Here is a 108,277-nt window from a genome sequence, read left to right on the forward strand (position 1 = left end):
GCCATCCTGCTGATCGTCGTGATCGCAGCCGGCGCCTTCTTCGTCTTCGGCGGCAATGACGCCACCGATTCGGCAGCAACCACCACGACGGAAACGACGGAACCGGCGACGCCGCCGGCAACCACCACTCCGCCGGCTGACACCGCGACACCGCCTGCCGCCGATCCGGCTACCCCGCCGGCTGCAGATCCGGCCACGCCGCCGGCAACCGATACGGCTCCGGCAACCCCGCCTGCGACCGATCCGGCTCCGGCAACTCCGCCGGCCGATAGCGGCACGGGTACCGGCACCCCGGCACCGACCACGACCCCGTAACAGGTCGAACGACAAAACGAAGGCCAGCATCGCGAGGTGCTGGCCTTTTTTGTTGGCCTGCGCTTTTCTCTATGCAGGAACGCGGCGTAAGGACACTTCCATGGGCGAAGGCTTTTCCGATACTCTCTCAAGCGGCCGGCCTCCGCGCCTTGCCCTAGAGCCGTCCCGCTATGTCCGCATCTATGCTGTCGGTGATGTGCATGGATGCCTCGATCAGCTGCTGGCACTCGAGGAGGTCATGCGAAAGGATGCGGAGACAGTCGAGGGGCCAAAGCTGATCGTCATGCTGGGTGACTACATGGATCGCGGACCGAAATCGGCGGCGGTGCTCTATCACCTGACCGCGTCGGCACCGGCGGGTTTCGATCGCATCTGCCTGCGCGGCAATCATGACGACGCCTTTCTCTCCTATCTGGATGGAGACCCTGCGGGAGACTGGTTCCTCGATCACGGCGGGATTGGCACGCTTCGCTCCTACGGCCTCGATCTGGACGATAACGATGCAGCGGCGTGTGCATCCTACGGCGTGCGAGAAGCAGCACGCGCGGCCATTCCCCAAAGCCATGTCGATTTCCTGCGCGAATTGCCGGTGCTGCTGACGATCGGCGACGATGTCTTTGCCCATGCCGGGATTTGCCCGGGACGGCCGCTTTCGGAGCAGACGGATGACGATCTGATGTGGATACGCCGTTCGTTCCTGGATCTTGGGCCGGGCCTTCCCGTCCGTGTCTTCCACGGCCACACGCCCATGCGCGAAGCCTATGTCGGTCCGGACCGGGTGAGCCTCGATACGCATTGCTATCGAAGCGGCCGGTTGACGGCCGCCCGTCTGTCAGAAGGTCAGGTCGAGATCCTGTCTGTCGGTCCGGGGCTATCGCCGCCTGAAGGATGAGATCAGGTCGTCGGCTTGGCCGGAGGTTTCTCCGCTGCCGGCTTCCCCCATTCGGCGATCGCAATGCCGCCGAGCACGAGGATCAACGCGATCACGTGGAAGACTTCCAGCTTCTCGCCGAGAATGGTGATCGACAGCAGCGTGCCGAAGACGGGCACGAGGTTGATGAAGAGGCCGGCGCGGTTCGCGCCGATGCCTTCGACGCCCTTGATGTAGAGGATCTGCGAGATCAGCGAGGGGAAAAGCCCGGCATAAAGCACGATCAACCAGCCCTGCATGTCGGGTAGGATCAGTTCGCCGCGTCCTTGCTCCCAGTAGAGGAGCGGCAGACAGGTGACGGCAGCGGCGAGCGCCGGCACCGCCATCAGGCTCTTCCAGTGGACCGGCGGCTTCCAACGCAGCGAGACCGTATAGATCGCATATGAAATGCCGGCAAACAGCATCAGCAGATCGCCATAGTTCAGTGTCAGGGTCAGCAGCGTCTGCAGGTCGCCGTGAGAGGCCGTGACCGCCGCGCCGATGAAACTGATCAGGAAGCCGAGGATCTGGATGGCCGAAACGCGAATCCGGAACAGCAGGAAGTTGATGACGAAGATCAGGACCGGGATCGCGCCCTGCTCGATCGCGCCATTCACGGCGCTGGTATACTTGAGAGCCGTGTACAGGAAGCCGTTGAAGGCGGCATAGCCGACGGCGCCGTAGAAGATCAGAAGCTTCCAGTTTGCCTTCAGGACATCCCAGTCCTTGCGGATCTGCGGGATCGATATTGAGGCTATGACGAGGGTGGCGAGCGCCCAGCGGCCGAAGCTCAGGACCATCGGGCTGACATGGCCGACCGCCAGCTTGCCGGCGATGGTGTTGCCGCCCCAGAGGAGGGTGGTGATCACGAGAAAGGTATAGGCGCGAATGGGCAAAGCTTACTCTTCCCTGCATGCTGGCGCCAGCGCCCAAACCCTTGTCCCCCCGGTTCGGTGCAGCGCGAATTGCCTCCGAAATAGGCGAGGGGTCATGCTTTGTCACGCAAAAAGCCAAATCGCCCGTCAATACGGGTCGATTTCCCAAAAACAACACAGTATAGATGCGCGGGTTTGGGTAGGGCGCAGACGCTGCGCGATATACAGGATTATGTGATGACGAATGTCGTGGTGATTGGTTCGCAATGGGGTGACGAGGGCAAGGGCAAGATTGTCGACTGGCTCTCCGAACGTGCGGACATCGTGGTCCGCTTCCAGGGTGGACACAATGCCGGCCATACGCTCGTCATCGACGGCGTTTCCTATAAATTGTCGCTGCTTCCGTCGGGCGTCGTGCGTCCCGGCAAGAAGGCCGTGATCGGCAATGGCGTGGTCGTCGACCCGCACGCGCTGATCGCCGAAATCGGCCGTCTGAAGGACCAGGGCGTGTCGGTCACGCCGGACAATCTGCGCATTGCAGAGAACGCCACGCTGATTCTCTCGCTGCACCGCGAACTCGACGGCATGCGCGAAGATGCAGCCTCCAACAGCGGCACGAAGATCGGCACGACTCGTCGCGGCATTGGCCCGGCTTATGAAGACAAGGTCGGTCGTCGCGCGATCCGCGTGATGGATCTCGCTGATCTCGATGCGCTGGAAGGCAAGGTCGAGCGTATCCTGACTCATCACAACGCGCTGCGTCGCGGCTTCGGCGTCGCCGAAATCGAACACAAGACGATCATGGAAGAGCTGACCTCGATCGCCGATCGCGTCCTTCCCTTCATGGATTCGGTGTGGGTGCTGCTCGACAAGGAGCGCCGCAAGGGCTCGCGCATCCTGTTCGAAGGCGCGCAGGGGTCGCTGCTCGACATCGACCACGGCACCTATCCCTTTGTGACCTCGTCGAACACGGTCGCCGGTCAGGCTGCAGCCGGTTCCGGCATGGGCCCGGGATCGCTCGGCTATATTCTGGGGATCACCAAGGCCTACACGACACGCGTCGGCGAAGGCCCGTTCCCGACCGAGCTGCATGACGAGATCGGCCAGTTCCTCGGCGAGAAGGGCCATGAATTCGGCACCGTCACGGGCCGCAAGCGGCGCTGCGGCTGGTTTGATGCCGCACTCGTGCGTCAGTCGGTTGCCACCAATGGAATCACCGGCATCGCGCTGACGAAACTGGACGTTCTCGACGGTCTGGAAGAGCTGAAGATCTGCGTCGGCTACAAGCTGGATGGCCAGGAAATCGATTATCTGCCGGCGGCCCAGGCTGCACAGGCCCGCGTCGAGCCAATCTACATCACGCTCGAAGGCTGGAAGGAATCGACCGTTGGAGCCCGCAAATGGGCGGATTTGCCGGCTCAGGCGATCAAATACGTGCGTCAGGTGGAAGAGCTGATCGGTGCGCCGGTCGCCCTCCTGTCGACAAGTCCCGAACGCGACGACACAATACTTGTGACGGACCCCTTCGAGGATTAATCTCACAATTTAATCAAGTTATGCCGGCTCTCATCGGGCCGGCACCTTAGAGAAAGTGCTGATGGCTGACTTTATCGCAGTGATTCGACGGGCCGTAGACGGGCTCTCGAACAATACTCCGGAGATGCGCGCGCGGGTCTATGAAAAGGCTCGCGCCGCTGTCGTTCGGCAGCTCGAGAACATGTCACCGCGCCCGCCCGAGCACATGCTTCAGCGCCAGCTGGACAAGCTCGATCAGGCCATTCGGGAAGTCGAGGCAGAGCATGCCGAGGCGCTGCCGCCGCTGGATGAGGCGCCTTCTGCCGCCGTCCCGGCTGCGGCTGCGACGGCAGCTGTCGCCGCCGATGCCGCGCCGGCCTGGGCGGAGCCTGGCCCTTCGCAGGAGCCGGAAGCCGAACCCGCTCCGGTGGAAGAGGAGCCCGCTGCCGAGACTGCTCCGTATGAAGAGCCTGTCGAGGCACAGCCGGTCGTGACCGGCGACGACTGGGCCGACGCTCATATGGCAGAGGCCGCCCCGGGAGAAACGCCGGCGGCCGAGGTTTACCAGGATGTGCCCGCTCCGCAGGAGGAGCCGGTCGTTGACCAGCCTGTCGAGCCTGAGCCGGAGGTCGCCAGCGAGCCTGTGGTTGAGCACGGCACGTCCTGGCAGAGCGAACCCGCTTTCGGCCAGGTCGCTGCGGAAGACGATTATGCCGGCCTCTACGACAGCCGCGAAGAGCCTGCTGTCGCGGACGAGGTGCGGGCCGACGAGCGGCCGGAAGAAGCGAATGTCCATCCCGAGCCGGTGACGTTCGGCGATCAGCCGACGGCGGAGGAGACCTGGTCGCAGGCGGACGAGCCGGAGCCGGTGACACCCGCCTGGGATATGGCGCCGCAGGCTGAGGCTACGCCTTTCGCATCGGAGCCGCTGGCTGTTGAAGCACCGCAGGTCGAAGCGCATCTCGAACCCGAAGCACCGGCGCTCGGCCTGCGTGCCGATTCTGTTGAGGACTGGCTGCAGAGCCGCGCCCAGGATCCGGCACCGGCCATTCCGGCAGCCTCCTGGGATCTGCCGGTTGCCAGCGAGACGGCTGCGAACCGGGTGCCGGAACTGCCGGAAATCGAGCCCGGCCCGGCGGCGGTCTCCTATACGCCGACCGACGAGTTTCCGGCCTATGAAGAGCCGGTGCATGTCGAAGCCGCCCGCGACTACATCGCCCCGGAAGGGCTGCAGCTGCCCGAGGCGGATCCGCTTGTCGTGGAGAAGCTTTCGACCACACCGGCGGCCGCGACGGTTGATCCCGACGACTTCAGCCAGTGGTTCCAGGAGCATGCCGACGAGGGCAGGGCGCCGCGTGACGCCGATGCCGCAACGGCATCGGGTACCGCCCCCGCCGCGACGGAATGGGACGAGCATATCGACAGCTTCGCGCCGAGCGCCAAGGGTGCCCAGGTCGATCTGGGCGGCCAGGCTGACGGCATGGAAGCCCTGGTCGGCGGTTATGGACAGCAGCCGGCCTATCGGCTGGAACCGAAGAAGCGCCGCAACTTCGCACCGATGATCATCGGTGCGCTGGTTCTGGTGCTGCTTGCCGGTGGCGGGTATCTGGCATGGAGCATGCGCGATGACATCGGCAGCATGGTCGCCAATCTGACCGGTGAGGTTGCGCCTGCCGAAGAGACGGCGGAGGCTCCGCCGACCACTCCGGCGGAAACTGAAGCCCCTGCGGAAACCCCGGCAGCCACCGAGACCGCTGCCGCACCGGCCGAAGAGCCGCAGGAAGGCCAGAAGTTTACGCAGCGTCTGCGTGCTGATGGCACCGAGATCGACGAAGGTGCAGGCAGTGCGCCTGCGACTGGCGCACCTGCCGAAGGCCGTTCGGTCTCCGCACAGACCGTGGCGTCGACCGTCGAACCGACGGATGCGCCGGCCGCCGCAAACGGCGCGGCCTCGACCCAGACGCCGGGGACCGCTGCCAATACGGCGCCCGTTGCCGGTGGCGAAAAGCTGTTCCTCTATGAGGAGCGCATCGGTCAGGCAACGCCTGTGGCCGTGCCCGGCTCGATTACCTGGACCGCCGTGCGCGAGAATGGTCCGGACGGCCGTCCCGACCCGCAGATCCAGGGCCGCATCACGGTTCCGGAGCGGGGCATCTCGGCGCTTCTGACCTTCAAGCGCAACACCGACAACTCGCTGCCGGCAAGCCATATCATCGAGGTGGTCTTCTCGGTTCCGCCGGATTTCGAAGGCGGTGCCATCGAGAACCTGCAGCGGATCGCCATGAAGCGCACCGAGCAGGACCGCGGCGACCCGCTGGTTGCCGTAACTGCCAAGGTCACCGACGACACCTATCTGGTGGCGCTCAACGACTTCGAGGATGTGGTGAAGCGCAATCTCGAGCTTCTCTCGACCCGTGGCTGGATCGACATTCCGGTCACCTACCGCAATGGCCGCCGTGCGCTGATCACGCTGGACAAAGGCACGACGGGCGGAAATGTCTTCGAGCAGGTCCTGCGCGAATGGGCGGCGCTGTCGCCTGCCGCGCCTGCGAACTGAGGCGCGCCTGTCTGTCGCTTAAGCAATCCGCCGGAAGATCTCCGGCGGATTTTTCTTTTCACGGGGATCATCAACTGTCGGGAAAGAGGGCTCCAAGCGTCCGATCCGCGACCGACCGATTGATCCGCCAAGAGCAGGGAGACCGCATGTCGCTACAGGCGCAAAATGTTGCCAGAAGCAATGCTGACGATCCGGGCAGCGAGGCGGCCGTAGCCTTCTTGTCCGTCAGCAAGGCTTTCGGGCGCGGTGGCGGCCTTGTGCAGGCGCTCGACGGCTTGAGCCTCTCGATCCCGCGAGGTGTCGTCTATGGCCTGCTTGGGCCGAATGGGGCGGGCAAAAGCACGCTGCTGCGCATCCTGGCAGGTTTGCTGAGGCCTGATCGGGGCGAGGTCCAGATCTTCGGCGAGACCGCAAGTCCTCGGCAGAGGGCTCGTCTGGGCATGCTGATCGAGTCGCCCAGCTTCTATCCGTTTCTCTCTGCACGAGAGCATCTGCAGATGCTGGCACGCGCGCGCGGAACGCTGTCCCTGGTCGAGCCGGTGCTGCAACGGATCGGGCTCCAGGCCGCAGCCGACAAGGCGGTCTCGGGCTATTCGCTCGGCATGAAGCAGCGTCTCGGGATCGGTTGCGCGCTGATCGGCCAGCCGGAGGCGATCGTGCTGGACGAGCCGACCAACGGGCTCGATCCCGATGGCATCCTCGAAATGCGGGCGCTCATCCACGACCTCGCCCATCGAGATAGCCTGACGGTGCTGCTCTCCAGCCATCTGCTGGATGAGGTGGAGCGGGTCTGCGACCGGGTCGCCATTCTCCAGCGCGGTGTCCTGATCGCCGAAGGGGCAGTCGCCGATCTGCTCGACCGGGACGGGCGCTTCTGGCTGAAGGTGGAGGCTCCGGAGGTGCTGCTGGCGCGGCTTGGCGACAAGGCCGAGGCTGGCGATGACGGCGTCTATGTTCGGATCGAGCGGGCGGAGGTTCCTGATCTCATCCAGTCCCTCGCGCAGGCTGGCGTGCGGATTCACGAGGCCAAGTGGATCAAGCCGGATCTCGAAACCGTCTTCCTGTCCGAAACGCGGGAGGCGCGCCGATGAGATCGCTGTTTTCCGCCGAGATGCTGAAGCTGACGCGTCAGCCCGGGATCCTCTTCTGGGGCTTCCTGTCCGTGCCGCTCGCGGCGCTCGTGGTGAAGCTCGTCATTGCGGGCTTCGTCTATCTGCGGCTCGGACGGCAGTCCGGCAACATCGACCTGTTCCTGTCGGCGGCGAAGAGCCTCAGCGTCTCCGGCAACTCGCTCGGACATCTCCTGTTTGCGCTGGGTGTCGCGACGGTGTTCTTCCTCGAATATCGCTATGCCACCTGGAGGCTGCTGGTGCCGCGCTTTTCGCGCGTGCATCTCTTCGCGGCCAAACTGCTCGTCTGCCTCGTCTGGCTCGCTCTCGCGCTTCTGATCGCCGCAATCGGCGACATGGCGCTCAATCTGCTCTTCGCGATCCTGCAGGGGCAGGCTGTCGATCTCAGCGTCTCTTCGCTCTCTTCACTGGTTGCCGCCTTCGGCATTGCTTTTCTGGAGCTTGGTGTCCTCTGCGCACTGGTTGCACTGCTCGTGGTGGCCTTTCGCTCCATGATCGGCGCCGTGATCGCGGCCTTCATGCTCGGCATCGGTTCGACGGTGCTGCAGCTCTATCTGGGGACGGATGCGGATCGCTTGCCGCTGCCGAGCTATGCCGCCCAGTGGCTTCGCGATTGGCTGCTGGCAGGTGGGACGCCGGCCGCCGCACTGTTCGGCTTTGGCGTGCTTGTGGGATGGTTCGCGATCTTGACCGGGCTTGGGCTCGCGCTCTTCTCCCGTCAGCAGCTCGCGACGGAATAGCGGCTTGTTCGACACGAAAAAGCCGCCCGGCTGCCCGGGCGGCTTTGAATTGGTCGTTCAGAGTTTTAAAGCCGGTCAGGCCTCCACGACGCGCAGAGCCTTAGCGCGCTCCAGTGCATCCTTCTGGACCGCTTCCTGCACCTTCTCGAAAGCGCGGACTTCGATCTGACGGACGCGTTCGCGGCTGATGTCGAACTCGGAGGACAGCTCCTCCAGCGTCACCGGGTCTTCCGCCAGACGGCGGGCTTCGAAAATCCGGCGCTCGCGCTCGTTCAGCACGCTCATGGCGCGCTTCAACATGCTGCGGCGGGTTTCCAGCTCGTCCTGCTCGATCAGCACGTCTTCCTGACTATCGTGATCGTCGACGAGCCAATCCTGCCACTGGCCGCTTTCGCCTTCGGAGGCGCGCAGCGGCGCATTCAGCGACGCGTCGCCGGAGAGGCGGCGGTTCATCGAGATGACCTCCTCCTCCGAAACGTTCAGCTTGGTGGCAATCTCCGTGACCTGGTCGGGCTTCAGATCGCCCTCTTCGATCGCCTGGATCTTGCCCTTGAGGCGACGAAGGTTGAAGAACAGGCGCTTCTGGTTGGCGGTCGTGCCCATCTTCACGAGCGACCACGAGCGCAGGATATATTCCTGGATCGAGGCCTTGATCCACCACATGGCATAGGTCGCGAGGCGGAAGCCGCGCTCGGGGTCGAATTTCTTCACGGCCTGCATCAGGCCGACATTGCCTTCCGAAACGACTTCGCCGATCGGCAGGCCATAGCCGCGATAACCCATGGCGATCTTCGCCACGAGGCGCAGGTGGCTGGTTACGAGGCGATGAGCGGCGTCGCGGTCACCATGCTCGGCGTAACGCTTCGCGAGCATGTATTCTTCCTGCGGCTCCAGCATCGGGAACTTGCGGATTTCGTCGAGATAACGATTGAGGCCGGCTTCACCGGCAGTGATGGTCGGCAGCGTATTGCGGGCCATAAAGCACCCCCTTTTCCTTCGGGGCTCCCTAAATTGACGGCGAGCCCGATCTCCGTGGATCTCAACCCCACGGAAATCCATATGACAGATAAGTATGGCAAAACGGCGATACAAGATTTGCGTTCCGTCACGAGAGCGTGACGGACTGTCAACCGATCATGGAACGGTCGGTGATCGACTTCCAGTCTCTCACATCGCCTTCAAGGCGTCGATTACCTTCTGCAGATCCGCCGGAATCGGCGCTTCAAATCGCATGGTCTCACCCGTCGTCGGATGCTCGAAGGCGAGCAGATAGGCGTGCAGAGCCTGGCGGTGGAACTTGTTCACCGCGCGCTTGGCCTCGTCCGGCAGGAGATTGGCCTTGGTCTTGAACGCTGCGCCATATTCCTGATCCCCCACAAGTGGATTGCCGATATGGGCCATGTGGACCCGGATCTGGTGCGTGCGGCCGGTCTCCAGGCGGCATTCGACCAGCGAGGCGAGGCAGGTGGCGTCAGGCTTTTCGCCATAGCGCTCGAGCACCGTGTAATGCGTGATCGCTTCGCGGGCGTCATCGGTGTCTTCGCGCTTCACCGTGCGCTTGGTACGGTCGGCGCCAGACCGGCCAAGGGCAGCGTCGATGGTCCCGGCCAGCGTGCGCGGGCGGCCCCAGACGACGGCGCGGTAGGCGCGCTCCAGTGGGCCGGTGCGGCCATGGTCGGCGAACTGGTCGGCGAGGTGGCGATGGGCGATGTCGTTCTTGGCGACGACCATGACGCCGGACGTGTCCTTGTCGAGGCGGTGGACGATGCCCGGGCGCTTGACGCCGCCGATGCCCGACAGGCTGTCGCCACAGTGATAGATCAGCGCATTGACCAGCGTGCCATGCCAGTTGCCGGCGCCCGGATGGACGACGAGGCCCGGCGGCTTGGCGATCACGATCAGGTCCTTGTCCTCGTAGAGCACGTCGAGCGGGATGTTCTCTCCCTTCGGCTGCGGGTCTTCCGGCTCGGGCAGGTCGATGATGACGCTGTCGCCGGGCTTCACCTTGCGGTTCGGACTGTCGAGGAGCGTGCCATTCAACTGCACTGCGCCCTGCTCGATCAGCGCCTTCACCCGATTGCGGGAAAACTCGGCCCCGAGCGCTGCCGTCAGCCAGGCATCGATGCGGCCGCCCGCATCGTCCTCGGCAATCAGCTCTTTCCTTGATGCGGCGGCTTCGTTAAAGGGGTCGGTCATCATGTCATCCCGTCTTACGGCGGCCGGGGCTTTGGCCTTTGTCGCTGCCATTTGGCACAGACCGGGGGCTTCGACAATCGACAGCCGGCGAGCCCGGCGATTTTCTCCGGTCAGTTCGCCCCGGTGGAAGCGTCGACGGGAGCGCGAACACAAGTGAGAAATGACTGCAGCCATGACGCATATCGACGACGAGAACCAGGAAGATAAGCCGCTTGATCCCGTCATGGAAGGCGTTCGGCGCAAGATGGTCAAGCTGCAGCTGATCTCCGGCGGGATCATGGCGGCGCTCTTCCTCGCGGTACTGGTGTCGATCTTCTACAAGCTGACGCGTGATGAGGGCAGCGCCCAGCCGGCGGCCACATCGGCGCAGCCGTTTGCGGTTCCCTCCGACCAGCCGCTCAGCCTCACGGCCAATCTCCCCGCCGGCTTCCGCGTCGTCCAGACATCGCTGTCGGGAAGCCAGATGCTGATCTATGGCGAAACCGCCACCGGTGAGCGCAAGGCTCTCGTGTTCGATCTCGCGCTCGGCCGCATCATCGCCGACGTCACGCTTGCCGGCGACTGAGGCGGGCGTGGACGCGGGACGCCTTATCGAGATCACCGATCCCGGCGACGCCAGGATCGCCGAGTTCACCTCGATCCGCGAGCGCGATCTGACCGGCCGTCAGGGGCAGTTCATCGCCGAGGGGACCGTGGTGCTCTCGATGCTCGCCAAGGCGCATGGCGGTTCTGGTCCGGTGCGGGCCGAGAAGCTCTTGCTGCTCAAGAACCGGGTCGCAGGTCTGTCCGACGTCATCGACCAGTTCCCGGCGGATGTGCCGGTCTATGTTGCCGAGACTGCGGTGCTGGATGCGATCGCGGGCTTTCACCTGCATCGCGGCGTGCTGGCGGTCGGAAGCCGCGCTGCACCACCCGATCTTGCCAGCCTGGTCTCCCAATTGCCTGACAATGCGCTCGTGCTGGTCGGCTGCGGGATCTCGAACCACGACAATATCGGCGCCTTGTTCCGCAATGCCGCTGGGTTCACGGCCGATGCCGTGCTGCTCGACGAGACCTGTTGCGATCCGCTCTACCGCAAGGCGCTGCGCGTCTCTGTCGGCTCCGTGCTCGCCGTTCCCTATGCGCGGAAGGAGAGTGTTGAGACGGTTCTCGGCACGCTTGCCGAGGCCGGTTTCGAGATCTGGGCGCTGTCGCCTTCCGGAACGGTCGAGATCGGTGGGATCAAGCCTGGCCGACGCGTGGCGCTGGTGATGGGCACGGAGGGGGAGGGGCTACCAGCGGCAATCCTCGAACGGTTTCATTCAGCGCGGATTGCGCAGGCGCCCGGGCTCGATAGCCTCAATGTCGGCACGGCGAGCGGGATCGCGCTCTATGCGATCGCACGCGCCATGGGGCGGCTTGGCTGAGGCTTCGCCCTCGTTCTTACCGATGATGGAAGTCGATTACTCGGCCGGCGTCGCAAGACCCGCGTTGCGACCGATGGAGGGATCCATGGCCAGGACACGGTCGACCAGGCTCTTCTGCTTGTCGCCGGTCTTCTGTTGCGGACCGATGAGATCGGAAATCACGGACTGCTCGCCCTCGCGCGCCGCGGTGAGCACGATCATCTTGGCGGCGATGTCACCCAGTTCCTCGCGCAGCGCATCGTCTTCGGTTGAAGCCTTGGCCTTCAGCAGGCGTTCCGTCAGAACCGTCTGGCTGCGACGGATGTCGCTCTCGAGGACCGCGGGGTCGGATGCGAGGTTAGAATTGGCGATCTCGTCTTCGGCCATGGGGAGCTCTTTCGTCTCGGGCAGGGCAATGCCAGCCTCCCTAAGTGCACGCTGGGCCGTGCGCAGCTGAGCGTTCACGGTTTTGAGTTTTGCCCGCAGATCGGTCAGTTCGCGGGTCCGTCGCTCCGCAAGCGAGCTTGCATCGGCGCGCTCGGCGGCGTCTCGGGCCAGAATGTCTTCGAGCCGCAGAACCTTGTGTTCTTCCTGGGTGAGGCGAAGTTCGGCGTCCTTCGCGCGCTTGCCGAGCAGCTTGCTTTCGCGCCGCAGTTCTTCGCGTTCGTCGCGCATGCCCTGGATGCGGGTCTTCAGCGTGTCAATCTCGGTGTCGCGGCTCATCGCCTCGATACGCATGGTATCGATGTCGCTGAGCAGGCGGGCGATCCGGTGGGCGCGGTCTTCCAGTTCGACATCCTTGGCAGCGGAGGCAATCTCGACGCGCTTCAAGGTCTCACGGATGGCGCTGATCTCGACATCGCCACGGCGAAGCCGCGAGCGAAGATCGGCCGCTTCTGTGCTCATCTCCTCGATCTGAACCTTGAGATCCTTGTTGTCGGCCAGGAGCCGTGCAGCCTCTCCGCTGAGCGTCTCGTTCTTCAGCTTCAAAGCGATCGACTGCTCGCGCTCGCGGGTCAGTTCGTGCTGGGTGCGGGCATTTTCCGCGGCATAGAGCGCGCGCACCATGTCCTTCTGGGCGCGGATTTCCTGCGGGCTGAGCGGCATGGTCGCCTTCAGGCGGTTTTCCGTGTAGTGCACGACACGCTGATGCACCGCCGGGGCGACGAGCATCACCAGCAGCGCTGCCGCCATAAATCCCATTGCGAAAATCAGGGCATATTCAATCACGGTCGCGCCACAGCAGTCTGAGAGAATTAGCAGTTAGTTAAGCATGCCGGCCGCCACCCGGCAAGCAAAACGGCTGGCGGTGCGGCGTCCTTCGACGAATATGGCTAACGACACACCAGATCGAGCTTGCGTGAGCCTGAGCGGCGCAACTTGCCAGCTCAGAAAGGGTTCCAGGTGGGTGCGCGGGTCAGCTTGAGGTAACCGACATTGACGCCGAGGCGGGCGCCGACGCCGGTGCGAATCGGAACGAGGATCACGTCGCGGCTCTTCAGGACCGTCATGCCGACGCCGGCGACGATATAGGCCGAGCCGCTGACGCCGCCATAGCGCGCATAGAGCGTGTCGACGTCGGGCAGGTCATAGACGAGCATCATCGCGCGGGTGCCGTTGCCGCCGTAATCGATGCCGAGGGACGGGCCCTGCCAGAAGACGTCATGCTGGCCGACATTCTTCGTGTAGAGCGTGCCTTCGCCGTAGGTCAGGCCGGCGATCAGGGCGCCCGAGCCTTCCTGGCCGAGGATATAGCCGTTCGGCAGGCCATATTGTTCGAAGGCCTGTTCGATCACCTTTGCCAATGCGCCGCTGGTTTCGCCGAAGAAGCCGTGACCGGCATCGACCACTTCCTGGATCGAATATTCGCCGGCGGCTTCGGCAGGGCGCTGCGCGACTGCGATGCTGATCAGTGCCAGAACGGCCAGGGCCATTGCCTTGAACGACAGCGGGGAGCGGTGGGGCAGGTGATGCATGGTGCCTCCTGAATGCGACGCCGATGGATTCGGCATCTTCCTTGGGGGTAATTAAACCTAGCGAGCATCGTCTTAATAATCGGTTTACCAAATATGGTGTCATTATGGCCGAACGGCATCCGACCAAGTCGCGGCCTGCGGACCTGCGTCCGCCTGTTGCGCTGAGGGTCCACATCTTCTGGAGACGACCATGGCGAAGAACCCCAACCTCACGCTGGCAGGTCCCGACCTTGCGGCGCTGCTGTGCAGCCGCGTCTGCCACGACGTCATCTCGCCTGTCGGCGCGATCAACAACGGCCTCGAACTGCTCGACGAGGGCGGTGCCGATGCCGATGCGATGGATCTGATCCGCACCAGTGCGCTCAATGCCTCCGTCCGCCTCAAGTTTGCGCGCCTTGCTTTCGGTGCCTCGGGCTCCGTTGGCGCATCGATCGACACGGGCGAGGCCGAGAAGGCCGCGAAGGATTTCGCGCTTGCCGAAAAGAAGACCGAGGTCACCTGGAGCGGTCCGCGCGCGATCATTGCCAAGAACCGCGTGAAGCTGCTGCTCAACCTCTTCCTGGTCGCCTATGGCGCCATTCCGCGCGGCGGCTCGCTCGACATCTCGCTCGAGAACCCTGAGACCGACGCGAAGTTCAAAATCGTTGCCAAGGGCCGCATGCTGCGCGTGCCGCCGAAGTATCAGGAAATCCTGTCCGGCCAGCTCGAGGAAGCAGTCGATGCGCATTCCATCCAGCCCTATTACACGGTGCTGCTGGCAGACGAGTGCGGCATGGAGCTGAAATGCGTTCCCAGCGAAGGCGAGATCGCCTTCACCGCCGAAGTGATCGCCTGAGCCGTCCCAAACTGGGACGGTGGGGTGATACAACCGGTAACTTTTCCTTAGTCGCGGCCCGGTATGGTGTCGGATACAATTGAAATCCCCGTCACGGGGAGGGGAGTTGACCATGAAGCGCTTGATGATCGCAGACGGCTCGGACATCGTTCGCAAGGTCGGCAAGAAGATCCTTTCGGAGCTTGGTTACCAGATCTCCGAGGCCGCTTCCGGCCGTGAGGCGCTGACGCGCTGTGAACGCGAGCTTCCCGACGTGATGATTGTCGATGCCGGCATGGCCGACGCGCTGGATCTGATCTCGAATGTCCGTGCGCTGCCCGAGGGCAAGGCCGTCAAGATCTACTACTGCGTGGTGGAAGCGGAGCTGAAGGTGATGATGGCCGGCAAGCGCGCCGGAGCCAACGACTTCCTGCTCAAGCCGTTCGATCGCGAGATCCTGACCAAGACCTTCGGCGACAAGGCGATCGCCGCCTGATTTCACAGTCCTGATCGATCTGCAAAAGGCGGCACTGAACGTGTCGCCTTTTTATCGTCTGCGCTTGGCCCGATCTGATTGCCTGAGTGGTGGCCCCAGAAAACAAGAAGCCCGCGTCCAGGACGCGGGCCTCTTGATCAGGAAAGGGAAAGGCCTCAGGCCGTTTCCATGTATTCCGCGCCATCCGGCTCGCGCAGCACATAGCCACGGCCCCAGACGGTTTCGATATAGTTTGCGCCGCCGGCGGCGTTTGCGAGCTTCTTGCGCAGCTTGCAGATGAAGACGTCGATGATCTTCAGTTCCGGCTCGTCCATGCCACCATAGAGGTGGTTCAGGAACATTTCCTTGGTGAGCGTGGTACCCTTGCGGAGCGAGAGGAGCTCCAGCATCTGGTATTCCTTGCCCGTCAGGTGAACGCGCTGACCACCGACTTCGACAGTCTTGGCATCGAGATTGACGATCAGTTCACCGGTGATGATGATCGACTGGGCGTGACCCTTGGAGCGACGAACGATCGCGTGAATGCGGGCAACCAGCTCGTCCTTGTGGAACGGCTTCGTCATGTAGTCGTCGGCGCCGAAGCCGAGACCGCGCACCTTGTCTTCAATGCCTGCCATGCCGGAAAGTATCAGGATCGGCGTCTTCACCTTCGACAGGCGAAGAGTACGCAGCACCTCGTAGCCGGACATGTCGGGCAGGTTCAGGTCGAGCAGAATGATATCGTAGTCGTAGAGTTTCCCGAGATCGACACCTTCTTCGCCGAGATCGGTAGTGTAGACGTTGAAGCTCTCGGACTTGAGCATCAGTTCTATGCTCTGCGCCGTCGCGCTATCGTCTTCAATGAGTAGAACCCGCATATTTATCCCCTTTACCGCCGCCGAAAGGTCAAGTTGGCCCCCTACGCGATACGGATCCAGTCGTTGCCTGATTTGAAGGCTGCCACCAATTGGTTAACAAATTCTGATTCCCTCTGGCAAGGTGTATCGAATTTATTAAGCAAAGATATCAGCCTCCTGATTCTTCATGTGTTTCGGTCATCGCCACACCTGAATCAGCGCCTCAGGAATCCCCTGTAACCGATTCATTTGACTCATCATTGTCAGGAGCTCTTTTCGGGCTCTGGCATTTACTGACCCTTAAGTGATCGGGCTTATCATTAACGATGCCCGTAAACGAAAGGTTACCAAGGGTAGCTTTTTGTTAACGCCGCGGACTTTTTTTGGACGAATCGGTGGCGGGCGTGTTGAGTAGCAAGTGTGGCGGGGGATCTCGCATCACGGGAGTATTGCGTATGAAGTCGCGTGAGAGCCTGGTACGCCTGAAGGGATTTCAGGTCACCGAAAAACGTCGGCAATTGCAGCAGTTGCAGTCTATGATGTCGGAGTTCGAACGGATGGCGAAGGAGCTCGAGGCTCAGATCGGCATCGAGGAAAAGAAATCGGGCATCACCGATCCCAATCATTTCGCCTATCCCACCTTCGCCAAGGCAGCTCGCCAGCGTGCGGACAATCTTCAGGTCTCGATCCGGGAACTGAAAGTCCAGCAGGAAGCGGCCGAACTGGCGTTGGAAGAGGCTGAAGCGGAATACCAGAAGGCGGCCGCTCTCGAAGAGCGCGATGGCCAGATGCGTGTCCGGGCCTGAATAACGCTATTCAGTCTGGTTGAGATTTCGAAAGAGAAGGCGGTCGCGGATACTCCCGCGTCCGCCTTCGTTCGTTTTCAAGAGACGTGTCAGCTCTTGCGGACGTCGTTCCAATCCGGGTGACGATCCATCTGCGCCTTCATGAAAGGGCAGAGGGGGATTATCTTCCAGCCCCCCTTGCGGGCTTCGGCCACCGCATGTTCCGCGAGCGCCTGGCCGGCGCCCGTTCCGCGCATGTCCGCGGGCACCTCGGTGTGATCGATGATGATCAGGCTGGCCGAGGCGCGGGAAAAGGTCATGATCGCAGGCTGTTCAATTCCCTCGACGCGGCCAACATAACGCCCGCCGGATCCGGCTTCTTCACTGGTGATCTGCATCCTTGCCTCCTGTTGCCGTGGTCGTGGCCTTCTGCTTAACATCGGGCTCAGCGGACCGGCAACGACGTGGTCGGACACGCAGTGTTCGATATCGGAAGGGGTTCTTCTTGCTGGTCTGGTTGAAGGCGCTGCTTCTCGTCGGTGCTTCCTTTGCGTTCGCGCTCGGCATCACTCTTCCGCTGATGCGCTTTGAAAGTTTCTATCTCTTTTCCACAGATGCCTCGCTCGTCGAGGTCATTCTCTCGCTCTGGTCGGGTGGCGACGGTTTGTTGGCGCTGCTGGTCGGGCTCGTTTCGATCGCCTTTCCGCTGGTCAAACTCCTGCTGGTCGCGGCTGAACAGGTGGCGAAGGAGGGGGCAGCGCGCGCGGGGATGCTCGATCGGCTGGTTCCTGTCTTGTCGAAATGGTCGATGATGGATGTGCTTCTGGTCGCGATCGTCATCTTCGCGACGAAGACCAGCGGTCTGGCGCAGGCCTTTACCCAGCCGGGGCTCTGGTTCTATGCCGGATCAAGCCTCGCCGTCGTGGCCTTGAGCGCGCTGGGCAGAAAAGCCGAAGCCCAGGAATCATGAAACCGGCAGGCTGGGCCATGCCGGTTCAGGAATGTGTCTTGTCAAAATATCGTCGTGCCGGCCAGGCCGGCACCAAAGGTACTAATGGCGATACTGCTGAATGCGGGTGGTGCGCAGGCCCGGCAGGCCGTGGTCGCTGATGGAGGACTGCCAGGAGAGAAACTCTTCCACGGTCAGCGTGTAGCGTTCGCAGGCTTCTTCCAGGCTCAAAAGGCCGCCACGCACAGCCGCGACAACCTCAGCCTTGCGGCGGATCACCCAGCGGCGTGTATTGGCCGGCGGAAGATCGGCAATCGTCAGGGGGCTGCCATCGGGGCCGATGACATATTTCACTCGGGGGCGGATCATTTCGGTCATTGGACTCTCTATACAAACTCAAGACCACACACCCTGATACTAGGACCGATGCTTTAAAATTTGCCTAAGCCCATTGTAAGCATTTGATAATAATTTTCGCGACGCGGGCTCACCAAGATTCGCAGGGTTTTGCGCAAGTTGAGTAAACTTGCGGCAATTGCATAGGAGTTATGCGGCTCCCGTGACTGGTGCCCATCTGGGATTTGTGGCATTGGGCGCCCATCAAGAAACCCATGCCGGCTGATCCGTCAGTCGTAAGGGCAATGTCGAGCCAAGCGGATCCTCGTTCGAGCCGCAAGACCGGCGACAGGCCCAGATGATACCCGTTCCTCAATGGAACGACTCAAAGTCCATAAACATTCAGATCCCGATCGGACGAACGTCTGGTCGAAAGGAGTTTTATGTTCAGGCCAACTGATGTGACGAGCGGTCACAGTCTTGGTGACGGTCCTGCCGTTTTTCAGAGCGAGGCGCTCTCCACGGGGTCGTGGGGTCGGGAGCTTTTCTCGCTCGGGCGTGCCTATGGCTTTCGCCACTGTCTTCTCGCGCGCTTCCCGAAGGCTGACAGCCCGGAATTCTCGGCCAATCTCATCGTCTGCACCTGGCCGGACGAGTTGAGGCTGGGCTACGAGGCGGCGGAAGTCTATGCCGGCAGCCAGCTGGTCGCGCGGATCAAGCAATCGATCCTGCCGATCTACAGCGAAGACAATCTGTTTCTCGGAACTGCCGGATCCGAAGCCCGCCAGCCGGTGGCGCCGCTCTTCCAGAATTTCGACCTCGGCGCCTCGCTCGCCTACAGCCTCTACGACCGTAATCAGACCCAGTATATCCTGGTCTTCTCCGGGCGGGCGACAGAGCCCGAACGCCAGCAGATCGCATCGCTCCAGCTGAGCGCGATGGAACTGCTCGACGCCGGCGTCGAGGCCCTGGTGCCGCGTCTCGGCCCCAAGGAAAAGCTTTCTGCACGCGAGATCGAATGTCTGCGCTGGTCGGCCGCCGGCAAGAGCAGCGACGAAATCGCCATCATTCTCGATATCTCGAGCCACACCGTGGTCAGCTATCTGAAGAGTGCGATGCGCAAGCTGGAAGCGGTCAACCGCATGCAGGCCGTGGCGCGCGCCTGCCGCTATCGTCTCCTCTGAGACGCCAATTCACCACCAGTAGGATCAGGCGCCGCGTAGTCCGTGGCGCCTTTTTTATGTCCGCCTCAGGTCACAGCAGGGCGAGGCAGAGTTCCGTCTTGCCATAGCCGAACTCGTACTGGATCGTGCCGAGATGGCGAAGCGTCAGCGCGTCACCGGCATCGAGCCAGACGAGGCCGACGCTGCTCGACGATCCCGCACCTCCGATATGGCTCAAGACATCCGCCGTACCATTGCGGCTCACATGGACCGTGTGGGTGCCGGTGCTGATCGCCCGGACGGAGAGCGACAGAAGGTAAAGGCCGGAGGTCGGAACGATGAGCGGGCGCCCATTGCCTGAAGAAAGAAGCGAGCCCAGCGAAACGTCTCCGCCCGAAAGATGCAGCGTGTCGAAGCCGGTGAAGCTGCCGGCGACAGGTGTCAGCGTTACCGTGTTGAGTGCGGCGCGGGCGAGGGGACGCTGGTCTTGGCGGACATAGCCTTCCGGCGTCACGCTGATTGCCTGACGCCAGCCGGTCACATCACCATTCACCTTGAGGGAAAAGCGATCCTCGCCGGCGAGACCCATTTCGGCGCGGCCCTGCCAGTTCGACTGGAAGATCAGGCTCGCCGTCTCTGACGTGCCTGATTTGTTGACCGTCAGGCGATGGCTGTCGCCGGCATGGTTGAGGAGGGTCGCGGGGGACGAGACCGACAGCCTGTTGTAACTGTCGGCATCGGCGGCAATCCCGAGGCGGTCGAAGCGGGCCGCATCGGGCAGGGGCGTGTCGATCCAGTCCGTCCCGTCGTAGAGCTTTAATCGCTCCTCTTCGAGAAAAACAGCCGACCAGCCGGGCTTCGGCGCAATGAAGACCCAGACGCCATCCTGAAACAGCGCAAGCGTCCCGGCATGACCTGTCCACAGACCGGTGGCAGGAGCGATGACCCAATGCACTTCCCCCTCGGCGGGTTCTGCCGGCGGATTGGTTGCGCTGGTTGCGACAACCATCTGCACCAGCGCGTCGAGCCGCTGGAGTGCTTCGTTGTGGGTCACATGCTTCTGCGCCTGCGCGGGCAGGATGAAGGGCAGGGCGAGATTGGCAGTTGTGTCGGACATGGTCGCTCCTTCGGTTTCGGCTGCCAAGGCAGCGCGGGTGAAGGAGCAAGTCTCCGTCATGTCCGACGGTGGGGGACGAAAATCGCAAGCCCCCTTTGAATTCACTCAGGAAATCAAAAAAGTCATCCCCGCTCTTGCGGGCGTCCCGTGGCGATGAAAGGCGGGTTTTCGAAGGCGCGCAGGCCGGCCAGACGCTTTCCGTAGGTCAGGGGGGCGCCGTCTTCGGTGGAGACCATGCCGCCCGCGGCCCGCAAGACCGCGTCTCCGGCGGCCGTGTCCCATTCCATCGTTGGACCGAAGCGGGGATAGATGTCGGCCAGGCCTTCCGCCACCAGGCAGAATTTCAGCGAGGAGCCGACCGTCTTGCGCTCCATGATCTCGGACTTGCGGATATAGGCTTCCGTCGCCTCGCAATTGTTCGAGCGCGAGACGAGGGCGGCGGGCGAGGGGCTCTTCTTGCGCGCCGCGATCGGCAGACGGGCGATGATCGCATCCTTGTGGTCGAGCTTCACCTTCTCGGCTTTGCCGGCGCCGCCGAGGAACAGGGCGCCGAGGGCCGGGGCGTAAACCACGCCGAGAACGGGTGTTCCGTCCTCGATCAGGGCAATGTTGACGGTGAAATCGTCATGGCCGCCGATGAATTCGCGCGTGCCATCCAGCGGGTCGACCAGGATGAACCGGCCGCCGCTGATGTCGGGAATGCGGCCGGCGGCGACTTCCTCCTCGGCAACGACCGGAATTTCAGGCAGATCGCGCGACAGCGCATCCAGGATCACACGTTCGGCAGCCTCGTCGGCTTCGGTAACCGGCGACTTGTCGCTCTTCAAGCGCACATCGGCCCCGGCTCTATAGATGTCCAGAATGACCCGGCCTGCGGCGATCGCGCTCGCTTCAAATAGTCCGAGTATGTCTGTCCTGTCACGCACCTGAACCGGGCTCCCGATCACATCCTCTCCGGTGTAGCGCCGTCATCGCTGCTTGGAAAGTGCGCGCTGTCTCAGCGCCCGTTCAGCACCTGATGTTTCTGTGCTGCACTGCAATCAAACCTGTGTTCCATGTCTCAAACAGCATAGTTTTTGTCCTGATCGCGCTTGCTCTTTGTGACACCTATGCGAATGTGACGCGACATTTGCAGAGGTTGTTCGATGCGTTATTCCGCCCTTTCGATCTTCCGCCAGGCGCTTTCCGGCAACCGGAACTGGGCGCCGATGTGGCGCGAGCCGCAGCCGAAACCGCATTACGACGTCATCATCGTCGGGGGCGGCGGGCATGGTCTTTCCACTGCCTATTACCTCGCCAAGGAATTCGGCATCACCAATGTCGCGGTCATCGAGAAGGGCTATCTCGGCGGCGGCAATGTTGGGCGAAATACCACGATCATCCGCTCGAACTACATGCTCGAGGGCAACGAGCCCTTCTACGAATTCTCCATGAAGCTGTGGGAAGGCCTGGAGCAGGACTTCAACTACAATGCCATGGTTTCCCAGCGAGGCATCATCAATCTCTTTCATTCGGACGGCCAGCGCGATGCCTATGCGCGGCGCGGCAATGCGATGATGATGCATGGAGTGGCTGCCGAACTGCTCGACCGCGAGCAGGTCAAGGCGATGATGCCCTATCTGAATTTCGACCATTCGCGTTTCCCGATCCTCGGTGGCCTCCTGCAGCGGCGCGGCGGAACGGCCCGCCATGATGCCGTTGCCTGGGGTTATGGGCGAGGTGCTGATGAGCGTGGCGTCGATCTCATCCAGCATTGCGAAGTGACCGGCATCCGCCGCGACGAGCTCGGCCAGGTGACCGGCGTCGAAACGACCAAGGGTTTCATCGGCTGTAACAAGCTGGCGCTGGCGACGGCCGGCCACACGTCCGTCACCGGCAAGATGGCGGGGCTCGATCTGCCGATCGAGACGCATGTGCTGCAGGCCTTTGTCTCGGAAGGCATCAAGCCCGTGATCGACAACGTCATCACCTATGGCGCCGGGCACTTCTATATCTCGCAGTCCGACAAGGGTGGCTTGGTCTTCGGTGCCGACATCGACTACTATTCATCCTATGCCCAGCGCGGCAATCTCGCGACCGTCGAGCATACGATCGAGGAGGGCGTGTCGCTGATCCCCGGTCTGTCCCGGGTACGCGTGCTGCGCGCCTGGGGTGGCGCCATGGATATGTCGATGGATGGTTCACCGATCATCGACCGCACGCCGATCGACAATCTCTATCTGAATTGCGGCTGGTGTTACGGCGGCTTCAAGGCGACGCCGGCTTCCGGCTTCTGCTTTGCCCATCTGATTGCCAAGAACGAACCCCATCCTGTCGCCCGCCTGTTGCGCCTCGACCGCTTCGAACGCGGCTTTGCCGTCGACGAAGGCGGCAAGGGTCCACAACCGAACCTGCATTGAGACATCGCCATGGCCAGCCTGATTACCTGTCCGCATTGCGGCGTCCGTCCCAAGGAAGAGTTCAGCATTCGCGGTGACGCGAGCCCGGTGCGCCCGGCGCCCGGCGCATCCGACGATGCGTGGAACGCCTATGTCTTCATCCGCGACAACCCGAAAGGGCGGATCATCGAACACTGGCATCACACGACCGGCTGCCGGCGCTGGCTGGTGGTCGAGCGCGACAACGCATCGAGCCATGAGGTCTATAGCGTGACGGATGCGAGTTACTACGCGAAGGAGAAAGCCCGATGAGTGGTTACCGGCTTTCCTCCGGCGGGCTCGTCAACCGCGCGCGCACGCTGTCCTTCACCTTCGATGGGCAGACCTATACGGGTTATGAGGGCGATACGCTGGCCTCGGCCCTGATCGCCAACGACCTGCTGCTGGTCGGGCGCTCCTTCAAGTATCACCGTCCGCGCGGCATCGTGACGGCAGGCTCAGCGGAGCCGAACGCGCTTGTGACGATCGGCAAGGATGGCCGCACCGAGCCGAATACACGGGCGACCGTGGCCGAGCTCTATCAAGGGCTTGAGGCCAATAGTCAGAACCGCTGGCCGTCGCTGAAATACGATGTCGGTTCGGTCAACAGCCTGTTGTCGCCGTTTTTGTCGGCCGGCTTCTACTACAAGACCTTCATGTGGCCGAAGGCATTCTGGGAAAAGCTTTACGAGCCGATCATCCGGAAAGCCGCGGGCCTCGGCAAGACGCCGTTCCTTCCCGATCCGGACCGCTACGAAAAGGCATGGGCGCATTGCGACCTGCTGGTGATCGGGGCCGGCCCCGCCGGCCTGATGGCAGCGCGGGCTGCGGCGCGCGCGGGGCTTCGGGTCATCCTGGCGGATGAAGGCTTCCGGCTTGGTGGTTCACTGCTTTCCGAGCGCGTCACCGTTGGCGGTGTGTCGGCAGCAGACTATGCTGCCTCCGTCGTCGAGGAGGTGAAGAGCCTTCCAAACGTCACGCTGATGCCGCGCACCACCGTGTTCGGCTGGTATGACGACAATGTCTTCGGGGCCGTCGAAAAGGTGCAGAAGCATGTGGCGCAGCCTTCGGGCGAGCTGCCGGTCGAACGCGTCTGGCGCATCGTCGCCAAGCGGGCGATCCTCGCCTCGGGTGCGGAAGAGCGGCCGTTGGTCTTCGGCGGAAACGACAAGCCAGGCGTGATGACCTCGGGTGCTGTCAGGACCTATCTCAATCGCTATGGCGTGGCCGCGGGCCAGAACGTCGCGATTTTCACCAATGGCGGTGCGGGTTATCGCACAGCGGCCGATCTTGTCGCTGCCGGTGTGGGTGTGGCTGCAATCATCGACGGGCGGACCCATTATAATGATGTTGGGCCCTCCGGCGTGCGTGTCATCCGTGGCGGCTCCGTCATCGACACCAAGGGGTATTACCGGGTCAAGGGGCTAATCGCCGAGCGCATGGGCCATCAGGAAGAGATCGCCTGCGATGCGCTCGCCATGAGCGGCGGCTATAGCCCGATCGTGCATCTCGCCTGCCAGCGCGGCGCCAAGCCCATCTGGTCGGACGAGCACCAGGCCTTCCTGGCGCCCGATGTGGGGCAGGGGCTGCGGATCGCTGGCTCGGCTGCCGGCCATGCCTCCTTGGCCGCCGTGTTGCGCGATGGTGCGGATAAGGCCCATGAGGCGATCGGCGATCTCGGCCGTCTCGTCGGCAATGTCGACGTGCCGCAAGTCGAGGGCGAATATGATGCGAGCTTTGCGCCGCTCTGGTATGTGCCGGGCGCCAAATCCAAGGCCTTCGTCGACTTCCAGAACGATGTGCATGTGAAGGACTTAAGCCTTGCCCAGCGCGAGGCCATGGGCCATGTCGAGCACACCAAACGCTACACGACCGGCGGCATGGCGACCGATCAGGGCAAGCTCGGCAATGTCGCGACGATCGGCATCATGGCCGGCATGCGTGGCGTGTCGCCTGCCGAAATCGGCACCACGACCTTCCGGCCGTTCTATACGCCTGTCTCCTTCGGCGCGATGGCGGGCACTTCGCGCGGGGAACATTCGCGCCCCGTGCGCACCTCGCCGTTGCATGGCTGGGCGAAGAAAAACGGCGCTGTCTTCGTCGAATCCGGCCTCTGGTATCGCTCCTCCTGGTTCCCGCGCGATGGCGAGAAGACCTGGCGCGAAGCCGTCGACCGAGAAGTCCTGAACATCCGCGCCAATGCCGGGATCTGCGATGTCTCCACCCTCGGCAAGATCGAGATCTTCGGCAAGGATGCGGCGGAATTCCTGAACCGCGTCTATTCCAATGCCTTCCTCAAGCTGCCGGTCGGCAAGGCGCGCTATGGACTGATGCTGCGCGAAGACGGGATGATCTACGACGACGGCACGACGAGCCGGCTGTCGGACGAGCATTTCTTCATGACCACGACGACGGCCTATGCCGGCGAGGTGATGACGCATCTGGAATTTTGCGCCCAGGTTCTCTGGCCGGATCTCGATGTGCGCTTCGTCTCCTCCTCAGATCAGTGGGCGCAGATGTCGGTCGCGGGTCCCAAGGCGCGGATCATCCTCGAGCAGATCATCGAGGATGATATCTCCGACGAGGCCTTCCCCTTCCTGTCGGCCCGCGAGGTGCTGCTCAAGGGTGGCTTGAAGGCGCGGCTCTTCCGCATTTCCTTCTCCGGCGAACTCGCTTTTGAAGTGGCAGTGCCCGCCAATTACGGCGAAGCGGTCGCCGATGCGATCATGGCGGCCGGCAAGCCGCATGGCATCTGCGCTTACGGCGTCGAGGCGCTCAACGTGCTGCGCATCGAAAAGGGCTTCATCACCCACAGCGAAATCGACGGACGCACAACGCCCGACGATGTCGGCCTCGGCAAGATGTTCTCGACCCAGAAGCCCGACTTCATCGGCAAGCGGCTGTCGAGCCGCTTCGGCCTGACCGCTGCCGATCGTCCGCAACTCGTCGGCCTGAAGCCCGTGGATCGGGACAAGAGTTTCGCTGCCGGTGCGCATCTTCTGAAGGAAAACATCAAGCCGTCGACGCTCAACGACCAGGGTTGGGTGTCCTCCGTCTGCCATTCGCCGACGCTTGGCCATACGATCGGGCTTGCCTTCCTGAAATCCGGCCGCGAGCGGCTGGGCGAGAAGATCGTCGTCTGGGACGGCTTGCGCGGTTCGGAAGTGCTGGCCGAGGTCGTCAGCCCCGTCTTCTACGACCCCGACAACAAGAAACTGAACCTGTGAGGATCCTGCCATGCCGGTGACCTTTTCCGCCCGTCACGTGCTCGAGGACCACATTTCCGGTTTCGAGGCGACGCCGAACCCTCATCATCTCGCCATCCTGCGGGCCGTCTCCGTGTTTTCCGTGCTCGCCCGTTCCGGCCATGAGGCCGATATCGACGAGACGCTGACCAATCTCGAAGACGTGCATGTCCGTTTCTGCGGACCGGGCGAGTGGCTCGTCGTCAGTGAGACCGTTGCCGCTGATACGATCGCGCGGCAGCTGTCTGACCTCGGCAGCCCCCGCGCCGCCTTCGTTGACCAGAGCGACGGGTGTGTGGTGCTGCGCATCCACGGTCCAAAAGTTCGGGCGATCCTCGCCAAATGCACGGCGCTCGACCTGCATCCCGATCTCTTCGAAATCGGCCAGTCAAGCAATTGCCAGATCTGCCATGTCGGCGCGAACCTTGCGCGCACAGGGCAGGACGCGTTCGAGATCATCGTGATGCGCAGCTTTGCCGGCTTCCTCTTCGACGAGATGCGCGAGATGGGGCGAGAGTTTGCGCTAACGGCGGGGTTTGCGTGAGGGGCTGACCCTTCCTATGTTCGGGTGAACTGCCTGCGCTGTTTCTGCGTTTCAGGCAGAAAGGATCCCGCCACCCTCATGTTTCATCTCATGTTTTCGCTGCCATGGCTCATCGTGGCGTCCCGTTTCATCGCCCCCTTGCCGTGGCCGTGGTGGGTGAGGCTGCTGCTGGCAGTCTTCCTGCTGTTTGCCTCGCAATATCACCTGTTCAGCCGCTTCACCTCCGGATCGGTCTTCGCGCCGGAATTTCCGCGGCCGCTGGTGATCGGCTTCAACCTGTTTTTCGGGGCGATCGTGCTCCTGGCCGCGATGCAGGTGGTCCTCGATATCATCAGCATTCTGATTTTTGCCGTCACCTGGTCCTTCCCGGCCGTGCCCCCGGTAGTGCGCTATGGCATGGGGATCGCGGCGCTTGCGCTCGCTAGCTTCGGCATCAGCCAGGCGATCCGGGTGCCGCCGGTGAAGCGGATCGAGGTCAGCATTCCCGGCCTCTCACCCGATCTCGACGGTTACCGGATGGTGCAGTTGACGGACATGCATATCAGCCGGCTGTTTACCGGCCGATGGGCCAGCGCCGTTGTTGAAAAGACCAACGCGCTCGATGCCGATCTCATTGTCATCACAGGCGACCTGATCGACGGCAGTCTCGACATCCGGCGGGAGGATATCGCGCCTCTTGCGGGCCTTAGCGCGCGGGATGGGGTGCTGACCGTGCCCGGCAATCACGAGTATTTCTTCGAGGTGGATCGCTGGCTTGACCATTTGCCGTCGCTCAACATGCGGATCCTCGCGAATGAGCATGCGGTGATCGAGCGCGGGGAGGGCAAGCTTGTCATTGCGGGTGTGACCGATCTTTCGGCCCGGTTTACCGGGGCGGTCGAGCCTGACCTCGGCAAGGCGCTTGAAGGTGCCCCTGCCGATGCGCCCGTCATCGTTCTCGATCACCAGCCGCGGCTGGCCGAGCGGGCGGCGAGCCACGGTGTTGCCCTCCAGCTGTCCGGTCATACCCATGGTGGCATGGTGCGCGGGCTGGACCAGATCGTCGCCCGCGCTAATAACGGTTTCGTTTCGGGCTTCTATCAGGTTGGTCAGATGCAGCTCTATGTGAACAATGGCACAGGGCTCTGGCCGGGCTTTGCGCTCCGGATCGGTGTGCCGGCGGAGCTGACGGAGTTCACGCTGCGGCGGATGTAGGCCATCCACAATTACAAACGAAAAAGCATCAGCCGCCGGTTTGTCACCGGCGGCTGATGCGTTTCGGAGATCGTGTCAGGCGGCGGCTGTTTTGGTGACCGTTGACGGTCCGAAGGTGAAAATGGCGATTGCGGCTGTTGCTACGGCGCACGCGGCCATGACGCCAATCATGGGAAGGGCGGTTCCATCGTCGAGAACGCCGATGGTGAAGCTGCAGAGCGCGCCGGCGCCGAAGCCGAGGGCACCCATCAAGGCCGCTGCCGTGCCCGAGATCGCGCCATGGGATTCCATGGCGAGGATGTTGCAGGTTGGCATGATGCCGCCGACGCCCATGACCATGATGAAAAGCAGGATGCAGACCGGGACCAGCGAGGCGATGCCGGCCAGCTGCAGGCCCAGCAGAATGAGGCCGGCGGCCGCGTAGATGGTCGCGCTCAGCTTGACCACGCCTCGCACGCCGATCCGCTCCGCAAGGCGGGGGGCAAGCTGCGCGCCCATGCCGATGCCGATGGCGTTCAGGCTGAAGATGACCGAATAGGCTAGCGGCGAGAGGCCATAGACATTGATCAGCACGAAGGACGAGCCGGCGATATAGGCGAAAAAGCCGCCCTGGGCGAGCGCGAGTGCGCCGGCATAGGGAATGAAGCTGCGGGTAAAGAGCAGGCGACCATACCAGTGCAAGGCGTCGCCCGGGCGGCTCATGGCGCGCAGTTCGGGCATGCGGGTTTCCGGCAGCATGGTGATGGTGATGACGGCGACAACCACGCCAAGCGCACCGAGGAGCGCGAAGATCAGCCGCCAATCGCCCATCTGCAGCACGAGGCTGCCGAGCAGGGGCGCCAGTACCGGGGCGATGCCGAGCACAAGCACGACCATGGACATCAGACGGGCGGCAGCCTGTCCGGTATGCACGTCACGGATCGAGGCGGTGGCGATGACCATGCCGATCGAGCCGCCGATGCCCTGTAGGAAGCGGAAGACGAGGAGCCCCGTGGCGCCGGTGGAGAGCACGCATCCGATCGAGGCGAGAACGAAGATCGCCAGCGCCAGATAGATCATCGGCTTGCGACCGGTCTTGTCGGAGACGGGACCGTAGAACAGCTGGCCGAGCGTGAAGCCGGTGAAATAGGTCATCATGCTTAGCTGGATGTTGGCATCCGTTGTGGCGAGGTCCTTTGCCATGCGGGGCATGGCGGCTACATACATGTCGGTCGCAAAGGGGCCAAGAGCACAGACGGCCCCCAGCGCGATGGCAAGTGCGGTGTTCTTGTTCTGCATGGTCTTTGTCTCTTCGGCGGCGGGGGTTGAAACGTGGAATTGGAAACGATATCGTTTCCTTGGGAAGATAGGAAACGCAATCGTTTCTTATTGTCAACCGGAATCTTGTGGGATGGCAGGCATGACGACGGCTTCAGCAACGGTGGGACGGCCCCCAAGCCTCGCGGACGATGACCGCAAGGCCTTGATATTGCAGGCAGCGGAGACTGTTTTCGACAGTCTCGGTTATGGCGATGCAACGATGGAAGAGGTGGCGCGCGCCTGCGGCATGGCTAAGAAGACGGTTTACAAGTTCTTCCCGGACAAGGCCTCGCTCTTCGGAGCGCTGGTCGACAGCCATGATGTGGCTGTCATCGACAGCCGCGCTGCGACGGGTGAAGAGCAGCCGGAGGCGCGTCTGGTCCGGCTCCTGGAGGATGTCGCTGCAGCGATCCTCTCGCCCCGCCAGATCACGCTGACACGGTTGGTGATCGCGGAGTCGATAAAATATCCGGAGCTTGCGCAGCGCTTCTACCGGGATTGCGTCGAGAAGACGATGAGCCATGTTGCACAGGCACTGGCCAGCGATCCGTCACTTCGCCTGCCGCGTGGCCTCGATAACAAGACTTTCGCCGACATGCTCGTCTCGACGCTGCTCGGCTCCATCCATCTGCGCGCGCTGATGCTTAACCTGTCCCGCGAAGCCCTGGAGGAGGAATTAAGCGGGCGGGTGCCGCTGGTGATGGATCTGATTGTCCGGAGCTTGCCGGCGCGCTGAGCCGCGGGCAGGGGAGATGAGAACCGCCCGCACTGGCAAGCGCGGGCGATCGGGAGTTTCAACGGAGGCGTTCTCCGGTGCGCAGGATCTGCGATCCGGTGTCAGGAGGCCGCGCGATAGGCGGGCTGTCCGAGACGGGCAGCACGCTCGGCCGGTGTCCAGACGTCTTTGCCGCCTTCCCGGATCTCGCTGCGGCGGTTCAGCTTGAAGCGCTTCACGAGGTCTGCGAGCACGCTTGCCCCGTCCGATACGGCTCGGCTGATCTCGGTCGATTGCGTCACCATGGCCGCGTTGGCCTTGGTCATGTCGTCGACGTCGCTGACGGCACCATTGATGGCTTCGAGAGCGGCTGTTTCTTCCGCTGCCGATCGCGCGATGCGGTCGACATTCTGATCGATATCGGAGACGAACTTCTCGATCTCCTGGAGAACGCGCCCGGTCTCGCCGACGAGGCGGACGCCCTCCTGCACCTCGGTTGCGGAGGTGTTGACCAGGGCCTTGATTTCCTTGGCTGCATTCGCCGATCGCTGGGCGAGTTCACGCACTTCCTGCGCGACGACGGCAAAGCCCTTGCCGGCTTCGCCCGCGCGGGCGGCCTCGACCCCGGCATTCAGCGCGAGCAGGTTGGTCTGGAAGGCGATCTCATCGATCACGCCGATGATCTTGCCGATCTCGTTCGAGGCGCCCTCGATGCGCTCCATGGCGCTGACGGTATCCTTGACCACGGCGACGGAGGAGGTGGCAGCCGTGCGGGCTTCCATGGCGATCTTGCGGGTTTCCCGAGTTCGCTCGGTTGCCGTCCTGAGCTTGTTGGTCGCCTCGGAGAGGGCCGCTGCCGTCTGCTCGAGGGCCGCGACCTGCTGATGGGTGCGGCCGGAGAGTTCCTCGGCCGAATGTTTCATTGAACTGCCGTTGCGCGCAAGTTCATAGGTCTGGTCGAGCACGCCCGAAAGGGTCTGCTGGAAGGCGCCGACCGAGGCGTTGAAATCGCGGCGAAGCGGCTCAAATTCCGCGCTGAACGGCTGGTCGAGCGTCATGCGGATATTGCTGTCGGCGAGGCGGCCGAGGCCGGCGCCGAGTTCCTCGATCACCCGGATCCGCTCGGTGACGTCGGTCGCAAACTTCACAACCTTCAGCACCTTGCCGTCGGTGTCCATGATCGGATTGTAGGAAGCCTGGATGTTGATCCTCTTGCCACCCTTGCCGAAGCGGGTGAACTGGTCGGTGACAAAGCGGCCTTCGCCAAGGCCCTTCCAGAAGTCGCGATACTCGATCGAGGCCGCGTAATCCTTGTCGCAGAAAATGGAGTGATGGCGCCCGACGATTTCCGACAGGCTGTAGCCCATGGCGCGGAGGAAATTCTCGTTGGCGTGCAGGATTTCGCCCGTCGGGGTAAACTCGATGATGGCCTGGGCGCGATCGAGCGCTGTCAGCTTGCCTTCGGCATCGAGCGACTTCAGCTTCATGGCAGTGATGTCGGTGGCGAACTTGACGACCTTGTGCGGGCGACCACCCTTCAGCACCGGATTATACGTCGCCTCGATCCAGATTTCGCGGCCGCCCTTGGCCACGCGCTTGTATTGTCCCTGGCCGAAATTGCCGGCGGCGAGGTTGCGCCAGAACTGCTTGTAGTCGGCGGAGGCAGCTTCGGTCGCGGTCACGAACATGCGGTGATGCTGGCCGACGATATCGTTCAGCTGATAACCGAGCGCCTTCAGGAAGTTCTGGTTGGCGTGGAGAATGCGACCTTCGAGGTCGAATTCGATGATGGCTTGGGATTTTTCGAGGGCGTCAAGAATGGATCGGGCATCGCTGCCAAAGGCGAAAAAGGACATACGCATCTCTGGGTTCTAAAACGCGGCCAGGAGTTCATTGCCGCCCGCAGATGATTATATCTGCTAACTTACCGAACCCTTAAAAATTGGTGGAATTGTCGTGTTAGGTTGACACATTGCCCGGACAGGGCCGCCGCGCTGAGAACATTGCCTGTCATCCATGCGACATCTTTCGTCGCAGCATGGTCTTCTGGCTTTCATGCGCGCGATCTAGCTTTGCGACATCAATCTTTGCTGCCAAGGGGAGCGTTTTTCAATGAAGAGCCATGCGCGTGTCGTCGTCATCGGCGGGGGTGTCGTCGGGTGTTCGGTCCTGTACCATCTGACCAAGTTCGGCTGGACCGATGTGGTGCTGCTCGAGCGCTCCGAGCTGACCTCTGGCTCCACCTGGCACGCGGCCGGCGGCATGCACACGATCAACGGTGACCCGAACGTCGCCAAGCTGCAGAAATACACGGTCGAGCTCTACAAGGAGATCGAGGAATATTCTGGCCAGGATATCGGCCTGCACATGACCTCGGGCCTGATGCTCGCCGCCACCAAGGAGCGCTTCGACTGGATGAAGTCGCTGCTCGCCAAGGGCAAGTATGCCGGCGGCGAAGCGACGCTGATCTCGGCGCAGGAAGCCTATGAAATGATGCCGCTGCTTGACCCCAAGCAGTTCGTCGGTGCGGTCTTCGATCCGCATGAAGGGCATCTCGACCCTTACGGCACCACCCATGCCTATGCCAAGTCGGCGAAGAAGAACGGTGCGGAAATCTATCTGCACACCAAGGTCGAGGATCTGGTGCAGCTCGAAGACGGCACCTGGCGTGTCATCACCAACAAGGGCGAAATCCGTGCCGAGCATGTGGTGAATGCCGCCGGTCTCTGGGCGCGCGAAGTCGGCCGCATGGTCGGGCTGGAACTGCCGGTGCTGGCCATGGAGCATATGTATCTCATCACCGAGGACATGCCCGAGGTGATCGAGTTCAACAACACCACCGGCAAGGAGCTCATGCACTGCGTCGACTTCGATGGCGAGATCTATATCCGCCAGGAGCGCAACGGCATGCTGATGGGCACTTATGAGAAGGATTGCCGTCCCTGGTCGCCCATCGAGACGCCCTGGACCTTCGGCCATGAGCTCCTGGCGGAAGACCTGGAGCGCATCACCAATGAGCTGGAAATCGGCTTCCGCCATTTCCCCGCCTTCAACAATGCCGGCATCAAGAAGATCATCAACGGCCCCTTCACCTTCTCGCCGGATGGTAACCCGCTGGTCGGTCCGGTGCGCGGCATGACGAATTTCTGGTCGGCCTGCGCGGTCATGGCCGGCTTCTCCCAGGGCGGTGGCGTGGGGCTCGCGCTTGCGCAGTGGATCATCGAGGGTGATCCGGGCTTCGATGTCTTTGCCATGGATGTCTGCCGCTACGGCGATTACGCGACGCTGGCCTATACCAATGCCAAGGTGCGCGAGAACTATTCCCGCCGCTTCTCGATCCGTTATCCGAACGAGGAGCTGCCGGCTGCCCGTCCGCTGCTGACCACGCCGATCTATGACAAGTTGAAGGAAGCCGGTGCCGTCTTCGGGGCCTCCTATGGTCTGGAGACGCCGCTCTGGTTTGCGCCTGAGGGTGTCGAGGACAAGTTCTCCTGGCGCCGCTCGACCGATTTCGAAGCGGTCGGTCGCGAAGCCAAGGCTGTGCGTGAGAGCGTCGGCCTGATGGAGACCTCCGGATTTGCCAAATACATGGTGAGCGGGGAGGGCGCGCGCGACTGGCTGGACCACATGCTCGCCTGCAAGCTGCCGGAGGTTGGCCGCATGGCGCTCGCCCCGATGCTGAACGAGGCCGGCAAGCTGATCGGCGACTTCACGGTCGCCAATCTCGACGACGAGGACTTCCTCGTGATCGGCTCCGGTATCGCCGAAGACTATCACATGCGCTGGTTCGAGAGCCATTTGCCGGAAGACGGCTCCGTCGATGTAGAGGCGCTGAACCTGAGCCTGGTCGGTCTTTCGATCGCGGGGCCGAAGTCACGCGACGTGCTGGCCAAGCTCACCCATCTCGACGTCTCAGATGCGGCGCTGCCCTTCATGGCGATCCGCGAGATGGATCTCGGCATGGCACCTGTCATGCTGGGTCGCGTCAGCTATACCGGCGATCTCGGCTACGAGATCTGGATGCGGCCGGAATACCAGCGCTACGTCTTCGAGGCGCTGATGGAGGCAGGCGCCGAGTTCGGCATTTCTCTCTTCGGTCTGCGTGCGCTCAATGCGCTGCGCCTGGAAAAGAGCTTCGGCAGCTGGTCGCGTGAGTATCGCCCGCTTTACGGGCCGCTCGAGGCCGGACTGTCCCGTTTCGTGGCGCTGAAGAAGGAAGCGAGCTTCATCGGCAAGCAGGCGGCAATGGAGGAGAAGCTGTCCGGCGGCGCGCTCCGCCTGCGCACCTTCATCGTCGACGCCAAGGATGCCGATGTGATCGGCGACGAGCCGATCTCCTACAAGGGCGAGGTGCGCGGCTGGGTGACCTCGGGCGGCTTTGCTCATCCGAGCGGCGTATCCGTCGCCATCGGCTATGTTCCAAAGGAGATCGCGGACGAAATCGAGGGCTGGAGCGTGGAGATTCTTGGGGAAATCCTGCCGGCTCGCCTGCAGCCTCAGTCGCTTTTTGACGCCAACGGGTCGCGAATGAGAAACTGAACCGTTTTCGGCAAAAGTGGGCTTGCATTAGTTCCCACACATGAAGAGCAGGTCGCCTCGCGCGACCTGCTGATTTCCTAAGCTTTTTCTGCTGCTTTTTTGTGTGACCTGTCATTTCCCGGGTCAAACCACCTGTTAACAGTAACATTTTGTCTGATGCATGCCTTTTTGGCTTCACATTTTCGGACAAAGCGATATGGAATCCCCCGACGCCTATGCCCGCAAGGGATAACAAAATGAGACGCAACAGTAAGGCGCGTCCGGGGGATAATATATGGAGTACTTTGCCCAGCAGCTCATCAACGGGCTGACTCTTGGTTCCATCTATGGCCTTATCGCTATCGGCTATACGATGGTCTACGGCATCATCGGCATGATCAACTTTGCCCATGGTGACATCTTCATGCTTGGCGGCTTTGCCGCTCTCATCGCCTTCCTGGTCCTGACATCCTTCTTCGCTGGCGTTCCCGTAGCGATCGCCCTGTTTGTGATGTTGATCGTCGCGATGCTGATGACCAGCCTGTGGAACTGGGTCATCGAACGGGTTGCCTATCGGCCGTTGCGCGGTTCGTTCCGCCTTGCGCCGCTGATCACGGCGATCGGCATGTCGATCGTTCTGTCCAACTTCATCCAGATCTCGCAGGGTCCGCGCAACAAGCCGATCCCGCCGCTGGTCAGCGATGTCCTGCATTTCGGCAACATCACCATCGCGCTCAAGCAGGTGATCATCGTCCTCGTGACCGTCGTTCTGCTCGCCGCCTTCTGGTATATCGTCAACAAGACCCCGCTCGGCCGCGCTCAGCGCGCCACGGAGCAGGACCGCAAGATGGCGGCTCTGCTCGGCGTCGACGTTGACCGCACGATCTCCATCACCTTCGTGATGGGTGCGGCGCTCGCGGCTGTCGCCGGCACGATGTACCTGATGTATTACGGTGTTGCGTCGTTCCATGACGGCTTCATTCCGGGCGTCAAGGCCTTCACCGCCGCCGTTCTGGGCGGGATCGGCTCCCTGCCGGGCGCCGTGCTCGGTGGCCTGCTCATCGGTCTGATCGAGTCGCTCTGGTCCGCCTATTTCAGCATCGCCTACAAGGACGTCGCAACGTTCGGCATCCTCGCATTCGTGCTGATCTTCAAGCCCACCGGCATCCTCGGACGTCCGGAAGTCGAGAAGGTTTGATCCCATGACTACTTCTGCAAACGTAAATGGTGCCGCGTCGTCCGGCACAACGGCGCGCGCCCTCAAGGAAGGCCTATACGCGGGTATCATCGCCCTTGGCCTGTTCTGCCTCTATATCGGCATCAAGACCGATCAGAACATGGCCAATGAGCTGGTGTGGTACACGCGTCCGGGTCTGCTCGCCTCCTTCGTCGTGATCGCCGCCGTCGGTCGCTTCGCCATGGTCGCCTTCATCGCGCCGTGGTTTGCGGCTCGCCGGGAAAAGAAGTCCGCTTCCGTTCCCGTGCACGAGATCGACGCCCAGCCGTCTTTCTTCAAGGCGCATTTCCTGAAGATCGCGCTCGTCGCGCTCATCCTCTACCCGCCGGTCATCGTTGCGCTGACGGGTGTTCAGGGCTCGCTCAAGTATGTCGACAACTTCGGCATCCAGATCCTGATCTACGTAATGCTTGCGTGGGGCCTCAACATCGTCGTCGGTCTCGCCGGTCTGCTCGATCTCGGCTACGTCGCCTTCTATGCGGTCGGAGCCTATTCCTACGCGCTGCTGGCCCAGAACTTCGGCCTGTCCTTCTGGATCCTGCTGCCGCTGGCCGGCATTCTTGCCGCCTTCTGGGGCATCATCCTCGGCTTCCCGGTGCTGCGTCTGCGCGGCGACTACCTCGCCATCGTGACGCTCGCCTTCGGTGAAATCATCCGACTGGTGCTGATCAACTGGCAGGACGTGACCCGCGGTACCTTCGGTATCTCGAGCATTCCGAAGGCCACCTTCTTCGGCCTCGAGTTCAACGCATCGCCGGATGGCTTTGCCAAGACCTTCGGCCTGCCGATGTCGTCGGCCTATTACAAGATCTACCTCTTCTACGTGATCCTGGCGCTGTGCTGCCTGACGGCCTATGTCACGATCAAGCTTCGCCGCATGCCGATCGGCCGTGCGTGGGAAGCGCTGCGTGAAGACGAGATCGCCTGCCGCTCGCTCGGCATCAACACCGTCACGACCAAGCTCACCGCGTTCGCGATCGGTGCGATGTTCGGTGGCTTTGCCGGCTCCTTCTTCGCCGCCCGTCAGGGCTTCGTCTCTCCGGAAAGCTTCGTCTTCCTTGAATCGGCTGTCATCCTTGCCATCGTCGTTCTCGGCGGCATGGGGTCGCTGACGGGGATCGCCGTTGCAGCCATTGTCATGATCGGCGGCACGGAAGCGCTGCGCGAGATGGAGTTCCTCAAGGTCATCTTCGGCCCCGACTTCACGCCGGAACTGTACCGCATGATCCTCTTCGGCCTTGCCATGGTCGTGGTCATGCTGTTCAAGCCGCGCGGCTTCGTCGGCAGCAGAGAGCCGACGGCCTTCCTCAAGGAACGCAAGGCCGTCTCGGGCAGCTTCACCAAGGAGGGTCACGGCTGATGGCCTCCGGGAACACGACAATGAGCAATGACACGATCCTGAAAGTCGAGCATCTGTCGATGCGTTTTGGTGGCCTCATGGCCATCAACGACCTGTCCTTCGAAGCCAAGCGCGGCGAAATCACCGCGCTGATCGGGCCGAACGGTGCCGGCAAGACCACGGTCTTCAACTGCATCACCGGCTTCTATCGGCCGACCATGGGCATGATCAGCCTGACGCAGAAGTCCGGCGACACCTATCTTCTCGAGCGCCTGCCGGACTTCGAGATCCCGAAGAAAGCCAAGGTGGCGCGGACGTTCCAGAACATCCGTCTCTTCTCCGGCCTCACGGTTCTCGAAAACCTTCTGGTGGCGCAGCACAACGCCCTGATGAAGGCGTCGGGCTACACCGTGCTCGGCCTGCTCGGTCTGCCGGCCTACAAGAAGGCCGAGTCGGAATCGATCGAGAAGGCGCGCTACTGGCTCGAGAAGGCGGACCTCATCGAGCGTGCCGACGATCCGGCGGGTGATCTTCCCTACGGCGCGCAGCGTCGTCTGGAGATCTGCCGCGCCATGTGCACGGGGCCTGAGCTGCTCTGCCTGGACGAACCGGCCGCCGGTCTCAATCCGAAGGAATCTCTGGCGCTCAACACGCTGTTGCGCGCGATCCGCGATGAAGGCACCTCGCTGCTCCTGATCGAGCACGACATGTCCGTCGTCATGGAGATTTCCGATCACGTCGTCGTCCTGGAATATGGCCAGAAGATCTCCGACGGCACGCCTGATCACGTCAAGAACGACCCGAAGGTCATCGCGGCCTATCTGGGTGTCGAGGATGAAGAATTGGAAGAAGCGATCCACGAAGTCGAAGCCGTAGCGGGAGGAGAGCACTGATGTCCTCTCAACCGATACTCAAAGTTTCTGGCGTCGAGACCTATTACGGCAACATCCGCGCGCTCGCGGGCGTCGATGTCGAAGTGCACAAGGGTGAGATCGTTTCGCTGATCGGTGCCAACGGTGCCGGCAAGTCGACCCTGATGATGACCATCTGCGGCAGCCCCCAGGCGCGTGCCGGTCAGGTCATCTTCGACGGGGAAGACATCACCAAGCTGCCGACCCATCTGATCGCGCGCCGTCGCATTGCGCAGTCTCCGGAAGGTCGCCGCATCTTCCCGCGCATGACCGTCCTGGAAAACCTCCAGATGGGCGCGGGCCTTGACGATCTGAAGTTCTTCAAGGAGGACGTGGAGAAGATCTTCACCATGTTCCCGCGCCTGAAGGAGCGTCAGAACCAGCGTGGCGGTACCCTGTCCGGTGGTGAGCAGCAGATGCTCTCGATCGGCCGCGCGCTGATGTCCCGTCCGAAGCTCCTGCTTCTCGACGAGCCGTCGCTCGGTCTGGCACCGCTGATCGTCAAGGGCATCTTCGAACAGATCAAGCGGCTCAACAAGGAAGAAGGCCTGACCGTCTTCCTCGTCGAGCAGAACGCTTTCGCCGCACTGAAGCTTTCTGACCGTGCCTATGTCATGGTCAACGGCAAGGTGACGATGAGTGGCTCGGGTAAGGAACTGCTGGCCGATCCTTCGGTCCGCGCGGCCTATCTCGAAGGCGGCCATCACTGAGCGCGGGGAGTAATTGACATGCAAGGTTTGTTTTTCGAAAGCGACACGACCGTCCGTCTCGTGCTGCGTTTCCTCGTTCTGCTCCTCGGTTTCTGGACCGCCTGGCGCACAGGCAAGGCCGCGGCCGATGGCTGGAACGGCTATGGCACGGTCTTCGTCTATGTGCTCGGACTGGGTTTTGCGATGCGGTTCCTGCACTTCTCGCTGTTTGCCGGACCGTTCCTGAGCCCCTTCTATTACGTCATCGACGTGGTGCTTCTGATGGTGTTTGCCGTGGCTGGTTTCCAGGCGCGCCGCACCACGCAGATGGTCGACAACTACTACTGGCTCTACGAGAGAACTTCGTATTTCTCGTGGAAGAACAAAGATTGACAAGCCGTTGTTTTCTGTCGCAGATTGGCGACAGAGGGCTGCGGCTTGGTAAAAAACAAGGCTTCGGCCACATACAAAGAGTGGAACAGTTTTCCGGCGCAGTCACAGCGGGTATTGCGCAGGGTTTTTATCCTAAACCCGCACAAAAAACTTGGGAGTAACAATATGAAGAAGTCTCTCCTTTCGGCAGTTGCGCTGACGGCCATGGTCGCCTTCAGCGGCAACGCTTACGCCGAAATCCTCGTCGGCGTTGCCGGCCCGCTCACGGGTCCGAACGCCGCATTCGGCGCACAGCTCCAGAAGGGTGCCGAGCAGGCTGCTGCCGACATCAACGCCGCCGGCGGCATCAACGGCGAGCAGATCAAGATCGTTCTCGGCGACGACGTCTCGGACGCCAAGCAGGGCGTTTCGGTCGCCAACAAGTTCGTAGCTGACGGCGTCCAGTACGTCATCGGTCACTTCAACTCCGGCGTTTCGATCCCGGCTTCGGAAGTCTATGCCGAAAACGGCATCCTGCAGATCACGCCTGCTTCGACGAACCCGAACTACACCGAGCGCGGTCTGTGGAACACCTTCCGCGTTTGCGGTCGTGACGACCAGCAGGGTGCGGTTGCCGGCAAGTACATCGCCGACAACTTCAAGGACGCCAAGGTTGCCGTCGTTCACGACAAGACGCCTTACGGCCAGGGTCTTGCCGACGAAACCAAGAAGGCAATGAACGAACTCGGCGTGACCGAAGTAATCTACGAAGGCATCACCGCCGGCGAAAAGGACTACTCGGCTCTGATCGCCAAGATGAAGGAAGCCGGCGTATCGATCGTCTACTTCGGCGGTCTGCACACCGAAGCTGGCCTCATCATGCGCCAGATGGCTTCGCAGGGCCTCGACGCAACCCTGATGTCCGGCGACGGCATCACCTCGAACGAACTCGCTTCGATCGCCGGTGACGCAGTTGACGGCACGCTGATGACCTTCCCGCCGGACCCGCGCAAGAACCCGAACGCTGCTGACGCCGTCAAGAAGTTCCGCGACGCCGGCTTCGAACCGGAAGCCTACACGCTGTACTCCTATGCAGCTCTCCAGGTCATCGCTGACGCTGCCAAGGCTGCCAGCTCGACCGATCCGGAAGCCGTTGCGACGGCTCTGAAGGGAAAGGGCCCGTTCACGACCGTTATCGGCGAACTGTCCTTCGATGCCAAGGGTGACATCACCCGTCCGGACTACGTCATGTACACCTGGAAGAAGGGCGAGGACGGCAAGTACTCGTACTTCCAGGACTAATTCGATCCTTCATCGGACCGACGGAAAGCCCGGCCCCGCGCCGGGCTTTCTGCGTTCGGGGGAGAGGATTTAGGCAGTAGCTAGTAGTCAGTGGGGAGTGGGGAATTGGACGTCTGCGCGCTCAATCGCGGCCCATGCAATTGACGCTTGCAGCTTCGTTTCGGCCGACGGATTCTCACTGCCTACTGCCTACTGCCTACTGCCTACTGCCTACTGCCTACTGCCTACTGCCTACTGCCTACTGCCGCTCAGGTCTCGCGCAGCACATCCGCTGCCTTGACGGCGGCCGAGGCGCGGTTTTCGACGCCGAGCTTGGCGTAGATCTGCTCGAGATGCTTGTTCACCGTGCGGGCGGATAGCCCGAGGATCTCGCCGATATCGCGGTTTGCCTTGCCCTTGGCGATCCAGAGCAGGACTTCGCTTTCGCGGTGCGTGAGGCCGAAGCGTTCGCGCAGCATCTCGTCCTCGCTCTGGCGGTTCGCGGAGGTGAGGCGGAAGAGATATTCGTCTGCCCCGATCGTGCCGAGCAAGGAGAGCGTGAGGGGAAGGCCGGTGGCGCCGGGGAAGGGGAAGCTGGAGTCCGATTGCGCCGACGTGCCGGCGCGGCGAGCCTGCAGCCAGCTGGCGGCGGCCCTGGCGACGTCGCCGATGCCGTCGGCATGGCCGGTCGCGGTCTCGATCAGCCGGTTGGCCTGCGGGGTCGTCCAGTGGACCTGACCGTCGCCGCGGATGGCCAGCAGATGCCGGCCGGCGGCATCGAGCGCAACACGGGCGCTTTGGGCCGAACGCGCGTTTGACAGATGGACGCGGATGCGTGCGCGCAGTTCATCGATGTTGATGGGCTTGGTGAGGTAGTCGACACCTCCCGATTCCAGCGCCTTTACCACATGTTCCGTCTCGGTCAGCCCGGTCATGAAGATCACGGGGACCTGGGCCACGACCGGATCCGCTTTCAGCGAGCGGCAGGTTTCGAAGCCGTCCATGCCGGGCATGACGGCATCGAGCAGGATGAGGTCGGGGCTGATGCGGGCGACGATCGAAAGCGCCCCGTGTCCGGATGTGGCGATCAGGACTGAATAGCCCGACGCCTCCAGCGTCTCGGTGAGAAAACCCAGCGCATCGGGACTGTCATCCACCAGAAGCACGATATCGCGGCGGCTCGCCTCAGCCATGGATCGGCTCCCTGCCGGTTTCGAAGGAGGTCAGGAAGCTGCGCAGGCCCGCCAGGTCGAAGGCCTGCACATAGGCCCGCGCCGCGTCGACGAAGGCCCTGTTGTCTCCCAGCCCGCCAAGTTCGGCGAGTTTTGCCTCGATGCCGCGGACATAACCGATATCGCAGAGGCTGATCAACTCCTCGATATGGCTCGGTCCTGGCGATACAGGTTTGTTGGGCAGGATGGCCGGTTGCAGCAGACGCGGATCGTCGGCATAGATCCAATCGAGACCGAGGAAGCGGGCGAGTTTGTCGCGCAGGCGGGTGATGTCGACAGGCTTGGTGATTGCGTCGTCATGGCCTTCGCCACCCGGGGCCGGGGCATCGCCGACATTGGCCGAGAGCATGAGGATCGGTGCCTTCTGGCCGGCATCGCGCAGCTTTTCCACGAGCTGCCAGCCGTTCATGCCCGGCATGGAAATGTCGACCAGAAAGAGATCGGCCTTTACGCCCTCGATCAGCGTCAGGCACTCCGGGCCGCCCGCGGCGGTCAGCACAACGAAGTCGAGCGGCGCCAGCACCTCCCGCATCAATTCGCGATGATCCTCGTTGTCGTCCACAACCACGATGGTACGGCGGGGACCTGTATAGGAAACGATCTTGCGTTCGGGGGCGGGTGCTGTGTTCGGCCGGTCGATCGCAGACAGCATCAGCCGGACCTTGAAGGTCGAGCCCTTGTCGCGTTCGCTGGTGACGGAGATCTCGCCGCCGAGCGTGTTGGTCAGAAGCTTGGTGATCGTGAGCCCGAGCCCCAGGCCCGGCATGGGGCGCACATTGTCGGCCTCGCCGCGCTGGAAGGGCTCGTAGATCCGGTTCAGGTCCTTCTCCGAAATGCCGCGCCCGCTGTCGCTCACCGTGAAGGTCGCAACCTGGCTGCGATAGTCGACGTCGAAGCGGATCGTTCCTTCATCGGTGAACTTGATGGCGTTGGAGAGCAGGTTGACCAGGATCTGGCGCAGGCGGCGCTCGTCGGTGCGGACATAGAGCGGCAGGTTTCGCGAGCGCTGGTGCTCGAACAGAATGCCTTTGGCGGCTGCCTGCGGGGCAAACATGTCGACCAGCTGGTCGAGGAAGTCCTGGATGTTGACCTCGTTCGAGAAGACCTGCAGGCGGCCGGCCTCGATCTTGGAAATATCCAGAAGGCCGTCGATCAGGCCGGAGAGGTGATCGGCGGAGCGCCGAATGACCTTGATCGCCGATTGCCGGGGCACGGGGATCGTGTCGTCCCGCTCAAGGATCTGGGCATAGCCGAGCACGGCATTCAGCGGTGTCCTGAGTTCATGGGAGAGGCCGACGACATAGCGGCTCTTGGCGCGGTTTGCGGCCTCCGCCGTTTCCTTCGCATTCTGCAGGGCCGCGTCCGTCTTGCGGTGGGCGGCAATTTCCTTGAGCAGCAGCGTGTTCTGGCGTGAAGATTCCTCTTCGGCCACGACGCGGCTGTCATGGGCGAGCACGTAGAACCAGGAGACGATGCCGGCGATGATCGCGAAGATGAAGAAGACGACCGTCACCGTGCGGTTCACCACATCGGTCATGGCGGGCGTGGCGGCGTTCACCTGATGGGCGATGACCGCCAGGATGACGCCGATCAGGGAAATCGACATCATCGCGGTCACGGCATAGCGGCCGAGGCGCGTGGAGAAGGTCTCGATCACGGCTTCAGGCAACAATGTCCTGGCGACCGTTGCGGCCTGGGCGTTGATCTTCGCATGCGGCTTGCACATGTCGTGGCAGCGGCTGTCGAGCGTGCAGCAGAGCGAGCAGATCGGCGCTGCATAGGCCGGGCACCAGGCCATGTCCTCCGGCTCGAAAGGGTGTTCGCAGATCGAGCAGGTGATGCCGGTCTGGTTCTTCCAGCTGTAGCGGGGTTTGCGGGCCAGGTAGAACTTGCCCTCCGTCCACCAGGCGATGAGCGGCGAGATCAGGAAGGCGACCAGCGTCACATAGGTCGAGAGCGATGCCATGAGGTCGCCGAAGGCGCCGAAATGCGCGGCAAGCGCGAGGCCCGCCGAGAGCGCCATGGTGCCACAGCCCACGGGATTGACGTCGTAGAGATGGGCGCGCTTGAACTCGATGCCGGGGGGCGAGAGGCCTAGCTTCTTGTTGACGAAGAGATCGGCGGAGATGGCGCAAAGCCAGCTCATGGCGATGATCGAGAAGATGCCGAGGGTTTCTTCCAGCAGACCATAGATGCCGAGCTCCATCAACAGAAGCGCGATCGCGACGTTGAAGACCAGCCAGACGACGCGGCCCGGATGGCTGTGCGTCAGGCGCGAGAAGAAGTTCGACCAGGCGAGCGAGCCCGCATAGGCGTTCATCACGTTGATTTTGAGCTGCGAGATGACCACGAAGCCGGCCATCAGCAGCATGGCGGCGGTTTCGTTTGGCAGCATGTAGCCGAAGGCTGCGACATACATGTGCGCGGGATCGGCGGCTTCGCTGATCGGCACGCCGGTGGAGAGCGTCAGGACTGCGAGGAAGGAGCCGGCCAGCAGCTTCGGCACGCCGAGCACGACCCAGCCGGAACCGGCGAGGAAGATGGCGATGCGGTGATGCAGCTTGCGCGCACCTTCCGGTGGGAGGAAGCGCAGGAAGTCGACCTGCTCGCCGATCTGCGGCATCAGCGCCAGGATGACGGCGGAGGCGGCGCCGAATTCCAGGAGGTCGAAGGGGGCGGCCTGACCAAGATGAGCGTTGGAATGGTTGATGCCGGCGAAGGCGCGCCAGAGGTCGATCTTCTCCCAGTCGAGAAAGGCGATGAAGACGAAAGGCAGGATGTTCAGCACGATCCAGAACGGCTGGGTCAGCAGCTGGAATTTCGAGATCATCCGGATGCCGTAGGTCACCAGCGGCAGGACGACGACAGCCGAAATGATGTAGCCGAGCCAGAGCGGAATGCCGAAGGCGAGCTCCAGCGCCTTGGTCATGATCGAAGCTTCGATGGCAAAGAGCATGAAGGTGAAGGCGGCGTAGATGAGCGAGGTGATCGTCGAGCCGATATAGCCGAAGCCGGCGCCGCGGGTCAGAAGGTCGATATCGACCCCGTGGCGGATGGCGTAGCGGCTGATCGGCACGCCGACGAGCAGCATCAGGATGGCGGCGACAATGATCGCAAAAAAGGCGTTGGTGGTGCCGTAGGCGATGGTAATCGTGCCGCCGATCGCCTCGAGTGCCAGAAAGGATATCGCGCCGATCGCGGTCTGGGAAATGCGGCTCGACGAGAATTTCCGGGCGCTCTTGGCGGTGAAGCGCAGCGCATAGTCTTCCAGCGTCTGGTTGGCGACCCAGCGATTGTATTCGCGGCGGACGGGAATGATGCGTTGGCGTGCCGGCATGCCTAAAATCTAGCGGTTTTTCTCGAGTGACTTTCCTTTAGGCATTTTCACGGGATTGTCGAGAATAGCAAGGGCCGTCACGGCTTGATGAGGCCGCCCTGATAGTCGAGCTGGTAGACGACGCGACCGTCGACAAAGATGCGTTCGACACCGTGGAAACTGCCGCAGTCGCCAACCGACTGATCGACATATTCGCCGAGGGGATGCTGATAGCTGAAGCCGCCGAGGAAACGCTTCTCCTGGTAAGGGCGCTCAACGCCTGCTTGATCACCGTGCCGGCGCGTTCGCCGTCGAAGCGCTCCGGGTCCAGGATGCGGCCGTAGTAGTTCATCGCCCAGATCGGTGCTCCGTCTTTCCAGACGACTTCCTGGCCCAGAAAGTCTGTCCCGCCAAAATAGCTGTCGAGATAAGAAAAGGCACCGCGTTGATAGCTGATGTCATGTGCGCCGGTACGGGTGGGCGCAGCCGTCGAAGGCTGGCCGCTGACATAACTGACCGCCTTCGCTTCGACGATAAATCGCTCCAAAGCCATCACGCTTCCCTCCCGCGCCGGAACATAAAGGGAACGTAGGGGCTTTGTGCAGTCGATACAACCCTTGATATCCAAGGGTTGTAAGAGCTCCATCAATCTTATTGAGCTGCGGTCGATGCCGTCAGACGATCGGACAGTGCCTTCATCAGCGCATTGGAATCGTAGGGCTTCCGGACGACCGGGATCGAGAGCAATTCATCCGGAACGACTGACCGATCATCATAGCCTGTGGCGAAAACGAAGGGGATGCCGCGCCGCAGAAGTTCCTCGGCCACGGGGACCGAGGTGTCCCGTCCCAGATTGATGTCGAGGATGGCAATCGAGGGCGTGAAGGTCTTCAACCGGTTCAGGGCATCGGTGCTGGAACTTGCAGTGACGACATTGTCCATGCCGGCATCGGCGAGCATCATCTCCGCGTCCATGGCGATCAGCACCTGGTCCTCGACAAGGAGCACCGGCAGGCCGGCAAGGCTCGTCAGAGCGGCTTCCGGAGTGAGGTTTGCGGCGACTGTCGGCTCTACCGCCGCCGGTTCATCTTCCCAGGTCAGGAAGCGGCCGGGCAGGCGGAATTCGGCATTGAGGCCATCGGGGCGATAATCGAGATTGCTGGTTCCGCCGAGGTCGTAGGGAATGCTGCGCTCGATCAGCGCCGTGCCGAAGCCCTTGCGGCCAACCGGACCGACAACCGGGCCGCCGCTTTCGCGCCAGCGCAGGATGCAGTCGCCGTCATCGACCTCTTCCCAGGCGACATTCAATGCGCCGCCGTCGCGCGACAGGGCGCCGTATTTAGCGGCATTCGTGCAAAGTTCGTGAATGACGAGGGCCGCCACCGCATGGGCACGGGCATCAAGCGTCACTGGTGCGCCATGGATCTCGATGCTGCTTTGGCTCGCGCGGTAAGGCAGAAGCTCTGCTTCAAGAAGATCATGCAGCGTGCCGCCGCCACCGCCGCGGGTGAGCTGGTCATGGGCGTGGGAGAGAGCCTGAACGCGTCCGCGCAGCGAACCGATATAGGTGTCGATCGGGACCTCGTCCTGCGAGGGAGCCGCGATCAGAGACTTGATCACCGCGAGAATGTTCTTCACGCGGTGGTTCAGCTCTTCGTTCAGCATGCGCTGGCGAACGTCCGACTTGCTGCGTTCCTCCTGCATCAGCTCATTGTGGCGCAACACGATCTCGACGGTTGCCGAGCGAATGGCTTCCGCGATCTCGAAATCGGAATCCCGCCAGGGGGTTGCCTGGCGCTGAACCGTTTCCTTCCAGAGCGCGAAACTCTTGCGCGGCGTCAGTCGGTCACCGAGCGGACCCGTCTCATAGGTCTTTTCGGGATTGCCCGCCCAGTCAAGGGTCTGCAGACGTTCCTTGCGGAAGAAGAAGAGATAGTCCCGCGGCAGCTGCGACAGGGGCACCGCCATGACGCCGGATACGTCCTCGAAATAGGCAGAGGCGGGCGGATAGTCCTCAGAAAGTCGCTTGGTGGACCAGATGCGGCCGTCTGCAACGCTCGAAATGAAACGGATCAGCTCGTCTTCCGCGCCTTTCGGCGGCGTGCTGCCGATCGATGTCCAGCGACCGTTGATCCAGAGACCGACGCCGTCGCAGGCAAAAAGCGCCTGAAACTCGGGCAGGGCTGCCGTCAGAATGTCATCGAGATCGGTGTGCAGCGAGGCCGCCTGCAAGAAGCGATCGAGGGACCGGCGAGCTTCGTTGGCGACATCCAGCTTGCGCTTCTGTTTCAGCGCCAGAAGATGGAGCGAGAAGAACTCGCCGAACATTTCGGCAGCGATGCGCTCGGACATCGTCAGCGTCTTCGGTGCGTAATGATGGCAGGCGATCAGGCCCCAGAGTCGATTATCGAGGATCAGCGAGATGGACATGGAGGCAGAGACGCCCATGTTGCGCAGATACTCGCAGTGGATCGGAGAAACGCTGCGCAGATGGGCGAAAGAGAGGTCGAGGGGCGCCTCTCGCTCTTCGAGTTCCGGCTCAAGGTTCACACGCAGGCCGCGGGCATCCGAAATCACCCGGATTGGGTTTTGCATATAGAGGATGCGGGCCTGCTGCGGGATGTCGGTGGCCGGAAAATACTGGCCAAGGAAGCTTTCCAGATCCTCCCGCTTGGCTTCGCTTGCGACCCGGCCCGATCCGTCTTCCTCGAAGCGGTAGATCATCACGCGATCGTAGCCGAGCACGGTGCGCACGAGTTTGGCGGAGGCAGAGATCAGGAGGTCGACATCGTTGATGTCCTTGATCCGGCCAATCATCTCGCGCGCCAGCTGCAGGGGCTGGGTGCGGCGGAGCGATGGCTCGAATTCAATGATCGCGCCCTGCTTCTGACGATGCACGGCAACGTCGAAGTATTTCCCGTTCGGCAGCCGAAGATGCGCAATCACGGCCGCCCGATTGGCCTCGGGCGCTGCGGCAATGGCATTGCGAATATCGTGGATCACTTCGTCGCCGAGGAACTCGGTGACGTAGCTTCCCTGCACAATACCAGGAGCTCCCAGCATTTCGGGCGCATTGGCGGAGAAAAATCGGACGGTGGTTACAGCTTGGTCGCAGGCGAGGAGGCATCCATGGGGCTGGATGGAGCCTGGGATATGGATGGGTTCGCGATCACAATTGGTCAGATCAACGGACGGGGCGGTCTGCATTCAGGGCGCTTTCGAAGGCATTTCGGGCATAGTCGAAAGCGGTGTTCGCCCACCTCGCAGCGGCGCGGTCGTCGTATCCACCCACGTTCTCCATACGCTCCGAAAACGCGCGCCAATTCGAAAAGTTCCGTGCTTGCGAAAAAAGATGTTTCGCGCCGAAATCTCCCGAGAAACCAAGAGCTTCTGCGCGCTTTGCAAGCAGCCGTGCGCCAAGTGAAGAGCCCTCGAGCACATAGAGCAAGCCAACAATTCCGTCGCCATCCGGAGGCATGAATGGGCGTGCCACGGTGGGTTCGGGTGCCTCGAGGTCAGCGAGATCGGCCTTCAGTTCATCGCGCACCAGACCAGGTTGCCAGCCGGCGAAGCCCGGGGGCAGGGGGGCGCCTGACAGCCAGGCCTCGACCGGCAGACGGAAGGCAGCGATGCCGGAGAGGTAGCGCCGGTAGTCAGCAACGGTCGTGAAGCTGCCCACCAGCGCATCGAGTGCCGCATGGGCGCTTGCTGTCGCCTTCTTCAAGGCGGTGCGGCGGGGTGGGAGATCCATGGCGTTTCCTTTATCTGACGCCCTTATATAGTCCCTGCGTCCCCTGCCCAACAAGCAGGCTTCGTATCGCGATCAGGCGATGCGTTGTCCGTGGAGCCCTCGTTCGAGGCTTGGTCCATGTTTGCCCCCTGACCTACGTCAAACGACGTATACGGTTTTGCGCCGCAGCATCGGATAGTCCCCATCAGCAACGGTTAACACTCATTAACCGACCGGTTGCGACCAAGAAGAGGGGATCACAACAATGTCCATGAAGATGAAACTGACAGGCGCGCTGCTCGGCGCCATGCTGTCGACGACGGCCTTCCACGGCGCCTTCGCCCAGGAAGACACCATCAAGATCGGCGTTCTGCATTCGCTGTCCGGCACGATGGCGATCTCTGAAACGACGCTGAAAGACGCGATGCTGATGCTCGTCGAAGAGCAGAACAAGAAGGGCGGCGTTCTCGGCAAGAAGCTCGAAGCCGTCGTCGTCGACCCGGCCTCCGACTGGCCGCTGTTTGCCGAAAAGGCCCGCGAACTGATCGAGAAGGACAAGGTTGCGGCTGTCTTCGGTTGCTGGACCTCGTCCTCGCGCAAGTCCGTTCTGCCTGTTTTCGAAGAGCTGAACTCCATCCTCTTCTACCCGGTCCAGTACGAGGGTGAAGAATCCTCGCGCAACATCTTCTACACCGGTGCTGCTCCGAACCAGCAGGCCATCCCGGCCGTCGACTACCTCGCCGAAAACGAAGGCGTCGAGCGTTGGGTTCTCGCGGGTACCGACTACGTCTATCCGCAGACGACCAACAAGATCCTCAAGGCCTATCTGATGTCGAAGGGCGTTGCCGAAGAAGACATCATGATCAACTACACGCCGTTCGGTCATTCCGACTGGCAGACCATTGTCTCCGACATCAAGAAGTTCGGTTCGGCCGGCAAGAAGACCGCTGTCGTCTCGACCATCAACGGTGACGCCAACGTTCCCTTCTACAAGGAACTCGGCAACCAGGGCATCAAGGCCGAAGACATCCCGGTCGTCGCCTTCTCCGTCGGTGAAGAAGAACTCGCTGGCCTCGACACGGCCCCGCTCGTCGGTCACCTCGCGGCCTGGAACTACTTCCAGTCCGTCGACACCCCGGCCAATGCCGAATTCATCGAAACCTGGCACGCCTTCACCAAGAACGACAAGCGCGTAACCAACGACCCGATGGAAGCCGCCTATATCGGCTTCAATGCCTGGGTTAAGGCCGTCGAAGCCGCCGGTACGACCGACACCGATGCCGTTCTCGACTCGATCATCGGCGTTGCCGTTCCGAACCTGACTGGCGGTTACTCCACCGTCATGCCGAACCACCACATCACCAAGCCTGTTCTGATCGGCGAAATCCAGGCCGATGGCCAGTTCGAAGTCGTCCAGGAAACGCCTGCCGTCGTCGGTGACGAATGGTCGGATTACCTGCCCGACTCCAAGGACCTGATCGCCGATTGGCGCAAGCCGATGGAATGCGGCAACTTCAACGTTGCCACCGGCAAGTGCGGCGGCAAGGGCAGCTGATCCGCTTTCCTTCACCTCCCCCTCAAGGGGGAGGTCATCGCGTAGCGATGGGTGGGGCGATCTTGTCGTTGGTATCACCCCACCCCGAACCTTCGGTTCGACCCTCCCCCTCTAGGGGAGGGTGTTCGCGAACCGCCATAGCGGAACTACCCCTTCTCCCCCGTTTGCGGGGAGAAGGTGCCGGCAGGCGGATGAGGGGCTCAAGAGCCCTGCCGCCCCGCCAACCCGGGGACAACAGAATGCTTATTCGTTTCATCACACTCGCCTTTCTTTTCCTCTCCGTCGCTGCGCCGTTGATGGCGCAGAGCGACCCGCGCGCGCTCCTGAACGCGCTTGGAGACGCAAATTTCAAGCAGGCCGAAGTACTGATCGGACAGATCGCCGCCACCGGCGATCCCAGGATTGTGCCGGCGCTCGAAGCCTTTGCCGAGGGCGACCTCTATGCCCGCAAATCCGATGGCGCCGTCTTCATCACCAAGGCGGCCGGCAAGAACCTCGCGGCCATCGATCCGCTGACGGGCGAGACGGTAGGCGAAGAGCCGAAGGGCGCCTTCACCAAGATCAAGGTCAACAACAATCTCCGCCGCGCGATCCGCTCTGCGCTTGGCGGGCTGACGCTGCTCAGCCCGGACCGGAGCGTGCGGCTTGCTGCGGCGCAGGCGGTGCTTCAGTCGCCCAGTGCCGAAAATCTCGATCTCGTCGAGGCGGCACTTGCCACCGAGCAGGACTCGGAGGTCAAGGCGCGCATGGAAGAGGCTCGCGCCGTTTCGGTGCTTGCATCTGACCGGTCAGCGGATGAAAAGCGCGCGGCGATCGAAACCGTTGCCTCTTTGGGCGGCCGGGAAGCGGTCGGCATCCTGATGTCGGTATCATCGAGCATCGACGAGAGCCTGAGGCCCGATCTCGACTCGGCCATCGCCGGTCTGGAAAGCCAGCTGATGCTCTGGGATGCCGCCGAGAATGTCTGGTACGGCATTTCGCTCGGCTCCGTGCTGCTGCTTGCGGCCATCGGCCTTGCCATCACCTTCGGTGTCATGGGCATCATCAACATGGCGCATGGCGAGATGGTGATGATCGGGGCCTATTCCACCTTCGTGGTGCAGCAGATCATCCGCACCAGCTATCCCGGGTTGTTCGACTGGTCGCTGGCGATTGCGCTGCCCGTCGCCTTCCTGATGACGGCACTGATCGGCCTCGTGATCGAACGCGGCGTCATCCGTTTCCTCTACGGCCGGCCGCTTGAAACCCTGCTCGCGACCTGGGGTATTTCGCTCATCCTGCAGCAGACCGTGCGCACCATCTTCGGCCCGACCAACCAGGAAGTCGGCAATCCCTCCTGGATGTCCGGCTCCTTTGCGCTGGGTGGCATGACGATCACCTGGAACCGCATGTGGATCGTGCTCTTCTCGCTCACCATCTTCTTCGCATTGCTGGCGCTGATGAAACGCTCCGCCTTCGGCCTGCAGATGCGCGCGGTCACCCAGAACCGTCGCATGGCCTCGTCCATGGGCATTCGCACCCCCTGGGTCGATGCCTTCACCTTTGCGCTCGGCTCTGGCATTGCCGGCATCGCCGGGGTGGCGCTCAGCCAGATCGACAACGTCTCTCCGAACCTTGGCCAGTCCTACATCATCGACAGCTTCATGGTCGTGGTCTTCGGCGGTGTCGGCAATCTCTGGGGCACGCTGGTCGGCGCCTTGTCGCTCGGCATCCTCAACAAGTTCCTTGAACCCTCGGTTGGCGCTGTGCTCGGCAAGATCCTCGTGCTCGTGCTGATCATCCTCTTCATCCAGAAACGTCCGCGCGGGCTCTTCGCGCTCAAGGGAAGGGCGGTGGAAGCATGATTACCGGCTTCATCCTACGTGCACTCGAAGGCAAGATCCTGATTGCTGCCGGCATCCTCGTGGCTTTCGCAATGCTCATTCCGGCGCTCAACCTGCTGATGCCGCCGGACAGCCCGCTGCATGTGCCGACCTATATCATGTCGCTGCTCGGCAAATATCTCTGCTACGCGCTCCTGGCGCTCGCGCTCGATCTTATTTGGGGGTACTGCGGCATCCTCTCGCTCGGCCATGGCGCCTTCTTCGCGCTTGGCGGCTATGCGATGGGCATGTATCTGATGCGCCAGATCGGCTCTCGCGGCGTTTATGGTGACCCCATCCTGCCGGACTTCATGGTCTTCCTGAACTGGAAGGAGCTGCCCTGGTTCTGGCATGGGATGGACATGTTCCCGGTCGCCATGGCCATGGTGCTTTTCGTGCCCGGCCTGCTTGCCTTCGTCTTCGGCTGGTTTGCCTTCCGCTCCCGCGTCAACGGCGTCTATCTCTCGATCATTACCCAGGCGATGACCTATGCGCTGATGCTCGCCTTCTTCCGCAACGACATGGGCTTCGGCGGCAATAACGGCCTCACTGACTACAAGGAGATCGTCGGCTTCTCCGTCCAGGCGGATGGCACACGCGCCGTGCTCTTTGCGCTTTCGGCGATCTTCCTGGCGCTCTGCCTGGTGATTGCCTCCGGGATCACCCGCTCGAAATTCGGAAAGGTGCTGGTCGGCGTGCGCGACGCGGAAAGCCGCGTACGCTTCCTCGGGTACCGGGTGGAGAACATCAAGCTCTTCACCTTCGTCGTCTCGGCGATGATGGCCGGCATTGCCGGAGCGCTCTTCGTGCCGCAGGTCGGCATCATCAATCCGGGTGAATTTGCGCCGGCCAACTCCATCGAAGTTGTCGTCTGGACGGCGGTCGGCGGTCGCGGCACGCTGATCGGGCCGATCATCGGCGCCATCCTCGTCAATGTCGGCAAGAGCTACTTCACCGGCGCCTTCCCCGATCTCTGGCTCTTTGCGCTCGGCGCGCTGTTCATCTGCGTCACACTCTTCCTGCCCAAGGGGATCGTGGGCACGGTCCAGCAGTATCTGGCCCGGCGCAAGGAGTTCCGCGATGCCGCGGACAAGGATGCGGCCAATACCGACGTGAAACCCCAATCTGCCCCTGTGGCTGCGGAGTGATGCGATGAGCGACAAGACCACGTCCAGCCTGCTCTATCTCAACGGTGTCTCCGTTTCCTTCGATGGCTTCAAGGCGCTGAATTCGCTCTCCTTCATCGTCGAGCCCGGTGAACTTCGGGCGATCATCGGCCCGAACGGCGCCGGCAAGACGACGATGATGGACATCATCACCGGCAAGACCCGGCCCGACGAGGGCGAAGTCTTCTTCGACGGCGGCAAGGTGGATCTCACCAAGAAGGACGAGGCCGAGATTGCCCAGCTCGGGATCGGCCGCAAGTTCCAGAAGCCGACGGTGTTCGAAAGCCACACCGTCTGGGACAATCTGGAACTGGCGCTCAACCGCAAGCGCGGTGTGTTTGCGACGCTCTTTTATCGCCTGACGGCCGAGGACAAGGCACGCATCGAGGAGATCCTGGAAACGGTGCGGCTGACGCATCGCAAGGACGAGCTCGCCGCCAATCTTTCCCACGGCCAGAAGCAGTGGCTGGAGATCGGCATGCTGTTGGCCCAGGAACCGAAGCTTTTGCTCGTCGACGAGCCAGTGGCCGGCATGACCGATGCTGAGACGGCGGAGACGGCCATTCTGCTAAAAGAAATCGCCAAGACCCGTTCGGTGGTCGTCGTCGAACATGACATGGGCTTCATCCGCGATCTCGGGGTCAAGGTGACGTGTCTGGCGGAAGGATCCGTTCTCGCCGAGGGGTCGATCGATTTCGTCTCGAACGACCAGAAGGTCATCGAGAACTATCTGGGGCGGTGATGGGATGGAAGTCTTGCCGTGCACACCCCCCTCTGCCCTGCCGGGCATCTCCCCCACAAGGGGGAGAGCGGCGCGTCGTTGACCGCTCGCTTCCCTTCAAGCTCTCAGATTATCGCGGGGCTAGCAGGCTGGCTCCACTCTCCCCCCGTGTGGGGGAGATGTCACGCAGTGACAGAGGGGGGTAACCCCTTGCATCAACCGAGCGAGGAGCTCGCATCATGCTGACAGTCGAAAACGTCAATCTGCACTACGGCGCAGCCCAGGCCCTGCGGGGCGTCTCCATCAATGCCGAGATGGGCAAGATCACCTGTGTGCTCGGTCGTAACGGCGTCGGCAAATCGTCGCTGCTGCGTGCCATCACCGGCCAGCATGCGGTGTCGGCGGGGACGATCACCTTCAATGGCACCAAACTGAATGGCATGGCGCCGTTCAACCGGGCGCGGACGGGGGTCGGCTATGTGCCGCAAGGCCGCGAGATCTTTCCCTTGCTGACGGTCAAGGAAAACCTCGAGACCGGCTACGCGCCGCTCGACCGCAAGGATCGCTACATCCCCGACGACATCTTCAGCCTGTTTCCGGTCCTCGACACCATGCTGTCGCGGCGCGGGGGTGACCTCTCCGGCGGGCAGCAGCAGCAGCTGGCGATCGGGCGTGCCATGGTGACACGGCCGAAGATCCTGGTGCTGGACGAGCCGACCGAAGGCATCCAACCGTCGATCATCAAGGATATCGGCCGGGCCATCCGCTACTTGCGCGACACAACCGGCATGGCGATCCTGCTGGTCGAGCAGTATCTCGATTTCTGCCGGGAGCTCGCCGATCATGTCTACATCATGGACCGCGGGGAGATCGTCCATCAGGGGGCGGCCGAGACGCTCGATACGCCGGAGGCGCGTCGCCATCTGACCGTATGATTTTGCAAGACAGGGTTGATGATTTATTAGCGAAGTCGGGTTGATGCTGGGGCCACGCGTGATATTAGACGCGCATCTGCGAACAGAAGGCACATCCATGACGACCAGCACGGTAATCCCACTCGTGCGGGCACGCGGCGTATTGCGCGTGGTCGCGGGGCTTTTCCTCCTTGGCGCCTCCAGCGCGGCGGCGCAAGCCGCGGGTTGCGGCACGCCGATCGAACCCGGCCAATACAGCCTGACCTTCCAGTCGGGCGGCGTCGAACGGGAGGCGCTCTATGTCGTGCCGTCGAGCTATTCGGGCAAGAAGAAGGTTCCGCTGGTCCTCGACTTCCACGGCTCCAACAGCAATCCGAAGGTTCAGCTCGGCCGCAGCCACTGGAACGAGGTCGCCGAGCGCGAGGGCTTCGTCGTGATGGCGCTCGCCGGCAGCCTGAAAGGCGAGTTGCCGGGCACCCATGCCTGGTATGTGCCGGGTGTCACGACGGGAGAAGGCGCGGACGAGTCCGCTGCCATCCGCGCGGCGCTCGAGATCGCCAAGGAAAAGCTCTGCATCGACGCCACCAAGGTTTATGCGTCTGGCTATTCCGGCGGCGGGCGGATGCTGTCGCAGTATATCTGCAATGGCTTCGGTGACTTTGCCGCCGCCGGTTTCGTCATGGGCCTGCGCGCTGGCACACCGGTCGAGGAAAACGGTGTCTGGCAGCCACGCAGGGAAAGCTGCCAGCCGAGCCGGCCGGTCTCCATCATCGCCTTTTCGGGCAAGAAGGATCACGTCAACCCGTTCGAGGGGGGCGGCAAGGCTTATTGGCGCTATGGCGGCGAAGTGGCGCTCAATCGCTGGGCCGAGCTCAACGGCTGCGAAGGCCGGGCTTCGCTGGAAACGGGCGAGAACGCCGACGTCATGAGCTATGCCGGCTGCCGTGCGGGCACCAGCGTCGTCTCCTATGTGATTGCCAGCGCCGATCATGCCTGGCCGGCCCGGACCGTGCGCTTCCGCCTCGCCTCGAACGGCGACAAGGCGATCCGCGAGGTTGATGCCACCGACAGAATGTGGGAGTTCTTCAAGGCCTCGGGCGGCGAAATGATTGCGACGGTCGCGGTCGAGAATGCCTGCGGCGACAAACAGAAAACCGCCGCGATCAGCGACGGCGGGCAGGGGACACATTGCACGCCATCCAGCAAACCAGACAGCAACGTGCCCGCGGTGTCGGGCGACTTGTAACGAAGTCGCTCGGCGGGCGCACGCGCATCGCCGAGCTCTATCAGGAGGGGGCGGCCAAGATCCGCCTGCCCGAGAGTTTCACCAGTGAGCTCGAGGCGGTGACGATCAACACCGCCGGCGGCATTACCGGCGGGGACCAGTTCGACTGGAGTTTCCGCGCCGGTCCGGGCAGTTTTCTCACTGCCACGACCCAGGCCTGCGAAAAGATCTACAAGGCTTCCGCCGGTACGGGCGAGATCACCACCCGGATCGAAGTGGGTGAGGGGGCTCGCATGCACTGGCTGCCGCAGGAAAGCATTCTGTTCAACAATGCATCGCTGACCCGAAGGCTGGAGGTTGACCTCGCGGAGGACGCCGAATTCCTCGCCGTGGAAGCGATCCTGCTCGGGCGCAAAGCCATGGGCGAGGGGATGAATGCCGGCCTCGTGCGCGACCGCTGGCGGATCCGGCGGGGCGGACGCCTGTTGCATGCCGAAGAGCTGAAACTGGATGGCGACGTCGCCGGTCTAGTGGCGTCGCCGGCAGTGCTTGCCGGGCGCGTTGCATTCGCGACTCTCATTCTCGTCAGCCCGCGCGCCGAGGCGATGATCCGCCCAATTCGTGAGCATATCGCTGAAGAAATGGGCGGCGTAAGTCATTGGCAAGGCAAGGTTGTTGCCCGTATCGCGGCCCCTGACGGCTTTGCCTTGAGAAAAATCTTGATCCCGGTCATTTCGGCCTTGCGCGGGGGCGCGTCTGTGCCAAAAGTCTGGACTCTCTGACGATCACGGATTGGAGCACGCATGAATCTGACGCCGCGGGAAAAGGACAAACTGCTGATCGCGATGGCGGCCATGGTCGCCCGCCGCCGGCTGGAACGGGGCGTGAAGCTCAACTATCCGGAAGCCATTGCGCTGATCACCGATTTCGTCGTCGAAGGGGCGCGCGACGGTCGCGCCGTTGCCGATCTCATGGAGGCGGGCGCGCATGTCATCACCCGCGACCAGGTGATGGAGGGCATCGCCGAGATGATCCACGACGTGCAGATCGAAGCGACGTTTCCGGACGGTACGAAACTCGTCACCGTTCACGAACCCATTCGTTGAGGACCTGGTCATGGCGCTGGAGCTTCGACCCAATTGCGAGTGCTGCGACAAGGATCTGCCGCCGGAAAGCCTGGCGATGATCTGCAGCTTCGAATGCACCTATTGCGCCGACTGCGCGTCCACCACGCTTGCCGGCATCTGCCCGAATTGCGGTGGTGAATTGGTGCGTCGGCCGATCCGGCCCGCCGCCAAGCTTAAGAACAATCCGGCATCCACCAAACGCGTCCTCAAAGCCGAAGGCTGCCCGCCTTCGCGCGCCGCTTGAACCCGCTGAAGGAGCGATTCATGATCCCCGGTGAAATCATTGCCGCCGCAGGCGAAATCGAACTGAATGCCGGACATCCGACCGTGACGCTCGAGGTTTCCAACAGTGGCGACCGGCCGGTGCAGGTCGGTAGCCATTATCATTTCTACGAGACCAATGCCGGGCTGATCTTCGATCGCGACAAGGCGCGCGGCATGCGGCTCGATATTCCAGCTGGCACCGCCGTGCGCTTCGAGCCGGGACAGACGCGGCAGGTGACTCTGATCCCGTTGTCTGGCAAGCGCGAGGTCTATGGTTTCCGCCAGAAGGTCATGGGCAGCCTGTGATATGAAGGTGGGCAAACGGTCATGGTGCGGGCGATGAACTGGGGCGTGATCCTCGTCGTCTGCGGCTGCGTATTGCTGCAAGACGCGCCGGCCTCAAGCGAGGGCGTGCGGGACGTCGATTGCAACAATGCCCAGACCCAGGCCGACATGAACCAGTGTGCGGCCGAGGACTATCGAAAAGCCGATGCCGCAATGAACGCCCAATGGGCCGAGACGCGCGCCGCCATGCTCGCATGGGACAAGACGACGCCACCCTCGGACGACAATGGAGCAGCCAAGCGGCTTCTGGTTTCGCAGCGTGCCTGGCTCGCCTATCGCGATGCAGCCTGCGATCTCGAAGGTTACTCGGCCGAAGGTGGGACCATGCAGCCGATGGTGATCTCATTCTGCCTCGCGGAACTCACGAAACACCGCACGGAAGAACTCAAGTCACTGGTCGAGGGCTTTTGAGGGTGTGAGACCATGGCTCAGGCGAGACAGATCATGATCGTGGGCAACGGACCGGTGGACGAGGGGGCTGCACCCCTTATCGACGCCGCGGACCTCGTGATCCGCTTCAATGGCAGCCGGAACTTCGGCGCTGCGGGGCGCAAGACGGACATCATCGCCGTTTGCAACACGGGACGCCCGGGGGCCCAGATGCTCGCGGATCCGGAATGGCGCGACAGCGAGGCGGTGCGCCGCACGACGGAGATCTGGTCGGTGCGCGATCCGGAGAAGTTTGCCGACATGAAGCCGCAGCTTGCGATCACGCATCCCGAACTCGACGACTTCTGCGACGATTACACCGACGGTTTCGCGACCTTCGCCACGGCCAATGGCAAGCAGCACAGGATCATCCATCGCGACGTGCATGAGGGCCTGGACTCCGCGCTGCGGGCGCTCGACGCGGAGCCATATGTCGTGCCCTCAAGCGGCATGGTGGTGATCCAGGCGCTGCTGTCAGATCCGGCGCATGCCGAAGATACCATCATCCTCGCCGGCTTCGGTCACAGCGGCTGGGATGGCCACCCCTTCGAAGCCGAGCGCCGCCTGGTCGATCAATACATGTCGAGCGGCCGCGTCCTGCGGCTGCAACCGATCTTCGTTTCCTCCCTCTCCCAAGGAGCCTGAGACCCATGTCCTACAAGATGTCCCGCGCCGCCTATGCTTCGATGTTCGGTCCGACCACTGGCGACAAGGTACGTCTTGCAGACACGGAGCTGTTCATCGAGGTGGAGAAGGATTTCACCACCTATGGCGAAGAGGTGAAGTTCGGCGGCGGCAAGGTCATCCGTGACGGCATGGGCCAGAGCCAGGTGACGCGGGCGAACGGCGCCGTCGACACCGTCATCACCAATGCGTTGATCCTCGACCACTGGGGGATCGTGAAGGCCGATATCGGGCTCAAGGACGGGCGGATCGTTGCAATCGGCAAGGCCGGCAATCCGGACACGCAGCCCGACGTCAACATCATCGTCGGCCCCGGTACGGAGGCGATTGCCGGCGAGGGCAAGATCATCACCGCCGGCGGCATGGATGCGCATATCCACTTCATCTGCCCGCAGCAGATCGAGGAGGCGCTGATGTCGGGCCTCACCACGATGCTGGGCGGTGGCACCGGCCCCGCCCACGGCACGCTTGCGACGACCTGCACACCCGGACCCTGGCATATCGCCCGGATGATCGAGGCAGCCGATGCGTTCCCGATGAACCTCGCCTTTGCCGGCAAGGGCAATGCTTCGCTGCCCGGTGCGCTCGAGGAAATGGTGCTTGGCGGTGCGACCTCGCTGAAGCTGCACGAGGACTGGGGCACGACCCCCGGCGCTATCGATTGCTGCCTCTCGGTCGCCGACCAGTATGACGTGCAGGTCATGATCCACACGGACACGCTGAACGAAAGCGGCTTCGTGGAAGATACGGTCGGAGCGATCAAGGGCCGCACGATCCATGCCTTCCACACGGAAGGGGCGGGCGGTGGCCATGCGCCCGACATCATCAAGATCTGCGGTCAGCTGAACGTCATTCCATCGTCGACCAATCCGACGCGTCCCTACACGGTCAATACGGTTGCCGAGCACCTGGACATGCTGATGGTCTGCCATCACCTGTCCTCGTCGATCCCGGAAGACATCGCCTTTGCCGAAAGCCGCATCCGCAAGGAAACCATCGCGGCGGAAGACATCCTGCATGATATCGGTGCCTTCTCGATCATCTCGTCCGACAGCCAGGCCATGGGTCGCGTCGGCGAAGTGATCATCCGCACCTGGCAGACGGCCGACAAGATGAAGCGCCAGCGCGGCGCGCTTTCCACCGAGACCGGCGACAACGACAACATGCGCGCCAAGCGCTATGTAGCGAAATACACGATCAACCCGGCGATCGCCCATGGTGTGAGCCATGAGATCGGCTCGATCGAAGTCGGCAAGCGCGCCGATCTTGTCATCTGGAATCCGGCCTTCTTCGGCGTGAAGCCGGATATGGTGCTGCTCGGTGGCGTAATTGCCGCCGCTCCGATGGGCGATCCGAATGCTTCGATTCCCACCCCGCAGCCGGTGCATTACCGCCCGATGTTCGGTGCCTATGGCAAGGCGCGGACGAATTCCTCCGTCACCTTCGTTTCGCAGGCCGCCCTCGATGCCAGCCTCGGCAATCGTCTGGGTGTCGCCAAGCAGTTGGTGGCGGTCAAGAACACCCGCGGCGGCATCTCCAAGAAATCGATGATCCACAACGACTTGACGCCGCATGTGGAAGTGGATCCGGAAACCTATGAAGTGCGCGCCGATGGCGAGCTGCTGACCTGCGAGCCGGCGACCAAGCTGCCGATGGCGCAGCGGTACTTCCTGTTCTGACGCGGTAGCCGTCGGATTTGCGGCCAGCATGGCCTGGTGTATCATCTGCCTGACCCATTCAGGAGTTGTTGTGCCATGGCCGAGGACGTGAATAACCTGGTTCTGGAGCATTTGCGAGCAATCCGTTCGGATCTGCGCGACATGCGCGACACCATGGCCGAGCAACGGCAGCGTCTCACCCGGATGGAGATCGGCTTGGCAGGATTGCGGCGCGATCAAGGTGCGGATGCCGGAGGTGTCGCGGAGATGGGCTTGCGTATTGATCGTCTGGTTGAACAGGTCCGGAGAATTGAGCACAGGCTCGACCTTGCAGACTGAGACGCCCCGACAGTGAAGACGCTTTTTCGAAGACTAGCCTTTGGCCTGTCCTTGCTCATTATCCTCGTGGCTCTGGGAACGTTGCTGCCGCGCCCGCTCAATCCGCGCGCGGAGGCTTCCCTTGGAGGCGAGACGGCGGAGATCCTGTTGCTCGCCAATCCGATCCATACGGACATCGCCCTGCCGGTCGATGACGAGGTGCGGGCGGCGTTCGCCGATCTCGTTCCCGGTGGGTTGCCGCTCGACATGCCGGGTGTGGAATATCTGATCATCGGCTGGGGCGGACGGTCCTTTTATATTGAGACGCCAACCTGGGGTGACATCCGTCCGCTGCCGGTGTTCAAGGCGCTGACCGTCGACCGCTCCGTGCTGCATGTCTCCGTTGCCGGTTCAATCGATCTTGAGCATCCCTCCGTGCGCAAGCTTGCGATCACGGAAGAGGGGCGTCGCCGGATGATCACGGAAATCCGCGGCAGTTTCGTCCGCGAAGACGGCATGCCGATTGCCGTTCCGGGCGCCGCTTACGGCCTGGATGATGCCTTCTTTGAGGCGAGGGGGGCCTTCAATGCGCTTGTCGGCTGCAACACCTGGACGGCCGCCATGCTGCGGTCCGCGGGCATCCGCACCGGCTGGTGGACGCCCATGCCGCAACTGCTTGATCTTTCACTCCATCTCCATCACGGCTGAAGGCCGCGGAGACGCTGAGAAACGGCAATCACCGCCGCTTGCGCTATCGCGATCAAGCCTGACCATTGGGCAGCCGTGAACGGAGCGCGCGCCCGTCCAGCGTCCTTTTTCGGTGGTTCCTCGCCCATTCGGCTGATCGCTTGCATTTGAGTGATTCCGTTAGGACTCGCAAAACCTGCTCACCCTAATTCAAGGGCATGTTCATGAAGGAGCAGGCGGTGATTCTCATCGGCAAAGGGCGCTGGCCGCAGATCGACCTCGGAGGCTTCGAAAGGCCTCGCGCGGTGCTGCACTTTGCCCTGCGCGTCTGCTTCTGCTCGGTGATCGTGGCCAGTCTTGCGGGCTTTCTGTCGCTCCTGCTGCTCACCCTCACGGGATATCTCACGCTTCCCTTCGACGAGATGGTCCGGCTGATGGTGGCCTTCGCCTGGCTCTTCGGAGGGATCCTCACGGGCGGTCTGGCCTTTGCCGCCGGCCATGTCATTCGCGAGCTTGCCGCCTCGCGCAGCACATTCGAGCGTCTGAGCAAAACAGATACGTTGACGGGGCTTGCCAACAGGCGCGTGTTCAACGAAGCCGTCGCCGCCGTTTCGGGGGAGGCGTCGCTCGCGATCATCGACATCGACCGCTTCAAGTCGATCAATGACCGCTTCGGGCATCAGGTAGGTGATCGGGTCATCCAGGCGGTCTCCTCCGTCTTGAGAGAGGTTTTCGACGAACCGCATCTCGTCGTCCGTCTCGGTGGGGAAGAGTTCGGCGTCGTTCTGCGGGGCGGGACACGGCAGGAAAGATTGGCCCTAGTGGAAGAGGCGCGGAAATGTGTCGCCGCCCGATGCGTGGATTTTCACGGAACGGAGATCTGCGTCACCATCTCGGCCGGGGTTGCAGAGTTCGGTGCGGGCAAGCGTCCCGAGATCGTCTATGCCTGGGCGGACAAGGCGCTCTATCTTGCCAAGGACAGCGGGCGTGACCGCGTTATCCACGAGCAATCGCTTGTCATCCTGGAGCCACTGATCAGCGACCATGCGTCTGATGATGCTCGACTTTTTGCCGCGATTGGCCGACGGGACTGAAGAACGATCTTGCCGTTTGCCTCATTCCTGTGCATGGTTCAAAAAACAGTCATGTCGGAGATCTCATGCAGCGCGCGACTTCCTTCAAACCCGCCGGTTCCGTCGCCGACGCGCCTGACGGCGTGGTGGTTCTTCCCCATGATGGCCGTCACCTGCGACGCAAACTGCTGCATCTCGACAATGGCGCCATGGTCATGCTCGACCTCAAGGAGCCCGTGCTCTTTCAACACGGCGATCGGTTGTTGCTCGATGACGGGACGACGGTCGAGATCCAGGCGGCGGAAGAGCGGCTGTTCGAAATTCGCGCCCGCGATACACTCCACCTGATCGAACTTGCCTGGCATCTTGGCAACCGCCATCTCTCCGCCCAGATCGAGCCGGACCGCATTCTGATCCAGCGCGATCACGTGATCCGGGACATGCTTGTCGGTCTGGGCGCCGAGGTGTCTGATATCGTCGAGCCTTTCCAGCCGGTGCGCGGCGCCTATCATGCCCATGGTGGCCACGGCTCCCATGGTGGTCATCACGAGGGCGGGCATGGCCACGGGTGACATGCCGTCAGACGGAGTTGCAGGACGTCAGGCGCTGCTTCGACTGATGGCCTGGCTTTCGCCGGCTTTCCCCGTCGGCGGCTTTTCTTATTCCGCCGGCTTCGAGAGTGCGATCGTCGAAGATCATGTCCGCGACGGGGACGGCGTCGAGGCCTGGCTCCTGACACTGCTATCGGCTGGCGGTATGCGCAATGATGCGATCCTGCTTGGCGAAGCGCACCGGCTGCAGAGCGAAGGGCAGCCGCTTGAGGATCTGATATCCCTCGCGACCGCACTCGCCGGTTCGGCTGAGCGGCATGCGGAAATGACGCGGCTCGGTGAGGCTTTTGTCCAGGCCGCTGCCGCATGGCCGCATCCGGTGATCGAGAGACTTCAGGGGCCTATCGCCTACAGCGTCGCCGTCGGCGCCGTGGCGGCTGCTCATGGTGTCGCTAAGGATGATGCCATCGCGGCCTTCCTGCACGCACAGATCTCGCAATATATCTCTGTCGCGATCCGGCTCGGCGTCATCGGGCAAAGCCGCGGGGTCGCGATCCTGGCGGTGGCAGAGCAGCCCATTCTGGCCGCTGCGACAGAGCTGAGCCCCCTCGGGCTGGATGACCTCGGTTCGGCGACGATCATCGCCGAGACGCTCAGCATGCGGCACGAGACGCAATATTCCCGGCTGTTCCAATCCTAGGCTTGAAGCGCAAACAGGACGAAGATGATGAAATCGAAAAATGGTCCCCTCCGTGTCGGCATCGGCGGACCGGTTGGCTCCGGCAAGACGGCTCTGACGGAGAAGCTCTGCAAGGCGATGCGCGACGACTACTCCGTCGCCGTCGTCACCAACGACATCTATACCCGCGAGGATGCCGATGCGCTGATCCGCATGCAGGCACTGACTTCGGATCGTGTGGTGGGGGTGGAAACGGGCGGCTGTCCGCATACCGCAATCCGGGAGGATGCCTCGATCAATCTGAAGGCCATTGCCGATCTCAATGCGCGGATCCCGGATCTCGACGTCGTCTTCATCGAATCCGGCGGCGACAACCTCGCGGCGACCTTTTCGCCGGATCTCGCCGACATCACGCTTTACGTCATTTCGGTCTGTCAGGGAGAAGAGATCCCGCGCAAAGGCGGGCCGGGCATCACGCGCTCGGATCTGCTCGTCATCAACAAGACCGATCTTGCACCCCATGTCGGTGTCGATCTCGATGTGATGGAACGGGATGCCGGCCGGATGCGCTCCGAGCGTCCTTTCGTCTTCACGGACCTGAAGCGGGGTGCCGGCGTGGAGAAGATCGTCAGCTTCCTGCAGGAGAGCGGGGGCCTCTGACCGGCAGCTAGCCTGAGCTCAGATCTGCTTCAGCGCGTTGACATCGCTGATCTGGATCGTGCGTCCGCGCACGATGACGCCTGCACGACGCAGCGCTGAGAAGGCGCGCGACAGAGCCTCGGGCGCGAGGCCGAGTTTACCGGCAAGCAGGCTTTTCTGGAACGGAAGCCTGATGGAGGCCGGGCCGCCTTCCACGTTGCAGTGGGTCAACAGATAGTGGGCGACGCGCTGCGGGGCGGTCTGCAGACGGTCGTTGGCGATGCAGTCCATCGTGGTGCGCAGATGGTCGGAGAGGCAGCGGATGATCGCCTGAGAGACGTCCTTCTCGTGCTCGGCCAGGGCGCGCACACGCTGCAGGTCGAAGCGGGCAAGCGTGACCGTTTCTGCCGCCTGGGCGTTGTAGAGATACTTGTCGCCGAGCGCGAGCAGGCATTCGGCGAAGGTGTCGCCCGGGCCGCAGACGCGGATATCGGCTTCGCGCCCATCCTTGTTCAGCCGGTAGAGGCGGACATAGCCGCTCAGGACACTGTAGAAACAGTCGGCCGGCTCGCCCTCGCGGAACAGCACATCGCGCGCCTCGTAGTTGGAGATATTGGCGATCTCCATCATCGAGGCCATGGCGCTCGGGCCGAGTTGGGACAGGAACGACGTCCGCAGAAGCGTGTTCTTGTCGCGCGCGTTCAGTCTCAGCATCTTGTTCACGGTCTTCACGGCTCCCCATCCACATGGTGTCCGGGCATGCACCGCTGCGGTCGTCGCGTTCCATCGAGGTCAAGCCTGCCAGTCCATGGCCCAGCCGAATTGCGCGTCGCCTGCAGGTCCGGGTGATCTGCCCTTTCCAGTCGAGTCACATTATCGCGAGGGGGGGAAGTCCGGATTGATTTCGATCAAACGGTCATCGGTATATGATGATCGTCGAAAGAAGGCGTGGCGCCTGCGGATGACGGGCAGTTTGCTGTAGAAGCTGCCCGCCAATCCGAAGTCTGTTTTCCGTGAGCGGGTCGGCCTCAGAACTTCAGCCCGAGACCGATCTTGACGGTGTGCTGCTCCAGCTGCGAGCTCACGGTTGCCGGGCCGAAATCGAGCTCGCCGCTGCCAAAGTCGTTGTAGCGATAATCGAGCCGCCCGAAGAGACGATCGGTCATGGCATAATCGAGACCGGCACCCAGGGTGTATCCATGGAAGCTGCCGGTTGCCTCTGCCACGCCGATGAATTCCGCCTCGAGATGCGTTGCTGCCCACCCGGCTGTCGCATAGACCAGGAGACGATCCAGAGCATAACCCAGACGCACGCGGGCCGAGCCCTGCCAGTCGGCGCCGCCGGTAAAGGCTCCGAAGGCTGAGGTGACCGTCACGTCCTGAACGTTATACTCGAGATCGCCCTCAAGGCCGAGCACGAGGTTGTTGTCGAACTGGGTGCTCACCCCGGCAAAGACGCCTGGAAGTCTACCGTTCAGGCTGTCTGTCTTCGGTGCATAACCGGTGACTTCAAACAGGCCATCCATCCAGCCATAGCCGCCGGTGACGCCGACAAAGGCGCCGCTCCAGTCGTAGGCTGCGGTGTGTTCCTGCGCGGGCAGGAGGGTGCCGTCATCCGCAAGAGCGGAGGTTGCGAGCATGCAAAGTGTCATCGTGATGAAACGTCTCAAGAGAATCCCCATGACCTGAGATGGAATGCAATGCGCTCAGGTTGCGTCGATTCTCTTGCGTGTGACTGGAGGATGTGAGGAGGGGACGTTTCAGGCGCGCCGCGCCGAGCGGGAGACCGGCCGCCACGAGGGGCGGCCGGTCGAGCTTGGGTTACTCTGCGGCGAGCGGCGGCAGGTTGATCACGTTGCCATTGCCGTCGCTCTTGCGGCTAACCGGCTGGCTGCGTTCGACTGCGGCGACGCGGCGATCCATGGCTTCCAGGGCCTGAACATTCTGACGTGCCAGGAAGGACAGAACCTCCGGTGTCAGCGGCTCTTCCTCTTCTTCCTTCTTGCCGACGAAGCGGCTGAAGATCCAGCCGAGCAGGCGGGAGAGGTCGTCGAGGATCAGGAAGAAGGCGGGTACGACCACGAGGCTCAGCACCGTTGAGACGATGATGCCGCCGATGACGGCCACGGCCATGGGTGCGCGGAACGAACCGCCTTCACCGACACCGAGGGCAGAGGGCAGCATGCCCGCCGACATGGCGATCGAGGTCATGATGATCGGGCGGGCGCGCTTGCGGCCGGCTTCCACCATTGCTTCCAGACGATCCATGCCGTGCCGGCGCATCTCGATGGCGAAGTCCACGAGCAGGATCGCGTTCTTCGTCACGATGCCCATCAGCATCAGGATGCCGATCAGGACGGGCATGGAGAGCGCGTTGTTCGTGATGATCAACGCGACGGCCACGCCGCCGATCGCGAGCGGCAACGAGAAGAGGATGGTGAAGGGCTGGATCACGTCCTTGAAGAGCAGGATCAGCACCGTCAGCACGAGAAGCAAGCCGAGAATCATGGCGTTGACGAAGCTCTGCTGCATCTCGGCCTGGATCTTGGCATCGCCGCTCTCGGCCAAGCGAACGCTGGCCGGGATGTCGGCATTCTCCACCGTCGTGCGGAAGGCCGCCGTTGCGGTATCGAGCGCGACGCCCTGTGGCAGGCCGGCGCCGATCGAGACGACGCGGTTGCGGTCGTTGCGCTTGATCGACGACACTCCCTCTGCGTAGTCGATATCGGCAACGCTCGAGAGCGGCACCGTCTCGCCCGTTGCCGTGCGGATCTTCAGCGCGCGGATCGCGGCGAGATCCGTGCGGAAATCGAGCGAGGCCTGGACGCGGATCGGGATCTGCCGGTTGTCGAGCGAGATCTTCGGCAGGGCTGCATCGACGTCGCCGATGGTGGCGACACGCACCGTCTGGGCGATCTGCTGCGCGGTGATGCCGAGGCGGGCGGCCTCGTCGGCGCGCGGGCGGATCTGCAGTTCCGGGCGGGGCAGGGCGCCATCGGCGCTGACATTGGCGAGTTCCGGCACCTGACGAAGCTTGGCTTCGAGAATGCCGACAGCCTCGTTCAACTCCGCTTCGTTCTTGGAGAGGAAGTTGAAGGTGATGTCGCGCTCGCCACGGTCATTCAGCTTGGTGATGCGGATATCCGGGATCGAATTGAGCTTCGCGAAGACCTCTTCCTCGATGTCCCATTGCGGGCGGATACGACCGTTCTCCGGCAGCTTGGGCAGATACTGGCCAATCAGCGGCAGGCCACCCAATCCATCATTGACCAGGGTCTTGGCCAGCGAATGCTCGATACGGTCGAGGTTCATGGTCACGCTGGCGCGACGCAGCTCCAGATCTCCGCGCGGCGAGGAGCCGCCGAGAATGAAGATGCTGTCGACATCCGCCACGTCCTTGATGGCGGCGTAGATTTCATCCGTCTTGCGCTCGGTTTCATCCAGCGTCGCGTTTGGCGGCAGTTCGACCGACAGGACGATGCGGCCTGCATCTTCCGGCGGAATGAAGCTGCCGGGCACGCCTGCGAGCAGGATGATGGAGCCGATCAGGAAGGCGATGGCAGCCGCCAGCGTGCCGAGGCGCGAATACCAGCGGCGGGTCGTGAAGCGCACCAGCTTCGTGTACATCTTCAGCGGCAGGCTGTCATTGTCGTGATGGTCGTCCATCGCGTCTTCCGCCCGCATCAGATAGGCCGCCATCATCGGAGTGATGAGACGCGCCACAAGCAGCGAGAAGAAGACGGAGAAGGCGACCGTCAGGCCGAACTGGATGAAGTACTGACCGGGAATACCCGGCATGAAGGAGACCGGCACGAAGACCGCGATGATCGTGAACGTCGTTGCGATGACGGCGAGGCCGATTTCGTCTGCTGCCTCGATCGCCGCGCGATAGGGCGTCTTGCCCATCTTGATGTGGCGGGCGATGTTTTCCACCTCGACGATCGCATCGTCGACGAGAATACCGGTTGCCAGCGTCAGGGCCAGGAACGAGACGAGGTTCAGCGAGAAGCCCATCAGGTCCATGACCCAGAAGGTCGGGATGGCCGAGAGCGGCAGCGCGACGGCGGAGATCAGGGTCGCACGCCAGTTGCGCAGGAAGAGCAGGACCACGATGACGGCGAGCAGGGCGCCCTCGACGAGCGTATGCATCGCGGCTTCGTAGTTGCCATAGGTGAAATAGACCGAGTCGTCGATCATCTCGATCTGGACGTCGGGGTTCTCGGCACGCACGGTGGCGAGGCTTTCGGCAACCGTCTCGGCAACCGTCACTTCGCTCGCACCCTTGGCGCGGAAGACGGCAAAGGACACGACCGGCTTGCCGTCGTGGCGGGCGAAGGATTTCGGCTCTTCATAGGTGTCGGTGACGCGGCCGATGTCGGACAGCTTGACGAAGCGACCGCCGGGCAGGGCGATCGTGGAATTCGCAAGGCTTTCCACATCCCGGTTGTCGCCGAGCGTGCGGATGGACTGTTCTGCACCAGCGACCTGACCGCGGCCGGAGCCGAGATCGACATTGGTGCCCTTCAGCTGGCTGGAAATGTCTGAAGCCGTGACGCCCAGTGCGTCCAGGCGGTTCGGGTCCAGCTCGACACGGACTTCCCGGTCTGCGCCGCCGTAGCGGTCTACACGGCCGATGCCCGGCTGACCCTGCAGGGCGCGCTTGATGGTGTCATCGACGAACCAGGACAGCTCGGCGAGGTTCATGTTGGGCGAGGAAACGGCAAAGCTCTGGATGGCCTGGCCTTCGACGTCGATCTTGGTGACGATCGGTTCCTCGACGGAAGCCGGCAGGTCGCCGCGGATCTGGTCGATCGCGTCCTTGACGTCCTGGACTGCCTGTTCCGTCGGCACTTCCATGCGGAACATGACGACGGTCTGGGACTGGCCATCGGTAACGGTCGAGTTGATTTCGTCGACGCCGGTAATTGATGCCACCGCGTCTTCGACTTCCTTCGTCACCTGGCTTTCGAGTTCAGCCGGCGAAGCGCCGCTCTGGCCGACCGTAATCGCCACGAGCGGAACGTCGATATTCGGGAAGCGGGTGATCGGCAGCGAGTTGAACGACTGAATGCCGACCACGATCAACAGGAAGAAGGCCAGGATCGGCGCAATCGGATTGCGTATGGACCATGCAGAGAAGTTCATGGCGTCGTCGCCCCTCAGTTTGAAACGCTGCTGGTTTCTTCCACCGGATTGATCCGGTCGCCGTCACGGACAAAGACGCCCGCCTTGGCGACCACCTTGTCTCCGTCGTTCAGGCCTTCTGTCACCTGGATGTAAGCGCCATCCTGGATGCCCGTCTTGATCTCGACCATCTCGACGGTGCCATCGGCGACCTTGCGGACCGTGGTCTTGCCGGCTTCGGTCGTGATCGCCGAAAGCGGCAGGGCGACGCCATTGGCCTCCTGCACCACGATCGAGGCACTGCCATACATGCCTGCACGGGCCGCCGCATCGTCGTCGAGTGCGATATGCACGGCGCCGAGACGGGTCACCGGATCGATGACCGGCGAAACCAGGCGGACGGAACCGCTCAGTGGCCGGTCGGAACCGGCGACCGAGACTTCCGCCTTCTGGCCAGCCTTCAGGCGCAGGATATCAGTTTCCGGCACGTCTGCCACCAGTTCGATCTGGCCATCGCGGATGACCGTGAAGAGCGGCTGGCCTGCACCGGAGGCAATCGCGCCGATGCGTGCGTTGCGGACGGAGACCGTGCCTGCCACCGGCGACTTGATGTCGGTTCGGGCAAGGCGCAGATCGGTGTCGGCGATCTGGCTGTCCACGACCTTGATGTCGGCTTCCGCGACGGTGATGGCCTGGCGGGCCGTCTCGACCCGGGCGGTGGCACTTGCCAGCGCGGTTTCAGCCTGTTCCTTTTGTGAGGCGGATACGGAACCAGACGAGGCCAGGCGCGTTGCACGCTCAGACTGCCGCTGTGCTTCCTCCAGGCTTGCTTCGGCTTCAACGAGTTGAGCCTGATACTGGGCGAGCGCTGCTTCCGCCTTGGCGCGGTTGGCCACATACTGGCTGCGCTGCAGCTGAAGTGTGTCTTGGCTGAGCTTAGCAACAACCGTTTGCGCCTCGACCTTGTCGCCGACGTCGACGTTCAGGGTCTCGATCTGCAGTCCCTCGACCTGGGGCTGGATCTGGACCTCTTCTTCGGCGCGCAGCGTGCCGGAAGCGACGACGCGATCGACCAGGTCACGGGTCTCGGCCGGGGTGACGATGATGGACGGAAGATTCTGGGCTGGCGTGGCAGGCTGTTCCTGCCCGATGGCAACGGACGCCGAAAGCGACAGGATTGCAGCCATCAGCACGGATCTCGTGCGCGCGTTTCGAGACATAGGACCCTTCCCAAGGACGATAATTGCAGTTCGGTCGAGTATACGTCGGGGAAGCCGGATCGGCTCACAGCCTCGGTGCTCCCCGACAATAACACCCATCTTCACATTTACGGCATCTGAAATCAGCCTCTGAGGTGGGGGATAGCCGAGGCCCATGCAAGAGCCGTCTCAGGCATTTTCACACGGAGGGTGAAAATAGTTCAATATAGAACGATGGTGTTGCCGATTTGCCAGCGTCTGCAGCATGAAATCATCAGTAAAGCCTACAAAAAACACGGGGATTTCTCCCCGTGCTTCATCGTTGCATTGGTCCGCCAAAGACTATTTCAGGGCCGCGTCGGTGATCTCGGTCGTGAAGGCACCTTCCGGCTCCTTCGTTATGACGGGATCGGAGCCGCCGCCGAGCAGGGTCTTGACCGTACGGTCGTAGTCAGCCTTGTCGAGCGCGCCGTTCGAGCCGGCGGTAAGCTTGGCAACTTCGCCCATCATGCGCTTCTGATGCTGTTCGGTCTGGGCGCCGGATGCGTCGTTCTCGAGCACGATTTCAGCCGCTTCGTCGGAGTTTTCCTCCGCGTACTTCCAGCCTTTCATCGAGGCGCGGACGAACTTGACCATCTTTTCCTTGAAGGCCGGGTCCGCGAGCTTGTCTTCGAGCACGTAGAGGCCGTCTTCGAGGGTTGCGACGCCTTCGTCCTCATACTTGAAGGTGACCAGTTCCTCCGGCTTGATGCCGGCATCGATGACCTGCCAGTATTCGTTATAGGTCATGGTCGAGATGCAGGCGGCCTGCTTCTGCAGGAGCGGATCGACGTTGAAGCCCTGCTTCAGAACGGTCACGCCATCCGGTGAGCCATCGGTCTTGATGCCGAGCGTGCTCATCCAGGACAAGAACGGATATTCGTTGCCGAAGAACCAGACGCCGAGCGTCTTGCCCTTGAAATCCTCAGGCTTGGTGATGCCGGTTTCCTTGAGGCAGGTCAGCATCATGCCCGAGGACTTGAAGGGCTGGGCGATATTGACGAGCGGAACGCCCTTTTCGCGGGTTGCGAGTGCAGACGGCATCCAGTCGACGATCACGTCAGCGCCGCCACCGGCCAGAACCTGCGGGGGAGCGATATCAGGACCGCCCGGCTTGATTTCGACGTCGAGGCCTTCTTCTTCGTAGAAGCCCTTGTCCTTGGCAACGTAATAGCCGGCGAATTGGGCCTGCGTGACCCATTTCAGCTGGAGGGTCACCTTGTCGGCGGCCGCGGCCTGCATGGCGGTCAAGGAGACCGCGGCAGCCAGCAGCATGGATGCGAGTTTGACAGTCATTTCAGTTCCCTCTTTTGTTTTTGGTAGAAGTCACGACCGTCCACCACGGACGGACGGATGCCAGAAGGTGACCCGGCGTTCTGCCAGTGCCACCAATCCGTAGAAGACCGAGCCGGCGAGTGCGGCAACCGCAATCTCAGCCCAGACCATGTCGACATTCGAGCGTCCGACCTCGGTCGAGATGCGGAAGCCCATGCCGACAATCGGGGTGCCGAAGAATTCTGCAACGATGGCCCCGATCAGAGCCAGAGTCGAGTTGATCTTCAGCGCATTGAAGATGAAGGGCCAGGCGGCGGGAAGCCGCAGGCGCACCAGCGTCTGCCACCAGGAGGCGGCATAGGTGTGCATCAGGTCGCGTTCCATGTGGCTAGCCGAAGCCAAGCCCTGGACGGTGTTCACCAGCATCGGGAAGAAGGTCATGATGACGACGACGGCGACCTTGGACTGCCAGTCGAAGCCGAACCACATGACCATGATCGGGGCAATGCCCACGACGGGGAGAGCCGAGACGAAATTGCCGATGGGCAGCAGCCCCTTTTGCAGAAAGGGCGAGCGGTCGATCAGGATGGCGACGATGAAGCCGAGACCGCAGCCGGCGACATAGCCGGTGATGACGGATTTCAGGAAGGTCTGCTGGAAATCGGCCCAGAGGATGTGGGTGGAGGTCAGGATCCTGGCCCAGATCATCGAGGGTGCCGGCAAAAGGATCGAGGGGATCTCGAAACCGCGCACCATGCATTCCCAGATCACGAGCAGGGTCACGCCGAAGATAAGCGGCACGGCGATGCCGATCGCGCGACGGGTTGTCGGATCCTTGGCGCGCAGGCGAACCAACCACTCATTGAGGCCCCAGGCGCCGATCCAGAAGACAAAGGCGAAGACGAGGTAACCGTTCATGGCTTGACCCCCATGCGTGCGAGCACCCTGGTATGGGCCATGCCGACGATCGAGACGAGCAGGGCGGCGAGGCCCGCCGCCATGAAGAGGGCGGCCCAGATCTGGATCGTCTGGCCATAGTAGGAGCCGGACAGCAGACGGGCGCCGAGGCCCGCGACAGCACCTGTCGGCAGTTCACCGACGATCGCCCCGACCAGCGAGATCGCGATCGCCACCTTCAGGGAGGTGAAGAGATAGGGCATGGAAGCCGGCCAGCGCAGCTTCCAGAAGGTCTGGGAGGGGCTGGCATTGTAGGTGTGCATGAGATCGAGCAGCAGGATATCGGGGCTGCGCAGGCCCTTCACCATGCCAACGACGATCGGGAAGAAGGAAAGATAGGTGGAAATCAGCGCCTTGGGCAGAAGTCCGGAGATGCCGATGGAATTCAAGACCACGATGATCATCGGCGCGATGGCAAGGATCGGGATCGTCTGGGAGGCGATGACCCAGGGCATCAGCGACTTGTCCATGGCCCGGTTGTGAACGATGGCGATGGCGAGCGCGATACCGAGCGCCGTGCCCATGGCAAAGCCCATGAGGGTCGCGGAAAGCGTGATCCAGGCATGGTAGACGAGGCTGCGCTTGGAGGTGACGGCCTTGTTGATCGTGGTCTCCCAAAGCTCGGCGACGATCTGGTGCGGTGCCGGGAGCACCGGACGCTCCTGGGCAAAGGTGCGTTCGACCACCTGGGAGAAGGTGATTTCCTCGCCTGCGCGCGCAGCCTGGTCGCGCACGAAAGGTGCATTCAGATAGACGACGAAGACGTGCCAGATCACGAGGATTGCGAGAACCACCGTAAGCACCGGCAGGATGCGGTCACGGAAGGTCGAAGGGGCTGATGTCATCAGGCACCTCCCTTGGCAGGATAGAGCATCAGGGCCATGGACAGGACACCGAGTGCCACGCCGACCGACTGGATGGGGCTCAGGCGTTCGCCGAAGACGAAGAAGGCGATGACATTGATGAGGACGAGCTGCGCGATGGCCGATGCCGATATCGCGAGCCCCAGCCCGCCTTCGCGCATCAGCTTCACCATCATCAGATTGCCGATGCAGTAGAGGGCGAGGGAGGCGATGAGCACCCAGAGCTTGCCGTTGTCGACATAGGCGCGGGAGACGGTGGCGGCACCGAGGAAGGTTGCCATGGCAGCGCCGAGCCAAAGGAGGAAGGTGGGGTTCATGGGGTGGACTCCACTCCTGCGGTACCCGACACCCTCCCCTTGAGGGGGAGGGTCGGAGCGAAGCTCCGGGGTGGGGTGATGTGCGAGACCTGAGCGTTGATCAATGACGTCGAACTCGTCGTCAGGTTCACCCCCACCCGCCGCTTCGCGGCGACCTCCCCCCTCAAGGGGGAGGTGGGGAGCGCGTTGCCGGCGTTCACAACGCCGGCGGCCTTGCCCCTCATCCGCCTGCCGGCACCTTCTCCCCGTTGCGACGGGGAGAAGGGACGTGCGGCACCGCGCTGGCCATCCCCTCTCCCCGCCTGCGGGGAGAGGGTCAGGGTGAGGGGCATCTTACCCACAAGCGCCACACTATTCCTCATAGCTATGCCCCGCCTTCAGGCCCTCGCGCACCCGGTGCGCGATCTCCAAGAACTCCGGCGTCTCGCGGATGTCGAGCGGACGCTCCTTCGGCAGCGTCGACTCGATGATGTCGGTCACCCGGCCGGGCCGCGGGCTCATGACGACGATCTTGGTCGAGAGGTAGACGGCTTCGGGGATCGAATGGGTGACGAAGCAGATCGTCTTGTTGGTGCGTGCCCAGAGCTTCAAGAGCTCGGAGTTCAGGTGGTCGCGGACGATTTCGTCGAGCGCCCCGAAGGGTTCGTCCATCAGCAGCAGGTCGGCGTCGAAGGCGAGCGCGCGGGCGATCGAGGCGCGCTGCTGCATGCCGCCTGACAGTTGCCAGGGGTATTTCTTGGCAAAGCCCGAAAGGTTGACCAGTTCCAGCGTCTGTTCGATGCGCTTCTTCTTCTCGTGGGCGCTGTAGCCCATGATTTCGAGCGGCAGCGCGATGTTGTTTTCGATCGTGCGCCAGGGATAAAGCGCCGCCGCCTGGAAGACATAGCCGTAGGAGCGCGCCTTGCGGGCCTCTTCCGGCGTCATGCCGTTGACGGTGATGTCGCCACCCGTGTGTTTCTCGAGATCGGCGATGACGCGCAGGAAGGTGGTCTTGCCGCAGCCGGAGGGGCCGATGAAGGAGACGAAATCGCCCTTCTTCACCTCGAGATCGACATTCGACAGGGCGTGGACGGGCCCGTCATTGGTCTCGAAGGTGAGGCTCAGGTTCCTGGCCGAGACGACGGAGTTGGGTGCATTCATGCGCTAGGACCAATCGGGTTTGTTGCAAAGGCCGTCTGCCTCTTGCATTCTTTTGACATGCGGCCGCTCGGGAGCAGCGGATAAAGGATGGCGGGCCGGCCGCCGGGAAGAAGAGGACGGGACAATGGACGCATCAGCAAAGCCCACCTGCCGGATCGTGAAGCCCGGCCATACCTATGAGGGCAAGCAGGGACTGAGTTATTTCGAAGGCATCGCTGCCGAGACGGTGGGTGCCAAGGGTATCTGCATGCATGTGCTGACGATGCCGCCCGGCGCGCGGGCCAAGGCGCATCTGCATGAGAGCCACGAGACGGCGATCTACATGCTCTCCGGCCAGGCACATACCTGGTATGGCGACCGGCTGGAAAACCATGTCGTGGTTCACGCGGGCGAGCTGTTCTACATTCCGGCCGGCGTGCCGCATCTGCCGGCAAACCTGTCGAATGCGCCCTGCACGGCGATCATTGCGCGCACCGACCCGAACGAGCAGGAAAGCGTGGTCTTGCTGCCGCAGCTGGATGGCTTGGTCGAGGTGTGAGTGACCTCTTCTTCCCAGGGGGGGGAAGGTGGCGCGCAGCGCCGGATGAGGGGGCGTGGAGCGCGCTGGTTTGCTGGTGTCTTTGACGTTGGCGCTTGGGTTACCCCCCTCTGTCCTGCCGGACATCTCGCCCACAAGGGGGGAGAGTGGCTGGGAGAGGCGTTGCGGCCTCACCCTCCCCTTGAGGGGGAGGGTCGGAGCGAAGCTCCGGGGTGGGGTGATGTGGATAGCGCTCGTATGCTGCTGTGACGTCGAACTCGTCGCCGGGGTCGCCCCCACCCGCCGCGTTGCGGCGACCTCCCCCCTCGAGGGGGAGGTGGGTCCCGAGAATGTCGCGGCCGATCTCCCCCCTTGTGGGGGAGATGTCACGAAGTGACAGAGGGGGGTAAGACCGCGCGCCAACGCCATGGAACCGCTTACACCCCCGTCGCCGGGATGCCCGTGCGTTCCACCTTGCGCGGCGCCACGAGTTCCTTCCAGGTCGAGAGCGCCTTGGAGACCGCCGGGAAGGGTTCGCGACGCACGAACTTGCCGTGGCCCTCACGGGTCTTCACCGCGCTCTCTTCAATCGCGACATAACCGCGGGTCAGCGTGTAGCGCGGCAGGCCTGTCACTTCCTTGCCCTCGAAGACATTGTAGTCGATCGAGGACTGCTGGGTCTTGGCGGAGATGGTCTTGGAGCGCTTGGGATCCCAGACCACGAGGTCGGCATCGGCGCCGACGAGCACGGCGCCTTTCTTCGGGTATATGTTGAGGATCTTGGCGATGTTGGTCGAGGTGACCGCGACGAATTCGTTCATCGTCAGGCGGCCGGTCGCAACGCCATAAGTCCAAAGCATCGGCATGCGGTCTTCAAGGCCACCGGTGCCGTTCGGGATCTTGGCGAAGTTGCCGACGCCGAAGCGCTTCTGTTCGCTTGTGAAAGCGCAGTGGTCGGTGGCAACGACCGAGAGCGAGCCCGACTGCAGACCGGCCCAGAGTGAGTCCTGGTGCTGCTTATTGCGGAAGGGGGGCGACATGACGCGGCGGGCGGCGTGGTCCCAGTCCTTGTTGAAATATTCGCTCTCGTCGAGCGTCAGGTGCTGGATCAACGGCTCGCCGTAAACGCGCATACCCTTCTGGCGGGCGCGGCGGATCGCTTCATGGGCCTGTTCGCAGGAGGTGTGCACGACATAGAGCGGCACGCCCGCCATATCGGCCAGCATGATGGCGCGGTTCGTCGCTTCGCCCTCAACCTCGGGCGGACGGGAATAGGCGTGCGCCTCCGGGCCATTGTTGCCTTCGGCCAGCAGCTTTGCGGTCATCGAAGCGACGACGTCGCCGTTTTCGGCATGCACCATCGGCAGCGCGCCAAGTTCTGCGCAGCGCTGGAAGGAGGCGAACATCTCGTCATCGTTCACCATCAGCGCGCCCTTGTAGGCCATAAAGTGCTTGAAGGTGTTGATGCCGCGATCCTGGACGACCGTCTTCATCTCGTCGAAGACGCGTTCGTTCCAGCCGGTGATCGCCATGTGGAAGGAATAGTCCGCCGTGGCCCGCGAGGTCTTGTTGTCCCACATCTGCAAGGCTTCGAGCAGCGACTGATCCGGGCCGGGCAGGCAGAAGTCCACGACCATGGTCGTGCCGCCGGAGAGGCCGGCGCGGGTGCCGCTTTCGAAATCATCGGCAGAGTAGGTGCCCATGAAGGGCATTTCGAGATGCACATGCGGATCGATGCCGCCCGGCATGACATAGCAGCCCGCCGCATCCAGCACGGTGTCGCCGGACAGGTTCGGTCCGATCTCGACGATCACGCCCCCCTCGATCTTGACGTCGGCCTTGTAGGTCAGATCGGCGGTGACGATCGTGCCGCCCTTGATGACTGTGGTGGTCATGTGGTCTCTCCCCGTGTCGTGTTCTTGATGCTTGCGCGGTTGGTTCGCGTTTGTGCCTTCGCCTGCGGCGCCCCCTCATCCGGCGCTACGCGCCACCTTCTCCCCTCTGGGGAGAAGAGGTCACGCAGACGTTGCGCGCCCCGACCTTCTGTTCGGACGCTGCGGCGACGTGAGCGAATACTGGGGTCCGACGAGGCCACCGCGCGCTCCCTCTTCTCCCCAGCGGGGAGAAGGTGGTCCGAAGGACCGGATGAGGGGGCGCGGAGCGAAGGCCGTAGCAGCATGGCGATTACCGGTTCCTTTGCAACGCTGGTGAGAAGCGGATAGCGTCGCAAGGGTCTACGATCTGGCCCTGCAGAACGGCGAGAATTGTGTTCAGGACGGCGCGGCGTTCCTGCAGGACCTCGGCGTTCCAAAACCGAAGCACAGAGTAACCCTGCACGTTCAGCCACTCGGTTCGTCGTTCGTCGCGTTCGTTCTCCGCATGTTGGCTGCCGTCAAGCTCCACCACAAGCCTCTGTTCGCGGCACACAAAATCAACGATATAGACACCGATGGGGATCTGGCGGCTGAATTTGTGGCCATTCAGTTGACGATTGCGGAGGTCACCCCAGAGACGGTATTCGGCTTCGGTGTCGTTGTTGCGAAGGCTGCGGGCCTGGACTGTTTTTCCGGGCAGCCTTTTTGTCGGATCTTGCGGGTGTGTCATGGCCATTCGGCCCCCCTCATCCGGCGCTATGCGCCACCTTCTCCCCGAGGGGGAGAAGAGGTCACGCTGTCGTCGTGCGCTCAATGCGTTCCATGATGCGATCCAGCGGGGCTTAAGGTCAATGGTTACCTCAGACGTGGCAACGCGCTCCCACTTCTCCCCAGCGGGAAGAAGGTGGCCCAACGGGCCAGATGAGGGGGCGCGGAGCGAGCGTGTCACCCGACAATCTCCGCCGTCTCCAGAACCGCCCGGAGCAGCACGTCGCAGCCGGCGCTGGCCCAGTCCTTGGAAATCTCCTCCGCCTCGTTGTGGCTCAAGCCGCCGACGCAGGGGCACATGATCATGGTTGCGGGCGCCACCTTGGCGGCCCAGCAGGCATCGTGGCCGGCGCCGGAGATGATGTTCATGTGGCTGTAGCCGAGATCTTCCGCCGCCTTGCGGACAGAGGCGACGAGGGTCGGGTCGAAGGTCACCGGATCGAAATGACCGACGGCCTCGATCGAACAGCCGACGCCCAGAGCCGCGCAGATTTCGCCGGCTTCCTTCTCGATCCTCGCGCGCATGCCGTCGAGCTTGGCCTGCTCCGGCGAACGGATGTCGACGGTGAAGATCACCGTGCCCGGAAGCACGTTGCGGGAATTGGGCGAGAACTTCACCTGGCCGACGCCGCCGACGCAGCCTGGCTGATTGTCCATGGCGACCGTCTGTACCATCTCCATGATGCGGGCCATGGCAAGACCGGCATTGACACGGTGGTTCATCGGGGTTGAGCCGGTATGGGCTTCCTTGCCGGTCAGGGTGAATTCCAGCCACCAGAGACCCTGACAGTGGGTGACCACACCGATCTGCTTCTCTTCGGCTTCGAGGATCGGGCCCTGTTCGATGTGATATTCGAAATAGGCGTGCATCTTGCGGGAGCCGACCTCTTCGTCGCCGACCCAGCCGATGCGCTTCAACTCGTCACCGAAGTTCTTGCCCTCCATGTCCTTGCGGGCATAGGCGTAATCCTGCGTCAGCACGCCGGCGAAGACGCCGGAGGCGAGCATGGCGGGTGCGAAACGGGCGCCTTCCTCGTTGGTCCAGTTGGTGACGACGATGGGATGCTTGGTCTTGATGTTGAGGTCGTTCATCGAGCGCACGACTTCGAGACCTGCGAGCACGCCAAGCACGCCGTCATACTTGCCGCCGGTCGGCTGCGTGTCGAGGTGGCTGCCGACGTAAACGGGCAGCGCGTCGGGATCTGTGCCGGGGCGCGTCATGAACATGTTGCCCATGGTGTCGACGCCCATGGTCAGCCCGGCATCCTCGCACCAGCGTTGGAAGAGGCGACGACCCTCGGCATCCTCATCGGTCAGGGTCTGGCGATTGTTGCCGCCGGCAATACCGGGGCCGATCTTCGCCATCTCCATGAGCATGTCCCACAGCCGATCGCCGTTCACGCGAAGGTTCGTGCCGGGTTGCGCCGTCATTGCAGATCCTCACCTGTTTTACAGGGGTTCGGATCTTCCGCCCGTTCCCCAAGTTCCCGGGGTCAGCAACAGCGGCTTGTCTTTGTCTTTTCCGCTGTCGTATCGGCAGTTGCCTTTATTTGACATCTGTCCAATAATTTGACCGACTGGTAAAACATTACAACTTCCATCACGGCACTCAAGACAAAATCGGCAAAAATCTGCGACAAAAAACAAAGCAGATGCACAGATTTTGAGCGGTGATATTCTTGAGTGACTTCAGGGTCTTAGGCGGGGAACAACTCTAAGATGGCAATACCCAGAGCGGCGCAAACCCAGAGGCGGACGCGGATCCAGGAGGAGAAAGAGGAGCTCATCCTGGAAGCGGCGCTGGAGGTGTTTTCGCAGCGGGGATTCCATGGCTCGACGATCGACCAGATCGCCGAGGTCGCCGGCATGTCCAAGCCCAATCTGCTCTATTATTTCCGCACCAAGGAGGCGATGCACCGGGCGCTGATCGACCGGGTGCTGGAGAACTGGCTCGAACCGTTGCAGGCTTTCGATGCCGAGGGCGATCCGGAGCAGGAGATCCGCTCCTATATTCGCCGAAAGCTCGAGATGGCACGGGACTTCCCGCGCGAAAGCCGGCTCTTTGCCAACGAGATCTTGCAGGGCGCGCCGCATATCATGGCGGTCTTGGAGGGGCCGCTCAAAGAGCTGGTCGACGAGAAGGCCGAGGTTATCCGGGCCTGGATCGCGAGCGGCAAGGTGCGTGACTGCGATCCGCACCACATGATCTTCTCGATCTGGTCGACGACCCAGCACTATGCCGATTTCGACGTCCAGGTGAAGGCTGTGCTGGGGACAGGCCGCGGGGAGACGGATCGGTTCGAAGAGGCGGCAGGTTTCCTGGAAGGCCTGTTCGTCAGCGGCCTGATCGTCAAGCCGGTGCCTGTCAGTCCCTGAGCAGCCCCATCACGAGCAGCCCGGCCGCCGTGACCAGAGCGCCGATAAAGACGGCGGGGCTTGCCCAGCCATGGCCGAGCAGGCCTTCCAGCAAGATGATGAAGGTCGGTGTCAGGTAGCCGTAGCCGAGCACCTTGGGCGCGGGCAGGCGCATCGAGGCATATTGCAGCAACATGAAGGTAATTGCCGTGGTGACGATCGAGAGATAGGCGATCGTTGCCCAGACCGTCATCGGCAGGCTGGCGAAATCCGTCGTCGCGAGCGGTACGGCGCCGGTCGGCAAGAGCCAGGGGATGGTGAAGACAACGACCCAGAAGCCGAAGGCGATAGGGTTCTCACCAAGCCCGAAGCGGCGGATCAGAGGCACATAGGCGCCGTGGCAGACGACGCCGACGAAGTAGATCAATTCGCCCCGGCCGACGTCGAAGGACAGAATTGCCTGGATGTCGGCGCGGAAGATGACCCAGATCGCGCCCAGGGCTGCGATCACGAGGGCCGCGAGAACATCGGGGCGTGTCTTCTGGCCGATAAACAGGAGCGCAAAGCCGGCTGATATCAGCGGCATCAGGGTGAAGACGGCGCCCGTCTGCACAGGGCTCGTGAATTCGAGCGCGGCAAACATGGTCAGCATGTAGACGGCGATCAGGCCCCCGAGCAGGGCATAGCGCCAGACCCGGCGCGGTTTGCTGAAGGGCACGCGCAGAATGCCGAAGGTCATGATACCCATGACCACCATGGTCATCAGGTAGCGCCAGAGCGTCAACGGACCCGCCTCCAGGTGCTGGGCTGCCATGCCGCCGAAGGAGAAGGAGCCGGCAATGAGCGCGGCGAAGAGCAGCATGGCCGCATGCGCCATCAGCTTCTCGCGACCTTTGGCGTGGACCGTGTGCCGGTTGGTTGGCGCGGAAGGGGCTTCAGCCTGATCTGTCATGATATGTCTCGGGGTACCAGATGCATCACGTCTTGGTGGCGTGACTTGACCCGGCCCTCATTCTCATTCATCTGCGGCTCCGGGCGACAGCCGAGTGCTTCGTCCTGCGAGATCTCCCCGGCAGTTAATCGAAAGCTTCCCTGATGACAACGGCGATTGGCTTCAACGATACCGACAAGAGCACGAGCGCGGTGCTGCAGGACGTGATCGACTCCATGCATGACGAGCATGTCACGCTGCGCCAGATCCTGGAGCGGATGGGTGAGAGCGGGCTGCTTCTGCTCTGCGGCCTGCTGTCCTTGCCCTTTCTGGTGCCCGTGTCCATTCCCGGGGTTTCTACCGTCTTCGGTGCCGGGATCGTGCTGATCGGCATCGCCATCACCTTCAACCGTTTTCCCTGGCTTCCGGAAAAGGTGGCCGACCGCAAGCTCGAACGGGCGCGTCTGGTGCCGGTGCTGGAGCGCGGGCTTAAAGTTTTGCGCAAGGTGGACCGTTTCGTGCGTCCGCGTCTTCCGGGGCTCACTGCAGGCGCCGTCGTCAATCGCATCAACGGGCTCGTGCTCACAGCGGCAGGCGTTCTCCTCATGATGCCGCTCAGCTTCATTCCCTTCTCCAACACCCTGCCGGGTGTCGCCATCCTGCTGCTCTCGACCGGCATCTCCCAGCGTGACGGCATGGTCGTGGCCATGGGGCATCTGATGGTGGTGCTGACGCTGGTTTATTTCTCGGCGCTGGCTTACGCCGGATTTGCCGCCGGCCAGAGCCTGCTCGGCTGAGTTCTCACGACATGCTTACGCGCTGCGTTGCCAGAGATCTTCCCGCTGCAGCGCATGGGACCGGGCGAAGTCGATGAAGCCATCGGGGTTCATCGGGCGGGCCAGGGCATAGCCCTGCAGCGTCTGACACCCGAGATCGCGCAGGATTGCCGCGTGCTCCATGGTCTCGACACCTTCCGCGACGATGCCGATGCCGAAAGAGCGGCCGATGTCAACGATCGAGCTGATCAGCTTGCGTTGGGCCGGGTTGGCGACGATGGGCGCCACCAGTTGGCGGTCGATCTTCAAGCGGCTGGGCGACAGCTTGATGAGCGACAGGATCGAGGCATAGCCGGTGCCGAAGTCGTCGATCTCGATCGCAATGCCATGATCGCGGATCCGCTCCAGGCTTTCGGCGACCGCATCGGCCTTGTCGTCGAAGGAGATGGATTCCAGAAGCTCGAAGGACAGGCTGCCGGGAGCGACCGCGATCTTGTTCAGATGGTCGAGAAGCTTGTCTTCGAACAGTCGCTGGGCGGAGATGTTGACCGAGACATGCTCGATCCCCAGCCCCTCCGCCTGCCAGCGGGCAAGTGCAGCCAGCGCCTGATCGAGGATGCTGGCATCGATCTGTGCGACGACATTCAGGTTCTCGGCAATTTCCAGGAAGGCGTGCGGTGCTAGAATGCCCCGCTGCGGATGGCGCCAGCGGGCGAGAGCCTCGACGCCGTTGATCTCGAGCGTGCGCGCATCGAACTGCGGCTGGAACCAGGCGATGAAGTCGCCATCGGCGAGAGAGCGCAGGATCGCATCTGCCGTATGCTTGGTGTTGATGGTGCGGGCGCGCAGATGGTCGTTGAAACGTTCGACACGATTGCGGCCGCGGCGCTTGGCTTCGTAGAGGGCGATGTCCGCATTGACGAGCAGCTGTTCGGCTGTGAGTTCAGGCTCGATCCGGTCTGCAATGCCGATGGAGGCGCCGACGCGGCATTCGTGGCCGTTGTAGACGATGGGCCGGTTCACTGCTGCGATGAGGTCTTGCCCCAGGGCTTCGTAACTGTCCGCCGTGCCGCAGCCCAGGCAGACGATGACGAATTCATCCCCGCCGATGCGCGCGACGAAGTCGTCTGTGCCGACCCGCTGTCTTAGTTCGTCCGCGACATGGCGCAGTATGGCGTCGCCGGCTCCGTGTCCCAGCGTGTCATTGATCTCCTTGAAGCGGTCGAGATCCAGGTGCAGGACCGTCAGGCGCGCGCCGGGCTGATCGTCTCGGGTGACGAGATCCGCAAGCTGCTGGTCAAGGTAACGGCGGTTGGGCAGGGTGGTCAGCGCGTCGTGGAGGGCGTTGTATTCCATCCTCTGACGGGCTGCTTCGAGGTCTTCGTTGCGCAATGCGGTTTCGCGCTGCGCTTCGCGCAGATCCTCCTGCAATCGGATGTCTGCGCTAACGTCCCAATTCACGCCGAGAACCGTGACCTGGCCGTCCTCGTCGCGCGTGGCGATGCCCACGGCACGGATATGCCGGATCTCCCCGCCATCGCGGAGGATACGGAATTCGGTTTCGTAAGTTGCATTCTGTTCGATCGCCTTCGCCAGAGCCCTGTCGGATACGGGCAGGTCGTCTGGATGAACGCAAGATTTCCAGACGTCGTAGGAGGATTTCACGTCAGGGGAGACGCCGTAGAGCTGGTACATGCGCTCGTCCCAGCTGATGTCCCCGGATGCAAAGTCGAGTTCCCAGATGCCAATACGAGAGGCTTCCAGCGCCAGCCCGAGCCGGTGGGATACCGCTGTCAACTGCTGCTCGCGTTGTCTGAGGGCGGCATAGTTCTTCTGCCGCTCGCGTATCAGCCCCGCGACCCAGATGACGCTTCCTGCGATCAAGAGTGCCATGGCGGCGATCATGCCGCGGATGAGGAGGGCAGGCTTGCTGACCGCCTGCCAGCCGTCTTTGGGTGTGGCCGAAAGGGTCCAGCTTTCCGTGCCGAGATCGACGGTCATGGTCACCGGGTCATCGGTCAGGACATGGCTGTCGCCATAGATGACTACGGGATCCTTCGTCCCCCGACTATCGTCTGTGATCGTTACCGAGAGGGCAAGATCCGGTGCGCGCAGGCCGCTGTCATCGTAAAGGCGCGCAAGGTCCACGACGCCTGCGAGCCCGCCCCAGAAAGCGCGTTTGCCTTCATCATTGGTGATCGTCACCGGCAGGGTGATGATGAGCCCTCTGCCGCCATTGCGGAGGGGGAGGGGACCGGCAATGATGGTCTTGCCTTTGTCACGCAGCTGTTTGGCAGCTTCGGCGCCGCCGGGCGGTGGCAGGACCCAGTGGCCGATATAGGCTTTGTTTTCCTCGTAGGGATGGACGAAGGTCGTGATGAGGTTCGGAGCTGCGGCTATGCTTCCGATTTGCGAGGGTGTCGACAGCAAAGCGGTGGCAAGCGCATCGAAGCGCTTCTGCGTCACATAGGGTTCGGTCCCGATGACGGCGACCATGCCCTGCAGGAGTTTCATGTCGGCGTTGATATTGGCTTCAAGTTTCGTGCGGATCAGCCCGAGATCTTCTTCGACCGCGTTGCGGGCCGCCTCTCGGCTCAGTCTTTGCTGCTGCAGGTCAGCATAAAGCGCGGAGACGAAGACGCCGGCCAGAACGATCGCGCTCGGGATCAGGATCTGCAGCCGCGACCGCAAAATCGATGCCCCATCCGCATTCTTGCTCTTGGTCGCCATGATCTCCTAGCCCGGCTTGAGGCGCTCTGACGCTATGGTTGTGCCAGTTGTTGCCGGGATGGTGGGGTATGGCGCTGAATAATTTCTGAATCGATCTTCTAGAAACTGCACTTTTCTTGGGCTTTGAAGTATCCGGCCCGCTCAGGGCCGGATCTTCTTTCAAGCGATCACTCCGCGGCCTGAACCGCCATCGGATTGTTCGGATGGGTCGTCCAGTTGGCGTAGTTTGGATCAACCGGCTTGCCGGTGCGCTGGTCGAGTGTACCGGGCTCCAGGCCGACCATGGTGATGCAGTTCTCGACCGGACAGACATTGACGCAGAGGTTGCAGCCGACGCACTCGTCTTCCATCACCTCGAAATGCCTGACCCCGTCGACCATGCTGGTGATTGCCTGGTGCGAGGTGTCCTCGCAGGCAATGTGGCAGCGGCCGCATTTGATGCAGGCATCCTGATCGATATGGGCCTTGGCCACGTAGTTGAGGTTCAGGTATTTCCAGTCCGTCACGTTCGGCACGGCGCGGCCGCAGATGTCGTCGAGGCTCTGATGGCCCTTGGCATCCATCCAGTTGTTGAGGCCGGTGATCATCTCCTGAACGATCTTGAAGCCGTAGGTCATGGCCGCCGTGCAGACCTGCACGTTGCCCGCACCGAGTGCCAGGAATTCAGCTGCATCCCGCCAGGTGGTGACGCCTCCGATGCCGGATATCGGTAGGCCATAGGTCTCCGGATCGCGGGCGATTTCGGAGACCATGTTCAGTGCGATCGGCTTGACCGCCGGGCCGCAATAGCCGCCATGGCTGCCCTTGCCGCCGATGCTGGGGTTTGGCGAGAAGTTGTCGAGATCGACCGAAACGATCGAGTTGATCGTGTTGATCAGCGACACGGCATCGGTGCCGCCGCGCTTGGCGGCGCGGGCGGGGTTGCGGATATCGGTGATGTTGGGCGTCAGCTTGGTGATGACGGGCATGCGAGTGTATTGCTTGCACCAGCGCACGACCATTTCGATGTATTCCGGGACCTGACCGACGGCCGAGCCCATACCGCGTTCGGACATGCCGTGCGGACAGCCGAAGTTGAGTTCGATGCCATCAGCGCCGGTTTCCTCGACCAGCGGCAGGATCGCCTTCCACTCTTCCTCGACGCAGGGGACCATGATCGAGGCGACAAGCGCCCGATCCGGCCAGTTCTTCTTGACCATCTTCATTTCCTGCAGGTTCACCTGCAGGGGACGGTCGGTAATCAGTTCGATGTTGTTGAGGCCAAGCAGCCTGCGGTCAGCGCCCCAGATCGCGCCATAGCGCGGACCGTTGACGTTGACGACCGGCGGCCCTTCCGAGCCGAGCGTCTTCCAGACGACGCCGCCCCAGCCCGCCTTGAAGGCGCGCTCGACGTTATAGGCCTTGTCTGTCGGCGGGGCAGAGGCCAGCCAGAAGGGGTTGGGCGACTTGATGCCGACGAAGTTGTTGCGGAGATCAGCCATGTTTCTAATCCTCTCGAAGCGGGTGCGTCATGCGACTGCGCTCACGCCCGCCGTTGCAACGGCGAGAGAGCGGTTGATGCTTTCGGCGGCATCGCGGCCCATGGCGACGGCGGAGACCGTCAGGTCCTGGCCGCCGAAGGCGCAGTCGCCGCCGGCCCAGACACCCGGGATCGAGGTGCGGCCTTCGGCGTCGATGGCGATCTTGCCGCCTTCAACCTTCAGACCGTCCAGCCCCTGACCATCCAGTTTCTGGCCGATCGCGACGAGGATCTGGTCCGCCTTGATCTCGGTCGTATGGCCGGTGCCCTTCATCAGGCCGTTTTCGAGGTGGGTGTATTCGAAGGTGATCGCAGAGCAGTGGCCGCCGTGATGAGCGACTTCCTTCGGCTGCAGCCAGTGGCGGATGTGAACGCCCTTCGAGGTCGCGAGATCCTGCTCGAACTCGGAAGCGTTCATGTGCTCCTTGCCACGGCGGTAGCAGATCGTGACATTCTCCGCGCCGAGAAGCTTGGCCTGGACCGCCGCATCGATCGCGGTCATGCCGCCGCCGATGACGACAACGTCACGGCCGACAGGAACGTCGGCCTTGTCGCTGGCCTGGCGCAGATGGGCGATGAATTCGACCGCGTCGAGCACACCGTTGATCTTGGCGCCGGGGATGTTCAGCCCGTTGACGTTGCCGAGCCCGGCGCCGATGAAAACGGCGTCGTGCTTGGCCTGGAGATCGGCGAGGGTGAAATCGCGGCCCATCATCTGGCCGTCGAGCACATCGATATTGCCGAGTGACAGGATGTAATCGACTTCCTTCTGGGCGAAGTCATTGGGCGTCTTGTAGGCGGCGATGCCGTATTCGTTGAGGCCGCCGGCCTTTTCGCGGGCTTCGTAGATGGTGACCTGGTGGCCGTGCATGGCCAGCCGATGGGCGGCGGCAAGGCCTGCAGGGCCGGCCCCCACGATCCCCACCGTGCGACCGGTGGAGGCGGCCGGGCGATAGAACTGGCGGCCTTCTTCGATGGCGATATCCGTGGCGTAACGTTGCAGGCGGCCGATTTCGACCGGGCGCTCTTCCGCCGTGTTGCGCACACAGGCCTCTTCGCAGAGCGTTTCGGTCGGACAGACGCGGGCGCACATGCCGCCGAGAATGTTCTGGTCGAAGATGGTCTTGGCGGCGCCGATCGGATTGCCAGTCGATATCTGCCGAATGAACATCGGGATATCGATGGCGGTGGGACAGGCCGTCATGCAGGGCGCGTCATGACAGAAGTAGCATCGGTCGGAGGCGACGAGGGCCTCGTGGTCGCCGAAGCGTGGATGCAGGTCGGAGAAATTCTTTGCATAATCGGCAGCGTCAAGCCGCCCGGCCTTCAGGCCCGGTTCCAGTCTTCGCATCGCAGTTCCCTCTTTTATATTCGAAGCGATGCAGGGAAGCGTAACTCAGGATCAAAGTTTTATCAAACGGTAAAAATTTGAGTTTTTGAGGCTCCAGGCCCTGAGAATGCGGGATAGTTGACCCCTGTCAAATCTCCCAGGAACCCGAGGCGCGGTACAGCTTGCTGTGAAAACATGACAGAAATCGTCAACTATATACTTTACTCGATTAGTCATGTTTTGTATGCCTCTCCGCAGAGGGATGGCGAAGCGCCGCCGAAGATCGGATTCGAGGAGACGAGACGTCATGGCGAAGAAGAAAAAGCAGGGACAGAAGAGGACCGGAAGCGAGGTTTCGGCTCAATCCGTCGCACAGAAAACCCAGGCAGAAGTGCGCAGTTTTCTCTATGTCGGCGGCCGCGATTGCCAGGTCGCGCATCTGCGACAGATCGCCAGCAATTTTGGTGCGGAACTAATTCACCATGATGGGGGTTTACGTGAAGCGGTATCGCGTATCGACACAGTGCTTCCCTCTGTCGACTGCGTCTTCTGCCCTATCGACTGTATCAGTCACGATGCGTGTCTGCGCGTGAAGAGCGGTTGCAAAATTGTGAAATCGTCACTTTGCCGGGCTTGTATGAACGAAAGTCCGCACCCAAGTACGTCAATGTGAACCGGGCCCCCGCCCTTATCATCGATTTTCCCGCGCCCAGATGGCAGCGGAACGCCAACGCCCGGTCGTAGACGTTTCCTGAGCCAGTCTCATGCGGGAAACAGAGGAACTTTCCGCATGAACGTCCAGCCTCCCGTTGCGAAGACGATCCTCAACGCAGTCCCGATCCTCCCCTCCCTGAATTTTGCCGAAACACGCAATTTTTACGTCGAGTATCTCGGTTTCGAAGATGTCGGCTTCGACGGCCTCGATTATCTCGTGGTCCGTCGAGACGGCATGGAGCTCCATTTCTGGTTGAGTGACGATCCCCTCCAGTGCCAGAATAGCTCGGTCTTCTTCCGCGCCGATGCGCCGGCCGAGATCTATCGCGATTTCTGCGACCGTGGGATCGAGGCCATCCGCCCGGCCGACTGCCAGGATGGCAGCATCCGTTTCCACGTGCGTGACCCGCACGGAAACCTTCTGATGTTCTCCGGCATGGGCGCGCCCGCGCTCGCGCACTGAGTCTTTTCAAGTGCTTTCAGGCTTCCGCTGAGCTTCCAGCGGAGGCTCAGCTTCGTCTCGACATTGCTGCACCCACCGCCAACAGAAGCCAGGATGCGATGAGCGTCATGCCGCCTGTTGGCGCAGCCATGGGGAAAAGACCCGTGCCTGCGAAATGACGAGCAACGAGATCGCCGGCGAAGAGCGCCGTCCCCAGCGTCATCCCCAAAGCCCCCAGACCTGACAGCCTCAGCCGCTCGCCTGCAAGGGAGAGCGCGAGCAATGCCGGCGCATGGGCGAGGCAAATGGTCGAGGCGGGTCGTAGCAAAGCCTCGCCGCCTGCGTGGCTTGCCGCGGCGGCAAGGCCGACCCCGGCCGCGCCGATCAGTCCGGCAGCGACTGCCGCCCAGCGGTTGTCCCGGATCATCGCCATCTGGGTCATTCCTTGTTCTGCATGTGAAAGGCGAGCTTTTCGATGGGCGGCCAGATGATCTCGCGCAGCTTCGGATGCTCCACGGTTTCGTCGAGCGCCCGGCGGAAGCACAAGAGCCATTCGTCGCGCTCGACCGGGCCGATCTCGGCGACGAAATGGCGACGCCGGAGCATCGGGTGGCCACGCTTCTGCATATAGATCGGCGGGCCGCCGAGATAACCGGTGAGATATTCGTAGAATTTCTCTTCGCTGCCCGTCAGATCCGGCGGATGCACGGCCCGGCAATGGGCTGCCTCGGGGAGAGTGTCCATCAATTCGTAGAAGCGGCGCGTGAGTGCCTTGACGGTCGGGTCTCCGCCAATCGCTTCATAAAGGGTAATTGTCTCGTCGCTCATGCTGTGTCGTCCTCAGGTGAGGTCTTTTCGCGCTTTCGGCGCGCTGTTGCAACCGACGAGCACCCTGCGTGGCAATCCGGCGCAGCTGCGCATCTGTTCCTTCAGAAAAGCAGGGGACATCAAGCCTTCGACATGCCATAAGGGCGCCGATTTCCAGCAGGCACCTTGTCCATGATCCGCATCGAAAACATCTCCAAGCAGCTCAGCCACCGCATCCTCTTCATCGAGGCATCCGCCGCCTTGAACCGGGGTGAGAAGATCGGCCTTGTCGGGCCGAACGGCGCGGGCAAGACCTCGCTCTTCCGGATGATCATCGGCCACGAGCAGCCGGACGAGGGGCAGGTCTCGGTCGATAAGGGTGTCACCATCGGCTATTTCAGCCAGGATGTCGGTGAGATGTCCGGCCGCTCGGCCGTGGCGGAGGTGATGGACGGGGCAGGGCCGGTCAGCATCGTTGCCGCCGAGTTGCGCGAGCTGGAGGCCGCCATGGTCGATCCGGATCGCATGGACGAGATGGACGCGATCATCGAGCGCTATGGCGAGGTGCAGGCGCGCTACGAAGAACTCGACGGCTACGGTCTGGAGGGCAGGGCGCGTGAGGTGCTGGCCGGTCTCTCCTTCTCCGAGACCATGATGGACGGCGATGTCGGCGCCCTCTCCGGGGGATGGAAGATGCGCGTGGCACTTGCCCGCATCCTGCTCATGCGCCCCGACGTGATGCTGCTCGACGAACCGTCGAACCATCTCGACCTCGAAAGCCTGATCTGGCTCGAGCAGTTCCTTAAAAACTATGACGGCGCGCTGCTGATGACCTCGCATGACCGCGAGTTCATGAACCGCATCGTCACCAAGATCATCGAGATCGATGCGGGGCAGCTCAACAGCTATTCCGGCGACTATGAATTCTATGAGGGCCAGCGGGCGCAGAACGAGAAGCAGCAGCAGGCGCAGTTCGAGCGCCAGCAGGCGATGCTCGCCAAGGAGATCAAGTTCATCGAGCGCTTCAAGGCGCGCGCCAGCCATGCCTCACAGGTACAGAGCCGGGTGAAGAAACTCGAGAAGATCGACCGCGTCGAGCCGCCGAAGCGCCGTCAGGTGGTGGCCTTCGAATTCCAGCCGGCCCCGCGTTCCGGCGAAGACGTGGTCAGCGTCAAGGGCGTCTCCAAGCGTTACGGCGACAAGGTGATCTATGACGGCTTCGACTTCATCGTCCGGCGCAAGGAGCGCTGGTGCATCATGGGCATCAACGGGGCAGGCAAATCGACGCTCCTGAAGCTGGTTGCGGGCGATTCGAAGCCGGACGAAGGCACTGTCGCAATCGGTGCCAACGTGAAGATGGGCTATTTCGCCCAGCATGCCATGGACGTGCTCGATGGCGAGATGACGATCTTCGAGATGCTGGAAACGAGCTTCCCGCGCGCCGGTCAGGCCCCGCTGCGTGCGCTTGCGGGCTGCTTCGGCTTTTCCGGCGATGATATCGAAAAGCGGATCCGGGTGCTCTCGGGCGGCGAGAAGGCCCGTCTGGTCATGGCGATGATGCTGTTCGACCCGCCGAACCTCCTGGTCCTCGATGAGCCGACCAACCACCTCGATCTCGACACCAAGGAAATGCTGATCAAGGCCTTGTCGCAGTTCGAAGGCACCATGCTCTTCGTCAGCCACGACCGCCATTTCCTTGCGGCCCTGTCGAACCGGGTGCTGGAACTGACGCCCGAAGGCGTCTTCCAGTATGGCGGCGGCTATACCGAATATGTCGAGCGCACCGGCCATGAGGCGCCGGGCCTCAGGAGCTGAGGCCCGACGTCGCTTGTCGGTGACTTAGGCGCCGGTGGCGCTTCTTTCTGCGCGTAAGGCCGCGATCTCCGATCGCAGCGCCTGCATCTCCCGGAGCAGATCGGCATTGTCGACATGCAGCGTCTTCAGGTCGGCATCCGTGTCGGCCATGCTCTGTTCCTGCATCGCCGAGACGATCACACCGATGAAGAGGTTCAGCACCGAATAGGTGCTGAGCAGGATGAAGGGCACGAAGAACATCCAGGCATAGGGATGGACCTCCATGACCGGTCGGACAATGCCCATCGACCAGCTTTCGAGCGTCATGATCTGGAAGAGCGAGTAGGTGGACGCGCCGAGGTTTCCGAACCAATCGGGGAAGCTTTCGCCGTAAAGCTTGGTCGCCATGACGGCCGAGACATAGAACAGCATGAAGAGCAGCACGATTATCGAACCCATGCCGGGCAGGGCGGAAATCAGGCCGCCGATGACCCGGCGCAGCGAGGGCACGATCGAGATCAGGCGGAGCAGACGCAGGATGCGCAGCGCGCGCAGCACCTGGAACGGTCCGGTTGCCGGAATGAGCGCGATCGCGACAATCGAGAAGTCGAAGATGCTCCAGGGATCGCGGAAGAAGGCGAGCCGGAAGGTGTAGAGCCGCGCGGCGATCTCGACCACGAAGATCGTCAGAATGGCACGGTCGATCGTCAGCAGCACCGGCCCCATCATCTGCATGATCTCGGGTGACGTCTCGAGACCCAGCGTGACCGAGTTGATCAGAATGATGGCAATGATGAACCGCTCCCACTCGTTCGAGGAGAGGATCTTTTTCAGCTTGTCGCGCATGGTAAGGCTCCGAAGAAAACTGCACGACGAAAAGCCGATGGAATAAGGCGCGTCAAGCGCCCACTTCACGCGGAAAGGGCCGCTCACGCGCCTTTTTGGGGAAGATCGTGGAGTAGCTCTTCGTGCCTAGTCGGAATGGCCATTGAAGGTCGAATGCCACTTCCAGGCAGAGCGTATGATGTCGTCGATGCCATGCTTTGGATCCCAGCCGAGAACCTCGCGGGCAAGGGCGTTGCTGGCCACGAGGCCGGGCGGATCGCCCGGTCGGCGGTCGGTCCGCTTGACGGGCAACGGACGGCCGGAGACCGTCTCGATCGCCTCGATCAGTTCCTTGACGGTCGTGCCGTTGCCGGTGCCGAGGTTGATGGCGATCGTCTCGCCGCCGTTCAGCAGATATTCGACGGCGCGGACATGGGCGTCGGCGAGATCGTTGACGTGGATATAGTCGCGGATACAGGTGCCGTCGCGGGTGTCATAATCTTCGCCGAAGATCGAGAAGAACTCGCGACGACCCAGCGCCGTCTCGATGGCGAGCGGAATGGCGTGGGTTTCGGGCGAATGCCACTCGCCGATGCGGCCTTCGAAATCGGCGCCGGCGGCATTGAAATAGCGCAGCATGACGGAGCGCATGCGGCCGCAGAGGTTCAGGTCACCCAGCGCCTGTTCGACGATGTGCTTGGTGCGGCCGTAAGGATTGATCGGCTTCTGGCCGTGCTTCTCGTCGAGCGGCAGATAGTCCGGCGCACCATAGGTGGCGCAGGTCGAGGAGAAGACGAAGTTGCGGATATCGGCTTCACTCAGGCACTGCAGCAGGCTGAGCGTGCCCGAGACGTTCACGTCGTAGAAGTGCTCCGGCTCCTTGAAGGACTGGCCGACCTCGATCAGGCCGGCGAAATGCATCGCGGCCTTCGGCTGGTATTTTGCCAGCACTTCCTTCAGCCGCGCCTTGTCCCTGATATCGCCCTGTTCAGCTGGGCCCCATTTGACGAATTCCGGATGGCCCGAGGTGAAGTTGTCGTAGACGACCGGCAGATAGCCGCGCTCGGAGAGGGCGAGGCAGGTGTGGGAGCCGATATAGCCGGCGCCGCCGACAACGAGGATGGGGGTGGCAGTCATGGTCATTCTCGCATCAGAGCGGGGCGTGGACGAAAGCGGGCATCTCTGCCTGCTCCCTCGACTTTGAAAGGAAGAGGCGGGCGGTGTCGAGGGCCTCGCGGATCGTCACGTCCATGTCGAGATAGCGATAGGTCGCCAGACGCCCGACGAAGGTGACGGATTTCTCCTGGTTGGCGCGGTCGACATAGTCGGCAAGCTGCGCCTTCTCCTCAACGAGGCGGATCGGGTAGTAGGGGATGTCGTCCTCGCCGCAAGCGCGGGAGAATTCGCGGTAGCAGACCGAGCCCTCGTGGCTTTCCCAGGGCGAGAAATGCTTGTGTTCGGTGATACGGGTATACGGCAGCGATGCATCGCCGTAGTTCATGACGGCACAGCCCTGGTAATCGCCTTGGTAGGTGAAGCGCTCGAAGTCCAGCGTGCGATAGCCGAGGCGGCCGAATTCATAGCCGAAGTAACCGTCGAGCGGACCGGAATAGAAGAGATGGGCATAATCATGCGGCGCGCGCGGATCGAAGCGATGGCCGAGCGTGACCTTGATCTTCGGATGGTCGAAGATCTTCTCGATCATGTCGGTATAGCCGTTTTCCGGCATGCCCTGGAATTTGTGGAAGAAGTAGTTGTCGTCATAGTTGAAGCGCACGGGCAGGCGCTTCAGGATCGAGGCGGGCAGTTCGGTCGGCGAGCAGCCCCACTGTTTTTCGGTATAGCCCTTGAAGAAGGCTTCGTAGAGGTCGCGACCGACGAAGCGCAGTGCCTGCTCCTCGAAGGTCTGAGGATCGGTGATGGTCTTGTCTGCCTGCTCCTCGATGAAGGCGCGCGCCTCGTCGGGGCGGAAGGTCTTGCCGAAGAACTGGTTGATCGTGTGCAGGTTAACCGGCAGCGAATAGACCTGACCCTGGCTCGTTGTCTTTACCCGGTTTTTGTAGGGCAGGAAGGTCTGATAGCTGTTGACATAGTCCCAGACTTCCGCGTCGTCGGTATGGAAAATGTGCGGACCATAGATGTGGACCATGACGCCGGTCTCGGCATCGCGCTCGGTGTGGCAGTTGCCGCCGATATGCTCGCGCGCGTCGAAGACCTCGACGTCAAAGCCGGCTTCTGCGAGTTCCCGGGCAATGACTGCGCCGGAAAGACCCGCGCCGACAATTCCGATTTTCTGACCCTGTGCCATCAGTTGGATGTTCCTCGATTTCCGGAGGGCGGCCACGGTTCCAGCATTCTCGCCTGCCGCATCTCGCCTATTGCAGATCGTCCGGCGGTGACCCGCCGGTCAGTTCTTGAAGCCCGTCAGACCGCCAGTTTCTCGCGCATCAGCGCATCGTAGGCGGTAATCAGCCGATTGACGTCAACGCCCTGCTCCTGCGGTCCGAAGCTCAGATGGCTGACGGTAAAGTCGGAATAGATGCAGGTGGGCCGTCCGAGAAAGGCCGGGAGGTCGACCGTCAGCATCTTCTCGTCGTCGCCTTTGGCGAGCGCCATGTGCTGCAGATCGCGGCCGAGCCAGGCGATGAAATTGATCGACTGGCGTTCCTGCCAATCGACCACCTTTGCAGGCAGCGGCAATTCCTTCTTCGGAGCGGCAAGGAAAAAGTCGTGCAGCTTGTTGGCCTTGTCCGGGTCGGTCCACAGGGTGCCGCCGAATCCGCCCGGTGGACGCTCGAAATGGCCAAGTGATGTCGGCAGAGCGCCCGAGGCCTGCTGAAAGTAGGCGCAGACGCCGTTGTTCACGACGTTGGCGGAGGTGACGAAGTAGTGCGGGTTCTTGCGGCGATGATCGATGAAGCCGGCGAGCCGATCGAGATCAACATAGACGATATCATCATCGCATTTCAGAAAGAGTGCGTCGGCGAAATCGGAAAGCCGTCTCGCGTAATATTGATAGGCCTGGAAATAAGGCATCTGCTCGCCCGGATTGCCGATATAGCGGCGGACCGGTGCATTCACGTGGCAAAGCTCGAGCGCAGAACCCCAGCCACCCCGGATCATGACATCTGCCCCTTCAGGAACCGATACCTCGGGCCACCGGCCAAGCACCACACCGTTGACCATCAGTTCAGGGGTTCCATCCGGATCGACGGAGAGGATGACCTCGTTGTCACGGCCCGGCGACAGGACGCTCGGGGTCAGCTTGGCCCAGGTGAGCTCCGCGTCGCTTCTGTCGGGATCATTAAGGCGCTCGCGCGGGCCCTTGCGCACCACACATTGCAGATTGTTCCAGCCGCCGACCACGATCTCATAGAAGGCGTCCGGCTCATGCTTCGGCAGAAGCGCGATGTGCAGGTCATTGGTGATCCGGGCTTCCAGCCGCAGCGGCGCACGGGAGGTTGCCGTGCCGCAAGCCTGATAGCTCACCGCATCGCCCATGTAGCGCAGCGGGCCGAACTCGCGGGTCACCCACTCGTGGTCCGCCTGCGAACGGGTGAAATCCCAGATATGCCATTCGTCGATCAGGCCGTCGGCCATGGCCTTCCGGACATAGCTGTTGAGTATCTGCATGCGGTGTTCGCGGCCGGCGAATGTAACGAGTATGACGGGCGCCATGTATTCCTCTTGGAAGCGGCAACTGATGGACGGTCCTCGGGATCAAAGGCGCTTCAGTGCGCCGATGCCGAGGAAGTTTCCGGACACGGATGCGTATTGCTGGGTAAATTCCCAGGCATAGAAATCCGACTCGGCCTGTTTCACATAGCTCCAGAACACCGAAGTGCCGGGGCAGGCCTGGGACGCGATATCGTGATGGACGATGATGCTGGCCGTCTTGCGCACCAGCAAGTGGTCAAACATTACGCCCTGGAGTGTATGATCGCCATCGATGAAGACCATTTCAGGCTTCAGCATCGACATGTAATCGATCACCTCCTGGGAGGTGGAGAAGTTCTTGATGTAGTGGACGGGCGTCGAGGAGATCTCGATGTACTTCTTCACGAAGGGGGTGGGGTCGATCGGGTCGACCGCCAGCGAAAACTCAAGCGGTGCGCCGATCTTCTTCAGCCATTCGTTGACGAGGATGAAGGTGCCGCCCCAACGGCAGCCGATCTCGGAATAGGTACGGATGTCGCGGGCGCTATGGGCGAGCCAGACGAGATAATGGGCGAGCTGTGAAGGATATTGCCACAGGTGTAGGCCCTTGCCGAAATAAGGGCCGAGCTCTGCCGGCTGCTGCTCAAGGCTCTCGTTGTTCAAGCCGAGGCTCGGGATGAATTCGTGCTCAAGATACTTGGTATCGTAGCACCGAGCGAGCGGAAGCGCGTGGATCTTCGCGATGGTGTTTTCGACTTCTCCGACCAGTGTCTCATAGTGCTGATATTTTTCCAGCATGGTGTTCCGGGCCTCTCGAAAGCGGTCTTACGGACCGCGGACAATTATGTATCAAGTAGAGAATTGCAGGCGGTGCCCGGACCCCGCTTCGGCCGGAAAGCAAGGGGCGCCAGCAAAGCGGCGCCGCTTGAATTCAGGACCGTGACGGCCACAGGCGCGTGTCATGCGCAACGGGATGGAAATCGTGCCAGTTCTGGATCTGGTCGGTGTAGCGCTTGCGATAGCTCGCTTCGTCTTCGAACTCGACCTCGGCCAGCATCACGTCCGTGCCGATCTCGTAATACATTTCCATGTTGGAGAGATCCGGTACCGGCGTCTCGCCGCGTTCCCGCTCGCCCTGCATCTGCCAATACAGTTCTTCCAGACGGCGCACGAGGCGGGGGATGTCGCGCAGGGCGCAGGTGTCGCGCTGCGCCTGCAGCGAGTTGCGGATCTGAGCGAGACCTGCCTTGTCCTTGGCCAGAGCGACCGCCTTGCGCACATAGTCGTCCGGTGTGGCGCAGATCAGTTCAGGCACGCCGGCCGATTTGACGATGCTGCTGCAGAAGCGTGAGGCGAAGCTCTTGCCGGGAACCGTGAGAACCGGAAGGCCCATGGTCAGTGCGTCGGACGCGGTGGAGTGCGCGCCGTAGGGGAAGCTGTCGAGGAACAGGTCCGCAATCGCGATGCGGGCGAGGTGGTTCGGATTGGGGACCTTGGAGGCAAAGTAGATGCGGTTCGGGTCCACGCCGGCGGATGCTGCCAGATCGCGCAGACGCTGGTTGACCGCATCCGAGCCGCCGAGGAGCCAGAGGATGCTGCCGGGCGTGGCGGTCAGGATCGCCATCCAACGGGTGAAGACGGCGGCGGTGATCTTCTGCATGCCGTTGAAGCAGGCAAAGACAAAAGCATCCCCGGGAAGGCCATATTCGGCGCGCGCCGGACGCGGACCGATCACGCGCTTGCGGTCGACCGGCTGGTTGCACGGGATATAGAGGACCTTTTCCGTGTAATACAGTTCATTGCCCGGCGGAATGATCTGCTCGTCAGCGATGATGTACTGGTGCACCGGGCTCGCCATGGTGCCCGGATAACCGCAGAAGTTCACGATGACCGGGGCAGGGCGGTAGGAGAAGATCTTGGTACGGGCGAGCTTGGTGTAGCCGTTGACGTCGATCAGGATGTCGATCTGGTCGGCCATGATCTGCTTTGCCGCATCGAGATCCGACATTGCGGTGATGTCGCGCCAGACGTCGATCACGGCTTTCATGCGGGTCTGTGTCGCGTCGTTCGTTCGCGCCTCGCCGATGTAGTAGGCGTAGACCTCGACGGAGGTCTTGTCGTGCAGTTCCAGTACTTCGCTCAATGCGAAGCCGACGGCGTGGTCGCGCAGGTCCGAGGACACGTAGCCGATGCGCAGACGCTGGCCGGTGCCGGTCTTCTTGCGCGGCTCGGGCTTGTTGAGATGTGCGGGGTCAGGCCGACCGGCGAGCATCTTGTAGTAACGATAGGCCTTGGCCATCTGGTAGATCGGGTCGTCGGCGTAGCAGGCCAGCGGCAGAGGCGATATCGAATCGAGCATCTGCCGCTTGGTGACGAATTCGGAGCCCTGGACGACGGGCCATTTGCACTGATGCTGGCGCACCGAGATCCAGTGCTGGCCGGCTTCCGGCTTGTCGGGCCGAAGCTCGATTGCCTGCCACAGGGCGGTCTCGGCATCTTCAAGAAGGTTCGCGCCTTCCATCACGCGTCCGATGTGCTGCAGCGCCATCAGGCGATGCACCGATTTGTCCGGGGTAATCTCGTTGGTCGCGTCGACGAAGCTGCGCCATTGCTGGATCGCCTGGGCCCCGAGGCCGCAGTCTTCGTAAGTCCGTCCGAGATTGATGTGTGCCTGACCCATCAGGGGCGCCGCCTTCAGTGCCGCCTTCAAGGCGTTGATGGCGCCGGCGGTGTCGCCGAGTTGCTTGAGGATGACGGAGTAGTTGAAGAAGGCGAGATGCAGCAGGGGGCTCTGGTCGTTGAAGGCCGTCCAGGTTTTGTAGAGTTCAGCCGCAAGTGCCAGCTGGCCGGCCGCGCCCCACTGCTCGGCAAGCTGCAGCACTTCGAGCAGCGAGAGCTTCTGGCGTCTTGCCTTCTCCGTTGCTGCTGAAAGCTGTGCGTTCTGCTCCGGGGCGAATGCTGTATGTATCACCATCGACATCACATCTGTTGTCGGCCTTGGCAGGCCAGGTTTCGTTCCCGCGCAGCGGCGTTTCGACAACAGCTAGATTGCTTAGCTTGCTTTGGGCTTGCGTAGTCGTGCCCCGTCTTATCTTAGGACTTGCCAAATCACCTGATGTTGGGGGATAGCATCCTAGGAAAGAGGCGCCCGAAGTCGTGTGGGGCCAAGAATAGACCCATGAGTTCCACTGCGGTCTGTTAATAGAAAATTAGACTGTGAGCCCTAATCATCTGGGCAGGACTCGTCTCATCGCATCCGTCTGTTTGCGAATCGATGTGACAAGGTTCGCCTCCCGGTCCCGGGAATGAACCTTAAAAGGTGTGGGAAGCAGAGATCACCTCTGCTGCATGATGCCCTCTCCACCGTCAGGCTCGGTCGAGCCATGTTCCACCAAAGACTTACGTCCGCAAGGACACCGTACAAGAGCGCGATTGACCTGCGCTTGCGTGCGGATAGCAGCCACTGAGGGCGCAGGATGCTCCCGAGGTCGCGCGGTGAGGCACCTGACGTGCTCCCCCGACCGGTGGCAAGGAATGCAACGGCCAACCGCAAACGTTGAAGGCGCGCGTCACATGACTTCGATTATCTCTTCTCTGAGCATTTCCCAGATCAGGTCGCTTTCCACCGCGACGATCGCCAACTTCACCAGCGACGACGTGGCGGCCCTGAGCACGGCTCAGGTGGCGGCCCTTTCTTCCTCTCAGATCGGTGCTCTGCAGACTGACGATTTCGACAGCCTCAGCACCAGCCAGCTCGGCGCGCTCTCGAGCGTCGCGGTTCGTGGCCTGACGATCGACCAGCTCGCCGTCATCGACAGCGCCAAGATGGTCGGCCTCAGCAGCCGTACCCTCGGCGCCCTCTCTTCCGCGCAGGTGAACGCGCTGAGCTCGGAACAGTTTGATGCGCTTTCGACCGCTCAGCTCACCGCCCTCGGCAGCTTGGCACTGGCCGGCCTCGAAGCCGCAGACATCGAAACGCTCACCTCTGCCGAACTCTCCGTTCTCAGTACGCGCGCTCTGGCTGGCCTTTCGAGCGCCAGCTTCGCTGCTCTCGACAGCGACCAGATCTCCGGCCTGACCACTGCGCAGATTGCTTCGCTCTCGACCACGGTCATCGCCAACCTGACGACCGCCCAGATCGATGGCCTGACCCCGACGCAGGTCTCGGCCCTGACCTCGCGTCAGATGACGGCCCTGTCTTCTGCCAACCTTGCATCCTTCACCACCGACCAGATCGCTACTCTGAGCAGCCGCGCCGTCGCGGTTCTGTCCTCTACTCAGGTTGCCGCCCTGTCCACGGATCAGGTTGATGTCCTGAGCACCGGCCAGCTCGCCGCTCTCAGCTCGGCGGCTGTCAAGGGCCTCGGCTCTGATGATATCGATACGCTTTCCTCCGACGGCGTCGCCGCTCTTTCTTCCAGATCGCTGGCTGCTCTGTCCACCGAGGCCTTTGCTTCTCTCGACTCCGCCCAGATGGTCGGCCTGACGGCCGCCAAGATCGGCGCTCTCACCACCGCGCAGATCGCGACCCTAAGCTCTGCACAGGCTGATGGCCTCACCACTGCCCAGCTCGTTGGACTGACCAGCGCCCAGATGCGCGCTTTGAGCACGGATACGCTTGCATCGCTCTCGACCGAACAGGTTGCAAGCCTGAGCACCCGCGTTATCTCGGTTCTGACCTCTGAAAAGGTCGCAGCCCTTGGCAGCGATCAGGTTGCCGCTCTGACCACCACGCAGCTCGCTTCTCTCAGCTCGGCTGCCGTGAAGGGTCTCGCAACCGAAGATGTCGCAACCTTCGACTCCGCCGACCTTGCTTCGCTCAATTCCCGCAGCCTGGCTGCCCTGTCGACCGACAACGTCGCTGCGCTGACGTCCGCTCAGCTGACGGCACTGTCCGGCATTCAGATCGGCGCGCTGACGACGGCCCAGGTCGCCGTTCTCGACAGCGACCAGATCGACGGTCTGAGCACCTCTCAGGTCGCAGCATTGACCTCGTCGCAGGTTATCGCACTCGGCACCGACAATGTTGCCTCGCTCTCGACCGAGCAGGTTGCTGCCCTCAGCAGCCGCGCCGTCGCCGCCCTGACGACCGCTCAGCTCGAAGCGATGAGCACCGACCAGATCCAGGCCCTTTCGTCGGCCCAGATCGCGGCTCTCACATCTTCCGACCTTGCGGCCCTGTCGTCTGCCGATCTCGGCACCTTCAGCACCGAAGAATTCGCTTCGCTGAGCTCTGCTGCCATCCGCGGCATCACCTCGGCCGTCATCGGCAACCTGTCGACCGACCTGATCGCCTCCATCAACACACGCGCCGTGGCTGCTCTCGACAGCACCCAGATCGCCGCGATGACATCGACGCAGATCGCCGCCTTGTCGACCGGTCAGCTCGCTGCCATCAATTCGGCCGCCGCTCGCGCCCTTGAGACCGAAGATCTCGCAACCTTCGACTCCGCCGATCTTGCCGCCCTGCAGTCGCGCTCGCTTGCAGCTCTCTCCAGCGACAAGTTTGCAACGCTCACCTCCGGCCAGCTCGTTGGCCTGACGTCCTCGCAGATCGCGGCTCTCTCGACGGCCATCATCGGCTCGCTCGACAGCGATCAGCTGGATGGCTTCACCAGCGACCAGATCGGTGCGCTGTCTTCCCAGCAGGTCGCGGCTCTGTCGACGGATGCAGTTGCTTCGCTCAGCACCGATCAGCTGGCTGCAATCAGCACTCGCGCCACCGCTTCGCTGAAGTCCGATCAGCTGAATGTGCTCGACTCGGCTCAGTTCGCAGCTCTCTCGACCGGCCAGCTTGCAACGCTGACGTCCTCTGCCATCCGCGGCCTGAACTCGGATGCCATCGGCACACTGAGCTCCGCAGAGATCGCGGTCCTCAGCAGCCGCGCCATCGGGGCTCTGTCGACCGACAACATCGCCCTGCTCGACTCGGCTCAGATCTCGGGCCTGACCTCGGCACAGCTTGGCGCCCTGACGACCGCCCAGGTTGGTGTTCTCGACAGCGACCAGCTCGATGGCCTGTCGACGGATCTGGTGGCGCTGCTCTCCAGCTCGCAGGTTCGCGCTCTGAGCACCGATGCGCTCGCATCGTTCACCACCGATCAGGTGGTGGCCCTCAGCAGCCGCGCTATTGCCGCCCTTGGCTCTGACGCGATCGCTGCTCTCTCCTCCGACCAGGTGGGCGTTCTGACCACCGGACAGCTGGCAGCTCTCTCGAGCGCAGCCGTTGCCGGTCTGGCGACCGAAGACCTCGATGGCTTCGCCTCGGCTGATCTGGCTGCCCTGAACTCCCGTGCCCTCGCGGCGCTGTCGACCGCCAACATCGCCTCACTCGACTCCGCTCAGCTGTCGGGTCTGACGACCAGCCAGATGGCGGCTCTCACCACGGCGCAAGTCGCGACCCTGGTCAGTGACCAGATCGATGGCCTTACGTCGGCTCTGGTGGCCATGCTCTCCAGCTCTCAGGTTCGTGCCCTGACCACGGATGCCCTGGCCTCGCTGTCGTCCGATCAGGTCGCTGCGATCAACACCCGGGCAGTCGCTGCTCTCGGTTCTGATGCGGTGGCGGCACTCTCCTCCGATCAGGTGGCTGTCCTGACGACGGGTCAGCTTGCTGCCCTCTCCAGCGCAGCAGTCGCGGGTCTCTCTTCGGCAGACCTTGATGGCCTGGACTCCGCTGACCTTGCGGTCATGAACTCGCGAGCCATCGCGGCGCTCTCGACCGACAACATCGCCTCGCTCGACAGCCTCCAGCTGTCCGGCCTGACGACGGCGCAGGTTGCTTCGCTGACGACCGCTCAGCTCGGTGTCCTCACCTCGGCTCAGATTGATGGTCTGACGGCGACCCAGACTGGCGTCCTGACCTCTCAGCAGATCGTCGCCCTGTCGACGGACAACATCGCATCCCTGTCCACAGAGCAGGTCGCGTCGCTCAATTCCCGCGCCGTGGGTGCCCTGACCGCGGATCAGCTGGCGGCGATGAGCACGGCTCAGGTTGAGGCTCTGACCTCCAGCCAGATCTCTTCGCTCAGCTCTGCCGACCTGGCTGCCCTGTCTTCTGACGACATCGCGACCTTCTCGACGGACGAAATCGCCGTGATCTCGTCTGCAGCGATCAGCGGTCTCTCGGCTGACGCCGTTGCCGGTCTCGATACCGACCAGGTTGCCGCCATCAGCAGCCGCGCCGTTGGTTCTCTGACCTCGGCTCAGATCAGTGCCCTGGATACCGCACAGTTTGCGGCTCTCTCCACGGCCCAGCTCTCGCAGCTGAGCTCGGCAGCGGTCGCAGGCCTCGGTACTGACGATCTCGCCACCATCGACTCCGCAGAGCTTGGGGTTCTTCAGACGCGGGCAATCGCTGCTCTGAGCACCGACAACTTTGCCGCCCTCGGCTCGGCCCAGCTCGCTGGTCTGACGACGGCTCAGGTTGCCGCCCTGACGACTGCGCAGGTCGCAACGCTCGACAGCGCCACGATTGCCGGACTGAACTCTGGCCAGCTGGCGGCTCTGAAGTCGACCCAGATCGCCGCACTGTCCACCGAGAGCCTGGCAGCGCTGACCTCGGATCAGCTGCCTGGCATCGCAACGGCCGGTATCGCGAGCCTGACCTCCGACAAGATCGCCGCCATGACCTCCAGCCAGTTCGACTTTCTGTCGACGGCTCAGCTGGCAGCCATCAGCTCTGCAGGTATTGCGGGTCTGGCCACTGAGGATGTCGCAACCTTCGCACCGACGGATGTCGCAGCCCTCAACTCACGGGCTCTGGCAGCCATGTCGACCGAGAACTTCGCGGCTCTCACCTCGACACAGCTTGCAGGTCTCACCACCGCTCAGGTGGCTGCTGTCACGACCGCTCAGATCGGTGTGCTGACCACGGATGACATCGACGGGTTCGATACGGCTCAGGTCGGTGCTCTGACCAGCGCGCAGGTTGCGGCCATGTCGACTGCGAACCTCGCTTCGTTCTCGACCGAGCAGATCGCGGCTCTCGGAACGCGGGTCTTTGCAAGCCTGACGTCTGATCAGGTCACCGCACTGACCTCCGCCCAGATCGGCGTTCTGTCGACCGGCCAGCTCGCTGCGCTCAGCACGGGTGCCATCGCCGGCCTGCAGACCGAAGACATGGCGACCTTCGACTCGAGTGAACTTGCTCTCCTGAGCACGCGGACGATTGCAGCCCTGTCGACCGAGAACCTCGGGGCCCTGACATCCGCGCAGCTAACAGGACTGACGGGAGCCCAGGTGGCGGCCCTGACGTCGGCTCAGGTCGGAAGCCTGACTTCTGCACAGATCGACGGGTTCTCCACGGCTCAGATCGGTGCCCTGACGTCGGCGCAGGTCCAGAACCTCTCGACCGATGGTCTGGTGTCCTTCTCGACCGAACAGGTTGCGGCACTCGGCTCGCGGGCTGTCGGATCCCTGACGACCGATCAGCTGGTCGCAATGACCAGCGATCAGATCGAGGCTCTGACTTCGGCTCAGGTTGCAGCACTGAACTCGGCCGCCATCAGCGCGCTGTCGAGCGAAGATCTGGATACCTTCTCCACTGATGACATCGCCGCCATCACCACGGCAGCGATCGCCGGTCTCTCGACCTCCGACATCAGCGAGCTGGAAACCGACCAGTTGCAGGCCATCACCACCGCCCAGATCCAGGCCATGAACTCGGATCAGGTCACGGCCATCATCGCCGCCTACCAGGCGATCTGATTGCCCTGAGTATACCGAGTTCGACGATCGAACTCCTGAAACAACAAACCCCGCCTGAAAGGGCGGGGTTTTTCTTTGTCTGCGCCGAGAGTACTCAATACGTCGAGGCGTTTGTTGCGGTGGCTAATGGGTATCGCGGTGGGACGGTGGTGTCGCGACGAGCTTCTGTTCTGCCGGCAGCATCAGCCTCCGTCCGTTCGCCTCAAGCCCTGACCTTCGCCATGTCCCGGGCAAGAGCCTCTTCGGTTGCCGTCCTTCTATACCAGAGCGTGATGACGGAAGAGGTGATCACGATGAACAGGCTGTAGAGGATCGGGATGAACAGGACCTCCTGCTGTTGCGTGCCGGTGAAGGAGAGGGTCACGATCAGGGCTGCCAGCGGACCGTTCTGGATGCCGGTTTCCAGGCTGATGGTGCGCGAGCGGTTGGCGTCCTGGCGCAGGGCGCGGGCCAGCCAGTAGCCCAACAACATGCCGGTCAGGCCGATCCCGATCGCTGCGACATAGACGGGGAAGGGGGTGTCGAGCAGCATCTGGTAATTGCGTGGCACCCAGGAGCCGATCAAGAAGAGGATGACGACCACGCCGAGCAGCGAGCCGATCATCTCGATCGTGGCGCCGGCATTGGCGTTCATCTTGCGCAGGAACATGCCGAGCACGGTCGGGACCAGGAGGACCACGAGCACCTGCGCGACATTGCCGGCCGGGATCACGTAGTCGCCGCCGAGACCGGCGAGCCCGCTGTAGAAGCTGAGCAGGAATGGGACCGTGACGACGGCCACCAGCGTCGAGACCGTCGTCATCATGATCGACAGCGCCAGCACGCCCTTGGAGAAATAGGCGAAGATGTTGCTGGTGGTACCGCCCGGCATGCAGGCAATCAGAATGAGGCCGGCCGCCATGCCGGCGGGCAGGCCCAGCGCCAGAGCGAGGGCATAGCCGAGAAACGGCATGATGAGATACTGGCTGAAGAGGCCGACCAGAATGCCCTTGGGCTTGCGGAAGGCGATGAAGAAGTCGCGCCAGGTCATGGACGCGCCCATGCCCAGCATGATCACCATCATCATGATGCCGAGCAGGGTGGTTTCAAGTTCTGTCAACATGGTCTTTGCCCTCCGCTCACTTCTTGAATTCTGCCAGCACTTCGGCCTTCAGATCCTTGCGCAGGATCTTGCCGATCGGCGTCTTGGGCAGGGCGTCGCGGAAAACGATGGATTTCGGCACCTTGTAGTCGCTGAGCAGCGTCTTGCAGTGGCTGCGGATCGCGTCTTCCGTCAGGTCGCCCTCGTGATCGGGGTTCTTCACCACATAGGCGCGCACCGCTTCACCGGTCTTCGCATCGGGGATCGCCACGACGGCGGCTTCGAGCACCGCATCCATCTTGGCGAGCGCGTCTTCGACTTCATTGGGATAGACGTTGAAGCCCGAGACGAGCACCAGATCCTTCTTGCGGTCGACGATTTTGAGGAAGCCTTGCCCGTCCATGACGGCGATATCGCCGGTCGCAAACCATCCGTTCTGCAGGGCAGTCGCAGTCTCGTCGGGGCGCTGCCAGTAGCCTTGCATGACCTGGCGGCCACGCACCAAGAGTTCGCCCGGTTCGCCGGGCGGCACCTGCTTGCCGTCGGCATCGACCAGGATCACGTCGCAGCCCGGCACCGGGATGCCGATGCTGCCGGCTCGTGCCCGGTCGTCCAGCGGATTGAAGCTGACGAGCGGCGAGGTTTCGCTCAGGCCGTAACCTTCCGCGATCGGGGTTCCCGTCATCACCCGCCAGCGGGTGGCGACCGCCTCATGCAGCGCCGTGCCGCCGGCAATGGCTGCACGCAGCTTCCGGGGCGGATAGGCGGCGAACCATTCCTCGTTCATCAGGCCGTTGAACAGCGTGTTGACGCCGGTGATCCAGGTGATCGGATAGTTTTCGATGGCGCGCTGCAGGTTCTGCACCGGGCGCGGCGAGGGGATCAGGATGTTGCGGGCACCCAGTTCGAAGAAGGTCATCAGGTTCGCCGTGAAGGCGAAGATATGATAGAGGGGCAGTGCCGTCAGCACCTGGTCCTCGCGGGCCATGACACCGCCGGAGACCGCGCGCACCTGATCGAGATTGGTGAGGATGTTGCCGTGGGTGAGCATGGCGCCCTTGGCGACGCCGGTGGTGCCGCCGGTATATTGCAAAAGCGCGAGGTCGTCCGGACCGGAAGACGCCCACATGGCCTTCACATCCGCCCGGTGGGCGCGGCCCCTGGCCAGCGCCTCCTTGATCCGCAGGACGGGGACCGACAGCTTCGGCACCGGCGGCAGCACCTTGTTCCAGACCTTCTGCACGCCGCGGATGATGATCTCCGGCAGCTTGGGGAAGAATTCCGGCACGCCTGCCAGGACCACCGTCTGTATGCCGGTCTTCGGCACGACGTCCGCCAGCTTGTCGGCGAACATGTCGACGATCACCAGCGCCTTGGCACCGGAATCATTGAACTGGTGGACCATCTCGCTCGGCGTATAGAGCGGGTTGGTGTTGACCAGGATGCAGCCGGCCTTGAAGACGCCGAAGGCGACGACGGGGTAGGGCAGGCCGTTGGGCAGTTGCACGGCGACCCGGTCGCCGGCGCGCAGGCCGCAGTCATGATGCAGGAAGGCGGCGAAGGCATCCGACATCTCGCCGATCTCGGCATAGGTCAGGCTGCCGTTCATGCCGTTCGGTACGACGCAGGTAAACGCCTTGCGCGGACCGTTCGCAGCGCAGGATTGATCGACCAGATCGGCGATGCTCCGGTAGCGAAGGTCTCCCAGTTCCTGCGGAATGCTTGTGCCATAGGCCGCCAGCCACGGCCGTGGCGGCGTGAAGATGTGTTCCATGTTTCCTCCCCGAAAGCGCTCTGCGGCGCCCTTGCCGTTCCAGCCCTGCGTTGAACTGCAGGGCGTGGAACAGGGAAAGGATGAATTTGTCTTTGGTCAAAGTCCAGCGATTTCGAGGGCTTGGCACCCGCGGACGGGCGTTCTGGATGTGCAAGGCCGGCCCAATCCCATCACGTCCGCGTTATCGCGCGCCGCGTGCATGCCGATCGGCTGTCGGTAAGTCGAAGAGAGGGAGGATTTGGCGAATGGCGCACCCGACAGGATTCGAACCTGTGACCTTTGGAATCGGAATCCAACACTCTATCCAGCTGAGCTACGGGTGCATCCGAAGGCGGTTTTGACTCGCCGTTTCAATTGCGGTCATAGCGCAGTCGCTCGCGCGCATCAATCCGAAAAAGCGTTTGGCCGTGGCGGTATCCCGCTTGCCTGTCGTGTGGTGGGCGAAATGGTCGGTAGATGATCAAATGCCCGGCTGTCGAGGATACAAGGAGCCAATCCTGGGGGAAATGAACGGCAAATGTTCAAAAACGGTGCTTCATGCCCAATCGGTTGCCTTTGCGCCCTTGTGGCAGCGGTTTTAACCGTTAGTATCGTTGCAGGAAGGTCATTGCCCCGTGTAATGGCTCTCTGAGGGGACATAATGATGATGGCGGGGAAATGCCTGAACTTAACATGGATGAATTGATACCCAACACGACCAAGCTGGACTTTTCAGTCATGGACGATGCT

93 protein-coding genes, 1 tRNA gene and 2 pseudogenes (1 of these 96 only partly in view) are annotated in these 108,277 nt (G+C 62.3%); 52 read left to right on the forward strand and 44 right to left on the reverse strand.

Translation table 11 applies throughout. The features are described 5' to 3' along the window. Both FAA86_RS24485 and FAA86_RS02690 read left to right on the forward strand, forming a co-directional pair. Positions 1-315: the 3' portion of a hypothetical protein gene (locus FAA86_RS24485; protein WP_167494859.1), read on the forward strand. 87 nt of this gene lie to the left of the window's left edge; the window shows 315 of its 402 coding nt (coding positions 88-402); its start codon lies off the left edge, out of view; it ends in the stop codon at positions 313-315. Positions 316-415: 100 nt separating this feature from the next. After that, positions 416-1,207 (forward strand): metallophosphoesterase, encoded by a 792-nt coding sequence (locus FAA86_RS02690; protein WP_136538229.1) that lies wholly within the window; start codon positions 416-418, stop codon positions 1,205-1,207. Between the two features lie 2 nt (positions 1,208-1,209). Here the strand turns inward: FAA86_RS02690 and FAA86_RS02695 are convergent, their stop codons facing one another. After that, positions 1,210-2,121, reverse strand: coding sequence for a DMT family transporter (locus FAA86_RS02695; protein ID WP_136538230.1), 912 nt, complete (start codon positions 2,119-2,121; stop codon positions 1,210-1,212). 216 nt (positions 2,122-2,337) lie between these two features. Here FAA86_RS02695 and FAA86_RS02700 point away from each other — a divergent pair, with 216 nt between their 5' ends. From FAA86_RS02700 to FAA86_RS02715, 4 genes are all read left to right on the forward strand, one after another. Then, positions 2,338-3,636, forward strand: a complete 1,299-nt coding sequence (locus FAA86_RS02700; protein ID WP_062281335.1) for an adenylosuccinate synthase — start codon at positions 2,338-2,340, stop codon at positions 3,634-3,636. 61 nt (positions 3,637-3,697) lie between these two features. Then, on the forward strand, positions 3,698-6,172 hold the full coding sequence (locus FAA86_RS02705) for a hypothetical protein (RefSeq protein ID WP_136538231.1): 2,475 nt from the start codon (positions 3,698-3,700) through the stop codon (positions 6,170-6,172). Between the two features lie 146 nt (positions 6,173-6,318). Further along, positions 6,319-7,263 (forward strand): ABC transporter ATP-binding protein, encoded by a 945-nt coding sequence (locus FAA86_RS02710; RefSeq protein ID WP_246034980.1) that lies wholly within the window; start codon positions 6,319-6,321, stop codon positions 7,261-7,263. Beyond that, the gene (locus FAA86_RS02715) at positions 7,260-8,042 is read left to right on the forward strand and encodes an ABC transporter permease (RefSeq protein ID WP_136538233.1); all 783 of its coding nucleotides are present in this window, start codon (positions 7,260-7,262) and stop codon (positions 8,040-8,042) included. Before FAA86_RS02710 ends, FAA86_RS02715 begins: the two co-directional genes overlap by 4 nt. 75 nt (positions 8,043-8,117) lie before the next feature. On the opposite strand, the gene rpoH is transcribed toward FAA86_RS02715, so the two are convergent. Together rpoH and FAA86_RS02725 are read right to left on the reverse strand one after the other, a co-directional pair. Then, positions 8,118-9,020 carry an RNA polymerase sigma factor RpoH gene (rpoH, locus tag FAA86_RS02720; RefSeq protein WP_136538234.1) on the reverse strand — a complete coding sequence of 301 codons (903 nt, stop codon included), beginning with the start codon at positions 9,018-9,020 and terminating at the stop codon, positions 8,118-8,120. Between the two features lie 189 nt (positions 9,021-9,209). Then, positions 9,210-10,238: an RluA family pseudouridine synthase gene (locus tag FAA86_RS02725; protein ID WP_136538235.1), complete on the reverse strand. Its 1,029-nt coding sequence runs from the start codon at positions 10,236-10,238 to the stop codon at positions 9,210-9,212. Between the two features lie 172 nt (positions 10,239-10,410). Between FAA86_RS02725 and FAA86_RS02730 the strand changes: the two genes are divergently transcribed. Together FAA86_RS02730 and FAA86_RS02735 are read left to right on the forward strand one after the other, a co-directional pair. Beyond that, a complete protein-coding gene (locus tag FAA86_RS02730) occupies positions 10,411-10,803 on the forward strand; it encodes a hypothetical protein (RefSeq protein ID WP_136538340.1) in 393 nt (130 codons plus the stop codon). 7 nt (positions 10,804-10,810) lie between these two features. Next, positions 10,811-11,644 carry a TrmH family RNA methyltransferase gene (locus FAA86_RS02735; protein WP_246034981.1) on the forward strand — a complete coding sequence of 278 codons (834 nt, stop codon included), beginning with the start codon at positions 10,811-10,813 and terminating at the stop codon, positions 11,642-11,644. A 36-nt stretch (positions 11,645-11,680) separates the two neighbouring features. On the opposite strand, the gene FAA86_RS02740 is transcribed toward FAA86_RS02735, so the two are convergent. After that, positions 11,681-12,826 carry a coiled-coil domain-containing protein gene (locus FAA86_RS02740; protein WP_246034982.1) on the reverse strand — a complete coding sequence of 382 codons (1,146 nt, stop codon included), beginning with the start codon at positions 12,824-12,826 and terminating at the stop codon, positions 11,681-11,683. Positions 12,827-13,011: 185 nt separating this feature from the next. Beyond that, complete coding sequence (locus tag FAA86_RS02745; protein WP_136538237.1) at positions 13,012-13,599, reverse strand: DUF1134 domain-containing protein; 588 nt, start codon at positions 13,597-13,599, stop codon at positions 13,012-13,014. 190 nt (positions 13,600-13,789) lie between these two features. Here FAA86_RS02745 and chpT point away from each other — a divergent pair, with 190 nt between their 5' ends. Both chpT and FAA86_RS02755 read left to right on the forward strand, forming a co-directional pair. Further along, positions 13,790-14,434, forward strand: a complete 645-nt coding sequence (gene chpT, locus FAA86_RS02750) for a histidine phosphotransferase ChpT (RefSeq protein WP_136538238.1) — start codon at positions 13,790-13,792, stop codon at positions 14,432-14,434. A gap of 112 nt (positions 14,435-14,546) precedes the next feature. After that, positions 14,547-14,909, forward strand: coding sequence for a response regulator (locus FAA86_RS02755; RefSeq protein WP_113458433.1), 363 nt, complete (start codon positions 14,547-14,549; stop codon positions 14,907-14,909). Positions 14,910-15,064: 155 nt separating this feature from the next. On the opposite strand, the gene ctrA is transcribed toward FAA86_RS02755, so the two are convergent. Beyond that, a complete protein-coding gene (ctrA, locus tag FAA86_RS02760) occupies positions 15,065-15,766 on the reverse strand; it encodes a response regulator transcription factor CtrA (RefSeq protein WP_054148338.1) in 702 nt (233 codons plus the stop codon). 434 nt (positions 15,767-16,200) lie between these two features. Between ctrA and FAA86_RS02765 the strand changes: the two genes are divergently transcribed. After that, positions 16,201-16,551, forward strand: coding sequence for a hypothetical protein (locus tag FAA86_RS02765; RefSeq protein ID WP_054148339.1), 351 nt, complete (start codon positions 16,201-16,203; stop codon positions 16,549-16,551). A gap of 89 nt (positions 16,552-16,640) precedes the next feature. Here FAA86_RS02765 and FAA86_RS02770 read toward each other — a convergent pair whose 3' ends face one another. Next, positions 16,641-16,928, reverse strand: coding sequence for a GNAT family N-acetyltransferase (locus FAA86_RS02770; protein ID WP_136538239.1), 288 nt, complete (start codon positions 16,926-16,928; stop codon positions 16,641-16,643). A gap of 107 nt (positions 16,929-17,035) precedes the next feature. Between FAA86_RS02770 and FAA86_RS02775 the strand changes: the two genes are divergently transcribed. After that, the gene (locus FAA86_RS02775; protein WP_136538240.1) at positions 17,036-17,500 is read left to right on the forward strand and encodes a paraquat-inducible protein A; all 465 of its coding nucleotides are present in this window, start codon (positions 17,036-17,038) and stop codon (positions 17,498-17,500) included. An 81-nt stretch (positions 17,501-17,581) separates the two neighbouring features. On the opposite strand, the gene sciP is transcribed toward FAA86_RS02775, so the two are convergent. Continuing rightward, entirely contained in the window at positions 17,582-17,857 is a 276-nt protein-coding gene (sciP, locus tag FAA86_RS02780; protein WP_007606379.1) for a CtrA inhibitor SciP, read from the reverse strand. 401 nt (positions 17,858-18,258) lie between these two features. Here sciP and FAA86_RS02785 point away from each other — a divergent pair, with 401 nt between their 5' ends. Continuing rightward, the gene (locus FAA86_RS02785) at positions 18,259-18,999 is read left to right on the forward strand and encodes a helix-turn-helix transcriptional regulator (protein WP_113458430.1); all 741 of its coding nucleotides are present in this window, start codon (positions 18,259-18,261) and stop codon (positions 18,997-18,999) included. A gap of 70 nt (positions 19,000-19,069) precedes the next feature. Here FAA86_RS02785 and FAA86_RS02790 read toward each other — a convergent pair whose 3' ends face one another. Then, positions 19,070-20,095 carry a DUF2793 domain-containing protein gene (locus FAA86_RS02790; protein WP_136538241.1) on the reverse strand — a complete coding sequence of 342 codons (1,026 nt, stop codon included), beginning with the start codon at positions 20,093-20,095 and terminating at the stop codon, positions 19,070-19,072. 122 nt (positions 20,096-20,217) lie between these two features. Beyond that, positions 20,218-21,021, reverse strand: coding sequence for a 3'(2'),5'-bisphosphate nucleotidase CysQ (gene cysQ, locus FAA86_RS02795; protein WP_136538242.1), 804 nt, complete (start codon positions 21,019-21,021; stop codon positions 20,218-20,220). 219 nt (positions 21,022-21,240) lie between these two features. On the opposite strand from cysQ, the gene FAA86_RS02800 reads away from it, so the two are divergent. The 5 genes from FAA86_RS02800 (at position 21,241) to FAA86_RS02820 (ending at position 27,495) form a co-directional block, all read left to right on the forward strand. Further along, positions 21,241-22,494: a sarcosine oxidase subunit beta family protein gene (locus FAA86_RS02800; RefSeq protein WP_136538243.1), complete on the forward strand. Its 1,254-nt coding sequence runs from the start codon at positions 21,241-21,243 to the stop codon at positions 22,492-22,494. A gap of 9 nt (positions 22,495-22,503) precedes the next feature. Then, positions 22,504-22,785, forward strand: coding sequence for a sarcosine oxidase subunit delta (locus FAA86_RS02805; protein WP_136538244.1), 282 nt, complete (start codon positions 22,504-22,506; stop codon positions 22,783-22,785). After that, positions 22,782-25,739, forward strand: a complete 2,958-nt coding sequence (locus FAA86_RS02810) for a sarcosine oxidase subunit alpha family protein (RefSeq protein WP_136538245.1) — start codon at positions 22,782-22,784, stop codon at positions 25,737-25,739. The genes FAA86_RS02805 and FAA86_RS02810 overlap by 4 nt, the downstream gene beginning before the upstream one ends. A gap of 10 nt (positions 25,740-25,749) precedes the next feature. Continuing rightward, a complete protein-coding gene (locus FAA86_RS02815) occupies positions 25,750-26,301 on the forward strand; it encodes a sarcosine oxidase subunit gamma (protein ID WP_136538246.1) in 552 nt (183 codons plus the stop codon). Between the two features lie 78 nt (positions 26,302-26,379). Beyond that, positions 26,380-27,495, forward strand: coding sequence for a metallophosphoesterase (locus FAA86_RS02820; protein ID WP_136538247.1), 1,116 nt, complete (start codon positions 26,380-26,382; stop codon positions 27,493-27,495). 75 nt (positions 27,496-27,570) lie between these two features. Here the strand turns inward: FAA86_RS02820 and FAA86_RS02825 are convergent, their stop codons facing one another. Continuing rightward, entirely contained in the window at positions 27,571-28,773 is a 1,203-nt protein-coding gene (locus tag FAA86_RS02825; protein WP_136538248.1) for a multidrug effflux MFS transporter, read from the reverse strand. Positions 28,774-28,894: 121 nt separating this feature from the next. Here FAA86_RS02825 and FAA86_RS02830 point away from each other — a divergent pair, with 121 nt between their 5' ends. Further along, the gene (locus FAA86_RS02830; protein ID WP_167494861.1) at positions 28,895-29,530 is read left to right on the forward strand and encodes a TetR/AcrR family transcriptional regulator; all 636 of its coding nucleotides are present in this window, start codon (positions 28,895-28,897) and stop codon (positions 29,528-29,530) included. 101 nt (positions 29,531-29,631) lie between these two features. On the opposite strand, the gene FAA86_RS02835 is transcribed toward FAA86_RS02830, so the two are convergent. Continuing rightward, a complete protein-coding gene (locus tag FAA86_RS02835) occupies positions 29,632-31,365 on the reverse strand; it encodes a methyl-accepting chemotaxis protein (protein ID WP_136538342.1) in 1,734 nt (577 codons plus the stop codon). Between the two features lie 256 nt (positions 31,366-31,621). On the opposite strand from FAA86_RS02835, the gene FAA86_RS02840 reads away from it, so the two are divergent. The 7 genes from FAA86_RS02840 (at position 31,622) to FAA86_RS02870 (ending at position 39,877) form a co-directional block, all read left to right on the forward strand. Further along, positions 31,622-34,048 (forward strand): GcvT family protein, encoded by a 2,427-nt coding sequence (locus tag FAA86_RS02840; RefSeq protein ID WP_136538250.1) that lies wholly within the window; start codon positions 31,622-31,624, stop codon positions 34,046-34,048. 274 nt (positions 34,049-34,322) lie between these two features. Then, positions 34,323-35,225, forward strand: coding sequence for a branched-chain amino acid ABC transporter permease (locus FAA86_RS02845; RefSeq protein WP_136538251.1), 903 nt, complete (start codon positions 34,323-34,325; stop codon positions 35,223-35,225). A 4-nt stretch (positions 35,226-35,229) separates the two neighbouring features. Then, positions 35,230-36,624: a high-affinity branched-chain amino acid ABC transporter permease LivM gene (livM, locus tag FAA86_RS02850; protein ID WP_136538252.1), complete on the forward strand. Its 1,395-nt coding sequence runs from the start codon at positions 35,230-35,232 to the stop codon at positions 36,622-36,624. Further along, positions 36,624-37,496 (forward strand): ABC transporter ATP-binding protein, encoded by an 873-nt coding sequence (locus tag FAA86_RS02855; protein WP_113458420.1) that lies wholly within the window; start codon positions 36,624-36,626, stop codon positions 37,494-37,496. Before livM ends, FAA86_RS02855 begins: the two co-directional genes overlap by 1 nt. Then, positions 37,496-38,224, forward strand: a complete 729-nt coding sequence (locus tag FAA86_RS02860; protein WP_136538253.1) for an ABC transporter ATP-binding protein — start codon at positions 37,496-37,498, stop codon at positions 38,222-38,224. The genes FAA86_RS02855 and FAA86_RS02860 overlap by 1 nt, the downstream gene beginning before the upstream one ends. 18 nt (positions 38,225-38,242) lie before the next feature. Further along, the gene (locus FAA86_RS02865; RefSeq protein WP_113458418.1) at positions 38,243-38,596 is read left to right on the forward strand and encodes a DUF6867 family protein; all 354 of its coding nucleotides are present in this window, start codon (positions 38,243-38,245) and stop codon (positions 38,594-38,596) included. Positions 38,597-38,761: 165 nt separating this feature from the next. Further along, the gene (locus FAA86_RS02870; RefSeq protein WP_136538254.1) at positions 38,762-39,877 is read left to right on the forward strand and encodes a branched-chain amino acid ABC transporter substrate-binding protein; all 1,116 of its coding nucleotides are present in this window, start codon (positions 38,762-38,764) and stop codon (positions 39,875-39,877) included. A gap of 248 nt (positions 39,878-40,125) precedes the next feature. Here the strand turns inward: FAA86_RS02870 and FAA86_RS02880 are convergent, their stop codons facing one another. From FAA86_RS02880 to FAA86_RS02900, 5 genes and pseudogenes are all read right to left on the reverse strand, one after another. Then, complete coding sequence (locus FAA86_RS02880; protein ID WP_113458416.1) at positions 40,126-41,049, reverse strand: response regulator transcription factor; 924 nt, start codon at positions 41,047-41,049, stop codon at positions 40,126-40,128. Continuing rightward, a complete protein-coding gene (locus FAA86_RS02885) occupies positions 41,042-44,425 on the reverse strand; it encodes a hybrid sensor histidine kinase/response regulator (protein ID WP_136538256.1) in 3,384 nt (1,127 codons plus the stop codon). The genes FAA86_RS02880 and FAA86_RS02885 overlap by 8 nt, the downstream gene beginning before the upstream one ends. Before the next feature lie 77 nt (positions 44,426-44,502). Then, a pseudogene (locus FAA86_RS02890) lies at positions 44,503-44,957 on the reverse strand (DUF5680 domain-containing protein). 98 nt (positions 44,958-45,055) lie between these two features. Further along, a complete protein-coding gene (locus FAA86_RS02895; RefSeq protein WP_136538257.1) occupies positions 45,056-47,611 on the reverse strand; it encodes an HWE histidine kinase domain-containing protein in 2,556 nt (851 codons plus the stop codon). Continuing rightward, on the reverse strand, positions 47,589-48,155 hold the full coding sequence (locus FAA86_RS02900; protein WP_136538258.1) for a biliverdin-producing heme oxygenase: 567 nt from the start codon (positions 48,153-48,155) through the stop codon (positions 47,589-47,591). Before FAA86_RS02900 ends, FAA86_RS02895 begins: the two co-directional genes overlap by 23 nt. 244 nt (positions 48,156-48,399) lie before the next feature. Between FAA86_RS02900 and urtA the strand changes: the two genes are divergently transcribed. The 19 genes from urtA (at position 48,400) to ureG (ending at position 64,052) form a co-directional block, all read left to right on the forward strand. Next, positions 48,400-49,689: an urea ABC transporter substrate-binding protein gene (urtA, locus tag FAA86_RS02905; protein ID WP_136538259.1), complete on the forward strand. Its 1,290-nt coding sequence runs from the start codon at positions 48,400-48,402 to the stop codon at positions 49,687-49,689. Between the two features lie 239 nt (positions 49,690-49,928). After that, positions 49,929-51,533 carry an urea ABC transporter permease subunit UrtB gene (gene urtB / locus FAA86_RS02910; protein ID WP_136538260.1) on the forward strand — a complete coding sequence of 535 codons (1,605 nt, stop codon included), beginning with the start codon at positions 49,929-49,931 and terminating at the stop codon, positions 51,531-51,533. Next, entirely contained in the window at positions 51,530-52,699 is a 1,170-nt protein-coding gene (gene urtC, locus FAA86_RS02915) for an urea ABC transporter permease subunit UrtC (protein ID WP_136538261.1), read from the forward strand. Before urtB ends, urtC begins: the two co-directional genes overlap by 4 nt. A gap of 4 nt (positions 52,700-52,703) precedes the next feature. Beyond that, entirely contained in the window at positions 52,704-53,459 is a 756-nt protein-coding gene (gene urtD, locus FAA86_RS02920) for an urea ABC transporter ATP-binding protein UrtD (RefSeq protein ID WP_136538262.1), read from the forward strand. Positions 53,460-53,677: 218 nt separating this feature from the next. Then, a complete protein-coding gene (gene urtE / locus FAA86_RS02930; protein WP_136538263.1) occupies positions 53,678-54,373 on the forward strand; it encodes an urea ABC transporter ATP-binding subunit UrtE in 696 nt (231 codons plus the stop codon). Between the two features lie 97 nt (positions 54,374-54,470). Continuing rightward, positions 54,471-55,598: a CE1 family esterase gene (locus FAA86_RS02935; protein ID WP_136538264.1), complete on the forward strand. Its 1,128-nt coding sequence runs from the start codon at positions 54,471-54,473 to the stop codon at positions 55,596-55,598. Continuing rightward, positions 55,541-56,359: an urease accessory protein UreD gene (locus tag FAA86_RS02940; RefSeq protein ID WP_136538265.1), complete on the forward strand. Its 819-nt coding sequence runs from the start codon at positions 55,541-55,543 to the stop codon at positions 56,357-56,359. Before FAA86_RS02935 ends, FAA86_RS02940 begins: the two co-directional genes overlap by 58 nt. A gap of 21 nt (positions 56,360-56,380) precedes the next feature. Beyond that, complete coding sequence (locus tag FAA86_RS02945; protein ID WP_006725821.1) at positions 56,381-56,683, forward strand: urease subunit gamma; 303 nt, start codon at positions 56,381-56,383, stop codon at positions 56,681-56,683. A 10-nt stretch (positions 56,684-56,693) separates the two neighbouring features. Further along, the gene (locus FAA86_RS02950) at positions 56,694-56,948 is read left to right on the forward strand and encodes a DUF1272 domain-containing protein (RefSeq protein WP_136538266.1); all 255 of its coding nucleotides are present in this window, start codon (positions 56,694-56,696) and stop codon (positions 56,946-56,948) included. A 20-nt stretch (positions 56,949-56,968) separates the two neighbouring features. Continuing rightward, positions 56,969-57,274, forward strand: a complete 306-nt coding sequence (locus FAA86_RS02955; protein WP_136538267.1) for an urease subunit beta — start codon at positions 56,969-56,971, stop codon at positions 57,272-57,274. A 21-nt stretch (positions 57,275-57,295) separates the two neighbouring features. Next, positions 57,296-57,724 (forward strand): lysozyme inhibitor LprI family protein, encoded by a 429-nt coding sequence (locus tag FAA86_RS02960; RefSeq protein ID WP_136538268.1) that lies wholly within the window; start codon positions 57,296-57,298, stop codon positions 57,722-57,724. 12 nt (positions 57,725-57,736) lie between these two features. Further along, positions 57,737-58,387, forward strand: a complete 651-nt coding sequence (locus tag FAA86_RS02965) for a glycosyltransferase family 29 protein (protein WP_136538269.1) — start codon at positions 57,737-57,739, stop codon at positions 58,385-58,387. Positions 58,388-58,392: 5 nt separating this feature from the next. After that, positions 58,393-60,105 carry an urease subunit alpha gene (gene ureC, locus FAA86_RS02970; RefSeq protein WP_136538270.1) on the forward strand — a complete coding sequence of 571 codons (1,713 nt, stop codon included), beginning with the start codon at positions 58,393-58,395 and terminating at the stop codon, positions 60,103-60,105. Positions 60,106-60,180: 75 nt separating this feature from the next. Continuing rightward, positions 60,181-60,423 carry a hypothetical protein gene (locus tag FAA86_RS02975; RefSeq protein WP_136538271.1) on the forward strand — a complete coding sequence of 81 codons (243 nt, stop codon included), beginning with the start codon at positions 60,181-60,183 and terminating at the stop codon, positions 60,421-60,423. 51 nt (positions 60,424-60,474) lie between these two features. Continuing rightward, on the forward strand, positions 60,475-61,110 hold the full coding sequence (locus FAA86_RS02980; protein WP_246034983.1) for a TIGR02117 family protein: 636 nt from the start codon (positions 60,475-60,477) through the stop codon (positions 61,108-61,110). A 203-nt stretch (positions 61,111-61,313) separates the two neighbouring features. Further along, complete coding sequence (locus FAA86_RS02985) at positions 61,314-62,183, forward strand: GGDEF domain-containing protein (RefSeq protein WP_136538273.1); 870 nt, start codon at positions 61,314-61,316, stop codon at positions 62,181-62,183. A 65-nt stretch (positions 62,184-62,248) separates the two neighbouring features. Further along, positions 62,249-62,734, forward strand: a complete 486-nt coding sequence (gene ureE / locus FAA86_RS02990) for an urease accessory protein UreE (protein ID WP_136538274.1) — start codon at positions 62,249-62,251, stop codon at positions 62,732-62,734. Then, positions 62,721-63,413 carry an urease accessory protein UreF gene (locus FAA86_RS02995; RefSeq protein WP_136538275.1) on the forward strand — a complete coding sequence of 231 codons (693 nt, stop codon included), beginning with the start codon at positions 62,721-62,723 and terminating at the stop codon, positions 63,411-63,413. Before ureE ends, FAA86_RS02995 begins: the two co-directional genes overlap by 14 nt. 27 nt (positions 63,414-63,440) lie before the next feature. Next, positions 63,441-64,052 carry an urease accessory protein UreG gene (ureG, locus tag FAA86_RS03000; protein WP_136538276.1) on the forward strand — a complete coding sequence of 204 codons (612 nt, stop codon included), beginning with the start codon at positions 63,441-63,443 and terminating at the stop codon, positions 64,050-64,052. 18 nt (positions 64,053-64,070) lie between these two features. Here ureG and FAA86_RS03005 read toward each other — a convergent pair whose 3' ends face one another. From FAA86_RS03005 to FAA86_RS03050, 9 genes are all read right to left on the reverse strand, one after another. Then, the gene (locus FAA86_RS03005) at positions 64,071-64,745 is read right to left on the reverse strand and encodes a Crp/Fnr family transcriptional regulator (RefSeq protein ID WP_162760158.1); all 675 of its coding nucleotides are present in this window, start codon (positions 64,743-64,745) and stop codon (positions 64,071-64,073) included. 314 nt (positions 64,746-65,059) lie between these two features. After that, positions 65,060-65,701, reverse strand: a complete 642-nt coding sequence (locus tag FAA86_RS03010) for an outer membrane protein (protein ID WP_167494862.1) — start codon at positions 65,699-65,701, stop codon at positions 65,060-65,062. A 151-nt stretch (positions 65,702-65,852) separates the two neighbouring features. Further along, entirely contained in the window at positions 65,853-69,176 is a 3,324-nt protein-coding gene (locus FAA86_RS03015; protein ID WP_136538278.1) for an efflux RND transporter permease subunit, read from the reverse strand. Positions 69,177-69,190: 14 nt separating this feature from the next. Then, complete coding sequence (locus FAA86_RS03020) at positions 69,191-70,375, reverse strand: efflux RND transporter periplasmic adaptor subunit (protein ID WP_136538279.1); 1,185 nt, start codon at positions 70,373-70,375, stop codon at positions 69,191-69,193. 321 nt (positions 70,376-70,696) lie between these two features. Further along, on the reverse strand, positions 70,697-71,689 hold the full coding sequence (locus FAA86_RS03025; protein ID WP_136538280.1) for an ABC transporter substrate-binding protein: 993 nt from the start codon (positions 71,687-71,689) through the stop codon (positions 70,697-70,699). A 30-nt stretch (positions 71,690-71,719) separates the two neighbouring features. Then, entirely contained in the window at positions 71,720-72,586 is an 867-nt protein-coding gene (locus tag FAA86_RS03030) for an ABC transporter permease (RefSeq protein ID WP_136538281.1), read from the reverse strand. Further along, positions 72,583-73,470 (reverse strand): ABC transporter permease, encoded by an 888-nt coding sequence (locus tag FAA86_RS03035; RefSeq protein ID WP_136538282.1) that lies wholly within the window; start codon positions 73,468-73,470, stop codon positions 72,583-72,585. Before FAA86_RS03035 ends, FAA86_RS03030 begins: the two co-directional genes overlap by 4 nt. After that, positions 73,470-73,805: a hypothetical protein gene (locus tag FAA86_RS03040; protein WP_136538283.1), complete on the reverse strand. Its 336-nt coding sequence runs from the start codon at positions 73,803-73,805 to the stop codon at positions 73,470-73,472. The genes FAA86_RS03035 and FAA86_RS03040 overlap by 1 nt, the downstream gene beginning before the upstream one ends. Positions 73,806-74,156: 351 nt before the next feature. After that, positions 74,157-74,945, reverse strand: a complete 789-nt coding sequence (locus tag FAA86_RS03050) for an ABC transporter ATP-binding protein (protein ID WP_136538285.1) — start codon at positions 74,943-74,945, stop codon at positions 74,157-74,159. Positions 74,946-75,069: 124 nt separating this feature from the next. On the opposite strand from FAA86_RS03050, the gene FAA86_RS03055 reads away from it, so the two are divergent. Further along, the gene (locus FAA86_RS03055; RefSeq protein ID WP_136538286.1) at positions 75,070-75,483 is read left to right on the forward strand and encodes a cupin domain-containing protein; all 414 of its coding nucleotides are present in this window, start codon (positions 75,070-75,072) and stop codon (positions 75,481-75,483) included. A gap of 416 nt (positions 75,484-75,899) precedes the next feature. On the opposite strand, the gene hydA is transcribed toward FAA86_RS03055, so the two are convergent. The 3 genes from hydA to FAA86_RS03075 all read right to left on the reverse strand — a co-directional run bounded on the left by hydA (position 75,900) and on the right by FAA86_RS03075 (position 79,535). Then, positions 75,900-77,357 (reverse strand): dihydropyrimidinase, encoded by a 1,458-nt coding sequence (gene hydA / locus FAA86_RS03065; protein ID WP_136538288.1) that lies wholly within the window; start codon positions 77,355-77,357, stop codon positions 75,900-75,902. Positions 77,358-77,646: 289 nt separating this feature from the next. Next, entirely contained in the window at positions 77,647-78,285 is a 639-nt protein-coding gene (locus FAA86_RS03070; protein WP_136538289.1) for an endonuclease domain-containing protein, read from the reverse strand. Next, entirely contained in the window at positions 78,282-79,535 is a 1,254-nt protein-coding gene (locus FAA86_RS03075; protein WP_136538290.1) for a Zn-dependent hydrolase, read from the reverse strand. Before FAA86_RS03075 ends, FAA86_RS03070 begins: the two co-directional genes overlap by 4 nt. Before the next feature lie 288 nt (positions 79,536-79,823). On the opposite strand from FAA86_RS03075, the gene FAA86_RS03080 reads away from it, so the two are divergent. Next, on the forward strand, positions 79,824-80,480 hold the full coding sequence (locus FAA86_RS03080; RefSeq protein WP_136538291.1) for a TetR family transcriptional regulator C-terminal domain-containing protein: 657 nt from the start codon (positions 79,824-79,826) through the stop codon (positions 80,478-80,480). Here the strand turns inward: FAA86_RS03080 and FAA86_RS03085 are convergent. Continuing rightward, the gene (locus FAA86_RS03085) at positions 80,470-81,411 is read right to left on the reverse strand and encodes a DMT family transporter (RefSeq protein WP_136538292.1); all 942 of its coding nucleotides are present in this window, start codon (positions 81,409-81,411) and stop codon (positions 80,470-80,472) included. The two genes, FAA86_RS03080 and FAA86_RS03085, sit on opposite strands and share 11 nt — an antisense overlap. Positions 81,412-81,554: 143 nt before the next feature. Between FAA86_RS03085 and FAA86_RS03090 the strand changes: the two genes are divergently transcribed. Beyond that, positions 81,555-82,187 carry an exopolysaccharide biosynthesis protein gene (locus tag FAA86_RS03090; protein WP_113459746.1) on the forward strand — a complete coding sequence of 211 codons (633 nt, stop codon included), beginning with the start codon at positions 81,555-81,557 and terminating at the stop codon, positions 82,185-82,187. Between the two features lie 15 nt (positions 82,188-82,202). Here the strand turns inward: FAA86_RS03090 and FAA86_RS03095 are convergent, their stop codons facing one another. From FAA86_RS03095 to FAA86_RS03105, 3 genes are all read right to left on the reverse strand, one after another. Beyond that, positions 82,203-84,896, reverse strand: coding sequence for a bifunctional diguanylate cyclase/phosphodiesterase (locus FAA86_RS03095; RefSeq protein ID WP_136538293.1), 2,694 nt, complete (start codon positions 84,894-84,896; stop codon positions 82,203-82,205). 167 nt (positions 84,897-85,063) lie between these two features. After that, on the reverse strand, positions 85,064-86,377 hold the full coding sequence (preA, locus tag FAA86_RS03100; protein WP_136538294.1) for an NAD-dependent dihydropyrimidine dehydrogenase subunit PreA: 1,314 nt from the start codon (positions 86,375-86,377) through the stop codon (positions 85,064-85,066). A gap of 27 nt (positions 86,378-86,404) precedes the next feature. Beyond that, on the reverse strand, positions 86,405-87,766 hold the full coding sequence (locus FAA86_RS03105) for an NAD(P)-dependent oxidoreductase (protein ID WP_136538295.1): 1,362 nt from the start codon (positions 87,764-87,766) through the stop codon (positions 86,405-86,407). Positions 87,767-88,052: 286 nt separating this feature from the next. Between FAA86_RS03105 and FAA86_RS03110 the strand changes: the two are divergent. Then, positions 88,053-88,352, forward strand: a pseudogene (locus FAA86_RS03110) (DUF2325 domain-containing protein); the annotation flags it as partial. A 183-nt stretch (positions 88,353-88,535) separates the two neighbouring features. Next, positions 88,536-88,922, forward strand: a complete 387-nt coding sequence (locus FAA86_RS03115) for a VOC family protein (RefSeq protein WP_136538297.1) — start codon at positions 88,536-88,538, stop codon at positions 88,920-88,922. Positions 88,923-88,968: 46 nt separating this feature from the next. On the opposite strand, the gene FAA86_RS03120 is transcribed toward FAA86_RS03115, so the two are convergent. Both FAA86_RS03120 and FAA86_RS03125 read right to left on the reverse strand, forming a co-directional pair. After that, the gene (locus FAA86_RS03120; RefSeq protein WP_136538298.1) at positions 88,969-89,334 is read right to left on the reverse strand and encodes a DUF423 domain-containing protein; all 366 of its coding nucleotides are present in this window, start codon (positions 89,332-89,334) and stop codon (positions 88,969-88,971) included. A 5-nt stretch (positions 89,335-89,339) separates the two neighbouring features. Continuing rightward, positions 89,340-89,729: a globin domain-containing protein gene (locus FAA86_RS03125; RefSeq protein WP_113459739.1), complete on the reverse strand. Its 390-nt coding sequence runs from the start codon at positions 89,727-89,729 to the stop codon at positions 89,340-89,342. A gap of 171 nt (positions 89,730-89,900) precedes the next feature. On the opposite strand from FAA86_RS03125, the gene FAA86_RS03130 reads away from it, so the two are divergent. After that, on the forward strand, positions 89,901-91,523 hold the full coding sequence (locus tag FAA86_RS03130; RefSeq protein WP_136538299.1) for an ABC-F family ATP-binding cassette domain-containing protein: 1,623 nt from the start codon (positions 89,901-89,903) through the stop codon (positions 91,521-91,523). A 24-nt stretch (positions 91,524-91,547) separates the two neighbouring features. On the opposite strand, the gene FAA86_RS03135 is transcribed toward FAA86_RS03130, so the two are convergent. The 6 genes from FAA86_RS03135 to FAA86_RS03160 form a co-directional block, all read right to left on the reverse strand. Continuing rightward, positions 91,548-92,348, reverse strand: coding sequence for an ion transporter (locus FAA86_RS03135; protein WP_136538300.1), 801 nt, complete (start codon positions 92,346-92,348; stop codon positions 91,548-91,550). 126 nt (positions 92,349-92,474) lie between these two features. Beyond that, positions 92,475-93,464 carry a UDP-glucose 4-epimerase GalE gene (gene galE, locus FAA86_RS03140; RefSeq protein ID WP_136538301.1) on the reverse strand — a complete coding sequence of 330 codons (990 nt, stop codon included), beginning with the start codon at positions 93,462-93,464 and terminating at the stop codon, positions 92,475-92,477. Positions 93,465-93,477: 13 nt separating this feature from the next. Next, on the reverse strand, positions 93,478-94,635 hold the full coding sequence (glf, locus tag FAA86_RS03145) for a UDP-galactopyranose mutase (protein ID WP_136538302.1): 1,158 nt from the start codon (positions 94,633-94,635) through the stop codon (positions 93,478-93,480). A gap of 116 nt (positions 94,636-94,751) precedes the next feature. Beyond that, entirely contained in the window at positions 94,752-96,005 is a 1,254-nt protein-coding gene (locus FAA86_RS03150; protein ID WP_167494863.1) for a DUF6250 domain-containing protein, read from the reverse strand. 42 nt (positions 96,006-96,047) lie between these two features. Continuing rightward, on the reverse strand, positions 96,048-96,782 hold the full coding sequence (locus FAA86_RS03155; RefSeq protein ID WP_136538303.1) for a hypothetical protein: 735 nt from the start codon (positions 96,780-96,782) through the stop codon (positions 96,048-96,050). 133 nt (positions 96,783-96,915) lie between these two features. Beyond that, complete coding sequence (locus tag FAA86_RS03160) at positions 96,916-98,958, reverse strand: O-linked N-acetylglucosamine transferase, SPINDLY family protein (protein WP_136538304.1); 2,043 nt, start codon at positions 98,956-98,958, stop codon at positions 96,916-96,918. Positions 98,959-99,557: 599 nt separating this feature from the next. Between FAA86_RS03160 and FAA86_RS03165 the strand changes: the two genes are divergently transcribed. After that, a complete protein-coding gene (locus FAA86_RS03165) occupies positions 99,558-104,693 on the forward strand; it encodes a beta strand repeat-containing protein (RefSeq protein ID WP_136538305.1) in 5,136 nt (1,711 codons plus the stop codon). Between the two features lie 202 nt (positions 104,694-104,895). Here FAA86_RS03165 and FAA86_RS03170 read toward each other — a convergent pair whose 3' ends face one another. The 3 genes from FAA86_RS03170 to FAA86_RS03180 form a co-directional block, all read right to left on the reverse strand. Further along, complete coding sequence (locus tag FAA86_RS03170; protein WP_136538306.1) at positions 104,896-105,795, reverse strand: bile acid:sodium symporter family protein; 900 nt, start codon at positions 105,793-105,795, stop codon at positions 104,896-104,898. 16 nt (positions 105,796-105,811) lie between these two features. Further along, on the reverse strand, positions 105,812-107,548 hold the full coding sequence (locus tag FAA86_RS03175) for an AMP-binding protein (protein WP_136538307.1): 1,737 nt from the start codon (positions 107,546-107,548) through the stop codon (positions 105,812-105,814). A 246-nt stretch (positions 107,549-107,794) separates the two neighbouring features. Further along, positions 107,795-107,871: transfer RNA gene (locus FAA86_RS03180), tRNA-Arg, on the reverse strand. Positions 107,872-108,277: the final 406 nt, after the last annotated feature.

It is taken from the genome of Rhizobium rosettiformans W3, assembly GCF_004912135.1.
Taxonomy (GTDB): domain Bacteria; phylum Pseudomonadota; class Alphaproteobacteria; order Rhizobiales; family Rhizobiaceae; genus Allorhizobium; species Allorhizobium rosettiformans.

What these genes read in the sequence shown, in the direction of transcription:
- FAA86_RS02690 (WP_136538229.1), top strand. Translation starts at nt 416, where the DNA reads ATGGGCGAAGGCTTTTCCGATACTCTCTCAAGCGGCCGGCCTCCGCGC.
- FAA86_RS02700 (WP_062281335.1), top strand. Translation starts at nt 2,338, where the DNA reads ATGACGAATGTCGTGGTGATTGGTTCGCAATGGGGTGACGAGGGCAAG.
- FAA86_RS02705 (WP_136538231.1), top strand. Translation starts at nt 3,698, where the DNA reads ATGGCTGACTTTATCGCAGTGATTCGACGGGCCGTAGACGGGCTCTCG.
- FAA86_RS02710 (WP_246034980.1), top strand. Translation starts at nt 6,319, where the DNA reads ATGTCGCTACAGGCGCAAAATGTTGCCAGAAGCAATGCTGACGATCCG.
- FAA86_RS02715 (WP_136538233.1), top strand. Translation starts at nt 7,260, where the DNA reads ATGAGATCGCTGTTTTCCGCCGAGATGCTGAAGCTGACGCGTCAGCCC.
- rpoH (WP_136538234.1), bottom strand. Translation starts at nt 9,020, where the DNA reads ATGGCCCGCAATACGCTGCCGACCATCACTGCCGGTGAAGCCGGCCTC.
- FAA86_RS02725 (WP_136538235.1), bottom strand. Translation starts at nt 10,238, where the DNA reads ATGACCGACCCCTTTAACGAAGCCGCCGCATCAAGGAAAGAGCTGATT.
- FAA86_RS02730 (WP_136538340.1), top strand. Translation starts at nt 10,411, where the DNA reads ATGACGCATATCGACGACGAGAACCAGGAAGATAAGCCGCTTGATCCC.
- FAA86_RS02740 (WP_246034982.1), bottom strand. Translation starts at nt 12,826, where the DNA reads ATGGGATTTATGGCGGCAGCGCTGCTGGTGATGCTCGTCGCCCCGGCG.
- FAA86_RS02745 (WP_136538237.1), bottom strand. Translation starts at nt 13,599, where the DNA reads ATGCATCACCTGCCCCACCGCTCCCCGCTGTCGTTCAAGGCAATGGCC.
- chpT (WP_136538238.1), top strand. Translation starts at nt 13,790, where the DNA reads ATGGCGAAGAACCCCAACCTCACGCTGGCAGGTCCCGACCTTGCGGCG.
- FAA86_RS02755 (WP_113458433.1), top strand. Translation starts at nt 14,547, where the DNA reads ATGAAGCGCTTGATGATCGCAGACGGCTCGGACATCGTTCGCAAGGTC.
- ctrA (WP_054148338.1), bottom strand. Translation starts at nt 15,766, where the DNA reads ATGCGGGTTCTACTCATTGAAGACGATAGCGCGACGGCGCAGAGCATA.
- FAA86_RS02765 (WP_054148339.1), top strand. Translation starts at nt 16,201, where the DNA reads ATGAAGTCGCGTGAGAGCCTGGTACGCCTGAAGGGATTTCAGGTCACC.
- FAA86_RS02770 (WP_136538239.1), bottom strand. Translation starts at nt 16,928, where the DNA reads ATGCAGATCACCAGTGAAGAAGCCGGATCCGGCGGGCGTTATGTTGGC.
- sciP (WP_007606379.1), bottom strand. Translation starts at nt 17,857, where the DNA reads ATGACCGAAATGATCCGCCCCCGAGTGAAATATGTCATCGGCCCCGAT.
- FAA86_RS02785 (WP_113458430.1), top strand. Translation starts at nt 18,259, where the DNA reads ATGTTCAGGCCAACTGATGTGACGAGCGGTCACAGTCTTGGTGACGGT.
- FAA86_RS02790 (WP_136538241.1), bottom strand. Translation starts at nt 20,095, where the DNA reads ATGTCCGACACAACTGCCAATCTCGCCCTGCCCTTCATCCTGCCCGCG.
- FAA86_RS02800 (WP_136538243.1), top strand. Translation starts at nt 21,241, where the DNA reads ATGCGTTATTCCGCCCTTTCGATCTTCCGCCAGGCGCTTTCCGGCAAC.
- FAA86_RS02805 (WP_136538244.1), top strand. Translation starts at nt 22,504, where the DNA reads ATGGCCAGCCTGATTACCTGTCCGCATTGCGGCGTCCGTCCCAAGGAA.
- FAA86_RS02810 (WP_136538245.1), top strand. Translation starts at nt 22,782, where the DNA reads ATGAGTGGTTACCGGCTTTCCTCCGGCGGGCTCGTCAACCGCGCGCGC.
- FAA86_RS02815 (WP_136538246.1), top strand. Translation starts at nt 25,750, where the DNA reads ATGCCGGTGACCTTTTCCGCCCGTCACGTGCTCGAGGACCACATTTCC.
- FAA86_RS02820 (WP_136538247.1), top strand. Translation starts at nt 26,380, where the DNA reads ATGTTTCATCTCATGTTTTCGCTGCCATGGCTCATCGTGGCGTCCCGT.
- FAA86_RS02825 (WP_136538248.1), bottom strand. Translation starts at nt 28,773, where the DNA reads ATGCAGAACAAGAACACCGCACTTGCCATCGCGCTGGGGGCCGTCTGT.
- FAA86_RS02830 (WP_167494861.1), top strand. Translation starts at nt 28,895, where the DNA reads ATGACGACGGCTTCAGCAACGGTGGGACGGCCCCCAAGCCTCGCGGAC.
- FAA86_RS02835 (WP_136538342.1), bottom strand. Translation starts at nt 31,365, where the DNA reads ATGTCCTTTTTCGCCTTTGGCAGCGATGCCCGATCCATTCTTGACGCC.
- FAA86_RS02840 (WP_136538250.1), top strand. Translation starts at nt 31,622, where the DNA reads ATGAAGAGCCATGCGCGTGTCGTCGTCATCGGCGGGGGTGTCGTCGGG.
- FAA86_RS02845 (WP_136538251.1), top strand. Translation starts at nt 34,323, where the DNA reads ATGGAGTACTTTGCCCAGCAGCTCATCAACGGGCTGACTCTTGGTTCC.
- livM (WP_136538252.1), top strand. Translation starts at nt 35,230, where the DNA reads ATGACTACTTCTGCAAACGTAAATGGTGCCGCGTCGTCCGGCACAACG.
- FAA86_RS02855 (WP_113458420.1), top strand. Translation starts at nt 36,624, where the DNA reads ATGGCCTCCGGGAACACGACAATGAGCAATGACACGATCCTGAAAGTC.
- FAA86_RS02860 (WP_136538253.1), top strand. Translation starts at nt 37,496, where the DNA reads ATGTCCTCTCAACCGATACTCAAAGTTTCTGGCGTCGAGACCTATTAC.
- FAA86_RS02865 (WP_113458418.1), top strand. Translation starts at nt 38,243, where the DNA reads ATGCAAGGTTTGTTTTTCGAAAGCGACACGACCGTCCGTCTCGTGCTG.
- FAA86_RS02870 (WP_136538254.1), top strand. Translation starts at nt 38,762, where the DNA reads ATGAAGAAGTCTCTCCTTTCGGCAGTTGCGCTGACGGCCATGGTCGCC.
- FAA86_RS02880 (WP_113458416.1), bottom strand. Translation starts at nt 41,049, where the DNA reads ATGGCTGAGGCGAGCCGCCGCGATATCGTGCTTCTGGTGGATGACAGT.
- FAA86_RS02885 (WP_136538256.1), bottom strand. Translation starts at nt 44,425, where the DNA reads ATGCCGGCACGCCAACGCATCATTCCCGTCCGCCGCGAATACAATCGC.
- FAA86_RS02895 (WP_136538257.1), bottom strand. Translation starts at nt 47,611, where the DNA reads ATGCAGACCGCCCCGTCCGTTGATCTGACCAATTGTGATCGCGAACCC.
- FAA86_RS02900 (WP_136538258.1), bottom strand. Translation starts at nt 48,155, where the DNA reads ATGGATCTCCCACCCCGCCGCACCGCCTTGAAGAAGGCGACAGCAAGC.
- urtA (WP_136538259.1), top strand. Translation starts at nt 48,400, where the DNA reads ATGTCCATGAAGATGAAACTGACAGGCGCGCTGCTCGGCGCCATGCTG.
- urtB (WP_136538260.1), top strand. Translation starts at nt 49,929, where the DNA reads ATGCTTATTCGTTTCATCACACTCGCCTTTCTTTTCCTCTCCGTCGCT.
- urtC (WP_136538261.1), top strand. Translation starts at nt 51,530, where the DNA reads ATGATTACCGGCTTCATCCTACGTGCACTCGAAGGCAAGATCCTGATT.
- urtD (WP_136538262.1), top strand. Translation starts at nt 52,704, where the DNA reads ATGAGCGACAAGACCACGTCCAGCCTGCTCTATCTCAACGGTGTCTCC.
- urtE (WP_136538263.1), top strand. Translation starts at nt 53,678, where the DNA reads ATGCTGACAGTCGAAAACGTCAATCTGCACTACGGCGCAGCCCAGGCC.
- FAA86_RS02935 (WP_136538264.1), top strand. Translation starts at nt 54,471, where the DNA reads ATGACGACCAGCACGGTAATCCCACTCGTGCGGGCACGCGGCGTATTG.
- FAA86_RS02945 (WP_006725821.1), top strand. Translation starts at nt 56,381, where the DNA reads ATGAATCTGACGCCGCGGGAAAAGGACAAACTGCTGATCGCGATGGCG.
- FAA86_RS02950 (WP_136538266.1), top strand. Translation starts at nt 56,694, where the DNA reads ATGGCGCTGGAGCTTCGACCCAATTGCGAGTGCTGCGACAAGGATCTG.
- FAA86_RS02955 (WP_136538267.1), top strand. Translation starts at nt 56,969, where the DNA reads ATGATCCCCGGTGAAATCATTGCCGCCGCAGGCGAAATCGAACTGAAT.
- FAA86_RS02960 (WP_136538268.1), top strand. Translation starts at nt 57,296, where the DNA reads ATGGTGCGGGCGATGAACTGGGGCGTGATCCTCGTCGTCTGCGGCTGC.
- FAA86_RS02965 (WP_136538269.1), top strand. Translation starts at nt 57,737, where the DNA reads ATGGCTCAGGCGAGACAGATCATGATCGTGGGCAACGGACCGGTGGAC.
- ureC (WP_136538270.1), top strand. Translation starts at nt 58,393, where the DNA reads ATGTCCTACAAGATGTCCCGCGCCGCCTATGCTTCGATGTTCGGTCCG.
- FAA86_RS02975 (WP_136538271.1), top strand. Translation starts at nt 60,181, where the DNA reads ATGGCCGAGGACGTGAATAACCTGGTTCTGGAGCATTTGCGAGCAATC.
- FAA86_RS02985 (WP_136538273.1), top strand. Translation starts at nt 61,314, where the DNA reads ATGAAGGAGCAGGCGGTGATTCTCATCGGCAAAGGGCGCTGGCCGCAG.
- ureE (WP_136538274.1), top strand. Translation starts at nt 62,249, where the DNA reads ATGCAGCGCGCGACTTCCTTCAAACCCGCCGGTTCCGTCGCCGACGCG.
- FAA86_RS02995 (WP_136538275.1), top strand. Translation starts at nt 62,721, where the DNA reads ATGGCCACGGGTGACATGCCGTCAGACGGAGTTGCAGGACGTCAGGCG.
- ureG (WP_136538276.1), top strand. Translation starts at nt 63,441, where the DNA reads ATGAAATCGAAAAATGGTCCCCTCCGTGTCGGCATCGGCGGACCGGTT.
- FAA86_RS03005 (WP_162760158.1), bottom strand. Translation starts at nt 64,745, where the DNA reads ATGCTGAGACTGAACGCGCGCGACAAGAACACGCTTCTGCGGACGTCG.
- FAA86_RS03015 (WP_136538278.1), bottom strand. Translation starts at nt 69,176, where the DNA reads ATGAACTTCTCTGCATGGTCCATACGCAATCCGATTGCGCCGATCCTG.
- FAA86_RS03020 (WP_136538279.1), bottom strand. Translation starts at nt 70,375, where the DNA reads ATGTCTCGAAACGCGCGCACGAGATCCGTGCTGATGGCTGCAATCCTG.
- FAA86_RS03025 (WP_136538280.1), bottom strand. Translation starts at nt 71,689, where the DNA reads ATGACTGTCAAACTCGCATCCATGCTGCTGGCTGCCGCGGTCTCCTTG.
- FAA86_RS03030 (WP_136538281.1), bottom strand. Translation starts at nt 72,586, where the DNA reads ATGAACGGTTACCTCGTCTTCGCCTTTGTCTTCTGGATCGGCGCCTGG.
- FAA86_RS03035 (WP_136538282.1), bottom strand. Translation starts at nt 73,470, where the DNA reads ATGACATCAGCCCCTTCGACCTTCCGTGACCGCATCCTGCCGGTGCTT.
- FAA86_RS03040 (WP_136538283.1), bottom strand. Translation starts at nt 73,805, where the DNA reads ATGAACCCCACCTTCCTCCTTTGGCTCGGCGCTGCCATGGCAACCTTC.
- FAA86_RS03050 (WP_136538285.1), bottom strand. Translation starts at nt 74,945, where the DNA reads ATGAATGCACCCAACTCCGTCGTCTCGGCCAGGAACCTGAGCCTCACC.
- FAA86_RS03055 (WP_136538286.1), top strand. Translation starts at nt 75,070, where the DNA reads ATGGACGCATCAGCAAAGCCCACCTGCCGGATCGTGAAGCCCGGCCAT.
- hydA (WP_136538288.1), bottom strand. Translation starts at nt 77,357, where the DNA reads ATGACCACCACAGTCATCAAGGGCGGCACGATCGTCACCGCCGATCTG.
- FAA86_RS03075 (WP_136538290.1), bottom strand. Translation starts at nt 79,535, where the DNA reads ATGACGGCGCAACCCGGCACGAACCTTCGCGTGAACGGCGATCGGCTG.
- FAA86_RS03080 (WP_136538291.1), top strand. Translation starts at nt 79,824, where the DNA reads ATGGCAATACCCAGAGCGGCGCAAACCCAGAGGCGGACGCGGATCCAG.
- FAA86_RS03085 (WP_136538292.1), bottom strand. Translation starts at nt 81,411, where the DNA reads ATGACAGATCAGGCTGAAGCCCCTTCCGCGCCAACCAACCGGCACACG.
- FAA86_RS03090 (WP_113459746.1), top strand. Translation starts at nt 81,555, where the DNA reads ATGACAACGGCGATTGGCTTCAACGATACCGACAAGAGCACGAGCGCG.
- FAA86_RS03095 (WP_136538293.1), bottom strand. Translation starts at nt 84,896, where the DNA reads ATGGCGACCAAGAGCAAGAATGCGGATGGGGCATCGATTTTGCGGTCG.
- preA (WP_136538294.1), bottom strand. Translation starts at nt 86,377, where the DNA reads ATGGCTGATCTCCGCAACAACTTCGTCGGCATCAAGTCGCCCAACCCC.
- FAA86_RS03105 (WP_136538295.1), bottom strand. Translation starts at nt 87,766, where the DNA reads ATGCGAAGACTGGAACCGGGCCTGAAGGCCGGGCGGCTTGACGCTGCC.
- FAA86_RS03115 (WP_136538297.1), top strand. Translation starts at nt 88,536, where the DNA reads ATGAACGTCCAGCCTCCCGTTGCGAAGACGATCCTCAACGCAGTCCCG.
- FAA86_RS03120 (WP_136538298.1), bottom strand. Translation starts at nt 89,334, where the DNA reads ATGGCGATGATCCGGGACAACCGCTGGGCGGCAGTCGCTGCCGGACTG.
- FAA86_RS03125 (WP_113459739.1), bottom strand. Translation starts at nt 89,729, where the DNA reads ATGAGCGACGAGACAATTACCCTTTATGAAGCGATTGGCGGAGACCCG.
- FAA86_RS03130 (WP_136538299.1), top strand. Translation starts at nt 89,901, where the DNA reads ATGATCCGCATCGAAAACATCTCCAAGCAGCTCAGCCACCGCATCCTC.
- FAA86_RS03135 (WP_136538300.1), bottom strand. Translation starts at nt 92,348, where the DNA reads ATGCGCGACAAGCTGAAAAAGATCCTCTCCTCGAACGAGTGGGAGCGG.
- galE (WP_136538301.1), bottom strand. Translation starts at nt 93,464, where the DNA reads ATGACTGCCACCCCCATCCTCGTTGTCGGCGGCGCCGGCTATATCGGC.
- glf (WP_136538302.1), bottom strand. Translation starts at nt 94,635, where the DNA reads ATGGCACAGGGTCAGAAAATCGGAATTGTCGGCGCGGGTCTTTCCGGC.
- FAA86_RS03150 (WP_167494863.1), bottom strand. Translation starts at nt 96,005, where the DNA reads ATGGCGCCCGTCATACTCGTTACATTCGCCGGCCGCGAACACCGCATG.
- FAA86_RS03155 (WP_136538303.1), bottom strand. Translation starts at nt 96,782, where the DNA reads ATGCTGGAAAAATATCAGCACTATGAGACACTGGTCGGAGAAGTCGAA.
- FAA86_RS03160 (WP_136538304.1), bottom strand. Translation starts at nt 98,958, where the DNA reads ATGGTGATACATACAGCATTCGCCCCGGAGCAGAACGCACAGCTTTCA.
- FAA86_RS03165 (WP_136538305.1), top strand. Translation starts at nt 99,558, where the DNA reads ATGACTTCGATTATCTCTTCTCTGAGCATTTCCCAGATCAGGTCGCTT.
- FAA86_RS03170 (WP_136538306.1), bottom strand. Translation starts at nt 105,795, where the DNA reads ATGTTGACAGAACTTGAAACCACCCTGCTCGGCATCATGATGATGGTG.
- FAA86_RS03175 (WP_136538307.1), bottom strand. Translation starts at nt 107,548, where the DNA reads ATGGAACACATCTTCACGCCGCCACGGCCGTGGCTGGCGGCCTATGGC.